81 protein-coding genes and 1 riboswitch are annotated in these 106,735 nt (G+C 55.6%); of the genes, 41 read left to right on the plus strand and 40 right to left on the minus strand.

The features are described 5' to 3' along the window. Nucleotides 1-83: 83 nt before the first annotated feature. The 6 genes from purH to ACP5OT_RS06760 all read right to left on the minus strand — a co-directional run bounded on the left by purH (nt 84) and on the right by ACP5OT_RS06760 (nt 4,499). The gene (gene purH, locus ACP5OT_RS06735) at nt 84-1,601 is read right to left on the minus strand and encodes a bifunctional phosphoribosylaminoimidazolecarboxamide formyltransferase/IMP cyclohydrolase (RefSeq protein ID WP_424676648.1); all 1,518 of its coding nucleotides are present in this window, start codon (nt 1,599-1,601) and stop codon (nt 84-86) included. 94 nt (nt 1,602-1,695) lie between these two features. Further along, nucleotides 1,696-2,496 carry a DUF4388 domain-containing protein gene (locus ACP5OT_RS06740; protein ID WP_424676649.1) on the minus strand — a complete coding sequence of 267 codons (801 nt, stop codon included), beginning with the start codon at nt 2,494-2,496 and terminating at the stop codon, nt 1,696-1,698. Nucleotides 2,497-2,533: 37 nt separating this feature from the next. Next, nucleotides 2,534-3,121: a GTP-binding protein gene (locus ACP5OT_RS06745; RefSeq protein WP_424676650.1), complete on the minus strand. Its 588-nt coding sequence runs from the start codon at nt 3,119-3,121 to the stop codon at nt 2,534-2,536. A gap of 66 nt (nt 3,122-3,187) precedes the next feature. Next, nucleotides 3,188-3,682, minus strand: coding sequence for a roadblock/LC7 domain-containing protein (locus ACP5OT_RS06750; RefSeq protein ID WP_015941405.1), 495 nt, complete (start codon nt 3,680-3,682; stop codon nt 3,188-3,190). A 72-nt stretch (nt 3,683-3,754) separates the two neighbouring features. After that, a complete protein-coding gene (locus ACP5OT_RS06755) occupies nt 3,755-4,120 on the minus strand; it encodes a roadblock/LC7 domain-containing protein (RefSeq protein ID WP_015941406.1) in 366 nt (121 codons plus the stop codon). An 88-nt stretch (nt 4,121-4,208) separates the two neighbouring features. Beyond that, nucleotides 4,209-4,499 carry a helix-turn-helix domain-containing protein gene (locus ACP5OT_RS06760; protein ID WP_015941407.1) on the minus strand — a complete coding sequence of 97 codons (291 nt, stop codon included), beginning with the start codon at nt 4,497-4,499 and terminating at the stop codon, nt 4,209-4,211. A 390-nt stretch (nt 4,500-4,889) separates the two neighbouring features. Between ACP5OT_RS06760 and ACP5OT_RS06765 the strand changes: the two genes are divergently transcribed. From ACP5OT_RS06765 to ACP5OT_RS06780, 4 genes are all read left to right on the plus strand, one after another. After that, nucleotides 4,890-6,461, plus strand: coding sequence for an ATP-binding protein (locus ACP5OT_RS06765; RefSeq protein WP_424676668.1), 1,572 nt, complete (start codon nt 4,890-4,892; stop codon nt 6,459-6,461). Between the two features lie 19 nt (nt 6,462-6,480). After that, nucleotides 6,481-7,701, plus strand: coding sequence for a DUF58 domain-containing protein (locus ACP5OT_RS06770; protein ID WP_424676651.1), 1,221 nt, complete (start codon nt 6,481-6,483; stop codon nt 7,699-7,701). Nucleotides 7,702-7,805: 104 nt separating this feature from the next. After that, nucleotides 7,806-8,756: a thioredoxin-disulfide reductase gene (trxB, locus tag ACP5OT_RS06775; protein ID WP_424676652.1), complete on the plus strand. Its 951-nt coding sequence runs from the start codon at nt 7,806-7,808 to the stop codon at nt 8,754-8,756. Nucleotides 8,757-9,214: 458 nt separating this feature from the next. After that, nucleotides 9,215-9,475, plus strand: a complete 261-nt coding sequence (locus ACP5OT_RS06780) for a hypothetical protein (protein WP_428131709.1) — start codon at nt 9,215-9,217, stop codon at nt 9,473-9,475. 526 nt (nt 9,476-10,001) lie between these two features. Here ACP5OT_RS06780 and ACP5OT_RS06785 read toward each other — a convergent pair. The 10 genes from ACP5OT_RS06785 to hrcA form a co-directional block, all read right to left on the minus strand. Next, nucleotides 10,002-10,688 carry an HAD family hydrolase gene (locus ACP5OT_RS06785; RefSeq protein ID WP_424676654.1) on the minus strand — a complete coding sequence of 229 codons (687 nt, stop codon included), beginning with the start codon at nt 10,686-10,688 and terminating at the stop codon, nt 10,002-10,004. A gap of 25 nt (nt 10,689-10,713) precedes the next feature. Continuing rightward, nucleotides 10,714-11,082 carry a response regulator gene (locus ACP5OT_RS06790; RefSeq protein ID WP_424676655.1) on the minus strand — a complete coding sequence of 123 codons (369 nt, stop codon included), beginning with the start codon at nt 11,080-11,082 and terminating at the stop codon, nt 10,714-10,716. Nucleotides 11,083-11,143: 61 nt separating this feature from the next. After that, complete coding sequence (locus ACP5OT_RS06795; protein WP_424676669.1) at nt 11,144-12,409, minus strand: Glu/Leu/Phe/Val family dehydrogenase; 1,266 nt, start codon at nt 12,407-12,409, stop codon at nt 11,144-11,146. 52 nt (nt 12,410-12,461) lie between these two features. Continuing rightward, nucleotides 12,462-13,112, minus strand: coding sequence for a GNAT family N-acetyltransferase (locus ACP5OT_RS06800; protein ID WP_424676656.1), 651 nt, complete (start codon nt 13,110-13,112; stop codon nt 12,462-12,464). Nucleotides 13,113-13,125: 13 nt separating this feature from the next. After that, nucleotides 13,126-13,278, minus strand: a complete 153-nt coding sequence (locus ACP5OT_RS06805) for a hypothetical protein (protein ID WP_424676657.1) — start codon at nt 13,276-13,278, stop codon at nt 13,126-13,128. A 66-nt stretch (nt 13,279-13,344) separates the two neighbouring features. Further along, entirely contained in the window at nt 13,345-14,103 is a 759-nt protein-coding gene (gene rlmB, locus ACP5OT_RS06810) for a 23S rRNA (guanosine(2251)-2'-O)-methyltransferase RlmB (protein WP_424676658.1), read from the minus strand. A gap of 85 nt (nt 14,104-14,188) precedes the next feature. Beyond that, nucleotides 14,189-15,310, minus strand: coding sequence for a molecular chaperone DnaJ (dnaJ, locus tag ACP5OT_RS06815; protein ID WP_428131711.1), 1,122 nt, complete (start codon nt 15,308-15,310; stop codon nt 14,189-14,191). A 41-nt stretch (nt 15,311-15,351) separates the two neighbouring features. Then, on the minus strand, nt 15,352-17,193 hold the full coding sequence (gene dnaK, locus ACP5OT_RS06820) for a molecular chaperone DnaK (RefSeq protein WP_424676660.1): 1,842 nt from the start codon (nt 17,191-17,193) through the stop codon (nt 15,352-15,354). A gap of 115 nt (nt 17,194-17,308) precedes the next feature. Next, nucleotides 17,309-17,917: a nucleotide exchange factor GrpE gene (grpE, locus tag ACP5OT_RS06825; RefSeq protein ID WP_428131713.1), complete on the minus strand. Its 609-nt coding sequence runs from the start codon at nt 17,915-17,917 to the stop codon at nt 17,309-17,311. Between the two features lie 28 nt (nt 17,918-17,945). After that, nucleotides 17,946-19,076, minus strand: a complete 1,131-nt coding sequence (gene hrcA / locus ACP5OT_RS06830; RefSeq protein ID WP_424676662.1) for a heat-inducible transcriptional repressor HrcA — start codon at nt 19,074-19,076, stop codon at nt 17,946-17,948. Nucleotides 19,077-19,325: 249 nt separating this feature from the next. Here hrcA and ACP5OT_RS06835 point away from each other — a divergent pair, with 249 nt between their 5' ends. Further along, nucleotides 19,326-20,675, plus strand: coding sequence for a M20 family metallopeptidase (locus tag ACP5OT_RS06835; protein ID WP_428131771.1), 1,350 nt, complete (start codon nt 19,326-19,328; stop codon nt 20,673-20,675). Between the two features lie 59 nt (nt 20,676-20,734). Here the strand turns inward: ACP5OT_RS06835 and ACP5OT_RS06840 are convergent, their stop codons facing one another. The 4 genes from ACP5OT_RS06840 to ACP5OT_RS06855 all read right to left on the minus strand — a co-directional run bounded on the left by ACP5OT_RS06840 (nt 20,735) and on the right by ACP5OT_RS06855 (nt 27,237). Next, nucleotides 20,735-22,954: a heavy metal translocating P-type ATPase gene (locus ACP5OT_RS06840; protein WP_424676663.1), complete on the minus strand. Its 2,220-nt coding sequence runs from the start codon at nt 22,952-22,954 to the stop codon at nt 20,735-20,737. A 208-nt stretch (nt 22,955-23,162) separates the two neighbouring features. Continuing rightward, nucleotides 23,163-24,974 (minus strand): ATP-binding protein, encoded by a 1,812-nt coding sequence (locus ACP5OT_RS06845; protein WP_424676664.1) that lies wholly within the window; start codon nt 24,972-24,974, stop codon nt 23,163-23,165. 3 nt (nt 24,975-24,977) lie between these two features. Next, entirely contained in the window at nt 24,978-26,108 is a 1,131-nt protein-coding gene (locus tag ACP5OT_RS06850) for a DNA double-strand break repair nuclease NurA (RefSeq protein ID WP_424676665.1), read from the minus strand. Further along, nucleotides 26,092-27,237 (minus strand): Druantia anti-phage system protein DruA, encoded by a 1,146-nt coding sequence (locus tag ACP5OT_RS06855; protein ID WP_424676666.1) that lies wholly within the window; start codon nt 27,235-27,237, stop codon nt 26,092-26,094. Before ACP5OT_RS06855 ends, ACP5OT_RS06850 begins: the two co-directional genes overlap by 17 nt. A gap of 178 nt (nt 27,238-27,415) precedes the next feature. Here ACP5OT_RS06855 and ACP5OT_RS06860 point away from each other — a divergent pair, with 178 nt between their 5' ends. Further along, nucleotides 27,416-29,659, plus strand: a complete 2,244-nt coding sequence (locus ACP5OT_RS06860; RefSeq protein ID WP_424676667.1) for a 6-phosphofructokinase — start codon at nt 27,416-27,418, stop codon at nt 29,657-29,659. Nucleotides 29,660-29,785: 126 nt separating this feature from the next. Here the strand turns inward: ACP5OT_RS06860 and ACP5OT_RS06865 are convergent, their stop codons facing one another. The 10 genes from ACP5OT_RS06865 to pulA form a co-directional block, all read right to left on the minus strand. Continuing rightward, nucleotides 29,786-30,313 carry a single-stranded DNA-binding protein gene (locus ACP5OT_RS06865; protein WP_424676516.1) on the minus strand — a complete coding sequence of 176 codons (528 nt, stop codon included), beginning with the start codon at nt 30,311-30,313 and terminating at the stop codon, nt 29,786-29,788. Between the two features lie 137 nt (nt 30,314-30,450). After that, nucleotides 30,451-30,729 (minus strand): Lrp/AsnC family transcriptional regulator, encoded by a 279-nt coding sequence (locus ACP5OT_RS06870; protein WP_424676515.1) that lies wholly within the window; start codon nt 30,727-30,729, stop codon nt 30,451-30,453. 91 nt (nt 30,730-30,820) lie between these two features. After that, complete coding sequence (locus ACP5OT_RS06875; protein ID WP_428111053.1) at nt 30,821-32,782, minus strand: hypothetical protein; 1,962 nt, start codon at nt 32,780-32,782, stop codon at nt 30,821-30,823. 79 nt (nt 32,783-32,861) lie between these two features. Beyond that, nucleotides 32,862-37,364, minus strand: a complete 4,503-nt coding sequence (rpoC, locus tag ACP5OT_RS06880; RefSeq protein ID WP_428131716.1) for a DNA-directed RNA polymerase subunit beta' — start codon at nt 37,362-37,364, stop codon at nt 32,862-32,864. Nucleotides 37,365-37,674: 310 nt separating this feature from the next. Then, nucleotides 37,675-41,358 (minus strand): DNA-directed RNA polymerase subunit beta, encoded by a 3,684-nt coding sequence (locus ACP5OT_RS06885; protein ID WP_424676512.1) that lies wholly within the window; start codon nt 41,356-41,358, stop codon nt 37,675-37,677. Between the two features lie 349 nt (nt 41,359-41,707). Further along, nucleotides 41,708-43,117, minus strand: a complete 1,410-nt coding sequence (locus tag ACP5OT_RS06890) for an ATP-binding protein (protein ID WP_424676511.1) — start codon at nt 43,115-43,117, stop codon at nt 41,708-41,710. A gap of 158 nt (nt 43,118-43,275) precedes the next feature. Next, nucleotides 43,276-43,989: a response regulator transcription factor gene (locus ACP5OT_RS06895; protein WP_424676510.1), complete on the minus strand. Its 714-nt coding sequence runs from the start codon at nt 43,987-43,989 to the stop codon at nt 43,276-43,278. 96 nt (nt 43,990-44,085) lie between these two features. Next, the gene (locus ACP5OT_RS06900; RefSeq protein ID WP_424676509.1) at nt 44,086-44,598 is read right to left on the minus strand and encodes a hypothetical protein; all 513 of its coding nucleotides are present in this window, start codon (nt 44,596-44,598) and stop codon (nt 44,086-44,088) included. Between the two features lie 115 nt (nt 44,599-44,713). Next, nucleotides 44,714-47,695 carry an aminotransferase class III-fold pyridoxal phosphate-dependent enzyme gene (locus ACP5OT_RS06905; protein ID WP_424676508.1) on the minus strand — a complete coding sequence of 994 codons (2,982 nt, stop codon included), beginning with the start codon at nt 47,693-47,695 and terminating at the stop codon, nt 44,714-44,716. Nucleotides 47,696-47,881: 186 nt separating this feature from the next. Further along, nucleotides 47,882-53,770, minus strand: a complete 5,889-nt coding sequence (pulA, locus tag ACP5OT_RS06910; protein WP_428131719.1) for a pullulanase-type alpha-1,6-glucosidase — start codon at nt 53,768-53,770, stop codon at nt 47,882-47,884. A gap of 267 nt (nt 53,771-54,037) precedes the next feature. Between pulA and ACP5OT_RS06915 the strand changes: the two genes are divergently transcribed. Continuing rightward, nucleotides 54,038-54,412, plus strand: coding sequence for a PaaI family thioesterase (locus tag ACP5OT_RS06915; protein ID WP_428111062.1), 375 nt, complete (start codon nt 54,038-54,040; stop codon nt 54,410-54,412). A 493-nt stretch (nt 54,413-54,905) separates the two neighbouring features. Here ACP5OT_RS06915 and ACP5OT_RS06920 read toward each other — a convergent pair whose 3' ends face one another. From ACP5OT_RS06920 to typA, 3 genes are all read right to left on the minus strand, one after another. Next, nucleotides 54,906-55,298, minus strand: a complete 393-nt coding sequence (locus tag ACP5OT_RS06920) for a hypothetical protein (RefSeq protein ID WP_428131721.1) — start codon at nt 55,296-55,298, stop codon at nt 54,906-54,908. A 402-nt stretch (nt 55,299-55,700) separates the two neighbouring features. Next, a complete protein-coding gene (locus tag ACP5OT_RS06925; RefSeq protein WP_424676504.1) occupies nt 55,701-56,645 on the minus strand; it encodes a sigma-70 family RNA polymerase sigma factor in 945 nt (314 codons plus the stop codon). A gap of 234 nt (nt 56,646-56,879) precedes the next feature. Next, a complete protein-coding gene (gene typA / locus ACP5OT_RS06930; RefSeq protein ID WP_424676503.1) occupies nt 56,880-58,721 on the minus strand; it encodes a translational GTPase TypA in 1,842 nt (613 codons plus the stop codon). A gap of 177 nt (nt 58,722-58,898) precedes the next feature. Here typA and ACP5OT_RS06935 point away from each other — a divergent pair, with 177 nt between their 5' ends. The 9 genes from ACP5OT_RS06935 to ACP5OT_RS06975 all read left to right on the plus strand — a co-directional run bounded on the left by ACP5OT_RS06935 (nt 58,899) and on the right by ACP5OT_RS06975 (nt 68,920). Beyond that, complete coding sequence (locus ACP5OT_RS06935) at nt 58,899-59,639, plus strand: (Fe-S)-binding protein (protein WP_424676502.1); 741 nt, start codon at nt 58,899-58,901, stop codon at nt 59,637-59,639. A gap of 81 nt (nt 59,640-59,720) precedes the next feature. Next, the gene (locus tag ACP5OT_RS06940; protein ID WP_424676501.1) at nt 59,721-61,139 is read left to right on the plus strand and encodes a LutB/LldF family L-lactate oxidation iron-sulfur protein; all 1,419 of its coding nucleotides are present in this window, start codon (nt 59,721-59,723) and stop codon (nt 61,137-61,139) included. 196 nt (nt 61,140-61,335) lie between these two features. Then, the gene (locus tag ACP5OT_RS06945) at nt 61,336-62,031 is read left to right on the plus strand and encodes a LutC/YkgG family protein (protein ID WP_424677509.1); all 696 of its coding nucleotides are present in this window, start codon (nt 61,336-61,338) and stop codon (nt 62,029-62,031) included. Between the two features lie 75 nt (nt 62,032-62,106). Further along, nucleotides 62,107-63,075 carry a 2-hydroxyacid dehydrogenase gene (locus tag ACP5OT_RS06950; protein ID WP_428131725.1) on the plus strand — a complete coding sequence of 323 codons (969 nt, stop codon included), beginning with the start codon at nt 62,107-62,109 and terminating at the stop codon, nt 63,073-63,075. A gap of 256 nt (nt 63,076-63,331) precedes the next feature. After that, nucleotides 63,332-65,512 (plus strand): SF1B family DNA helicase RecD2, encoded by a 2,181-nt coding sequence (gene recD2, locus ACP5OT_RS06955; RefSeq protein ID WP_424677507.1) that lies wholly within the window; start codon nt 63,332-63,334, stop codon nt 65,510-65,512. A gap of 465 nt (nt 65,513-65,977) precedes the next feature. After that, a complete protein-coding gene (locus tag ACP5OT_RS06960; protein ID WP_424677506.1) occupies nt 65,978-66,655 on the plus strand; it encodes an ABC transporter ATP-binding protein in 678 nt (225 codons plus the stop codon). Nucleotides 66,656-66,668: 13 nt separating this feature from the next. After that, entirely contained in the window at nt 66,669-66,929 is a 261-nt protein-coding gene (locus tag ACP5OT_RS06965) for a hypothetical protein (protein WP_424677505.1), read from the plus strand. Between the two features lie 10 nt (nt 66,930-66,939). Beyond that, nucleotides 66,940-68,235, plus strand: a complete 1,296-nt coding sequence (locus ACP5OT_RS06970) for an efflux RND transporter periplasmic adaptor subunit (protein ID WP_428131773.1) — start codon at nt 66,940-66,942, stop codon at nt 68,233-68,235. 73 nt (nt 68,236-68,308) lie between these two features. Next, nucleotides 68,309-68,920 (plus strand): TetR/AcrR family transcriptional regulator, encoded by a 612-nt coding sequence (locus tag ACP5OT_RS06975; protein ID WP_424677504.1) that lies wholly within the window; start codon nt 68,309-68,311, stop codon nt 68,918-68,920. A gap of 638 nt (nt 68,921-69,558) precedes the next feature. Here the strand turns inward: ACP5OT_RS06975 and ACP5OT_RS06980 are convergent. Both ACP5OT_RS06980 and ACP5OT_RS06985 read right to left on the minus strand, forming a co-directional pair. Then, nucleotides 69,559-70,602, minus strand: a complete 1,044-nt coding sequence (locus ACP5OT_RS06980; protein WP_428131727.1) for an ABC transporter substrate-binding protein — start codon at nt 70,600-70,602, stop codon at nt 69,559-69,561. Nucleotides 70,603-70,680: 78 nt separating this feature from the next. Beyond that, nucleotides 70,681-71,484: an ABC transporter permease gene (locus ACP5OT_RS06985; RefSeq protein ID WP_424674958.1), complete on the minus strand. Its 804-nt coding sequence runs from the start codon at nt 71,482-71,484 to the stop codon at nt 70,681-70,683. 154 nt (nt 71,485-71,638) lie between these two features. Beyond that, nucleotides 71,639-71,763, minus strand: a riboswitch (FMN riboswitch). 578 nt (nt 71,764-72,341) lie between these two features. Between ACP5OT_RS06985 and ACP5OT_RS06990 the strand changes: the two genes are divergently transcribed. From ACP5OT_RS06990 to ACP5OT_RS07015, 6 genes are all read left to right on the plus strand, one after another. Further along, a complete protein-coding gene (locus ACP5OT_RS06990; RefSeq protein WP_428131729.1) occupies nt 72,342-74,087 on the plus strand; it encodes a CAP domain-containing protein in 1,746 nt (581 codons plus the stop codon). Between the two features lie 180 nt (nt 74,088-74,267). Further along, complete coding sequence (locus tag ACP5OT_RS06995; RefSeq protein WP_424674960.1) at nt 74,268-74,849, plus strand: SCO family protein; 582 nt, start codon at nt 74,268-74,270, stop codon at nt 74,847-74,849. After that, entirely contained in the window at nt 74,846-75,559 is a 714-nt protein-coding gene (locus tag ACP5OT_RS07000) for a hypothetical protein (protein ID WP_424674961.1), read from the plus strand. Before ACP5OT_RS06995 ends, ACP5OT_RS07000 begins: the two co-directional genes overlap by 4 nt. A 271-nt stretch (nt 75,560-75,830) precedes the next feature. Then, complete coding sequence (locus ACP5OT_RS07005) at nt 75,831-76,109, plus strand: hypothetical protein (RefSeq protein ID WP_287905279.1); 279 nt, start codon at nt 75,831-75,833, stop codon at nt 76,107-76,109. Between the two features lie 104 nt (nt 76,110-76,213). Next, nucleotides 76,214-76,945: a glycerophosphodiester phosphodiesterase gene (locus ACP5OT_RS07010; protein ID WP_424674962.1), complete on the plus strand. Its 732-nt coding sequence runs from the start codon at nt 76,214-76,216 to the stop codon at nt 76,943-76,945. 40 nt (nt 76,946-76,985) lie between these two features. Further along, nucleotides 76,986-77,204: a hypothetical protein gene (locus tag ACP5OT_RS07015; protein ID WP_424674963.1), complete on the plus strand. Its 219-nt coding sequence runs from the start codon at nt 76,986-76,988 to the stop codon at nt 77,202-77,204. Here the strand turns inward: ACP5OT_RS07015 and ACP5OT_RS07020 are convergent. Beyond that, nucleotides 77,191-77,529, minus strand: a complete 339-nt coding sequence (locus ACP5OT_RS07020) for a hypothetical protein (protein ID WP_424674964.1) — start codon at nt 77,527-77,529, stop codon at nt 77,191-77,193. The two genes, ACP5OT_RS07015 and ACP5OT_RS07020, sit on opposite strands and share 14 nt — an antisense overlap. Nucleotides 77,530-77,694: 165 nt before the next feature. Here ACP5OT_RS07020 and ACP5OT_RS07025 point away from each other — a divergent pair, with 165 nt between their 5' ends. Beyond that, nucleotides 77,695-77,910, plus strand: a complete 216-nt coding sequence (locus ACP5OT_RS07025; protein ID WP_424674965.1) for a hypothetical protein — start codon at nt 77,695-77,697, stop codon at nt 77,908-77,910. Nucleotides 77,911-77,965: 55 nt separating this feature from the next. Here the strand turns inward: ACP5OT_RS07025 and hppD are convergent, their stop codons facing one another. Beyond that, a complete protein-coding gene (gene hppD / locus ACP5OT_RS07030; RefSeq protein WP_428131732.1) occupies nt 77,966-79,063 on the minus strand; it encodes a 4-hydroxyphenylpyruvate dioxygenase in 1,098 nt (365 codons plus the stop codon). A gap of 97 nt (nt 79,064-79,160) precedes the next feature. Next, the gene (locus ACP5OT_RS07035; RefSeq protein ID WP_424674967.1) at nt 79,161-79,973 is read right to left on the minus strand and encodes a TrmB family transcriptional regulator; all 813 of its coding nucleotides are present in this window, start codon (nt 79,971-79,973) and stop codon (nt 79,161-79,163) included. A 135-nt stretch (nt 79,974-80,108) separates the two neighbouring features. Here ACP5OT_RS07035 and ACP5OT_RS07040 point away from each other — a divergent pair, with 135 nt between their 5' ends. From ACP5OT_RS07040 to ACP5OT_RS07055, 4 genes are all read left to right on the plus strand, one after another. Then, nucleotides 80,109-81,899, plus strand: coding sequence for a histidine kinase N-terminal 7TM domain-containing protein (locus ACP5OT_RS07040; protein WP_428131734.1), 1,791 nt, complete (start codon nt 80,109-80,111; stop codon nt 81,897-81,899). Between the two features lie 86 nt (nt 81,900-81,985). Then, nucleotides 81,986-83,512, plus strand: a complete 1,527-nt coding sequence (locus ACP5OT_RS07045) for a DUF512 domain-containing protein (protein WP_428131737.1) — start codon at nt 81,986-81,988, stop codon at nt 83,510-83,512. A 10-nt stretch (nt 83,513-83,522) separates the two neighbouring features. Then, nucleotides 83,523-85,247 carry a GAF domain-containing protein gene (locus ACP5OT_RS07050; RefSeq protein WP_428131739.1) on the plus strand — a complete coding sequence of 575 codons (1,725 nt, stop codon included), beginning with the start codon at nt 83,523-83,525 and terminating at the stop codon, nt 85,245-85,247. Beyond that, nucleotides 85,225-85,821: an anthranilate synthase component II gene (locus ACP5OT_RS07055; RefSeq protein WP_424674971.1), complete on the plus strand. Its 597-nt coding sequence runs from the start codon at nt 85,225-85,227 to the stop codon at nt 85,819-85,821. The genes ACP5OT_RS07050 and ACP5OT_RS07055 overlap by 23 nt, the downstream gene beginning before the upstream one ends. Before the next feature lie 71 nt (nt 85,822-85,892). Here ACP5OT_RS07055 and ACP5OT_RS07060 read toward each other — a convergent pair whose 3' ends face one another. Continuing rightward, on the minus strand, nt 85,893-86,600 hold the full coding sequence (locus ACP5OT_RS07060; RefSeq protein ID WP_428111086.1) for a DUF6483 family protein: 708 nt from the start codon (nt 86,598-86,600) through the stop codon (nt 85,893-85,895). A gap of 158 nt (nt 86,601-86,758) precedes the next feature. Here ACP5OT_RS07060 and ACP5OT_RS07065 point away from each other — a divergent pair, with 158 nt between their 5' ends. Genes ACP5OT_RS07065 through ACP5OT_RS07075 form a run of 3 tightly spaced genes read left to right on the plus strand, consistent with a single transcriptional unit; the run spans nt 86,759 to nt 89,082 of the window. Beyond that, the gene (locus tag ACP5OT_RS07065) at nt 86,759-87,517 is read left to right on the plus strand and encodes an SDR family oxidoreductase (protein WP_424674973.1); all 759 of its coding nucleotides are present in this window, start codon (nt 86,759-86,761) and stop codon (nt 87,515-87,517) included. A gap of 44 nt (nt 87,518-87,561) precedes the next feature. Next, nucleotides 87,562-87,882 (plus strand): MGMT family protein, encoded by a 321-nt coding sequence (locus tag ACP5OT_RS07070; protein ID WP_424674974.1) that lies wholly within the window; start codon nt 87,562-87,564, stop codon nt 87,880-87,882. Between the two features lie 6 nt (nt 87,883-87,888). Beyond that, on the plus strand, nt 87,889-89,082 hold the full coding sequence (locus tag ACP5OT_RS07075) for an MFS transporter (RefSeq protein ID WP_424674975.1): 1,194 nt from the start codon (nt 87,889-87,891) through the stop codon (nt 89,080-89,082). Nucleotides 89,083-89,102: 20 nt separating this feature from the next. Here the strand turns inward: ACP5OT_RS07075 and ACP5OT_RS07080 are convergent, their stop codons facing one another. Beyond that, on the minus strand, nt 89,103-89,957 hold the full coding sequence (locus ACP5OT_RS07080) for an alpha/beta fold hydrolase (protein WP_424674976.1): 855 nt from the start codon (nt 89,955-89,957) through the stop codon (nt 89,103-89,105). A gap of 184 nt (nt 89,958-90,141) precedes the next feature. Between ACP5OT_RS07080 and ACP5OT_RS07085 the strand changes: the two genes are divergently transcribed. From ACP5OT_RS07085 to ACP5OT_RS07135, 11 genes are all read left to right on the plus strand, one after another. Further along, on the plus strand, nt 90,142-92,031 hold the full coding sequence (locus ACP5OT_RS07085) for a polysaccharide deacetylase family protein (protein ID WP_428111090.1): 1,890 nt from the start codon (nt 90,142-90,144) through the stop codon (nt 92,029-92,031). Next, the gene (locus tag ACP5OT_RS07090) at nt 92,004-93,905 is read left to right on the plus strand and encodes an ABC transporter permease (protein WP_424674978.1); all 1,902 of its coding nucleotides are present in this window, start codon (nt 92,004-92,006) and stop codon (nt 93,903-93,905) included. The genes ACP5OT_RS07085 and ACP5OT_RS07090 overlap by 28 nt, the downstream gene beginning before the upstream one ends. Then, entirely contained in the window at nt 93,902-95,128 is a 1,227-nt protein-coding gene (locus ACP5OT_RS07095) for an ABC transporter ATP-binding protein (RefSeq protein WP_428111094.1), read from the plus strand. The genes ACP5OT_RS07090 and ACP5OT_RS07095 overlap by 4 nt, the downstream gene beginning before the upstream one ends. Then, nucleotides 95,125-96,975, plus strand: coding sequence for a glycosyltransferase (locus ACP5OT_RS07100; RefSeq protein WP_424674980.1), 1,851 nt, complete (start codon nt 95,125-95,127; stop codon nt 96,973-96,975). The genes ACP5OT_RS07095 and ACP5OT_RS07100 overlap by 4 nt, the downstream gene beginning before the upstream one ends. After that, complete coding sequence (locus ACP5OT_RS07105; RefSeq protein WP_424674981.1) at nt 96,972-99,950, plus strand: glycosyltransferase; 2,979 nt, start codon at nt 96,972-96,974, stop codon at nt 99,948-99,950. Before ACP5OT_RS07100 ends, ACP5OT_RS07105 begins: the two co-directional genes overlap by 4 nt. A 14-nt stretch (nt 99,951-99,964) precedes the next feature. After that, nucleotides 99,965-100,492, plus strand: coding sequence for a hypothetical protein (locus ACP5OT_RS07110; protein ID WP_424674982.1), 528 nt, complete (start codon nt 99,965-99,967; stop codon nt 100,490-100,492). A 14-nt stretch (nt 100,493-100,506) separates the two neighbouring features. Beyond that, nucleotides 100,507-101,580 carry a glycosyltransferase gene (locus ACP5OT_RS07115; RefSeq protein ID WP_424674983.1) on the plus strand — a complete coding sequence of 358 codons (1,074 nt, stop codon included), beginning with the start codon at nt 100,507-100,509 and terminating at the stop codon, nt 101,578-101,580. 153 nt (nt 101,581-101,733) lie between these two features. After that, nucleotides 101,734-103,806 carry an FG-GAP-like repeat-containing protein gene (locus ACP5OT_RS07120; protein ID WP_428111098.1) on the plus strand — a complete coding sequence of 691 codons (2,073 nt, stop codon included), beginning with the start codon at nt 101,734-101,736 and terminating at the stop codon, nt 103,804-103,806. A 95-nt stretch (nt 103,807-103,901) separates the two neighbouring features. Then, nucleotides 103,902-104,933, plus strand: a complete 1,032-nt coding sequence (locus tag ACP5OT_RS07125; RefSeq protein ID WP_424674985.1) for a GDP-mannose 4,6-dehydratase — start codon at nt 103,902-103,904, stop codon at nt 104,931-104,933. 58 nt (nt 104,934-104,991) lie between these two features. After that, nucleotides 104,992-105,399 carry a hypothetical protein gene (locus ACP5OT_RS07130; RefSeq protein ID WP_424674986.1) on the plus strand — a complete coding sequence of 136 codons (408 nt, stop codon included), beginning with the start codon at nt 104,992-104,994 and terminating at the stop codon, nt 105,397-105,399. Continuing rightward, entirely contained in the window at nt 105,396-106,466 is a 1,071-nt protein-coding gene (locus ACP5OT_RS07135) for a glycosyltransferase (RefSeq protein ID WP_428131742.1), read from the plus strand. Before ACP5OT_RS07130 ends, ACP5OT_RS07135 begins: the two co-directional genes overlap by 4 nt. The last annotated feature ends 269 nt before the right edge of the window (nt 106,467-106,735 follow it).

Here is a 106,735-nt window from a genome sequence, read left to right on the forward strand (position 1 = left end):
GTGCGGGTGCGCACTGCCGTGCGGGTGCGCACTGCCGTGCGGGTGCGCACTGCCGTGCGGGTGCGCACTGCCGTGCGCACCTACTAGTGGCGGAAATGGCGGTGGCCGGTAAAGACCATCGCGGCTCCGGCGGCATCTGCGGCGGCGATAACCTCTTCATCACGGACCGAACCACCGGGCTGAATGATTGCTGTTGCTCCGGCGGCAATTGCTGTTTCGACTCCATCGGCAAAAGGGAACAGGGCATCACTTGCCACGATACTCCCACGTAGATCAAGCCCCGCTTGTTGGGCTTTCCAAACTGCGAGTCGTGAGCTATCAACACGGCTCATCTGACCGGCACCAATGCCGAGGGTACGGTCAGCCGCTGCATAAACGATTGCATTGGATTTCACATGTTTGACGACGCGCCACCCAAACCGGAGGGCGGCTACTTCGGTATCGGTAGGAGCGCGTTTGGTAACTACCCGCCATTCTTCGGCTGCTAGCGGCGTATGATCGGCTTCTTGGACGAGTACTCCGCCGGGTACACTGCGGATCTGCCATTCACCGGTGCGGGTGACCGGTTGCAGATTGCGCAGTAAGCGGCGATTTTTCTTCCGTTGCAGTAATTCGAGCGCATCAGGTTGGAATTCTGGAGCGATAATAATTTCGGAGAAGATTTCATTTACCGCTTCAGCAAAGGCAAGATCGACCGGACGGTTCACGGCGATGATACCGCCAAAGGGGGCATCACGGTCGGTGGCGAAGGCTGCTTCCCATGCACTGCGCGGATCGGGACCGATGGCCACACCGCAGGGATTCGTATGCTTGATAATCGCCACTGCTGCTCCCTCAGCGGGAGGAAACTCTTCGATAAGTTCTTGAGCCGCGGTCGTATCCAAAATATTGTTATAGCTTAGCTCTTTGCCGTGCAACTGTTGGAAGAACGCACCGAAATTGCCGTAAAGTGCAGCGGCTTGGTGGGGATTTTCGCCGTAGCGCAAGGATTGGTATTTGCGCCATGCCATCGGTAACACGTCAGGGAAGGGATCGGTGCGCAAATAGGCTGCGATCGCTGCATCGTATTCGGCGGTATGGGCAAAGGCCTTTGCTGCTAGCCGCTGCCGTTCGGCCAATGGTACCTCCCCGGCGCGTAATCCGGCCAGTACCCCTGCGTAGTCAGCCGGGTCAACCAGCACGAGTACAGCCGGGAAGTTCTTGGCGGCGGCACGTAGCAGGGCAACACCACCAATATCAATCTGCTCTTGGGCCTCGGCCATCGTTACGCCGGGACGACTGATCGTGGCGGCAAAGGGGTACAGGTTCACAACAACCAAATCGATGGGTTTGAGACCATGAGCAGCAAGTTCGGCCAGGTGGGTTGGTACATCGCGGCGAGCCAGGAGACCGGCATGGATTGCCGGATGCAGGGTTTTGACTCGGCCGTCAAGAATTTCAGGAAAATGGGTGATGTCGCTTACTGCTACTGCCGGGATGCCGGCCTCACGTAAGACACGCTGGGTTTGACCGGTTGAGATAATCTCAACGTCAAGTGCATGTAACTCCTGTGCGAACTCAACAATCCCAGACTTATCGTAAACGCTGATTAATGCCCGCACAGCACGCTCCTCATCAAACAATATCGTCGGTCAGAATCAAAAAAAACCTGCCCCTAGCGACGGGCAGGGTCGCACGCCGACATTGTACCACAGATCACACGAGTAACTCACGGGCACGCTCACGGAGTTGGGCCGCGGCTTGACCGGCGCGGTCGGCGCCGATCAGGCGACGGGCCTCTGCTTCAAATGCATCGGCGGCGGCGAGCATTTCGGCAGCCGATGCACGTGACGGATCGGTCACACCGGCGATCCGGTACGCCTCTTGGAGCAAGGCATTGGCACCGGTGCCGAGATAGCCGGCAGCGATCTGTTCAAACTCAGGGGCTAACGACTCACCGGCAGCGGCTTCGCGCCGTTCGATCAAGCCACTCTGCATTAACTTCGTAATAATCTCAAGAGTTCGCGTCTCACCAATACCACTGCGCTGGGCAATTTGCCCAACCGTGTGTTTTCCGTTGATCATCGTCAGCACGCGCCATTCCTCGGCGTCAAGGCTAATCTCAACACTACCCGAGGCAGGGTTTGGCACGAGACGAGGCACCATCGTCAGGGACGGGGCAGTCTCTTGTTGTTGCGACCACGTCTCTTGGCGATGAATACCCTCCATAATAATCGATTCGTTGCTAGCCGTAATGGTGACTTGGGGCGACGTTACTCCTTCGTGAAAACGGAAGGGACCGCTCGTCACAGTAAAGAAGGCATAGACGGCCTCGAGCGGTGTCAGGCCGGGCAATTTTGCATCGACGATTTTACCATCACGAAAGAAGATCCACCCGGTGAGCCGTTGAGTGCCACGCCGGCCATCAATCTCGACTCCACCGGTCTTCTTACTAAGTTGCAACAACTGAATAATATCGGTGAGTGAGAATTCACTCAAATCACCTGCCAGCGCCATAGTTGCGCCTCACTCACATACCGTTTGTCTGCCAACACTACAGTTTACTAATAACCACCCGACTAATAGCACGTAACGTCTCAAATACACCAACACCTTTCGTTGCAATTGCCTCAATGCGCGGCCAATTCATTTTTTTTACACCTAAGAAATGATCCATCATCTCTACCGGGGCCAGCACATCTGGGGGTAAATCACGTTTGTTGTATTGCAACACGACGGGAAAATCAGCAAAACGCTTATTTTGGCGCGTAATATTCTGGGCCAACTCACGCAGGCTATTGATATTTTCCTGCATTTTCGCTTTGTGTGAATCGGCAACAAACACCACGCCGTCAGCGCCATTCAGCACCGCCACGCGGGTTCGTTCATAGAGCACTTGCCCCGGTACAGTATAAAGGTGGAAGCGTGTCTGAAACCCACGCACTTTACCGAGATCGAGCGGTAGAAAGTCGAAGAAAAGGGTGCGTTCGGTTTCGGTAGCAATGGAAAGCAGATCGCCCTTAACCTCTTTCGGCACCTGGCTGTGGATGTACTGCAAGTTCGTCGTCTTACCGCACATACCGGGGCCATAATAGACGATCTTGCAATGTATTTCACGCGCAGCGACATTGATCAGAGCCATAGATTCTCTCGCGTAGCCGGTCGAACGAAGACGCCGACGCGGCCTATCGGCAGTGCAGGAATGCGGCTAATCGCGGAACAGGAGATCGATAGTATCTTCCATCGACGTGCGGAAGGCCGAACCGAGCACCTCATCGCGTGCTTTGTGTTGCTGGCGCACTCGTTCGAGCACGGCGGCCAACTCGTCGGTAGCCTTCTTGGTCAAGACCTTTACCAACCCGATATGGGTACCTTTGTTGAAGATAATACAGAGAATCCACTGTTCTTCGATCAGGGCGATAAAAATATTTTCGCGGACACCTTGCTGAAACGAGGCTCGAAAATCGCGTTCGCGCAACAGCTTCGCAACTTCGCGCGAGGATGCGAACACACCGGCAATCAATGCACCGAGAGCCGTAATGTCTTGGCGGTCACCATCGCCCTTGGAAGAGATAACCTGACCACTCTTATCGAGGAGAAGTGCATAGTCACTGCCGGTGTCTTCGACCAAGCGGGCGAGACATTCCTCGATCTGAGCAATCTCTTCTGAGGGTACGATGATACTTGTCAACTGTGGATCCATCGCAACCTACCTTCACGTCTGAGAGTGGCGGGAATCGATGCGTTACTTTTCAAAATTATAGCACACTCACTGTTAGATTGCGCTCAGCGCATCGATCATTTCGTCACGATGTTTTGCAGCGAGAAACCGCAAAAGACCCAAATCGTCACGCGAATTTGTTAAGAGTAAGAGCATCGCATCATCGCTGATCGGTTCGATCAACACCAGTCCTTCGTCGTATTCAAGAACTGCCTGTACGGTGCTACCTTTGGCTATTTCACGCCCGAGCGCATCGACCATTGCCAACCCATTGGAGGCAACGGCCCCAATCGCATCAATATCGACCCCGGCGCGTGAGACACTTTCGATCAATAACCCATCGGTCGCAACCACTGCCGCTGCTTCAACGCTCTCGACCATTCGGAATCGGTTGAGAAGCTCTTTCAGCTCACTGCTCATGCTGCCTCGCTCTCGCGTGGATGTCTTTCACCACGCATCGATACCTATTATACACTGTCGTGCAACCACATTGTTTCCAAAGGCGGGGTTAGGCGTCGCCCGTTTGGCCCGAGCGTTCGCGCTCTTTGGGTGGACGCCCGGTCCGAATACTGCGGAGCGAGTCGATGGTGGCGGCCAGTGCGCGATCGGCCCAGCCGTAGATGGTTGGGCGGCTTCTGCGCAATTCGTCGGCAATTTGGGTGACGTTTGCCCGGTAGCCCGGATCGAAGGTGGCGAGATTAATACGAGCTGCCGCAACGATTTGCTGAATCTCTTCGGGCGTGAGATTGTGTTCCCGGATCAGCTTCTTTGCGCGCTTGCCGCTCAGATCCAACTTCATGGCCGATCTCCTCGTCGTTGACGATGGTGTCTGCTGTGCACTTGGTTGGCGCGATCTCCCCTGTGCTAAGGGCAATTGCTTGGGTAGCGCTACTCTTCGTTTCTGTTCGGTGTGAAATATCTATTGGCCGTCTGTACAGATCGGTGACAATTTTATCATGCATCATATGTATTGTCGAGTCGTTGTGTAAATAGTAATTGGCCGGTAGTTGGGTGTTAATAGCGGCACGTGAGGTTGCTGCGGCATGAGTTTCGGATCACTGAGAGGGGTATAAAACACATAGGCGATAGTACTCGCGGTAATCCTTGACAGCACCGGTGAATAACTATGTGAATCGGTGTAAAAGGTTATCCTGAAGAGAAAGGGAGTAGTGTGTCGTTCTATGGTACAATGGCAACGATGACTGACCTCCGCTTACGTCAACGCGAATACCTGTTACAGATCGGTCGTGCCCTGACGGCTCAGCTCGATCTGGGTAGTGTACTGAATCTGGTCATTACTTACGCCGTCGAACTACTCGCCGGGACGCTTGGTTTTATTGCGTTGTTCGACGAGGACGATGGCGTGTTGCGTATTCGCGCCTCGGCTCAATTACCGCGTGAGAGCTGGCCGGCCTTCACACCACTGTTGCGAATTCCGATCACCGATCTCAGTCTCTATGGGCCGCAAGTGTTGCGTGAAATATCGTTGGATACCGGTATTCCACTGCGCCAAATGATCGCCCTTCCCCTCACCGTGCGTGAAGCGCCACTCGGTGTAATTTACGTTTTTCGTGCCGCGCTCAATGTGGCTTTTTCCGCCGATGATCGGCAGATGTTGCAAGATTTCGCCGACCAAGCGGCGATTGCCGTTGGGAATGCACGGTTGTTTCAAAGTGTTTTGCGTGAGAAGCAGCATCTGAATGCGCTCATCGAACAGTCGGCGGATGGGGTGATGATTATCGATGGCCGCTGGCGCATTACCACGTTCAACCATACGATGGAGCAACTGACCGGTTGGTCACGGGACGAGGCGATTGGGCGACCCTGTGCTGAAGTGTTGGGGATCCGCGATGCGCAGGGGGTGAATATCTGTTTGAATGATTGTCCGTTGCAGCGCCATCCCGAACTCGCTAATCCGGTGGTTGAGGGACGCATTACCACGCGCGATGGACGTGAGTTGTTTATCCAAAATCGCTATGCGCCGCAGCGGAATGCACTTGGTATGTTGTTGAGCGCTATTGCCAATGTGCGCGATATTACGGCGCAGAAGGCTGAAGAGGAGCGCCAGAATACCTTTATTTCGGTGATTTCGCACGAATTGCGCACGCCGGTGAGTATTATCAAAGGCTTTGCCGAGACGATGCTTCGTCCTGATGGGCAGTTTACCATCGAGCAGTACCGTGAGGCGTTGCAGGTGATCGGTGAAGAGGCCGACCGGTTAGCCCGTCAGATTCAAGATTTACTCGATGTCTCGCGGATCGCTGCCGGTGGTTTGCGCCTCGAACGGAGTGATGTGTCGCTCCAATTGCTGGTGAAGGAGGTTGTGCGGCGGTTTGCGGCTCAGGTTGATGACCGGATTGAGTTCGAGATCCGTGTTCCTGATGATATGCCCCCGGTCTATGCCGATTACGAGCGGTTACGGCAAGTGTTTACGAATCTGATCGAAAATGCAGTGAAGTATAGCCCCAACGGTGGGACGATCCGGATTGGTGCGCGTGCTGAAGGTGAAATGGCGATAGTTTACGTCGCCGATCAAGGCATCGGTATTCCTCCCGAAGAGCAGGATCTGATCTTTGAGCGTTTCTACCGGGTTGATAACCGGTTACGCCGCGATCAGCCCGGTAGTGGGCTAGGGCTTTATATTACCCGCGCGATTGTCGAGGCCCATGGCGGTCGGATTTGGGTAGAAAGCCAGGTTGGGCGGGGGGCTCGTTTCTTGTTTACGCTCCCGTTGAGCCGGCGTCGGTTACCGGGAGAATAGCACGGAGATAGAGTACATCATGCCTGTTGTTATACCTGCACTCCTCGCTATCTTCGTTCTTGCCTTACTCTTTCGCCAAGCTGCATTGACGTTGTTCACAGTGATGCTCTTGGTAAGCATGGGCGCTGCCCGTTTGTGGCAACGTTGGTCGTTGCAGCGGGTAGCGTACCGCCGTGAGTTGAGCCAGACGCGCGCCTTCCCCGATGATGACGTAACGCTGACAATCACCCTGACCAATCGGAAGCTACTCCCATTAGCCCAGATTCAGATCTTTGACACGATCCCCTCGGGTGTACAGGTGCTCGATGGGCCGGTGATGTTTAGTGGCAGCCGACAGAGCAATCTTCTGCGGCGCAGTACAGGGTTGCGGTGGTACGAGCGGGTGGTTTGGCGCTATCGGTTACGGTGCAAGCGACGGGGTACGTTCCGTTTCGGACCGGCGCAGGCGCAAAGTGGTGATCCGTTTGGGATCTATCGTAGTGAGATGACGTTTGCCGCCGATGCAACACTGCTCGTTTATCCACGGCTGCGCAGTTTGGCCGAACTCGGTTTACCGGCGCGCGATCCGCTCGGCTTGGTTCGCGCATCGGCACTGCTCCGTGATCCGTTACGGGTTGTTGGCGTGCGCGAGTATGCTCCATCCGACCCGTTGAAGGATGTCCATTGGGCGGCAACTGCGCGTACCGGGACGCTACAAACGCGAGTGTACGAACCGACGACGGCGCACGTTGTGGCGTTGGTGTTGGATCTCGATACCTTCGAGTTTTACTTTCAGGGGATCGATCCAGATTTGGTCGAGCATATGATCGGTGTGACGGCAACGTTGGCGCATAGCAGTATCACTGACGGTCATGCGGTTGGTTTGTATGCCAACGGAGCACCCGTCGAAGCAGAACATCTGGTGCGGTTACCGCCTGGACGTAGCCCCAACCAGCTTGCTCAGATCATGGAGACATTGGCTCGACTGACGGCCTATTCCGTTGTGCCCGGCACACGGCTGCTACGCCTGATAACTCCCGAGCTGCATCCCGGCGCTACTATTGTGTTGATCGGTGCCGTTGCATCTGATTCGATTCGGGCCGCGTTGTTACGCTTGCATGAATTGGGGTTCCGTGTGGTCTGGGTCTTCTGTGGTGCGACGGCTGCACCTGCTGTCCCCGGTGTCAATACCTACTGGTTACCGATGCGCCAACAGCAGCACGTAGAGCATGATCCATCTCCCCATACCTCCGGGGGGTAATCTAGATTACAGACAGCTCTTGAGGCAACGTGGTATACTTTCGGCTGTGAGCGACGCGACATTGTTGCGCCGACGGCTATGTATCGCTTAAGGAGACAGGTGATATGCATCACAAAGTTGTTATTATCGGATCGGGTCCGGCCGGTCTGACAGCAGCACTCTATGCGGCACGGGCGAATCTCGAGCCACTCGTCATTCGCGGTCTGCAACCGGGCGGTCTCATTGCTACCACGAGTGAAGTTGAGAACTACCCCGGCTTCCCCGAGGGCATCGGTGGCTTCGAGCTGGCCGAGGCAATGGAGAAGCAGGCAGCTCGTTTTGGTACGCAGTATCTCGATTCTATGGCAACGAAGGTTGTCGTCGATCAGCGACCCTTTATTATTCATACCGACGGCGGGCAGATTGTGACTGCCGATGCGATTATTATCAGCACCGGCGCTTCGCCGCGTAAGCTGGGGGTTCCCGGTGAAGCTGAGCTGGCGAACCGTGGGGTAAGCTATTGTGCAACATGCGACGGTTTCTTCTTCCGCGGTAAGAAGGTCGTCGTGGTTGGCGGTGGTAATAGTGCGCTCGATGAAGGTCTCTTCCTGACCCGCTATGTCGATGAGTTGGTGATTGTCCATCGCCGTGACACACTACGTGCTGATCCGGTGTTGCAAGAGCGGGCATTTAACAATCCTAAGGTTCGCTTTATCTGGAACTCAACGGTAGTGGCGATCAACGGTAAAGACAAGGTTGAGTCGGTAACGCTGCGTAATTTGAAGACCGGTGAGCTGAGCGAGCTACCGACTGATGGTGTCTTTCCATATATCGGCCACGTTCCCAACACCGAGCTTTTCCGTGGTATTCTTGATCTCGATGAAGGTGGTTATATCGTTACCGATGGTCGTACCCGTACTAACATCCCCGGTATCTTTGCCGCCGGTGATGTGGCCGATCACATTTATCGGCAAGCGGTGACTGCTGCCGGTGATGGTTGCCGTGCAGCAATGGAGGCGACGTGGTATCTTGCTGAACAGGAGCACGCACGCGCGAAGGCGACGGCTACCGCATAAGGGTAAGACAGGCGTTCAGGATCACCGTCGTAGTCGGTCGATTTGACGATGAATCGGCCGGTTGACCTCAGTGAGGTAAATGTCCTAAGGTGATAACGTATGTGTAGGACCGTTGTCCCTTGGGTCTTGTGACGGCCACCGGCGCAAGATGGCCGTTCACTTACGCCGTCACTTGATACACCACCTGTCCGTCGAACGACTGAGCCGGTCGGGTGGTTGTCGATGGTATTGTTGGTGTTAGACGGCTTCTGAGTTGGTGCGCGCCTGGGTGATTGTGAGATCGGTGTTTGCACTAGGCAGCGTGAGGGTTGGGTTAAGCCTACCCTCGATAATTTCTGGATGACGGGATGAAACTTTCGTGTAAGTGAAAATCCCATCACATGATTGCGTCTCTTTCTTGAAACTAGCGTACCAGTATGCTACAGTTATACATAACAGCATATACAAGGAGGTGCGCTATGGCAACGACGCCCACCACCGATCTAGATCTCGTTGGTCATGCTCGTGAGAGCTACGAGCATCTTGAGCAGGCCTACATCATCGAATACCTGCGCAGCCAGGGCCTCACGCTCGAGCAAGTCCGTTTGATGCCGAAAGAACAGGCCAAGGAAATTATGCGGGCCGCATCACTCTATGCCTCGACGCAGATGAGTGTAGTTGAGGCACGTGCCCAATTGGTGGAAGAACTGCACGGTGGCCACGTGCATTGTAAGGGGTGATAACCGTTCTGAGGTGCGGGGAGAAAGTACGTTCTCGTAGAACGTACCTTCTCAGTGTGTCCTGATTCGGCGGCGAAGCTACGCGGTATCACCGCCACGTCGCTGCACCGAGGCATGCACGCGGGGCGATTGAGAGGTGCGCGAACAAACCGTAATCGTCGCTTCCGTTGCGCACGGGCGATGAGCGACGTGGGCGTTGTGATATGAGACAACTAGCGCGAAGCCACGGTGAACCATGCTGGGACGCACCCAATTCTCGCGGATCGCTCCTCCTACGGAGTCGCCGGTGTTTGGCCGGCAACGAACGAGGCGCGCACTGCGCCGGGGCGAATCTGGACGTGACCGGCGTGTGGTATCGTTCATGAGCGAAACCACACTGCCCCATGGTGGGTCCGAGCAGCAATGGCGACCTTCCGGGAGGAGAGGGTGCTCCCGGAGGGGGGAATGTGCCGCTTTGCCGTGGCGATTGCGTGTATTTAGAATAGCAGGGAAGCAGTTGAGCGATTAGCTTCCTTTCTCCGTTTATTCAGCCCAATACTGCACGCAAGACAGCATCGGTATCGCGCAAATCAGGGAACAGGGCATCGGGCTGATGAGCCGCCAAATCGGTGAGCGAAAACGGACCGGTGGCGACAGCGACCGTGCGCGCACCGAAGGCTTTACCGCAGGCGATATCTCGGGGGGTATCGCCGATGATTACGACATCAGTACGGTTAAAGGTATGCCGGTAGCGCGCTGTTGCTCGGGCGACGGCAATTGGTGGTAAGGCGAGGCGGTCAAAATGGTCGTCGCCATAGGCACCGGCCTCGATGTCGAGCCACGGTAACAGACCGGTGCATTCGAGCTTGATCTTGGCTGCTGCGGCGACATTGCCGGTTAGCGGTACCTGGTACGCGATGTCCGACAACCCTTGTAAAGCTTCTACCACACCGGCAAAGACGGTCGAGCGCGCGATCAAAGCCTCACGCTGCGTAGTTAATTCAGCGACATAGAGCGCAATAAATTCGCGTAATTGACTATTGATGGCTTCTTCATCAATTGAGGGTAAGCTCTCACGTACAATTTGCCAGTCGGTTTTACCGGCGTATGATGTGCGCTCGATCTGAACCTCTGGCCCAACCAACCGGCGGAGCGCCGTTCGCATTGCATTTGCGGCAATCCCGTCGGTCGAGAGCAGAGTCCCATCCACATCCCACAAGACTAGACGCTTCATCGCAACTCCCGTTGGGGTGGTGTACCTAGCGTTGAGATACGCCACCTAACAACTCAGTAATGGTAAGCAACAACTCATCAAGATCGGTCGGTTTCGTCAAGAAGCGGTTGAAGCCGGCAGCGAAGGCTTTCTGCCGGTCACTTTCGCCCAATCCACTCAGAGCAATAGCCGGGCAATGGCGCAGTTCAGGCCGAGCACGTAACTGTTTGAGCAGCTCAAAGCCATTGCAATCGGGCAGACGCAGATCGATGAGGAAGAGGGTTGGGAGTGAGATGGGTACGGTCAGAGCCGCAGCTCCGGTAGCGGCGACGGTCACATCGAACCCATGTCCGCGGAGGAAGATCGTAAAGAGCTGTTGCATGAGCAGATTATCCTCAACCAGCACGATCTGCATAAGCGCTCCTGCGCAGCCTGAGCCTCAACGCATTACCATCGGCGAGAGGATCGGCTGCCTATCACGGATACACCCCACGGGTCGTATTTGCATCGGCAACCCGTTGCACGGCAAGCAGATAGGCGGCAAGGCGTAACGGGATGTGGCGCTGTTCGGCCATCGCATTCACTTGCTGGAACGCGCCGACGATAATCCGTTCCAGCTTCTCGTTAATATCTTGCTCATCCCAGAAAAATTCTTGTAAGCCCTGCACCCACTCAAAGTACGAAACAATCACCCCACCGGCGTTGGCGAGAATATCAGGGACAATCGGAATGCCACGCTCGCCGAGGATGGCATCAGCTTCGGGTGTCGTCGGACCGTTAGCCCCTTCAACGATCAGTTTAGCCTGGATGCGGTCGGCATTAGCGCCGGTGAGTTGGTTTTCGAGTGCTGCCGGAATGAGCACATCACAGGCGAGTTCGAGCAACTCGTCGCCGCCGATTGGTTCAACACCGGGCGCACGATACCCTTCGAGCAAGCGGTACGGATGTCGGTCGGCGTACTGGCGCATTGCCGGAATATCGAGACCGTGAGCGCAGTAGTAACCACCGGAGGCATCGGACACACCGATCACCTTACAGCCGAGTTGATGGAGCAAGTGCGCAGCCGTGCCGCCGACGTTCCCAAAGCCTTGCACGACAATCCGCAGATCGGACAACGGCCACCCCAGCTTACGTGCCATCTCGCGTACCATCAGCATCACACCGCGCCCGGTCGCTTCAACCCGTCCGAGCGAACCACCGACATTCACCGGCTTGCCGGTGATCACTGCCGGCACGGTATAGCCACGGTGCATCGAGATGGTATCCATGATCCAGGCCATCGTTTGCGCATTCGTACCGACATCGGGCGCGGGAATATCTTTTTCGGGGCCGAGCAAGATGCTGATCTCAGTCGCAAAGCGACGGGTTAAACGTTCCAATTCGCCGAGCGAGAGCTGTTTGGGGTCGACAATCACACCACCTTTCGCACCACCATAGGGAATATTGACTAGCGCGCATTTCCATGTCATCCACATTGCCAGTGCGCGTACTTCATCAATATCGACGCTCGGATGGTAGCGGATCCCTCCCTTGACCGGCCCACGGCTCAGGTTGTGCTGGACACGATAGCCGGTGAAGACACGAGTCGAACTATCGTCCATCTGAACGGGGAAGTTTACCGTCAGCTCACGCTGCGGTACGCGCAGAATAGCCCGAATATCATCGGGTAGGTGCAACATTTCGGCTGCCTGATCGAACTGTTGTTGAGCGACGTGAAACGGATTAATCTGGTGAGACGTCATTGTCTTTTCCTCTTCATTGATGGTTTGCATGAATCCTATTCCTATGATTCGATCAGGTAAGCTCTTTGCGCATATAGATCCAGCCATCCTGACCGAAGAACAGCCGTCCGAGGAGTGAACGGCGAACATACAGAGCGTGAAACCCAATCCGTTCGTACAACATCTGCGCGCCGTGATTCGTCTCACGTACATACAAACCAAGATACGTGAGGGCGCGAGCGCGCGCATCATGCTCGGCCTGGCGCAATAATGCACGGGCTACTCCGCGTCGGCGCCACTCCGGTGCGACGGCGACATCGGCGATGAAGCCTTCGCCTGGTTCGATTTGGTGATCGAGCAGTGATAGGGCAAAGAGCGAACGAAGTGCTCCCCACAGTCCCAACGTTTCAAAAAAAGCCGACTCGGCGAATCCGCCGCTCGGCCCCATCATATCACGAGTACGCAAACTCGTGGTACCGATCAACTGACCGGCATATTCGGCCACCAGCATCCCTTGCAACGCCGACGGACCTTGGCGTCGCCAGCCGGTAGCCAGTGCCTGTGCGCCCCGCTCGCGGTCACGTGGACCAAATGCAGCACCGAACGTATCGGCAAAGGCATCGCGGTGAAGGGCCACGATGGCATCAATATCACTAAGACGCGCCGGACGAATGAGCACATCATCGGCTGACGCGCCTATAGGCGAAGTGACAACGGCATACATACACTACGCTGGTCTAGTGAGCGTTGAGTTCGGCCAGTCGTAATTCGAGGCGGTTGGCAATATCGCGATACATGTTGCCACGTCGTTCGGCAGCAGCGAGCTTTCGCTGTAAAAAGATAATGTATCCCAACGCTGTGAGCAGTGCAAACAAAGGTATCCAGCGCATGGAGTATCCTCCTTATAGCCTGATCGCACCGTATTCTAGCGTAGGCGAGGCAGACTTTCAAGCCGGTTATTCGGCATGTCGTCGGTAACGTTGGCGCCAGGCATGATAAATGGCAATACTACCGGCGACAGCCGCATTGAGCGAACCGATTTGTCCAACAATCGGTAAGCGCACCAAAAAATCGCACCGTTCGCGTACTAAGCGAGACATACCGGTGCCTTCGGCACCAATGACGAGCCCAAGTGGGAGATCAAGATCAACCGCGTCTATATCTTGTGCTGCTTCATCTTGCTCAAGACCAACAACCCAAATCCCGTTGCGTTGCAACTCCTCGATGGTCTGCGATAGGTTAGTCACTATAGCAATGCGGAGATGTTCAACCGCACCACTGCTGGCATTCACCACTGCTGGCGTAATTTCGGCGGCCCGCCGACCCGGAATGACGATTCCGTGACAGCCAACCGCTTCAGCGGTGCGCAGAAGGGTACCAAGATTCTGCGGGTCTTGCAGATGATCAAGCAACAATAAGAGGGCTGCTTCGCGGCGGGCGTTAGCAAGGCTGAGACATTCATCGAGTTCAACGTAGGGGTAGGGACCGGTTTCGAGCATGACGCCCTGATGATTTGCTTCGCGCAACTGGCGGTCGAGTATCTGCCGTTCGATTCGTTCGATGGGAACACCGGCCTGTTCGGCGAGCCGGATAATGTCGGCGATGACACCACTTTCCTGGACACTACGTGAAACAACTAAACGGCGCAACATGCGACGTCGAGCGCGGAGAGCCTCGCGTACCGCGTTGCGCCCATAGAGCAACTCGGAGGTCATGGATTACTCACTCATCATTCAGTCAGACACCACGTGTACCCTTGATACTCTGGCAATTACCCATCAGTTGTGGGCGTGTACTTTTTTACAACCCGAGTGCATCTTTAATATGACCGAACAACCCCTTATCGCCGTGGTCGTGATCGTGGGATGAGAAGGTTTGGGCCAATTCTTGGAACAAACGGCGTTGTTGATCGGTCAGCTTAGTTGGTACCTCAACACGGATCACCACAATCTGGTCGCCACGACCTTGTTGACGCAGGTAGGGTACTCCTTTCCCGTGGAGACGGAACGTTTGACCGTGCTGGGTACCGGGAGGCAGTCGCAGTCGCTCCGTCCCTTCGAGGGTCGGTACACTCACCTCACCGCCGAGGGCCGCTTGGGCGACATTGATAGTCAGGTTGAGAATAATGTCATTCCCTTCGCGCTCAAAGATCGGGTGCGGCTGAATATCGAGCGCCACATAGAGATTACCAGGTGGTCCCCCGCGTGGTCCGGCTTCACCCTCACCACTAATCCGAATCTGCTGCGAACCATCGACTCCTGCGGGTACCCGCACGGTAATCCGACGGGTCTGGCGCACACGGCCTTCGCCACGACATTCGCGGCAGGGAATAGGGATGACGTACCCGGTCCCACCACACACATCGCAAGTCGTGACAGTCACCATATTAAAGATAGGGGCACGCTGGCGAATCTCACCGGTACCGCCACAACGTGGACAGCGCGTCGGCTCGGTGCCCGGTTCGGCACCAGAACCACGACAGGCCGGGCAGGTTTCGAGGCGGCGGAATTCTATCTCCTTTTCCGTTCCGAAGACCGCTTCTTCAAACGTCAGGTGCAATGTATAGCGCAGATCGGCACCGCGCATTGGGCCACGTGTACTCCGGCCTACACCGGCAGCACCGAAGAACGCATCAAAGATCGAGCTAAAGGGATCGACGCCGCTGAATGGATCGGCACCCACTCCACCAAAACCGGGCGGATTGTGACCAAAGCGGTCGTACATCGCCCGCTTTTGTTCATCAGAGAGGACTTCGTAGGCTTCGTTAATCTCTTTAAACTTCGCCTCAGCATCGGGCGATTTATTCACATCGGGGTGATACTGGCGGGCCAGCCGGCGAAACGCTTTCTTGATTTCGTCGGGCGTCGCGCTGCGACTCACCCCGAGAACTTCGTAGTAATCACGTTTGGCACCCGTCGTCATACGGTTTCCTCGTTACGTGCGCTGCCGGCCACCGCCAGCCCTTAGTTTTCTACCTGTTCACCTGTCACCGTGCCGGCAGCGTTGTTTGTTTCCGTTGTGGTGATATGCTGTAATGCTACTGCCAGCTCGGCGATCCGATTACGAATCGCCTGTTCATCATCATCGGCCAAGACGCTACGGAGCGCGATCATCTTCTCTTCGACGGTACTCCGCACGGTCGGATCGAGATTCTCACCAGCTTCACGCAGTGCCTTTTCGGCTGCATACAGGGTGCTATCAGCCTGATTCCGAGCTGCCACCAGTTCACGCCGTCGGCGATCTTCTTCGGCGTGCAGTTCAGCATCGCGCACCATCTGTTCGATCTCTTCCGGTGATAAACCCGACGAGGCCGTAATCGTGATGCGCTGCTCTTTGCCGGTAGCCTTATCACGGGCGCTCACGTTCACAATTCCATTGGCATCGATGTCGAACGTCACTTCGATTTGTGGGACACCGCGCGGTGCGGGTGGAATCCCTGACAGTTCAAAGCGGCCAAGGCTCTTGTTATACTGTGCTTCTGCTCGTTCTCCCTGCAAGACGTGAATCTCGACGCTGCTCTGGTTATCGCTGGCGGTCGAGAAGATTTGGCTCTTGCGGGTCGGAATAGTCGTATTCCGCTCGATAATCGGCGTCATCACGCCACCGAGGGTCTCGATGCCAAGGGTCAGTGGCGTCACATCGAGCAGTAAGACATCCTTCACTTCACCGCCAAGGACGCCGGCTTGAATGGCTGCACCAATTGCCACCACCTCATCAGGATTGACGCTGCGGTTCGGTTCTTTACCGAAGAAATTACGCACCGCAGCTTGAATCGCCGGCATACGGGTCTGACCACCGACCAAAATAATTTCATCGATTTGATGGGGTTGCAACCCGGCGTCGCGGAGTGCTTGCCGCACCGGTCCCATGCTTCGTTCGATCAGGTCGGCACAGAGTTGTTCAAGGCGGGCACGGGTGAGGGTCACACTCAGATGTTTTGGCCCACTCGAGTCGGCGGTGATGAACGGCAAGCTAATCTCGGTCTGCATCAACGTACTGAGTTCCATTTTTGCCTTTTCCGCTGCCTCTTTCAGGCGTTGGAGAGCAACCCGGTCAGTGCGCAGATCGATCCCGTTTTCCCGCTGAAACTCATCGGCCAGCCAATCGATAATCCGCTGGTCAAAATCATCACCACCGAGATGGGTATCACCGCTGGTGGCCTTTACTTCGACCACACCCTCACTCAGCTCGAGGATACTGACGTCGAAGGTACCACCACCCATATCGTAGACGACGACCAGTTCATCTTTGCCTTTCTTATCGAGACCGTAAGCCAGCGCACTGGCGGTTGGTTCATTCACGATCCGCAGCACTTCAAGACCGGCGATCTTGCCGGCATCTTTCGTCGCTTGGCGTTGGCTATCGTTGAAATAGGCTGGTACGGTAATCACCGCCTGCGTTACTGGCTCGCCGAGATATGCCTCAGCATCGGCTTTGAGCTTTTGCAGCACCATCGCCGAAATCTCCGGTGGGGCGTACTCGCGGCCGGCCATCAGCACGCGCACATCACCGTTGGGTGCAGCGGTCAGTTGATACGGCACCAGTTCCTTGTCGCGTTGGACCGACGGCTCATTGAACTTACGGCCAATGAACCGTTTGACCGAGAAGATAGTATTTTCCGGGTTGGTAATGGCCTGTCGGCGTGCAACTTGACCAACGACTCGTTCGCCTGATTTGGTAATTGCAACGACCGAAGGGGTCAACCGCGATCCTTCGGCATTGGGAATAACGACGACATCACCGCCTTCAACGACTGCCACAACCGAGTTGGTTGTGCCAAGATCGATTCCGATAACTTTCGGCATGAGAATAAGACCTTCTGTATCCTATCGGATTCCAAGATAGTATCACACACAGTTCTCGGCAGTAGGCCGTCGAGTCGCTCGTTTGCTCACTCGCGATATAAAGCGATGTATGATTTTACCCACGGCCAACCTTGACCATACTCGGTCGAATGACACGGTCGTGCAGGAGATAACCGCGCTGTAATTCAGCGATGACCTTACCCTCCTGCCCTTCCGCATCTTCATAGATCACTGCCTCGTGCAGATTGGGGTCAAAATCTTGCCCCAGCGCCTCGATCGGCTTCACACCCTCACTTTCAAGCATAGTACGCAACTTATGTGCGATAAGTTGCGTTCCCTGCCACCACGGTGTTTCGGCAATCTCAGGCGGCACGTTAGCGATGGCCCGCTCGAAATCATCGAGTACCGGAAGCAGTTTGAGAATAATCGCCGCACCGGCATTGCGGATCAATTCGGCCCGCTCGGTTTCAGTACGACGTTTGAAATTGCGATAATCGGCTACAGCGCGCATCCACTGATCTTTATACTCAGCGGCTTGCGCTTCGGCTCGGGCCAAGCGCTGTTGCAGATCGGCGATCACCGCTGCCGGATCGGTCGGTGTGTCGGTCGTAGTTGGCGCAGCATCGGTGGCAATCGCTTGATCGCCAGCAGTTGCCGACTCGGCAGGAGCTGCTGTGGTCTGCTCCACATTCATTTCAGGTTTTACGTCTTCTTGGTTTACCATAGGTTCCTCATCAAACCAATACTATGTATCAGGCACGTTGTTCATCCTCGTATGCAGGTGTTACCTCCGAGGGACGTGCTTGAACATTGTAGAGTTCGGCCAATAAATTATTCATCAACGACGCGATGTAGCGCACCGTCGAGATTGAGCGTGGATAGGCCATACGGGTCGGGCCGATCACGCCGAGCACTCCGGCGATGACACCTTCGACACCATAGCGAGCCAGGATCACGCTATAATCTCGCATTGTATCTTCACCGTGCTCACCACCGATGATCACCTGGACGCCGCCGGAAGCCAGCGCTTGCGGGATGAGCGGACCAAGACCGCGTCCGCTCTTCAGGATCTCAAGGGTGCGACGCATCCGTTCGATCACTCGTTCGGCGTCATCACGCCCGCTCGCAGGCGAAAATTCCGGCTGGCTAAGCATTTCGAGCAAGCCATCAGAATAGATCTGTTCTTGCTCCTGCTCCTCGAACGCGATCATCGCCCGCACGATGAGATCGACCAAGCCGCGTTCAAAATCGCTGAGCGGGATACCGTTGAACGTCGCGGCTGTAGCCAACTCCTCGACGCGGGTGAGGGTGGCATCGGCAAGCAGATCACTCACCAAACCGGCTGCTCGACGGAGGTCTTCTGGTGTGCGCCATGGTTCCACCGCGAGCGTTTGCTGTTTGACGATACCGCCGTGGAACACGATCACGGCCAGGGCCATTGTCTCGTGAATCGAGATCAACTCAAGGCTTTTGAAGCGCAGTTGTTCAGCACGTGGCGCGGTGGCAACCGACGCATTGTGGGCCGTGCGGGCAAGCACCGCACAAGCCAACTGTACCCATTGATCGAGTTCGCCGCGCACCTGATAGAACTGATGACGGATCATGCGCTGCTCGGTAGGCGACAGCGATGTGCGCTCCATCAGGTTTTCGACAAAGAAGCGATACCCGGCATCGGTTGGGATGCGACCGCCCGATGTGTGGGGATGGGTAAGAAAGCCTAGCTCCTCAAGGGCAGCCATGTCGTTCCGTACCGTTGCCGGTGAAACGGGGAGGCGGTATTTGCGCACCAACGTTTCGGAAGCAACCGGTGTGGCTGTGTCGACAAACTCCTGAATAACCAGCTTGAGTATTGTCTGCCGGCGTTCGGTCAGCGGTCCGCTCATCGCTGTATCCTGCCTCACTGGTTGATGATTAGCACTCGTGAGGCGAGAGTGCTAAGGCTTGTAATGTAAAAGGTTGGCGTGCATCTGATGCACGCCGATACAGAGTATACCACAAGTTAATGCAGTTGTCACGAGGGGACAACGATGTGTGTGAACGTGTGAAAGGTGTCACTTTTGTATAACGTGAGACTTGCGTTATATAATGAAGTGCTCAATCGCATAAACAGATGGAGTGGTAGGGTTATGGTAATGGAACGTTTTGCCGCCTATATTGTCGAACACCAGGCGCGGTTTCGTGCCGAGCTGGCGGAGCTTGTACGTTTACCTTCGGTATCGGCGCAGAATCGGGAGATTACCGAAACGGCGACATTTGTCGAGCAACGCTTGCGCCGTCTTGGTGCTGAAACCCGCTTGCTCAGCGCTGATGGTGGTAATCCGCTGGTCTACGCGACAATTGGCAATGGGCCACGCACATTATTGATCTACGACCATTACGATGTGCAGCCGGCCGAGCCTCTCGAACTATGGTACACACCGCCGTTTGAGTTGACCGAGCGTGACGGGAAGCTTTACGGGCGTGGGGTAGCCGACAACAAAGGGAATTTGATGCTGCGTATTCAAGCAGTTGAGGCGTGGCTGGCGACCGAAGGGGCGTTACCGATCCGGATTGTTTTTGTGGTGGAGGGTGAAGAAGAGGTTAGCTCGAAGACGTTGCCGGCGGTGTGTCGCACGTATGCCGATCTGTTCCGGGCCGATGGTTGCTTATGGGAGACGGGCGGGGTCGATCTGAGCGAACGCCCGGTTGTTACCTGCGGGGCGAAGGGAATTCAGTACGTGGAGTTGGTGGCACGAGGGGCAAGCTACGATTTGCATTCCTCGTATGCGACTTTTGTCCCTAATCCGGCATGGCGTTTGACGTGGGCCTTGAATACCCTCAAAGGGCCTGATGGCCGGATCCGCATCCCCGGTTTCTACGACCGGGTACAACCGCCGTCGGCTACCGATATGGCGGCACTCGCAACTATTCCGGCCGGTGATGATGAGACGTTGTTAGCCGATTTCGGCCTTACAGCGTTCCTGGATAATGTGCGTGGGATCGAACGTCTGCGTCGGCATCTCTTTGAACCGACCTGCACGATCTGTGGTTTGGTCAGTGGGTATACCGGTGAAGGTAGCAAGACAGTTTTGCCGAGCGAAGCACGGGCCAAGCTTGATTTTCGTCTCGTACCCGATATGGACCCAGCCGAGGTATTGCACCAGTTACGCCGTCATCTCGATGCGGAAGGCTTCAGTGACATCGAAATTATTGATTTGGGTGGTGAACATCCGGCGCGTAGTCCACTCGATGCGGCGATTGTCCAGGCGGCGGTAGCGTCGGCACGTGACGTGTATGGTTGCGAACCGATCCTCTACCCAACGATGGCCGGTACCGGTCCGATGTACCCACTCTGTACAGCGTTGGGGACGCCGGTGGCGAGCGGAGCCGGTTGTGGTTATCACGGTTCGCGGGTGCATTCGCCAAACGAGCATATCCGGTTGGCCGACTATGAGCGCGCAATGCGCTGGATGGGAAGTTTGATCAAGCATTTTGCGAGCTGATGTCTTCGAGTGGTGAAGGACACCCCCGCTCGTCGTAGGTGCATAGCGTTGCTATGCACCTATGGGGAGAACGATAACGCCGCTTGATCGTATGCCGCCGGTAATCTTGCCCGAAAATGCAACAAGCGCATGCCGTTCAGGGTTACGAGCAGTGAAGCACCGACATCGGCAAGGACCGCCATCCACATTGTACCGAGGCCGGCGAGCACCAGCCCAATGAAGAGAAGTTTGACCCCAATGCTAAACACAACATTTGCGGCGATGGTGCGGAGAGTTTGGCGGCTAAGCGCGATGGCAAACGGCAACTGATGCAGATCACCGCTTAATAGGGTTATATCGGCAGTTTCCATTGCCTGCGTTGTTCCCCCGGCACTCGCACTGATGGCAATGCCGACATCGGCTGTAGCCAATGCCGGTGCATCATTGATCCCATCGCCCACCATTGCCACCGCACCAGTCGTTTGGCGCAATGCTTGCACGGTTTGGGCTTTGTCGGCCGGTAACAAACCGGCCCGCACGTCATGGACGCCCAACTCGGCAGCGATACGCTCGGCAGTGGCCGTATCATCACCGGTCAACATCACGATGCGCAGCCCCTGATCGCGGAGGTGGGCAATTGCACTCCGACTCTCTTCACGAATGGTGTCGGCTACCGTAATAGTGCCGCGGTATTGACCATCGACCCCGACCATTAACGGGGTGCGACCTAATTGACTATCGCGTTGTGCGGCAAGGCAGTGCCATTCATCGTGCGTCACTACTTGATCGAACATGCGATGACTACCGATGAACACTTCGGTCCCGTTCACTACCCCACGGACACCCTGCCCAACCAAGGCACGCACCTCTGCCGCTGGTGGTAAGGTTAGGCCACACGTAGTAGCTGCATTGACAATCGCATACGCGAGTGGGTGTTCTGAACGGAGTTCGACTGCTCCGGCCAATGTTAACAATTCATTACACGCCGGACAATGGCCAAGCGGTGCCTCAGGGTTCGTGCAGCCAATCGTGCGCAATACCACAACTGCCGGTTTGCCGGTCGTGAGGGTGCCGGTCTTATCGATGGCAATCGTCTGTACACGCGCTAACGCTTCGAGATACGCTCCACCTTTGATCAAGACACCATGGCGGGCAGCCGTGCTTAGGGCACTGACAATACTCACCGGCGTACTGATCACCAAAGCGCATGGACAAGCGACGACGAGTAGGGCTAAACCACGGTAGAACCACCCAAACGTGTCGGGGGTTGGATTCCAGAACGGTTGGCCGAAGAAAAGTGGTGGCACCGTAGCGACAATGGCGGCAAGCAGAACGACTAATGGCGTGTAGATGCGGGCAAAACGGTCGACAAATCGTTGAATCGGTGCTCGTCGTTCTTGTGCTTCTTGCACCAGATGGATCATGCGAGCCACGGTACTCTCGGCGGCGGGTCGCGTGACAATCACTTCGATGCTTCCCTCGCCGTTCATCGTTCCGGCAAACACTTCATCACCGACACTCCGCTCGACGAGGCGGCTTTCACCGGTAATCGGTGCCTGATTGACGAACGAACTCCCGGCGGCAATCGTGCCATCAACTGGGATCCGCTCGCCAGGTCGGACGATAATGCGGTCGCCGGGGCGTAGGGTCTCCACGACGACCACCTGTTCATCGTCAGGGGTGATGAGGGTAGCAGTCGGTGGTGTCAGTTCAAGCAGGCTGCGAATGGTATGACGAGCGTGGTTGGCTGTGTATCCCTCTAACGCCTCGCCAATCGCATAGAGCACCATCACCAACCCAGCTTCGACATACGCACCGATGATGATCGCACCGATAGCTGCGATGGTCATGAGGGCGTCAATACTCAACTCACGATTGGTTCGTAACACGCGCCATGCATGTTGGGCAATTGATGGTCCTACCAGTGCCAGGCCACCTAACGCGAGGACATCAATCCACCACGCTTCCCAACCGAGTATCTCGTGCAACACGATTCCCGGTATGACAAGGAGTAATCCGATGAGCGCCGGTCTTGTTTCGCGACTACTCAACATAAAACGTAAGAATGCGGGTGGTGGCTCGCTCACTGCGGATGTCGTTGGTCGGGCTTCGTACCCTAATTCACGCACACGAGCAATAACTGTTTCAGGGTCAACATCACCGGTGATGTGCAACTGCTCAGTAGTGAAGTTCAAATGACACGTCTTCACTCCTGCGAGCCGGGCTACCCCGCGTTCGACGGTGCGTGCGCAATCGGGACAATCCATTCCTTTAATTGTAAACCGCTGGTTGTGCATCATGTTGTTCCTCAGCAGTGCAAAAAAAGCGATTTATGCCTTTACTCTAGCGCATTCGGCGATAAAGTCAAGGGAAGTAAGAAAAAATGACACTATGTCTTAGTTGTGAGATGGCAGGTTTTCGTTGTATAGACGTTGTCTCAGGGGAGAGGCGTTGCCGGTTGGTAAAAATAATCGATGGTGTAACACGAATATTACGGCAATTACGTTACTATTGTAAATTATTCTGCTTTAGAAAATCGGTAACGTTATTAAAAGCATTCAAAAAGAGGGGTGTGCCGGCGAATGACAGTGGTGAAACCGGTCCGATGGTCATAAATGAATACTCACGACTATCGCTATCGATGGCAGAATGAGGATCGCGGAAAAGCTGATAGAGATCGAGCGCATTCCCGCGCCCGCCAACTAATTCGCTCAAAGCACGGAACTCGGTTCCCATGCTCAAGCCGAATCCGAAGAAGAAGATGCGCAGTTGTTCGATTATTTCGCGGTGTAGACTTGAGAGGGTTTGGCTGATAAACATCCAGCCAACGCCGTATTTGCGGGTCGTGCGCACGGCATCGATCAAAAAGGTGCGCACCGCTTGTTGTTCCTCATTGCTCGGTTCTTCCCGTGGTGCGATGCGGTGGGCTTCGTCGATAAGAACGAGTGTGTTGAGACTGCGATTTTGCCGGTACGAGCGCTCAGCAGCGTGGCGAATGCCTTCGAGAAGCCGTCTCATGACTAACGCCTGGATAGTGTCGTTCCACACAATGCCGGAGGGCAACGCGGTGTCATCAATTTCGGCCACTCCAGGCAGAGTGAGTTGGTTTTTGGATGTAGGCTTTGATGCAAGTGATTGTTCCTCGGAGAGATCAATCACCACCACTGCTCGTTGACCTTGACCGGTAAAGAGATTTTCTAGCAGATGGTCAACGGTTTGAGCCTCTTGGCGACGTTGATGAAACAGTTGGGTAATCGGTAGCCATGCCTGCCGATAGATCGTATCAGGAACGAGACGATGCATTTGTGTAAGCACTTGGTCGCGTTTGTCTTTGGTTCCATAAATTCGAGTCAAGTTTTGCTCTTTCTTTAAGATTTCCCACACACTATCAAACGTTTCTCTAAGGTGTAGATCGGTAAGTTTCTTTTTCCCCTCTAAATGCTCTCGCACAACTTCAGCGGCCTGTTTTTGGTTTTGTGAGGCTTTGATCCCAAGTCGCTGAAAGAAGCCCGAATTGCCCAAAATCTGTTCAAAAAGGTCCCACCGATCGAGGACTAAGTTTCGAATGCCGATAACTTGCACGTTTCTTCCCAACTTTTGCAGGATAGATTGCATAGGCAAACGAAATGATCCTGTTCCGGTATGGTCACGCATATCTTTGGCAAATTCGCCCTGCGGATCGATTACGAGGAGCCCCATTTCACGGTGACGTGCATACGCCAACAAGATCATTTTGGCGAGGACCGACTTCCCCGATCCGGTTTTACCGAAAATACCGAGATGGTATGCCTCACCTGCCCCATCGAGTCCACTACCAAAATGTTTAAACCAGCACGGTAATAGAGGGGTTGATCCGTAGATATGTCCAAGGTAGAACAATTGCTGTTTGAAGAGCGCCAGGAGTTCATGCAAAATAGCGTCGGTGACCAAATAAATCGGGGTCCCGGTTGGTGGTACGGTGCCTAGCATATCAGGCCGGTACGTGCCACTCCTGGCTGCAAATACCGCACTGATCGTCATTTCACCGAGGTGTGTATCTTGCCGTTCACTCACCGTATCGATCCGGCCGCGCTGGCGAATCAAGCTACGCATGGTTGGGTCTTCGTGCCACACGTTGCGCAGCTTGATTTCGGTGATCTGACCAAGAGCATAGTGGGGTACACCGTCTTGCATATACCGAAAGATCGCCAGTTCTCCGATCAGCTTTTTATGAATAGCACTGGCGAGGATGTCAAGTGCAAGTTCTGAGGTGGAGGAAGGTGAGCCGATGACACCAATCCGCTCGGCTTGATCAACGAGTTGATCGAGACGCTGATACATTGGTTACACTCCTGACTCGGTGCGGTAGCCGTGTAAACTGATAAATACGTCGTTGATGTCACCTTGGTAGTGTTCGGCCATTTGTTGACCGGCAATTTGGCGCAATGTTGGGATTGCAATGGCAAGACGTTTGACCATCCGGTCGGCCATGTAGAGTGGGTACGGTTCAAGTACTGCTGGGGTCCCACACTGATGGCGAATCCCGTGTAGGACCTCGGCGAGGCGATGACGATTATTCGCAACCGCCTGTGCCATCTCTAGGCGTAGTGCCGGTAACCACTGGAACGGTCGGTAGTAGACCACTTGTATGGTAGATAACGCCTGGATAATCTCGTTTGCGATTGGACGCAATGATGGTTCAACATTGAGGTGCCACGGTTCGTTGGGCTGTTGAAGGGACACCGGCTGCGTATACTCACTGGCTGCAAGCAAAAAACTGAGCACACTGCGATCGTCGTGCGCCGATGACCAATTGAGGTAGTGACCGATCTCGCGACGGGTCGTGTATTTCGGGATGCTGATCCAACAACGGTCGCTCCGTTGGGCTTGTAAAATGGAGTGGTACGCTGTGAGAAAGGCTGGAATCTGTTCTAAAAAATATTGTGTGGTTTTCAGATGACCGGTCTCGCGACATTTATTCAACGCTTGATTAAAGTAGATCAGCGGGGTCGTTAGTGAACCGTCGAGCAACACAACCTGATGGGGTGCCTCGTGAGCCAGTTGCAGTTCAAACCCCATCATCAAGGCGCGCAGAATAGTACCGGTATCGCTATCGTGGACTTCGGCTTCAATCCACGCTCGATGCCGTGGTTCTGGCCAGTAGCGTGTTTCGGATGGCGGCGTTAGCCCTTCCACCGCTACGGCGGCTGCGGCCACAAGATCGCTGGCGAGTAAGCGCTCGACTGCATACGCACCATCAATACCACAGGTGGTAGGGATAGTTGGGTATGCGAGATCGGCTTCACGTCCGAGTAGTTTGGTCTCCGTCAATAGACGGCGCCACTGTTCGTACTGCTGGCGGAGGTGCTGAAAGTCGCTGAGCAGATGCTGACTCAAATCGGCTGAGCGATGCAGCAACTCAGCGACGAGCGCGGCGGGTAGTTCCCCAAAAACTCGATCAGGTACCTCGTTCATAAACCACCTCGCTAGGAGCGAGTAGGATTCGATGACGTAAGTCTTCTTTACACCACGATTGCCACTGGACCCGTTCAGCACGTGGTAACAGCCAGCGTGATCGCCACCAGGCTGCCAAGGTTGCGAAGGGTAAATCGCGATACTGCGGTTCGCTTGTTCTCCCTTCAAGATAATCTTCAAGGTTATCAATGAGACGGAACAAGAATACCTCTCGCTTTACGCCGTGTTGGAGTAACGAGGCAGAAAGACCGAGTCGTTCCAATGCTCTGACTATTGTTTGCCATGTTCGACGAGGACCAACACCGAATCCGCCACGGGTCGAAATCCCCTGCTGTTCCAGAAATGTGCGGAAGAGCGGATACAATTCGATAAGGTGAAAGCTGCCGTATCCTTCCGTAAAACCAATCGACTCGGCAATGCTGAGGTGGTGATAGCGCAAGCGGTTGTAAATGCTGCTCCGTCCAAACGCACTGGTGGTGGTGAGGGCGACGAGGTGAGGTGGTAGGATACGCTGTTCCATCTCGGTTGCCCGTTGTTCGTATTTTCGCCGGTAGGCAGCACGGATTTCATTCGCTGCGGCTGCATAGGCGATCAGTTTTCCGCCCAGCAATCGATCGTATGGCGGGACGGCGCCGAGCGTTTGAATATCCATTGTTTGGTTTACCAGCTCGGTTTTTTTGTCTGGCGGGTAGCGAAACAGGCGATCGCGTGATGGAAAACTCAGTGGTGGTGATTGGAGCGCAAGAATACCAATCAGTTTCTGATTGGTATGATCAAAAACGAGGAAGCGTAATCGTCGTCCATACCCTTTCGAGAGCGGAATCGACCAGAGTAAGCGAGCAATCCGAAAGAGATTGGCGTGGTCTTTGGTACGCACTTCGACCAGCTCTGGCTGGATGTGCATCGGGTCAACCTCTTCACCATCTGCGAAGTAGGGAAGATACCGATCCAGATGCCGGTGCAGCCAGGCTTGATGGGCGGCTCGTTCGACGTTGGTTGCCGGTTGATGTAAGAGCCGGATCGCCTCTTTTTCGGTTGCTTGGAGTGACAAGACGCCGGTATGCGATAGTTCAAACCCACACGCTTGTAATCGTTGGATGACGAGACGTTTGAGTTCGTTCGCGTTCATAAGAGTAGCTCTATCATCATCATCTTTACTGTGAGATTTCATGTATCATACCCTATTTCTGCGCTAACGTTCCTGCTGAGATGGTGTGATGGCTTCTTAAGTACCATCATCTGGTGCATACTATGCTATACTTGCGTATGCAACCAATTGTTCATCCGCCAGTCAGGCGAGGAATACGATGACCAGCACACCTATTCGGATTGGAGTATTGACCAGCGGTGGCGATGCACCAGGCATGAATGCCGCAGTACGTGCGGTGGTCCGTACCGGAATTAGTCACGGCTGCGAAGTATACGCTATCTACGAGGGATATAAGGGTCTGATCCAAGGCGGCACGTTGATCCGACGAATGGATTGGAGTTCGGTCGGTGGTATCATCCAGCGCGGGGGCACGATCATCGGGACGGCGCGCAGTGCTGAGTTCCGAACGCGCGAAGGACGACGGCAGGCGGCGGCGAATCTGGTGACACTTGGGATTGACCGATTGGTGATCATCGGTGGTGATGGCAGCTTGACCGGAGCCGATCTCTTTCGTCGGGAGTGGCCGGAGTTGTTGGCCGAGTTGGTAGCGGCGGGTACGATTAGCGAAGCCCAAGCGGCGGCGCATCCGCATTTACGCATTGCCGGGATTGTGGGGAGCATCGACAATGATTTCTGTGGCACCGACATGACTATCGGTGCTGATACCGCTCTCCACCGGATTACCGAGGCGATTGATGCGATTAGCTCGACGGCAGCGAGCCATCAGCGTACCTTTGTGATCGAAGTTATGGGGCGCAATTGTGGCTATCTAGCGCTGATGGGAGCGATTGCCGGTGGCGCCGATTGGGCGTTTATTCCAGAGATGCCACCGCAGATGGACGACTGGGAGCAGCACATGTGTGATGTGTTGCGGATCGGACGGGAGCATGGGCGGCGCGATAGCATTGTAGTGGTGGCTGAAGGTGCGTGCGATCGTCACGGCAAGCCGATTACAGCCCACTATGTCAAGAAGGTCCTTGAGGAGCGCTTAGGTGAGGATACGCGCGTGACTATTCTCGGCCACGTGCAACGCGGTGGTGCGCCGAGTGCGTTTGATCGCTGGATGAGTTCGTTGTTGGGGGCAACAGCTGTTGAAGAGTTGCTGAGCGCGGATGCCGATGCTGAGCCGAAGCTGATCGGTTTGCGGGAAAATCGGGTCGTGCGGTTGCCGCTCATGACGTGCGTGAGCGATACGCGGCAGGTGGCTGAGGCCATTGCCCAACACGATTATGAGCGAGCTATCGCGATGCGTGGGAATAGTTTTGTCGAGGCGTATCGTACCCTTGGGACCCTCATTCAGTCCCAGCCCTCGCCCCCCGACCGCTTGCGGCGCGGTCACCGGTTCGCTGTGATGCACAGTGGTGGCCCGGCGCCGGGAATGAATACCGCGGTCCGGGCAGCAGTACGGATCGGGATTGATCGGGGTCATACGATGCTTGGGGTGCGCAATGGCTTTCAGGGCCTGATCGATGGTGATATCTTTGAAATGGACTGGATGAGTGTCAGTGGTTGGGCAACGATGGGCGGCGCCGAACTCGGCACCAATCGTAAGATTCCCCAAGGTAGTGAGTTGTACCAGATCGCTCGTAATATCGAACGATTTGGGATCGATGGAATCTTGATGATCGGTGGTTGGACCGGTTATCAGGCAGCGTACAAACTCTACAGCGAGCGGCATATTTTTCCGGCGTTCAATATTCCTATTATTTGCTTGCCGGCAACGATTGATAACAACCTACCCGGTTCTGAACTGAGCTTGGGGGCCGATACAGCGCTCAATAGTATCGTTCATGCGGTTGATCGAATTAAGCAGTCGGCGGTGGCGTCCCGGCGGTGTTTTATTGTCGAGGTGATGGGGCGCGATTGTGGGTATCTTGCGCTGATGAGTGGTCTCGCCACCGGTGCCGAACGGGTCTATCTGCCTGAAGAGGGGATTAACTTGCGCACGTTGCAATCAGATCTCGATGAGATGATGGAGTGGTTCCGACGTGGTAAACGGTTGAGTCTGATTATCCGCAACGAGAAGGCTAATCCGGTCTATACGACCTCGTTTATCTGTTCACTGTTTGAAGAAGAGGGTGGCAAGCTGTTTGAGGTGCGGCAGGCAATTCTCGGTCATTTGCAGCAGGGTGGTGATCCATCACCGTTTGATCGGATTCAGGCAACACGCCTGGCCGTCCGCTGTATTGAGTTTCTGATCGAGCATGCCGATCGGCAGGAGCCGGTGGGTGCTTTTATCGGGTATCGTGGTGGTAAGGTGCAGGTGCATCCAATTGAGGATATGCCGCGGCTGATGGATCCAGTCCATGCGCGTCCGCGTGAGCAGTGGTGGTTGGCGTTACGCCAGATGACGCGGTTGCTGACGACGCCGCCGGCGTTTCATCAAGTTGAGCAGAAGTGAGTTGCGCTGGCTTACGCAAAGGGGGTAACGCAAAGGCGCAGAGGGGGTAACGCAAAGGCGCAGAGGGTTTGTTAGCTCCCCCTCGACTGCGGTGCGGGAGCGGGGCCGAGGGGGAAGACAGCTCCCCTAAAACGGAATATCCTCATCATCGAGCGGTTGTGGCTGGTTGCGTGACGGTGCTCGATTAACCGGTGCGCGGGTGGATGATGAGGTATTAGACGGGCGTGAATTAGGCGGTGAAGAGGGCGGTGTGCGACGCACCGGCTCATCGACCGGCTCGTCGTAGACCAGCTCGGCGTCCGGTACCGGTCCGCGTTCACCCTTGCTCGATAGAATGATCATGTCTTGGGCAATGACCTCGGTAGTGTAGCGCTCTTGCCCATCGCGATCGACCCATTTGCGCGTTTGTAGGCGACCCTCGATGTAAACGCGCGTGCCTTTGGTGAGGTATTGGTTGCAGATTTCACCAAGTTTATCCCACGCAACAATGCGGAACCATTCGGTCTCTTCGTGGGAATTGCCGTCTTTGTCACGCCACGTGCGGTTGCTCGCGACCCGGAAGGTGGTTACAGGGCTGCCTTGTGCCGTGTAACGCATCTCGGGATCGGCGCCGAGATGACCCGTTAGTTGTACCTTGTTTAGATCCTTTGCCATCGTACCCTCCTCGTCTCTTGTGTGTTATCGTCCCAACAGTACCGAACCGAGCGAGAGCTTACCCGCACGTTCTCGAACTATTGTACTAATCATAGCATATGTGCCCGCCGTCGTCAAGTAAAATATTGCGTTCTTGTCTACGATAACCCGATGTCAAACCCAACTTCGAGATCTCGCCGTGAATAACGACGGAAAGCTAGTACCGTGGTTGTGTGGCGCACGCCGGGTAGGCGGGCGATGCCACTGGGTACGGCGTCGTCGAGTGATTCGTAAGCGTTGACGCGCAAGACGGCGATGATGTCGTAGTCGCCGGTAACCGAATACACTTCGGCAACGTTGGGTAGTTCGGCGATCTCTTGGGCAAGGTCGCTGATCCGTTGCGGTTCGCAAGTGATGAATACAAAGGCAGTGACCATACGTGCTCCTTTGCTGATGAGCGGTTGATTGGTTTCATCATACCAGAAGAACTGAGCACAACACCGGGCAAGATCGGTGAACCATGTCTCTCTAGAATGGCTCCGGTGGGCGGACGCGCCAGAGCATCGGTGTGAGCCAGTACCAGCATGTGTTGAATAACACGAATAGACCGGCCCCGATTACGTTGATTCGACCAACCCATCCACGCTGCCACAACGTATCGCATGTCGCTGCTGTTCCGATAGCAATTGCCCAGCCTAACGCCATCAGGTAGCGTGGACTGTTCGAGACCTGAGTGATGAATGGTAACGTAGCGAAGATGATGGCAACTACGAAGCTTAAACCCATCAGGCCGATCGTGATTTGCCAGCCTTGTCGCCGGAGCAAGAGCCATAGACCGATAAGTGCGAAAGGTATTGGTAGTAGTCCATAATGGGCAATCAGTCCGGCTTGCCAGAGATTGTTCCATAAGGCTTCGCGGTTGATCGGCGCCCGTCCGGCTACAGCCGTGAGACCGCCCGTGCGGGCGGTGTTGAGTTGAGCGAGGAACATTGACAGGTAGGCGCTGTAGAAGAAGATAATGGCGAATAGGGCACCAATACCGATGGCAAGGGTGAGCGGCCCACTTACTGCCCGTGCCCATTGCAAACCCAGTCCGCGGGCGATCCAGACGATAGCGATCAGGAGACCGAGCAACGTGCCACTACTGATCAGGAAACCGAAGTGGCCGAGAAAGACCATCGCACTAAGAGCGGCTAGCCCAGCTATCCACTCGCGCCGGTACTGCCCAGCTCGCCAGTCTTCCCAAGCTCTGATAATACCCCATATGAACAATAAGTAGAGACTTTGGGTGATAATATGCGTGTCAAACGACCACCATGTGGTGAGATAGGTGGCAGCGGTGAAGGCGTAGATCGCAGCGGCGAGTAGTGCCGGACGTGGTGGGAGAACGCGACGGGCGATGACGTAAACAATCAGCGCACCAAGGCTATCGGCGAGTGCCGCACCGATTTGCAAAAGGAGTGGGGGCGCGATCCCCAATACGTGACCGGGGGCAAGAAGGAGGTATGGCCCCGGTGGATAGGGAAAGTCAATGCCGCGATTCTTCGAGATGATCGTGATCAGGCCACCCAGCGCTTCATGAAAGCGATTCGTGTGAAAGCCGATGTCACCCGGCATGCTGGCCGGGTAGAATCGGCCTCCGATCCGGGTCGCGAATGCAATGGCCACTATCGCACTGAGTGTGTCAGCGATGCCCTGAAGCCGTATCTGTCTCCGTGCCCATGCCTGTATCGCCAGGGTTAAGGGATAGGTCAGAGCAAGAGCTGCAAACGCCGCTTCGGCGCCAAATGCCCAGCGTGCCGGGTCGAGGAGCATAGCGGCGGCGAGTAATCCACTGCCGATTGCCAGGCCCCACAGCGCCTGACGATGCATGGTACGAACAAGGATGAGCCAACCCACAATTACGCCGCTAATCCACCATGCAAGCAGTGGAAGTGCTGGCCAAGCCCACCCGCCGGGAACGGTTGTTACGATAATGCGCTCTAGGGGTAGGCTGAGCTGACGTGGATCTTGTGCCGGTTGAAAGCTATCGCTCACCAGTCGCAAGTGGAGGTTCCCATCTGCGGTGGGTGGCACGATGAGCCATTGCCGACTGCCGCTGTGCTGTACCGGTAGCTCGGCGATGAATCGGTTTTCGTGCCACACCTGAAGCGTGGTAGGTGCCTGATCGACTATCTCTGCTCCGATAGGTAACCAGTGAAGCTCGATGACCGTTGCTCGTAATCCGAAAGTTGGTAAGAACACTTGCGAGTCGCCACTCGTCCAGCGAAACGTGCCGAAGAAGCTCTTCTCGGCAGTGTTAAAATCGCGCAGAAAGGGCAGATCGGCGTCACCGATCCCCTCTTCATAACCAACATCGATCACGTGTTGGTGGGGGATTTGGGCAGTGAGGATGGCAATGGCGAATAACAGCCCCACTGCAACCCAGAGGGCCGGTGTACGCAGAGCACGCCAGTCTTGGCTAAGCGAATTGCTAATGGCGTTAACCATAGGCAGCACTACAGAGAAAACCGCGAAGCGCAGCACATCTTCGCGCTTCGCGGCTCTATTCATCGCCTACTGTTACGGATCACAGTGAGGACAGATCGGGATGATCTGAATCCTCTTCATCATCGTGGTCGTTATCACCGGACAGCAACTCTTCGAGCCGTGCCCGCAATAACGCATCGGTATCGCTCTGCGGTACCTGATGACCGTTGGTAGTAGGCAAGGCGGTGGTTGTTGGCTCGGCACTCTTCTCGGCCTGCTGTACCTCTTCGAGCATCCGTGCCATCTCGCTGACCAAATCTTCGTGTTGGCGTTCAAGCCGCTTCTCGATCCCCGTTCCGGCAGGGATGAGCTTACCGATGACAACGTTCTCCTTCAGACCGCGCAGATAGTCAACCTTACCCTGAATAGCAGCATCGGTCAACACGCGGGTCGTCTCTTGGAACGAAGCCGCCGAGAGGAAGCTATCGGTATTCAGTGAGGCTTTGGTAATGCCCAGCAATACTGTCGCTGCGGTTGCCGGATCACCACCCTGGCTGACAATATCGTTGTTGAGGCGGCGGAATTCGGCACTATCGATCAGCTCACCGGGTAAGAGACCGGTATCACCGGGTTCTTCGATGCGCACGCGGCGCAGCATCTGGCGAGCAATCACTTCAATGTGCTTGTCGTTGATGTTCACGCCCTGCGAGCGGTAGACCTTTTGGGCTTCGTTGACCAGGTAGCGTTGCACTGCTTCCCGACCTTGCAATTCAAGCAGCTCTTGCGGATTAGCACTACCGTCGGTTAACTGTTGCCCGGCCATAACCCGATCACCATTATCGACCCGAATGCGAGCGTTGTGGGGCACCACCAATTCACGCTCTTCGTGATCTTCCTGACTAATGATGATCCGGTCAGACTGAATAAAGGCCTTCCCGCTCAGCCGAGCGATGATCTGCTCACCACCCGGTCCTTCGGCGATCACCTGTCCTTCATAAACATCGCTCTCAGATTCGATCACCGGTGTGAAACCGCGCGTCAGCGGGTACTCATCGGTGTAGACGTTGGTCGAGACGATGCGAATCTTACGTACCCCTTCATCTTCACGCACGATCTGCACCACGCCATCGATCTCGGCCAGCAATGCTTTACCCTTGGGCACACGTGCTTCGAAGATCTCCTGCACGCGTGGCAGACCCTGCGTAATATCATCGGCGGAGGCAACACCACCGGTATGGAACGTTCGCAGGGTAAGCTGGGTGCCCGGCTCACCGATGGATTGCGCAGCGATGATTCCAACCGCCTCACCGATCTCGACCAACTTGCCGGTAGCGAGGTTGCGACCGTAGCACATCCGGCAAAGACCGTGTTCGGCTTGGCACGTCAGGGGCGAACGGACAAAGACCGATTCGTGACCGGCGGCGATAATCTTTTCCGCCAATTCTTCATCGATCTCGGTGTTGCGGTCGGCGATCAACTCATCGGTCGTCTTGTCGTAGATCGGTGCGGCAAGAATGCGGCCGAGCATACGGACCTGTAGCTTTTCCATCAACTCGCCATCGTCGGCGCTATGGAGCCATAGACCCTCTTCGGTACCGCAATCTTCGATGTTGATAATCACATCTTGCGCAACATCAACCAACCGGCGCGTGAGGTAACCGGCGTCGGCGGTACGCAACGCGGTGTCGGCCAGACCCTTACGCCCACCGTGGGTTGAAACAAAGTAGTCGAGCACCGACAGACCCTCGCGGAAGTTGGCCTTAATCGGTAGCTCGATAATCCGTCCGGTTGGGTCGGACATCAACCCGCGCATACCGGCCATCTGTGAGATCTGGTTAATGTTACCGCGAGCGCCCGATGTTGACATCATTGCCACGGGGCCGAAGGGGTTCAGATTCTCCTTCACGGCAGCGATGGTTTGCTTAGTCGCCTCCTGCCAGATCCGTACCACCTCTTGATAGCGCTCCTCTTCGGTGATCAGACCACGGCGGAACTGTTTCTCGACTTCAGCAACCTGTTGTTCGGCTTCGCGCACGATGTCATACTTCTTGGCCGGCACTTCAATATCGTCAATCCCGATCGTCATACCGCCAAGCGTAGCGTAGCGGAAGCCGAGTGTCTTAATACGGTCGGCTTGCTGGGCCGTCATCTCCGAACCGTAGATACGGGCCAATTCTTGGACGTGCTTATTGCCATGGGCTGCCCGTACCTCGTTAAGCTGGGCTTCGCTCAGATTGCGCAAGCTGGTGTAGTACTGGTAGCAATCGGCGATAATCTCTTTCAGGCCCTTCTTGTCGATCAGGCGATTGCGGAAGCGTAATGGTGGTTGTAGCTCGCTATTGAGCAACACACGCCCGATTGTCGTTTCAATGACCATACGCGGTGTACCATCGCTGGCCGGCGGCAATTCGCGCACAGGACGGTCGCTCTTACCAGAGATGGAACCATTCATCCGGATCCAGATCGGTGCTTGAATATCGATCAAGCCCTTTTCGTAGGCCAGCATCGCCTCATCGATCGAAGCGAACCGCTTACCCGTTCCCTTCGTGCCATCGCGCACCATTGTCAGGTAGTAGCAGCCAAGAACGATGTCCTGCGAAGGGGTGATAATCGGTTCACCATGCGCCGGACTCAACAGATTGTACTTGCTCAGCATCCGAGTGCGTGCCTCTTCCTGCGCTTTCCGTGAAAGCGGCACGTGAACCGCCATCTGGTCACCGTCGAAGTCTGCGTTAAACGCAGCGCAGACGAGCGGGTGAAGCTGAATCGCCGATCCCTCGATGAGCTTCGCCTCGAAGGCCTGAATCGAGAGGCGGTGCAACGATGGTGCGCGGTTGAGCAGCACCAGATAGTCTTTAATCACCTCTTCGAGTGCGTCCCACACTTCAGGGCGCACACGTTCGACGGCACGCTTAGCGTTCTTAATGTTATGGGCGACACCACGTTCGACCAGTCGGCGCATCACAAAGGGCTTAAATAGCTCGAGTGCCATTTTCTTGGGCAGACCGCACTGGTGCAGTTGCAGATTGGGGCCTACCACGATCACCGAACGGCCCGAATAATCGACACGCTTACCGAGTAGGTTCTGGCGGAAGCGGCCTTGTTTACCCTTGAGCATATCGCTCAGGCTCTTCAGACGATGCTTCCCCTTACCGCTAACTGCTCGCCCACGCCGACCGTTATCGATCAGCGCATCAACTGCCTCTTGCAACATGCGCTTCTCATTACGCACGATGATTTCCGGCGCGTTCAGTTCGATCAGCCGCTTGAGTCGGTTATTGCGGTTGATCACCCGACGATAGAGATCGTTGAGATCGCTCGTAGCAAAGCGACCACCATCGAGCTGCACCATCGGGCGCAGGTCGGGTGGTATAACCGGTAGCACCGTAAGGATCATCCACTCCGGGCGATTACCGCTCTTGCGGAACGCCTCAACGATGCGCAGCCGCTTCGTCGCCTTTTTCCGGCGCTGACCCTGTGATGTTTGAATCTCGGCCTGCAATTCTTCGGCCAGCTTATCGAGGTTCAGGTGCCGTTCGAGCAGCTCGCGGATCGCGCCGGCCCCCATATCAGCACGGAAGACACCGGGTGCAACATCGCGTAACTGCCGGTACTCGTTTTCGGTAATGATCAGGCCCACCTTCAGTTTATCGAGCTGTTCGAGCTTCTCCTTCTCTTCGCGAACCAGCATATCCAGCTCCCGTTGCAGGCGCTCTTGCAATCGCTCCTGCTCTTGGGTAGCTTCATACGCCTTACGCTCGCGTTCGGCGTCGGTCAGCAGCTCGGCATCGGCCAGATCACGGCGACGGCGCTCTTCAAGCACCTCAAGCTCTTGCTCAACCAATTCGTCGAGCTGGTCGAGGGTGTTGTCGTTAATCAGTTCACCCTCTTCGACCACGGTCACACCCCGGAAGATAATATCTTCATCGGCCAGCGTACCGCTCATCTCTTCCAGCCGCTCACGCAGCCGTTCGGCTTCGCCAACCAACTCATCGCGCTGACGGCGGTAATCTTCTTCGATTTGCCGCTGGGTGCTGCGCTGCGCTGTCTCCATACCGCCGAGGTCTTGGGTCAGTTGCGTACTCAGCTCGATCCGCTTCTCTTCGGCCTGCTTTTGAATCTTCTCGCGGCGCGCAGCGTACTCCTCCTGCACCATCTCACGTGCCACCTGAAGCATATCCTCCTTCACATCTACAATGATGTACGAGGCGAAATAGAGGACACGCTCAAGATTTCGTGGCGAAATATCGAGTAGGAGGCCGAGGCGAGAGGGAGTACCTTTGACAAACCAGATGTGGCTCACCGGCGAGGCCAGACTAATATGGCCCATGCGCTCACGTCGCACCTTAGCCCGGGTGACCTCGACTCCACACTTATCGCAGACGACACCCTTATAGCGCACACGCTTATACTTCCCGCAGAAGCATTCCCAGTCTTTCGTTGGACCAAAAATACGTTCGCAGAAGAGACCGTCGCGTTCAGGTTTGAGCGTGCGGTAGTTGATGGTTTCGGGTTTCGTGACTTCGCCGTGCGACCACGATCGGATATCTTCAGGTGAAGCGAGACTGATCCGAATGGCGTTGAAGTCGTTAATTTCCAGCATGGGGACTTACTCCTGTAGCGGAAGCATACCGCCAGACTTCATGCACCGACTACGACTACATCAACCGTAGTGGCGCCGTGCTTGGGTCAGTTCCGTCTGATTTGGTATCGTACAGTGCTGGGGTCTCAACGATACACCATAGGCTTGCACAAAGCGACGAGATCGTGGTGCTAAGGTTAATGTTCTGTTACGCAGTGTAGAGACGTTGCCTGGCAACGTCTCTACCGATCAGATGTCATCCTTACCAACCACCGATTGCCGGCATCCCATTGATATATCGTGACCGATCCCCATCTTCCGATCCGAACGATTAGAATTCGCCGCGTTCCATACCACTCAGGTTAATACCTTCAAGGGCACCGATGTCGCTATCGAGGTCATCGCTCAGCTCAACCGGCTTTTCGTCGGCGCTTAGCACTTCGACGCTAAGGCCAAGGCTCTGCAACTCCTTGATCAGCACCTTGAAGCTTTCAGGTACACCGGCCTCTTGGATCGGCTCACCCTTCACAATTGCCTCATACGTCTTGACGCGGCCAACTACGTCGTCGGATTTGACGGTCAGCATCTCTTGCAAGGTGTAAGCGGCACCGTATGCCTCCAATGCCCACACCTCCATCTCACCGAAGCGCTGCCCACCGAACTGAGCCTTACCACCGAGCGGTTGCTGAGTGACAAGGCTGTAGGGACCGGTCGAGCGCGCGTGAATCTTGTCTTCAACGAGGTGGGCTAGCTTGAGCATATAGGCATAGCCGACGGTAACCGGATGGTCGAATTTCTCGCCGGTCCGGCCATCGTAGAGGGTTACCTTCCCATCGGCAGGCAAGCCAGCCTGTACAAGCAGGTCCTTAATCTGATCCTCGTGAGCGCCGTCGAACACCGGGGTGGCGACGCGGAACCCAAGGCGGGCGGCGGCCCAGCCGAGGTGGGTTTCAAGAATCTGACCGATATTCATACGTGACGGCACACCGATGGGATTAAGGATAATATCCACCGGGCGGCCATCGGGCAAGAACGGCATATCCTCCATGGGTAAGACGCGCGAGACGACACCCTTATTTCCGTGGCGACCGGCCATCTTATCACCGGCGCTAATCTTGCGCTTCTGGCAAAGCAGAACCCGCACCGTCTGATTCACGCCAACCGGTAGTTCAGCCCCTTCGCTGCGCGAGAACACCTTGACATCAATAACCTTCCCGCGTACACCGTTGGGCACGCGCAGCGAGCTATCTTTCACCTCACGGGCCTTCTCACCGAAGATCGCCCGCAGCAGACGCTCTTCGGCGGTCAAGTCGGTCTCGCCTTTGGGGGTAATCTTTCCTACCAGAATATCGTTCGGTTGCACCTCGGCGCCGATATAGATAATACCGCGTTCATCAAGGTTGCGCAGGCTATCCTGACCAACGTTTGGAATATCGCGGGTAATCTCTTCGGGGCCGAGCTTGGTATCGCGCGCCTCGACCTCATACTTTTCAATATGGATCGACGTAAAGATATCCTCGCGTACCAGTCGCTCGCTGACCAGAATAGCGTCCTCAAAGTTACCGCCCTCCCACGGCATATACGCTACCAACACATTCTGGCCGAGCGCCAACTCGCCCTGATCGGTACTCGAGCTGTCAGCGATCACATCACCGGCGCGCACCCGCTGACCACGCACCACCGACGGACGCTGGTTGATACAGGTATCTTGGTTACTGCGCATAAACTTACGCAGGCGATACTCTGTCCGCTTGCCGTCATCTTCCTCGACGATGATGCGGTTGCTGGTTGCGCTCACTACCACTCCATCGCGGCGGGCCACCACCACTTGACCACTATCGCGAGCAGTACGATACTCCATGCCGGTGCCGACAATCGGCGCATCAGGGCGGAGCAGTGGCACAGCTTGCCGTTGCATGTTCGACCCCATCAGCGCACGGTTTGCGTCGTCGTGCTCAAGGAAGGGGATCAGCGAGGTCGAGACGCTCACCACTTGCTTGGGTGATACGTCCATGTAATCGACTCGCTCTACCCGTTCGGTCACGAAATCCTCGCCGAAGCGACACGAGACCGTTGTATCGAGGAAGCGGTTATGTTCATCAAGCGGTGCATTGGCCTGCACGATGACGAAGCGATCTTCTTCATCGGCACTCAGGTAATCGACCTCTTGCGACACGACCGGACGGATCTTAATCTGCTTCATCGGCAGGTTCACAATCCGTTCGGCGAGGGCGCGGTTAATTTCGGTACCGGCCTCGGCGATTAATTCACCGGTATTGGGATCGACAATATCCTCACGGAGAATCTGACCGCGCAGCAAGCCAATCGTAATCTGGCGGGCAATCTGGTCATCGACGCGAGTACCCTTGGCAGCGATCAGATCACCGGTGCGGAGATCGCGCACGTCCCGCAGTAAAATGCCTTTTTCGCGCCACACGTGGGCGTTATCGATGCTGTTATACACCTTGCGATACGGTGTTTCGAGAAAGCCCATCTCATTAACGCGGGCGAAAGTCGACATCGTACCGATCAAGCCGATGTTCGGACCTTCCGGTGTTTCCACCGGACAGATGCGGCCATAGTGCGAGTGATGCACGTCGCGCACTTCAAAGCCGGCGCGGTCACGTGACAGACCACCGGGGCCAAGCGCTGACAGACGGCGCTTATTGGTCAACTCGGCGAGCGGATTGGTCTGATCCATAAACTGGCTCAACTGCGAACCACCAAAGAATTCGCGCATCGCCGCGACTACGGGTCGGATATTAATCAGACCGTTGGGTGTAGCGCTGGCCGGGTCTTGGAGTGACATTCGCTCTTTCACCACCCGTTCGAGGCGGAGTAGACCAACGCGGAATTGTTGCTGGATCAACTCACCGACGGTACGCACGCGACGATTCCCAAGATGGTCGATGTCATCAGGGCGACCGTAGCCGTTGTTGAGCAAAATCATTTGCTCTACGATACGGAAAATATCGCGAGGTAGGAGCACGCGAACACTGAGATCGGGTGCTTTGGGACCATCACGGCGGGCATCGCGCTCCCAGAGGTTCTTGTTGAGCTTGTAGCGGCCCACTTTCGCCAGATCGTACCGTCGCGGGTTAAAGAGCAGCGACTCGATCAGTGTGCGCGCGTTCTCAAGCGTCGGCGGGTCACCAGGACGCAACCGCTTATACAGCTCAAGCAATGCCTCTTTCGCATTGTGCGACGGATCCTTATCAATCGTCGCCTGGATGTATAGATGTTCGGCCACCGTATCAACGTGGCGGAACCATTCGATAAGATGCTCATTGTGACCGTACTTATCTAGTTCGTTATCGGGTGCCCAGCGTCCGCTACCATCTTCGTTGGCGATCCAGGCGCTAATGGCGCGGAGCAAGATTGTGACCGGAATCTTACGTTTGCGATCAACTTTGACGCTGATCACATCGCGCTTGTTGGTCTCGAACTCAAGCCATGCACCGCGGTTAGGGATCAGCTTGGCGGTATGAAGGACACGACCGCTGGTTGGATCCTTTTCATCTTTAAAGTAGACCCCCGGTGAGCGGATCAATTGCGAGACGACCACTCGTTCGGCGCCGTTGTAAACGAAGGTGCCGTTATCGGTCATCATCGGAAAATCACCAAGGAAGATCTCCGATTCCTTAATCTCACCGGTGGTGAGAATACGTAATTCGACCTTTACTCGTAGAGGGGCAGCATAGGTTAGGTCACGATCGCGGCACTCGAACTCGTCATAACGGGGTTCGCCGAAGGTATAATCACGAAAGTGTAGTTCGAGGTTCTTACCGGTAAAATCGGTAATTGGCGAAATCTCGTCGAAGAGTTCGCGCAGCCCCTCTCGTTTGAACCATTCAAAACTCTTGAGTTGGGTTTCGATCAGCAACGGTAGATCAATCGCATCTTTGATGCGTGCGAACGAACGGCGTTCGATCCGGCGCGACCGGCGACCGTCGAAGCCCGGGTCGATCGGGGCGATCAGCGGCTGAAGGACCACGCTCTCAATCAACGGGGGCATACGCACCTCTCTTCTCTGTGTCCGGTTTGGTTCATCATGCTGCGTGGCGAATGGGTTAGTTACAAAAACAGAAATAGCCACCTCTCGGCTTGCCCATCAGTGGGCTGCCGGTAGACTGGCCCAAACTTACGTACCGGTTAGCATTCATTGCGCCCCACACGGGGACTTCCTGCCATAATAGTAATCACTGATCTGAGCGCGCTTATTACAGATCGCGAAAGACAATGATACCATGAACTGCTGAAAAGTTCAAGAGGTTACTTTGGATATAGGCGGTAACGACACTGTTGAGCTGTATAGTCAGTATACCACAAGACCCTCCGCACTGCAGGGGTAGTGTTGGCGAGAATCACAACGACCATTGTGCCCGATGGATTGCAGGCTTCTGTTCACAGGACATTGCCGGTGATAGAGATGACACCACCGGCACGCGAAAACTGACCGTAGTACCGCGCCCAAGCTCACTTGTGGCCCAAATTTGACCACCGTGAGCTTCAACCAACCGACGGGCGATTGCCAGCCCTAACCCGGCACCACCACTGCTACGAGTGCGGGAGCGATCCGATCGGTAGAATCGGTCGAAGATGTGTGGCAGATCAGCAGGATCGATCCCACTACCGGTGTCACGCACGTGAAACGTAACGTTGTCAACATCGGCGATGACGGCAAGGTTGATCTCACCACCGGGTGGGGTGTGGCGAAGAGCATTGCTGATCAGGTTACCCAACACTTGAGCAATCCGTTGTGGATCAACATCAACATCGGGCAAATCGGAGGTGATGGTAGTGGTAAGGACGACCTTACGTTCGGTGGCGCTTTGCGTAAACGAGCGGATTGCCTCGTTAACTAGCATCACCGGCGAGACGGTTTCCCGGTAGAGTGGTAGTTGGCCGGCATCGGCCAGTGCCAGCAAGTGTAAGTCGTTGATCAGCCGTTCGAGGAGTGCTACTTCGGCAAGGAGGGCTTCGATCTGTTCGTCGTCAGCTTCGTACACGCCGTCTTGAATGCCCTCAAGCCGTCCTTTGATGATCGAAAGAGGCGTGCGCAGTTCGTGAGCGATGTCGGCAGTGAGTTGCCGGCGCTGCTGGTCGGCCTGTTGTAACGCGGCAGCCATGCGGTTGAAACTGGCAGCCAGATCGGCTAGCTCGCGCACGTTGGCCGGTTGGACGCGACTGCTGTGATCGCCGGCGGCGATGGCGTGGGCGGCGGCACTGATGTGTCGGAGAGGCGTACTGAGTTGGCGTGAGAAGATGGTGGCGAGGACAAGTAAGATGACCATCAATCCAGCGCCGGCCCCGATAATGCCAAGCAAGATCGTCCGCCGATCAACGCTACCGACCGGAAATGCTTCTTCATCGTCGACGACTGAGATCACCAGCGTCCCAACTTGCTGACCGTCAACAATGATCGGAATACGGCGTACAGCTTCGTTGCCGCGTAAAATGGGGGGACGACGGCGGCCAGCGACGATCCTGCCATTGGCGTCGAGAAGCCATGTCGAACCTTTGATGTCACCGAAGCCCTGCGGTAGCGGCCCCATCTGTCGCTCGACGTCACGCCACGAACCGGTTTGACGGTAGTAGGCTGCCAGTTCGGTGGCTCGTGCTCGTGCCGCCATCTCGGCTTCCATCCAACGCCGCTCGCCCGGATTGGCCTGACTCATCACCAGCCAAAACGATAAGACCATGCCGCTAATACCGAGCATGATCACGAGTGCGAAGGCGGTGAGCATTAGATTAAAGAGTCGCGGTGGGCGCATACGCAGCCTCAATATTCGATTCGTTGTGCCTCATTCAGCTCATCGTGTAGTGTGCGGTGTTGGTAGCCGGCGGTAAAGCTGGACGCCAGACGGAGTAGCGTCACATGGGATACTGATACCGACAATCTGTACGGATGCCATCTCGCCGTCATCACTGATTATACGCATCCGGTTCCATCCGGTTCGGCAAACTTATACCCAACGCCGTACACCGTCAAAATGAGGCGTGGTGGGCCATTTGGATCAGGCTCGATCTTACGACGCAGATTTTTAATATGGGCATCGATGGTGCGGTCGAAACCGGTATAGTTGGTATCATAGATGCGATCAAGCAATTGGGCACGGGTAAACGGTCGCCCTGGCGCACTAGCAAGAATGGTGAGCAACTCAAACTCGGTAGCAGTCAGCTCAATTATCTCATTATCGCGACGAACGATGCGCCGTTCGAGATCGATGGTCAATCGGCCGGCTTGTATCACCTTCGTCGGTTGAAGGTGCCCTTCAATCCGTCGAAGTACTGCGCGCACGCGCGCAACCAGTTCACGCGGACTGAAGGGTTTGGTGATGTAATCGTCGGCACCTAATTCAAGGCCGATTAAGCGGTCGGTCTCTTCGACGCGCGCAGTGAGCATGATGATCGGTACGCCGGCGGTGAGCGGATCTTGACGGAGTGCGCGTGTAACGTCTAGTCCGTCCATTCCAGGCAACATCAAATCGAGCACGATCAGAGATGGGTGCTCTTGGCGAGCCAATCGCAGCGCGCTTGGGCCATCGCCGGCGCTGGTCACGTGGAAGCCGGCCCGTTCGAGGTAGTCGCGGGCAATTTTGACGATGCCGGGTTCATCATCAACAACTAGAATCGTTCGCGTCATGGATCACTCGCAGCGTCTCGATACGGGAGCGAGAGCGGGTTTTGAGGTCAGCCACAAACCCGCTCTGTGATGATCAATCCTTCTCGATTGCCAGTGCTACTCAACCCGTGGGTCGTGACCGGCCGGGGTGAGTGGTGGAGCCGGTGGCGTAGTCGGTGGCGTAGTAGCCGGTGGGTTTTGGCGCTGGCGGAAGATGCGGATGCCAAGCCAGACCAAGAGCGCTAGTGCAGCCAGTTTGAGGAGGCCGTCGATGAGGCGGAAGAGGCCGCCGAAGAAGCCGCCAAACCAACCCTTACCACCTTTCATACCGGGCATACCCCAACCCGGCATAGGTGCAAACCCACGCTCGCCCCGTTCGTGCCAACCGGGTGCCATCGGGCCACGCTCGCCCCGTTCGTGCCAACCGGGTGCCATCGGGCCACGCTCGCCCCGTCCGTGCCAGGCGGGTGGTACAGCCGGGGGGATTTGCGGATTTGACCAGTTGGGGACATTCCACATCATCCATGTCGCCCGCTGGCTCATGGCCATGCTCCCAAACGCCACGATGAGGGCGAAGATCGATATGCCGAGTGCTAGCCATGCCGGCCAGTTGAGGCGTCGTTGTTCCATAAAACCGTTCTCCTTTCCAGTGTTGCATTGTATCAGCTTCGTTGATCAGGATACTTGTCAATTGTGAAGATCGCGTGAAGAGATAGTAGATTCTTTGTTGTCCGACCGATTTGGCCTAACCTCCCTGTCGTGCAATAAAACTCTCGCTGAGAATAGCATCGAGTCGCTCTAGAAAGACGGTGGTTGCGGCGAGATCGAAGGTAAGCGGTGGGCGAATCTTCAACACGTTGTCGGCTGGACCTTCGGTGCCGATGAGAATGTGTTCGGCGCGTAGACGCTCTCGCACATAACGAGCAGCCGCGGTGGCCGGTGCGCGTGTTGCACAGTCGGTAACCAACTCAATGCCGATAAATAGGCCCATTCCCCGCACATCACCAATAACGGGATGGCGGTGTTGTAGGTCACGCAGACCGGCGAGCAGGACCTGACCAACACAGTGGGCGTTATCCATCAGGCCTTCTTCGTCGATGATGCGCAGCACTTCGCGCCCGATGACGCACGAGAGCGTACTGCCGCCAAACGTCGAGAAGAATTCGAGGCCATTATCGAAGGCACGAGCGATCTCGGCAGTTGTGATCACCGCTCCGATGGGGTGACCATTGCCGAGTGGTTTGCCAAGAACCACAACATCAGGCACTACCCCTTGACACTCGAACGCCCAATAATGTGTACCGAGTCGCCCCAATCCGGTCTGTACTTCGTCGGCAATACAGACACCACCGGCAGCGCGAATACGTTGATATACTGTAGCGAGGTAGCCAGGGGGGGGAATAATCTGTCCGGCGACGCTAGGGAAGGTCTCGGCGATGAAGCCGGCGAGTTTGCCACCGCGTGTAGCGATCCGTTCGAGGGCTTGATCAACTTCGGCGGCGTAGCGAGGGCCATCGTGACCGTAAGGGCCGCGGTAGGGGTCAGGTGCCATGACTACCTCTACCCAGTCGGGTTTACCGTTGCCGGCGGGGTGATTGAACTTGTAGGCCGAGATAGCGATTGCGCCGGTGGTGTGGCCGTGATAGCCGTGGTCGATGGTAATCATATCGTGCCCACCGGTGTAGGTGCGGGCTAACCGTAACGCCAGTTCGTTGGCTTCAGAGCCGGAGTTGACGAAAAAACAGACACTTAATGACGGGGGCAGTTTGGCAAGCAGTTCGTGGGCAAACGCGATCTGAGCCGGGTGCAGATAGCGTGTGTTGGTGTTGAGTAAACGCAGTTGTTGCGCTGCAACTGCTTGGATGCGCGGGTGCGCATGGCCGACGTGAGGGACGTTATTGTAAGCATCGAGATACGTTTGGCCGTACTCATCGAATAAATAGTGGCGCCAGCCCCGTAAAAAGGTGCATGGTTCGCGGTAACTCAAGCGCAGATTGCCGGCAAAGTGCGTGCGGCGTTCACGTAGGAGACTGACCTGATCGAGTGGTTGGTAGGCGACGCGCTCGTCCGGTAGGTTCAGCAGGGCTGCCGGATTGGGGCAAACCGCACGCCACCAAGTCCATTCGCTAGCAGCCGCAACACCGGGCCAGTCTCCGGCAACGGCGTCGTAGAGCAGGATCAATTGAAAGTGGAGATGTGGTTGCCATCCGCCGTTGTTGTTGCTCATGCCGAGGGCGGCAAACAGTTGCCCGGCGGCAATGTGCTGGCCAACGGTGAGACGTTTGAAGCAGATCGGCTCAAGATGGCCGTAGAGGGTGTAGAACGGATCACCGTTTGGAGTGTAGTGCTTGAGGATGACCAAACCACCGTAATCGAGTCGGTCGGAGAGATGTTCGACGGCCACGACTTCACCATCGAGTGGAGAGCAGATCGGAGTGCCGGGCGGAGCAAACAGATCGACGCCGAGATGGATGGTGCGGCGTTCGGCCAGCGGTTGGGGAGCGGTCCAGAATGTGGCAGTGGTATAGATAAGGCGTGGCTCACCGTAACGGCCGATGCATACACCGGTGTTGCTACCGGTCAGGGCTTCCGCTTCTGGCGTCGTGAGCTGGAACGGGTCCTGCGGCAGCGGTGCATCGACCGCAAGGCTGAGCACCGGAACCGTGGTTAGATCGCAGCCGATCACCGGTGCAAAACGACCACGTTGCGCATCAAGCCAGACCATAACCCGTTCGGCAGCGTCGGATATTGGTAAGTCGCAAATGGTGCGTAAACGGGCAGCAACCAGTGCGGGGTCATGGTGGGCGGTTGTAGCCAGCAAGCGCCACGCTGGTGCTTCCGAGATCGTTACGTAGGGGTCATCGGGGCGTTGTTGTTTCATCAGCGCCGAGTTGACTACGCTTATCGCCAATCGAGTGCGTAGCAGCGGCCAGATCAGATCGATCTCGGCGGTGGTCAGTGACCAGACGCTATGGTACCCAGCGACCAACTCGCCTAGTGTCCGTATGGGGTCGGGTTGGTCAAACAGGGCATACGCCGCTGCAATTGCAAGTTCGCAGATGCGCGGTGCAGCGCACAAATCGCCGAAGTCGAGGATACCACTCAGGGTTAAATGACCATAGCTGTCGGCCATCACAAGCAGGTTGTAGTCATTGAGGTCGTTGTGAATAGTCGTAAGTGGTAGTTGCAGCAGGTTTGGACGTAGATCGGTGTAGGCGGCAAGTGCAGTAGCGGCAAGGTCGCGCTGGATGGGGTCGGTAATAGCGGTGAGGGCAGTGGTGGCCCAATCAGCTTGGAGCAGATTCCATTTGAGTGGTCGGTGCAGAGTGGGATGGGTAAAGCTACCCAGAGCCTGATCGAGACGAGCGGCTTGTCGGCCTACTTCGGTGTGCAAGGTGGTGGTGTGAGGGCGGAAGGTAGCATAGTGTTCGCCCGGCAGTGCGGTGATCAGCCAGATGAGCCGATCTTGCTCTGTGACAAACCTTTCACCGGTGGTAGTGCGGATCAAGCGTGGAATAGGAAGATCGGGCGCAACATTGGCGAGATGTTCCAACGCTGCACACTGGAGATCAACAAGTGTCGCATCGCAGTGCGACCGCATGACCTTCAACACGTACTGTATGCCATCGCTCGCAGTAACGAGCAGGTTGTGATCATATTCACCGGGGAGTGGTGTCACCGTGCCGTGGATGTGGTAGTGGCGGGCAAGGGCATTTGACCATGGCATTGGGTGTCCTCCGTTTTGGCTTTAGTTGATGATACCATAACGTGTAACGCAAAGGCGCAGAGAGGGCGTGGAGGACACAGTACGTGCGGTAACCGGCACGGTTGGTGAGAATGGGTGCCCCGTAACGTAGGGACGTACAATCGTGTGTCTCTACGTTACGGGGCGTTCCGTTTTTATCGTCCGCGATTACCGCATGATTACCGGGATATAAATCCAATATGACGGTACGGTTATCACCGATGTCGGGGTCGGGGTGGCCGTCGCAGTCGGCGTATTGGTCGGGGTGGCCGTCGCAGTCGGCGTGTTGGTCGGGGTGCTGGTCGCGGTCGGCGTGTTGGTCGGGGTGGCCGTCGCAGTCGGCGTGTTGGTCGGGGTGGCCGTCGGTGCAATCGGTGCAAAGTTTGCCGTGAGCGTGCGGTTTCCTGTCGCCACAAAACTGTAGCTGGCCGTAGTCGCCACGATCGTTGCCCCTTCCGTCCAGTTAACGAAGGTGTAGCCGCTGGCCGGCGTCGCATTGACCGTCACCACTGCGCCGTGCGGGTAGGCGCCGCCGCCGCTAGCTGTGCCGCCGCTGGCCGGTTCGGCGCTGACCATGATCTGGTAGTTTGGCCGTGCGTTAATGTGGATGGCGAAGGCGTCACGTGCGGCCAGTGTGTAGTTGACGATCTGCCCACTCCCGTTCACTTCAATCAACGCGCTGGCCGGGGCTTGCGTGGTTGTACCCGGCAGCACGCAGATTCCTCCTACGAAGTCATATTTGGTGATGTCACAGTAGAAGCCGGCGGGTAAGCTGGTTTGGTAGGTGGTGGTGGCTGCCGTTGTAGTGTTGTTGATTGCGACAAAGCCTTTGTTCCCACGTCCAAACGCGATGTGGTTGCTCGGTGTGCCGCCGATGTTTTGCCAGTTGGAAATCGGCTCACCTGCGGTTGTCTGACGGAATTGCACCATGTTGGCAATCGCCGGGTGGCGATGCTCGCAGACCCACGTGCCGAGGTCGGCGCTTGTTACCGGGTTGGGGTAGTTACCTGAACAGTTGGCTGGGTATGCGCCTGCCACCTGTCCCGGTCCGTAGACCGGGCGAGTGTCGGCTCCGAGTCCCGGCCCCCACGTGATACCGCCGTCGTTACTACTCGGCGGGCCAAGGCTGTCGCCGGCGTTACTATTGGGGTTGGTTGTCCAGTAGTAGCTCGACATCACCGATGGGTGACCGTAGGGTTGGGCCAAGGTGAAGATGTTGGCCAGCAGGTGAGTGCGGCCATCACGGTGATCAACGACGCATGCGCCGCCGGGGCCGTGACCACGTTGGTTGTCGTGGTTATCAACGAAGATTTGGGCAAAGCGCGATGGCAAGAGGCCACTCGTAAAAGATTGGAGACTGCTGAGTGAGCCGCCGCAGTTGAAGTTGTTACCAATAACGCTGATGCTGTAGGCGAATTCGGTTACGTCGCCGTAAGGGGTGTATTCCCAGTCGCGGATGCGTTCCGCCGGATCCATGTCGATCACTTCGCTGAAGATGTAGGGTTGCCCACCGCCGGGTAGGGTGAGGCCGTTGAGGATCGCGCCGACGTCGTGGGCGGCCATGTGCTTGGCAGCATCGATACGGAAGCCGCGCACGCCGGCGTTGAGCAAGGCCTGCAGGTAGTTACGCAGCTTGGTCTGAACTGCCGCTTTGCCGGTGTCAAGATCGGGTAGCCCGGCCAGTTGGCAGCGTTGTACCTGATAGCGGTCTTGATAGTTGGTAATCAGACAATCAGGATGGAAGTCGTCAGGTGTGTATTGGGTGCCGTAGAATCGGTTGGCTGCCGGTTGTGATTTGTATTGAGTGCCTGCCGTGCCGGTTGGTGGGCTATCCACTTCGATGTCGGCCATGTGATTGATCACCGCGTCAACGATCACAGCGACGCCGGCGCTGTTACAGGTGTTCACCATCTGTTGGAACTCGGCCCACGTACCGCTGCGGCTGGTGAAGCGGGTAGTGTCGTGGGTAACCGGCTGGTAGCGTGCCCACCATGGGAAATCGTTGGCCGGGTTACCACCAAGATCGGCGGTGGGCACAATGTGTTCGTTCGGTGGTGAGACCTGTACACCAGTGTAGCCCTTCTGACCGAGGAAAGTGCATTCTTTAGCAACATCAGCCCAGCGCCATTCAAACAAGTGAACGAAGACGCCGCCATTTGGTTCGAGAGCTGGATCGGTAGTTGGGATGATCGTGAGCAGGCCGTCGCCTTGATCGTCATCGGCTGGATTGCCGTTAATGTCGTAGCTGTCGGCTTTCCATTTGCGTCCGGTTTCGACTGTCTTCTTACAATACGCGGTAAAGCCATATGAGCCGGGGGTGAGACTCTCGATCACCGTTTTCGGAATCGTCGCCTTATACTCATCATTATTACCGATGTCAGTATTGTAGGTCATCGGAAGGTCGGTCCACGGTTGCCCGTAACGACCCCAATGCAAGAAACACTCGATTCCGGCACCTTGCCCGGCCCCTGGCGTCACTCCCGCTTCGTAGACTTGCACGAAGACATCAAAGCCGGCGGGTGCAAAGCTGCCCTGGTCAATGGCGTGTGCTACACCGCCGCGCGGGAACATCAGCCCCACCCAGTCAATCGTGCTTGGCGGTTCGAGGGCTTGGGTCGAGACGAAGACCACCGTGGTGCGCGGCGGGATGCTGAAAGTGTCGGTGGCGTCGTTGAAACTGGCCGTCGCGATCACCGGGTCGTCATCCACGCCGTTAGTGTGCAATGGGTGCAGGGTGAAGCCGTTGGCGTTGGGGATAGTGATTGTCTGGGTGATCGTGTTGGCGTTGAAGAAGACGAGAATATTCTCCCAATTCGGGTCGAGATCGGGATCGATCTCGTCCGATAACCGCATGACAATCAGCGCATCGCGGCTGTTGTCGGTGTTGTAGTGGCTAACGCGGGCATTGATCGCCGCTTCGGTAGTGAGACGGAAGAGCGGTGAACTCATGCGCAGGCGTAGCGTCTCACGCATATGAGCTGCGGCGAAGTTCATATCGGCAGGAGCGGGGTCAAGCGCGGTGTTGTTCAGCAACGGCGTCATAATCCCCCAGCGTGAGTTGTTGTCCCACGTTGGCGGCAGGCCGCGGCCAAAGTTGTTGGCGCTGCGATCCCAATAGACCCGGTTGAACCAGTCGCCCGAGTCGTAGCTGTTGCGGTCAAGCGATTTCGAGCGCAAGATATCTTGGCCCATATGGAAGAAGGGAATACCCTGCGCCAGCCCGATCAAGCTCACCCCCATATTTTGGCTGCGTACCCGGTCAGCCATGGTCGTGGTAGCGATGCTGCTGCCGCCGATCCAGCCCGGATTACCGCTGCCGTTACCGTTGGGCAGCTTGAAGACGTTCTGGTCAAAGAGGGTTTCGTTGTCGTGTTTCTCAACGTAATTGATCGACTCTTGCGGGTCATCGGTGAACGGATTACCTTGCCCATTCCAGTCGGTGCCGCTGCCGCGTAACGCCGAGCGCAGCGTGTCCATTACTATGTGTAAATCACTTTGGAAGCGGTTGGGATAGGCATAGCCGTTCCAGTCGTAGCTGAGGCCATTGATGAAACCTTGCCGCCGGATACCAACCGTGTCGGTGCTATAGCCACCGTGGGCCGCGTCACGGATAATATCGTTGAAGACGCCAATCCCACTACCGGTCATATTGTATTTGTGCGCATAGCAGTGCGGACAGACGGTGAGTCCTTTATCTTTGGCCGAGCCGAAATCCCAACCTTCACCGTACAGATAAATCTTGCTACCGTCGACGCCATGAGTTGCTGGGGTGAGCGCCTGCAGCGCCGCCTGCACATTGAGCATATTCTGGCGGGTGTGCAGGTTCATCAGGTCAAAGCGGAAGCCATCGATCTTATACGCCGTCGCGAAGCGCACGACCGTATCGATCATGAGCTTCTCCATCATCGCGTACTCGGTGGCGGTGTCGGCGCAGCACGAGGATTGGTAAAGAGTGCCGGCGGCGTCGTAGCGGTAGTAATAGCCGGGCACAATCCGATCCAGCACCGATTTGTCATCTTGGCCGCTGGCTGCGGTGTGATTGTAGACCACATCCATCACTACGCGCAACCCATTCTGGTTGAGTGCCTGCACCATCTCGCGGAATTCAAGAATGCGGGTAACGCCATCGGGGTTGGTGCTGTACGAGCCTTCCGGCGCGCCGTAGTGGTAGGGATCATATCCCCAGTTGAAGCTGTCGGTCTGGCGAGCCGCGCCGACTGCCGCTTGCGGGCCAATGGCGGCGCGGTCGGTGGCGGGGTTGAACGAGATGGTCGGTTCGGTGCGGTCGGTCGGCTTTTCGATCACGGAAGCTATATCAAACGCGGGCAAGAGGTGGATATGGGTGAGACCAGCTTGCCGCAATTGCAGCAGGTGGTTCATTCCATCAGAAAGTATTGTGTTAGGATGTGGGCCGCTTCCATCGTAAGTAAAGGCGCGGTAGGTGCCGCGATCCGCTGCCGCAACCGTGCTATCGTTGGCACTGAAGTCGCGGATATGCACCTCGTAGATGACGATGTCTTCTGGATTAACCAGCGCCGGCTTGCTCAGCGTATCCCACCCTGCCGGCTTCAGATCGGCATCGTCCAGATTGACGAACTGGCTGCGCACATCACCGGCGGCGGCGCCGTCTTGCGACAGGCTTACCGCATAAGGGTCGGTGACAAGGTTAGTGACGACTGCATCGAGCGCCGGCACATACACCTCAACCGCAAACAAATAAAATTGGCGATCCCACGATGCATCACCGGTGACGCTCCAAACGCCGCTTGCCGGGTCGAGCGTCATCGGGTGGTCGGTGTAGGAAGTAGCGGTAGAGGTGGCGAAGCGGCGGAGGGTCACCGTTTTCGCCGTCGGCGCCCACAACCGTACCGTCGGTACGCCACCACTGTAGCTGACACCGAGGGTTTGCGTGGTCGCATTCGCCGCATACAGATTATCAAGCACGCCCTGAATCTGGACGCGAGTAGTATCGATGCGGTTGCCGTTACCATCATACGCCGCAACGACCACTTGGCCGCGTAGTAGGTGACCAGCGTTAGCTGCACTCAAACCGGTGAGCAGTCGGGTGAGGCCGGTCGCGTTCGGATTCTTGACAAAGCCGCTTACCGTACCGCTGATCGTCAACGGCACATAACACGGCGCTGCTGGGCTGGGAAAGTTACAAACCGTCGCCTCGGCAGCGGTGGTCATACCGCCGTCGGGATCGTAGAGCAGGCGGAAGCTCGCCGCCGGGCCGCCATTCCATGCGATGGTGCTCAGATCAAGCCACAGCGCACGGGCTTGGGCAGGTGTAATCGCACTCGTACCACTGCTGACGGTATAGCTATAGTTACTGCCACCATTCGTATCCGCGTTGATCGTCATCAGATCGGCATCGTTGCCGTCAATCGAACCCACATTTCCTGAACTAAAGACGTAGTAACTGACGATCGTGCCGGCGGTTTGGGCCGGTATGGTTGCACTAAACGACGTGCCACTGCCGGTCATCTTCACCACCGTGGAGGCTGCCCAATTCCCGTTGACGGCATAACGTAGCCAGAGTGCCTGTGCTGCTGGTGGGGTAACGTTCGTGGTAGCAGTGACCGTCACTGCTTGCCCGGCGGACGGCGCAGCCGGGCTACGATTCACACCGCTAATCGTTGCCGGGGCCGAACTGAATTGGAATACCACACCTCTTGCGGCGCCATCCCACTTAAAAGCGTAGTAGCTGCCGCTGATATGGTTAAAGGACAGGTTCGGTTCACTGCCGTAGGAGCTTAAGCCGGTAAAGATTTGACCAAAGGTGATGGTAGTAGCCGGATTCCTACCAAACCATTGATTCGTCTCTTTGTAGAACTTGAACTCACTTGTCGGGTCGTCTGTTGCGTTAATCTGGCCACTCACGTACACAAATGTACCGCCGAGACTCGCCGACATATTCCACGGCGAACTTGCCCAATTGGTCAATTCGCCACGCACCTGTTCACCGGCAGCAGCTACCGGTCGCGGTACTGCGAGCATGATGAAACCAAAGACCGTCGCAAGGGTGAGGAGTAAGCGTAAGCTACGGTGATGCACAGCACGACCTCGTTTCTCGTGATAGAGCTTTCTACCTTATGTTTACCGAATTATGGGGATGATGGTAGTAGTATACCACAATACTGTTCTTTATGCAACTGTATTGTTAACAACAAAGATACCGCCGTCTTGGTCTTTTAGCCGACTTTGTTTTGGTATAATTATTGCAAAGCATCAAACAAGTTTATAGAGCGCAATATCTATGTTTCATCCCCAAACACCTGATTGGGAACTGCGCGTGCGGCCAGTTTTGCCCGGCAAGGTTTGATGCATGCCCTGAACGCTGCCATTGAGCACATCCGTCCTGGTGAGTTGTCCATCACCATTCCGTTCAATCCGGCCTACGGACAGCAACATGGCTATGTACACGGCGGTGTCATTGCCAGTCTACTCGATAGTGCCTGTGGGTATGCAGCGCTCACATTGATGCCTGCCGATCGCGAAGTTTTGACCGTTGAGTTCAAGGTTAACTTCGTTAGTCCGGCGCAGGGGAGCCGTTTTGTGGCGACGGGACGAGTTATACGTTCTGGACGCACATTTAGCGTCTGTACCGGTGAGGCGGTCGCAATTAATGGTGACCGACGCACAACAATTGCGATTATGCAGGCGACAATGTTTGCCATGCACGTGTCGCAGATGTAGATAGGCCTCCAGTAGCACCGCACTGCCGTGCAGCACTCGGCGTGTACCGCACCGCAGTACGGTTCATACCTCTACGAATTGTTGGTGGTAGGTAACCCAGAGCACGCCGTGGTGTACTCGCTATGGAATGAATAGGGTTGGAGGCGATGTTTCGATGCAACGAGCGGTTTGAGCAAAGGACTGCGGTAGCGACAACGGGCGATAACGTAATCGGTTGTGGCAAAGGTTCGCTTGTACTGCATCACTCCCTCGATGCACTCGTGTTGAGGTCATAGTAGCGGAAGCCACGTGCTGCGGCGTCACGTGCAATCTCGACATCTAGCACGACCATCGCCCGCCGCTTGAGCGCCTCACGAGTTACCGTGCCACGCGGTCACATGCTGGTTCCAATTCCAATAAAACGCGACCGTTCCACCTACCACCACACCGTCGAGTTCTACGACCCAGAGTGCTATCTCGTGTGGGTATTGGCGTTCCAATGCAAACAACCTGCTTAACAACTCCCACGAATAGCCATACGTATGGTCGTACCCCACCGTTGCACGGCATCACGATAGGCAAGATAATAGGCTTCGTAATCGACAGGTGATGTCGCGCGGCGGATACGTACCCCTTCGCGTATATTGCGTCGGTAGTTGGTACGAGCGCTTTTATCAAAGTGGATAAAGATCGTATCAAAATCACCGTCCAAATGGAAAACGTGGGCTATTTCGTCACCAAACCGGTAGGTGGTGTCGATGGTCTCTGGCGGGGCAATCGGATTGGCAAGATAGTAAAAATTGCTAATGTTCCAGCGGTAAACCTGCCGATACAGACGGTCGGCGTCACGTGTATCAACCGGACCATCGGCGATGATACCGCCGTAACAACCTTCAAAGATTGACATCAGGGCAGCAAAAGGGCCATAGCACCGAATTTCGAGTAACGGCAATACTGCGCGCGTACCGTTGGCAAAGATGGCAGCGATGGTACGATCACGTACCGTTTGATTAAGTCGGCAAGCAATCTCTGCCCAGCGTGGGGTATGAAAGAAGGTTGCTTACGGACAAGCGCGGGCTATTTCCCACCAGAGTTGTTGATCGACCGGTTGGATGATTCGCACTTTGTGTTCCCTCTAAAGCAGGTAGTCTCTCTGTTTCGTATTGGTTGTAACATGCGATGCTTTCTCATGCGCAGGGCAATATTTCCTTGTGCTGATGAAAGTGTTGTTATGGTGCGAAAATATCAAACTGCTCTTCCACAATCTGAGGAAGAGCCGTTGAGTAATGATGGCTCAGACAGGTGATTGCTAAATTGTATCGTTTACATACCCCTGTAATTGTGGATAGAGCGACGGATCACGCAGTTTACGCAACGCCTCGCACTCCAACTGGCGCACTCGCTCACGGGTAAGGTGTAATCGCTGACCGATCTGTTCCAGCGTATGTGTTGGCTCACCGTCAAGCCCATACCGCAAACGCAAGATGTTGCGTTCACGCGGCGAGAGCTGGCTGAGGGCGGCTTGTACATCGGCCTGTAACATACTCTCACTGACCTCATCGAACGGCGTTGGTTGCAAAGGATCGGTGAGTATCTCGGACAGCGCGCCGCCACCGTCTTCAGTATGCGCTTCGTCGAGCGAGGTCGGTGCTAGTCCGGCTTGTTCGGCACGCTCAACTTGCTCGACGCTCAGACCGGCGGCGTTCGCTAGCTCTTCCAGCGTCGGTTCGCGGTCGAGTTGTTGGGTCAGCTCTTGGCGTAGGCGCGCAAGACGACTGAGTCGTTCGCCTAAATGTACCGGCAAACGCACGGTACGGCTATGGTCGGCAATCGCTCGTCCAATACTCTGCCGGATCCAATAGGTCGCGTAGGTCGAAAATTTCAGGCCGCGGCTAGCATCAAATTTATCAACCGCTCGCATTAAGCCAACGCTGCCCTCTTGGATCAGATCAAGCAGGGCGAGACCGTGGCCTTGATAGCGACGAGCAATACTTACTACCAAGCGTAAGTTTGAGTTGATCAGTTGCGCGCGCGCTTGATCACCGGCAGCAACTTGTGCGGCGAGCCGCTTTTTTTCGGCGCTGGGCAACGACGGCTCATTGGTCAAGCGTTCGGCGGCACGTCGCCCTTGGGCAATCGTCTGGGCCAACTGCTGCTCTTGCTCGAAGGTTAGTAACGGCTCTGCCCCGATTTCATTCAGATAGAGCACAATCGTATCAGATGCGCTACGACCAATTGTGGTGGGGTTACTCATTGTACCTCCTTGAGTACCGGTGAATGCTCCGGTACCTGTAATGTGAACCGCCGAGGTTATCGATGAGACGCTCGTTCTGACCCCTGCGGTTCCCGACGGCAGTAGGATTCAGCCGCGGAGGATGTGGTTTGTGAGTAGCGGAATCATAGGAGCAAATCCACTACCCGCCGAAACATAGTATCGGCGGGTAGCTTAAAGAGAAGGTTAAAGAAAAATGAGAAGAAGATAAGGATTTTAGCGCTCGCTCATCGCGAGTTCGCGACGCTTCTTCTCACGGCGTCGGTCGTCGGCACTGAGCAACTTCTTCCGAATACGCCAGCCTTTGGGTGTCACCTCAACCAGCTCGTCGTCGCCGATGTACTCAATCGCATCATCGAGCGAGAGCTGGCGCGGTGCGTCGAGCCGTATCGTTTCGGCGCCGCGATTATTGCGCATATTCGTAAGGTGTTTCTCTTTACAGACGTTCACTTCGAGGTCGTTATCGCGGATGTGCTGACCAACCACCATTCCTTCGTAGACCGCTTGGCCGGGAGTGATAAAGAAGACGCCGCGGTCTTGCAAGGCGTGGATGGCGTAGGTTGTCGCAACTCCGCTTTCGGCGGCGATCAGGCTGCCGTTGGTTCGTACCTCGATTTCGCCGACAAACGGCTCGTATCCGAAGAAGATGCTATTCATAATCCCGGTGCCGCGGGTGGCGGTGAGGAAGAGCTGGCGGAAGCCGAGCAGGCCGCGCGTCGGTACGAGATAGACGTAATGCACTGAGCCATCTTCGCTGATGCGCATATCGCGCATCTGACCCTGCCGCTTACCCATCAACTCGACCACAACGCCCTGATACTCGCTCGCCACCTCGATCTCGACCAGCTCCATCGGTTCGAGCCGGGTACCATCGGCTGCTTCCCGGAAAATGACTTCCGGTTTCGAGACCTGAAACTCGTATCCCTCGCGGCGCATCGTCTCAATCAAGATACCGAGATGTAGCTCGCCTCTTCCGGCGACGACAAATACGTCAGGGCTTTCGGTCTCTTCTACCCGCAGCGCTACATCGCGTTCCATCTCTTGGAATAGGCGTTCACGCAGCTTGCGCGAGGTGACGTAGGTGCCTTCGCCTCCAGCAAAGGGGCTGGTATTGACACCGAAGGTCATACGGACCGTTGGCTCTTCGACCTTGATCGGTGGGAGCGCTTCGGGGGCCTGGGCATCGGCAATAGTGTCGCCGATGGCGGCGTCAGGAATGCCGGCAATGGCGATGATGTCACCGGCTTGGGCCTGTTCAACCTCTTGCTGTTCAAGCCCGTTATAGATGAAGATTTGACTTACTTTGGCCGGTGTGATGGTACCATCGCGGGCGATGCGCACCAACGGTTGACCTTTGCGGATGGTGCCCCGCACCAAGCGCCCGGTCAGAATCTTGCCCTTGTACTCGTCGTAGGTACTGGTGGTGACGAGAAACTGTACCGGCCCCTCAACATCAACCGTCGGTGGTGGAATACGGTCGAGAATGCACTCGAAGAGCGGTTCGAGCGAATCGTGTAACTTAAGCGGTGAGCGCCCGGCGTGACCGAGGAGTGCGTTGGTATAGATGGTTGCGAACTCGGCCTGTTCATCGGTAGCACCCAAATCAACAAACAGGTCAAACGTTTCGTTGACGACATGGTTGGGGCGAGCCTGTGGTCGGTCGATCTTGTTGACAACCACGATTGCCTGATGGCCGGCTTGCAATGCTTTACGCAAAACGAATTTAGTTTGTGGCATCGGGCCATCGACGGCATCGACGAGCAACAAGACGCCATCTACCATGTTCATCACCCGTTCGACCTCACCACCGAAGTCGGCGTGACCGGGTGTATCTACGATATTAATCTTGACACCGCGATACGTGACGGCGGTATTTTTGGCGAGAATGGTAATACCTCGCTCACGTTCGAGTGCATTACTGTCGAGCACGCGCTCTTCCACTTGCTGATTTTGGCGGAAGATGCGGCTCTGCTTGAGCATGGCATCAACGAGTGTCGTCTTTCCGTGATCAACGTGAGCGATAATTGCAATATTTCGCAGATCGGTGCGCTGTATCATACCTTGTTCCGTGATGTGGGCCGCCGAGCGGCGTGAAAAACGCTCAGGTTGAACCTGAGCGCAATAGGATTATCTCTATTATAGCACGTTAGGGTGAGGTATGCCTCGCTCTATCACATCAAATACTTGGTATAATACCATCACCATTGCTCTTTCAACCCCAAAGGAGACGAGACCGTGACTACCGGCCGTCGTGCTGTGTTATTTGCAACCTGTATTGTCGATCAACTATACCCGACTGTAGGCCTGGCTGCCGCCGAGTTGCTCGAGCAACACGGGGTCACCGTTGAGGTACCGTCCAATTTGCTGTGTTGTGGTCAAATGGCGTTTAATGCCGGCTTTCGTGATGACGCTTACACCGTGGCCGGTCGCACGCTTGAGGTGCTGCGCGGTAAAGGTGATGTGGTGCTGCCATCAGGTTCATGTGCAGCGATGATTCGTCATCTCTACCACGAGCTGTTTGCGCACACTCCATTTGCCGGAATGGCCGCAGACTTGGCCCATCGCACCTACGAACTCAGTGAGTACCTGGTTGATGTGTTGGGGGTCACCGATACCGGTGCGCGCTTCAACGGTCGCATTACCTACCACGATGCGTGCCATGGGTTGCGCTTCCTCGGTCTTGGTGCGCAGGCACGCACGTTACTCGGTCATGTCCAAGGGGCTGAAGTGGTTCCTCTCCCCGGCTGTGACCAATGTTGTGGGTTTGGCGGTCTGTTTGCCGTTAAGCAGCATAGTATCTCGGCGGCAATGCTCGACCACAAGATCAAGGCGATTGCTGCTACCGAAGCCGATCTGGTCGTGACCGGTGATGTATCGTGTATGACCCAAATTGCCGGTGGTTTATCGCGTCGCAACAGTCCAATCCGCGCTCGTCATTTGGCCGAAGTGTTGGCGAACATGGTAGATGCTCGGTAACCTCGGCGAATTCGTGCCCTCATCGCGAAATGGCCACTCGTTAGTTATTCTGGAATATCGTATCGTCTAGAAGATACCGCTATGCCGCAAACGATAGCCTTTTACGACCGCGTTGATCACGCCCTGCACGATGATTCGTTGCAGACGGCGCTACACCGCGCAACGACACGCTTTATCGGCAACCGAGCCGGCGCGATCGGCGCACTCTGTGATCCTGATCGGTTACGTGATCAGGCGCGCGCTATCCGAGCCTACGCGCTGGCCCATCTCGATGAGTTGTTGCCGCAGTTGGCCGCCAATGTTGAAGCGCGCGGTGGTCATGTGTGTTGGGCGAGTGATGGCGAAGAGGCCCGGCGCTACATCGTTGAACTGGCCCGCGCTCGTGGGGTACGCAGCATTGTGAAATCAAAATCGATGGCCTCCGAAGAGATTCATCTTAACGAGGCCCTCGAACATGCCGGTTTCGAGGTAGTCGAGACCGATCTTGGCGAGTACATTATTCAGCTTGCCGGCGAAACACCATCGCACATCATTGCGCCCGCCATTCACAAAACCCGCGAGCAGGTGAGTGAGCTGTTTCAGCAGCATCTCGGTATGTTGCCGACCAATGAGGTGCCGCCGATGATTCGCACGGCCCGGCAGGCGCTGCGTCAGCGCTTTTTGCAGGCTGATATGGGGATCAGTGGTGTGAATTTTGGCGTAGCCGACAGCGGTGCCATTGTGATAGTTGAAAATGAGGGGAATGCACGCCTCTCAACTACGGTACCACGTATTCATGTAGCGATTATGGGTATCGAGCGGATCGTCGCTCGGCTCGCCGATCTTGGGGTGATGTTGCAAGTGTTGGCTCGCTCGGCTACCGGCCAAAAGCTGAGTGTCTATACCAGCTTGATCAGTGGCCCGGCGCGCCCCGGTGAGGAGGATGGTCCCGAAGAGTTTCATCTTGTCTTACTCGACAATGGTCGGTCGCGGATTTTGGGTGGGCAGTACGCCGAGTCGCTGCTCTGCATTCGCTGTGGGGCTTGTCTGAACGCTTGTCCGGTGTATCAGGCGATTGGTGGTCATGCGTATGGCGGTGTCTATTCCGGCCCGATTGGTGCGATTCTGACTCCATTGTTGCAACCCGATTTACCTGATGCCTATCTGTTGCCGCAGGCTAGCTCGCTGTGCGGGGCGTGTCAGGAAGTCTGTCCGGTGCGGATTGCCATTCCCGATATGTTACTCCGTCATCGTGCTGATGCTGTTAAAGCCGGTAAGTTCAATCCGGTTGAGAAGGCAGCGATTACCGGTTATACCATGACGATGACCCATCCGGCGATCTATGACACTGCCGGTAAGGCGGGTCGCTTCTTTAGCCGTATCCTGGCCCGTAAGGGACGTTTCCGTCGTTTGCCGCCGCCGCTCCATTTGTGGACGAAAGAGCGCGATTTTCCGGCGCTACCGCCTAAGTCGTTCCGTGAGTTGTGGGCCGAGCGGAAGAAACGAGCACGCAACGGATAACGCAAAGGCGCAGAGGGGGTAACGCAAAGGCGCAGAGGGAGTAACGCAAAGGCGCAGAGGGGGTAACGCAAAGGCGCAGAGGGAGTAACGCAAAGGCGCAGAGGGGTAACGCAAAGGCGCAGAGGGGTAACGCAAAGGCGCAGAGGGGTAACGCAAAGGCGCAGAGGGGGTAACGCAAAGGCGCAGAGGAATGACTATGAGCCGCGAACAGATTCTAGCAAACCTGCGCACCAGTCTCAACGTCAGCCGGCCTTGGCTGTTGGCTGAAGCTGAACGAATGCCGCACGAACCACCACCTTTTGTGTTGCCGGCACAAGATGATCTTGTTGGTCAGTTTATCGATGAACTAACCAAGCTTGAGGGCAAGGCATACCGGGTAGGGAGTGCTGATGCAGCGTTAGCGATTGTTGACCGCTTGATCGAAGAGACGCAGGCGACGAGTGTGATCGGCTGGGATCTCGACCAGATAGGTCTTCCCGGCTTGCTTGAATTGTTGACCGCACGTGGTGTGAAGCCGGCTGTGGCTGATGTGCGTGGTGAAGGGCGCAAGGACCGTTTCCAAGAGCTAGAACCGATCCCAGTCTGTTTGTCGGGAGCGGAGTTAGTGATTGCCGAGAGCGGTACACTGCTCTTGCGTCACGGTCCCGGTAGACCACGTATTGCTTCGTTGTTGGCGCCATGCCATATTGCCGTTGTGTTTCGACACCAAGTGGTGCGCGGTCTTGGTGAGGCGCTAGCCCTGTTGGCGCAACGCTATGGCAGTGATATCTTTGGACCAACGAGTAATCTGACCTTCATCACCGGACCCTCACGCACCGCTGATATCGAGATGACACTCTCGCTCGGTATTCATGGCCCGCCACAGATTCATGTGATTGTGGTGGAGAATTAATGTCACATAGGCAGCGGTAAGCGCTCGTGAAGCGCGATGTGCATGTGGTTATCTTGTATTTGACAATTCAAGACAATGAAGATAAAACCGCCTATCTTTGTCACTCGTCAGTTACCCGATCCGGCGATGGCAATCCTCGCCGAACACTGCACTGTCTCGTGGTGGGACCAAGTTGAGACGCCCATCCCGCGTGACGAGTTGTTGCATAGGGTTGCTGCTGCTGAAGGGCTACTCTGCCTGATCACCGACCGTATCGACGCCGAAGTTATCGCTGCGGCGCCGCGTTTGCGCGCCGTGTCGATCATGGCGGTTGGCTATGACAACATTGACCGCGCAGCGCTGGCGGCGCGTGGGATTACACTTACTCATACGCCTGATGTACTGACCGAAACTACCGCCGATCTGGCGTGGGCGTTGTTGTTAGCTGCGGCCCGTCGCGTCGTGGAGGGCCACAAACTGATCGAGCGCGGTGAGTGGGGTCCTTGGTACCCGCTGCAAATGGTCGGGCAAGATGTCTATGGTCGTACACTCGGTGTGGTCGGTGCGGGCCGTATCGGGCAGGCCGTGCTGCGACGCGGACGTGGCTTTGGTATGCGGTTGATCTACTACAATCGTCGGTCTAACCCTACCCTTGCCGCCGAGTTGGGGGCTGAATATCGTCCACTGAATGATCTCCTAGCCGAGAGTGATGTGGTGGTGGTCACGGCGCCGCTCACCGATGAGACGCGCGGTATGTTTGGGGCCGCTCAGTTTGCGCTGATGAAACCGACCAGCATTTTTGTGAATGTCGCCCGTGGACCGCTTGTGCGCGAAGATGAGCTGGTCGCTGCGCTGCGCGCCGGTCGTCCGTGGGCCGCCGGTCTCGATGTCTTTGAGCGCGAGCCAATCGGACCGGATCACCCGCTGCTTGTCTTGCCGAACGTGGTACTCACTCCCCACATCGGTAGTGCGAGTATCGCGACCCGCGTGCGTATGGCCACCCTCGCCGCCGAGAATCTGGTGACGGTATTGAGTGGGCGTGCTACGCCGCACGTCGTCAGATAGGGAGCGGTAAGTACTCTGGCGATACCTGCTCCCCTGTTAGATCGCGAACGATTTGCTCGTTGGGGCAAGCTGCACGTGCTACTCTTTGTCGGTGTGTAACATTTTGCGCGCTGTTCCATCATCTCCCCAAAGGTGTGTGTGCTGGAGCGGGCTGGTCGGCGCAGTACCGATGCTCATCAGCAGTACATGATGCGTCTCCATATTTCCGGTAAGATAAAAATAACGCAGCAAGTGACACAAATGCAGATCGAACGCTATGCCGCAACTTGATGGCATCCTCGAACGGATCACCTTTCAGAGTGAGAGCGACGGTTACACCGTTGCGCGATTACGCCCAACCGGTAAACGTTGTACTGTCACTATTGTCGGTAAACTGCTTGGTGTTCGACCCGGCGAGCACCTGATCCTCGAAGGTGAGTGGCGTAATCACCCAACCCATGGACGTCAGTTTAGTGTGCAGACCTACCGGAGCCGTCTCCCTGCTACGATTGACGGTATTCGCCGGTATTTGGGGAGTGGGTTGATCAAAGGGGTGGGTCCGGCGATGGCGAAACGCATCACCGAAACATTTGGTAAGTACACACTCGATGTGCTCGACCGCGAACCAGAACGGCTAAGCGAAGTACCGGGTTTGGGGCGTAAGAAGGCAGCATTGATCGCCGAGGCATGGCGAGTGCAACAGCGGATCAAAGACCTGATGCTCCTCTTGCAAGACTTTGGTTTGCCGACCGGGGTCGCGGTACGTATCTACAAGCATTACGGTGATGATGCACTGAGTATTGTCCAACACGAGCCGTATCGGTTGGCAGATGAAGTCGATGGAGTGGGGTTTCGTACCGTCGACACCATCGCCGCCGGTCTCGGCATTGCCCGCGACGACCCACGCCGGATTGCGGCTGGGTTGCGCTATGCTTTGGGTCAAGCTTCCAATGCAGGGCACTGTTATCTGCCCCGGCTAGAATTAATCGAGCGTGCCGCTGCACTCCTGACGGTGTCGCAGGCGCAGGTGGTGACGATGCTTGACACATTGTTGGCGAACAACCTGTTGTGGCGCGATACGGTCGTCACCGCTACCGATCCGGATCTCCAGCCGATTTACCTCCCACCGTTAGCATTTGCCGAAATCGGTGTCGCGAACGCGATCCGTCGTTTCCTGGTACAGCGCACAGCACTGGCTGAACGCTACGCCTCTAGTCGATGGGAAAAAGTCTTTGCCCATCTCGCCGAACGGCGGGGCTTGCAGCTCAGTCCTCTGCAACAGCAAGCGGTGCGCACCGCGTTAACGACACCGGTAATGCTCCTCACCGGCGGACCGGGCACCGGCAAAACCACCAGCTTGCGCGCGCTCGTGATCTTACTTCTCGCCCATGGCTACCGCTCGTTACTGGCCGCACCAACCGGACGGGCTGCCCGTCGGTTGAGTGAAGCCACCGGGATCGAAGCGCGCACCATCCACCGGCTGTTGGAATATGGCGCTGACGGTTCATTTCGTCGGAATGCCGAATACCCGCTCGAATGCGATCTGCTGGTCATTGACGAAGCGAGTATGCTCGACGTAGTACTGGCCAATCAACTACTAAAAGCGGTACAACCCGACACACACCTTCTCATCGTCGGTGACGCCGACCAACTGCCGAGTGTCGGGCCAGGTCGTGTCCTTGGCGATCTGATTGACAGTGGCATAGTGCCGCGGATCCATCTCGACGCCATCTTCCGCCAAGCTGACGGTAGCGGCATTGCGACCAATGCGCGACGTATCAACGAAGGTCTATTACCGGACTGGAAAGCATACGATGACTTCTATTTCTTCGCTGCCGAGACCCCCGAGCGTTGCGCCAAGCTCACCGTTGAGCTGGTCGTGGAACGCATCCCACGCCGGTTCGGGTATGACCCGCGACGCGACATTCAAGTACTCAGTCCAACCCATAAAGGGGTTGCCGGTGTAGCCGCACTCAATGCCGCGCTGCAAGCCGCGCTCAATCCATCGCGTCCCGGCGTCGCCGAATATCACCGTGGTGATACCGTCTTTCGGGTCGGTGACCGCGTCATTCAACAGCGCAACGACTACGAGCGCGATGTTTACAACGGCGACACCGGCGAAGTGATTGCCATTCATCCTCAAGAACAGATCATCGTCGTGCGGTTTGAAGATGGGCGTATCATCCGCTACAGTGGCATCGATCTCGACGATCTTGCGCTCGCTTACGCGCTCAGCGTTCACAAAAGCCAGGGCAGTGAATATCCGGTGGTGGTAGTACCGTTTTTACTCCAACACCGGCCTCTCCTCCGCCGAAACCTGCTGTATACCGCTGTCACTCGGGCACGACAGTTAGTGGTTATCGTGGGTGAGCAACGTGCCGTCGCAGCCGCCATCGCAGCCGCTGAAGTCGAACGTCGTTACACCGGGTTGAGTGTGCGTTTGCGGATGGGGCCGTAGCGCTCTCAACCTCCGGTCCCTGCTCTCGCACGGCGGGCGCGCTGCACCTTTGCGTTCTTCGCGCCTTTGCGTTTTTTGCGCCTTTGCGTTTTTTGCGCCTTTGCGTTCTTCGCGCCTTTGCGTTTTTTGCGCCTTTGCGTTTTTTGCGCCTTTGCGTGAGCGTTTGTTGCGTTACCTCACCGCTAACAATCCTTCACCGAAGCATGCAATTTATTGATTGACCGATCAATCAACAAGTGCTATACTGCCGACAATCTATTGTAGCCACCGGTCAACGCAAAGACGCCAAGGGGGTAAATAGGCAGTAGCGATGGACGGTTGTCCGTCTGCCGTGACGCCAAGGGAGCAAAGACGCAAAGATAGTACACGCAAAGACGCTAAGGGTGCGAAGGGTCGCAGAGAATATTGGAAATCCCCTGTGCCATCGGCCCTAACCAACATCAACGATATAAACACACAAAACCTATGAACCAACCACTGATCTTGCTCTCATCCGTCACCAAAGCCTATGCCACCGCCGCTGGCGACTATCTGGCCCTGCGCGGGATCGATCTGCGCATCGAGCCGGGTGAGTTTGTCGCGATTGTGGGCAAATCGGGCAGCGGCAAATCAACCTTGCTCAACGTTATCACCGGGATTGACCGGGCCAGCAGCGGCGAGGTGTTGGTGGCCGGGGCCGATTTGATGCGTATGCCCGCCGCGCAGATGGCGGCGTGGCGCGGACGCACGGTCGGAATCGTCTTCCAGTTTTTTCAGCTCTTGCCGACCCTCACCGCGTTGGAAAATGTGATGTTGCCGATGGATTTTGCCCATCTCGGCACACCGCGCGAACGGCGTGCGCGGGCATTAGCATTGCTCGAGCGGGTGGGGCTGGCCGATCAAGCCGAGAAGTTGCCGCAAGCCTTGTCAGGCGGGCAGCAGCAGCGTGTGGCGATTGCGCGCGCATTAGCTAATAACCCGCCGCTGCTGGTGGCCGACGAGCCGACCGGCAATCTCGATTCGCAGACTGCTGAAGCGGTGTTTGAGTTGTTCGTTGAGGTGGCCGGTCTCGGCACGACGATTGTGATGGTGACGCACGATAGCGAGTTGGCCCGGCGGGCTGGGCGGACGGTGCTGGTGGCCGATGGTCAGATTGTGGGTTGAAAGGCGAGCTGATATGCGCAAGCTCATTATTCCTTTGATTGCCGTCATCTTAATCGCGGGTGGTGCCTATGCGATCTTTGGACCCAACGGGCCGGGAGCGCAGTCTGCTCCACCCCCTATTCCCACCGGCGACACTGTCGTACCGCCGGTCAGTGTTGAAGGGCGTGTTGTACCGCTGCAATACGCATGGTTGCGTTTTGAGCGTAGTGGGATGGTCAGTGCAATTTTTGTTGTTGGTTACGGTTGGCGCGGTTTTGGAACAGTTGCGTTTTGAGCGTAGTGGGATGGTCAGTGCAATCTTGGTAGCCGAAGGCGAGCAGGTGAACGCCGGACAGGTATTGGTCCAGCTCGATGATCGGGCGCAACGGTTGGCCGTGCAGCAAGCCGAAGCCAATCTCGCCCGCGCGCAGGCCCGCTATGCCCAACTTCTGGCCGGTGCTGCGCCGGAAACACGGGCAGTCGCTGAAGCTACCGTACAAGTCGCTGCCGCTCAAGCGACGCAGGTGGCGCTGTCAGTTGCTGCGCCTGATGAGAAGGCCGTGTTAGCCCAATTGGCCGAAGCCAAGGCCGCTCGCGCCGAACTGCTGGCCGGCGCCGATCCGGAAGTAGTCGCTCAGGCCCAAGCAGCGCGTGATCAGGCAGCCGCCAATCTCGCCGCTCAACGCAGCGCGCTAGCCGCAGCGAAAGTCAATGCTCAATTAGCGGTGGAACAAGCGGCCAACGTATTGCGCGATCGTCAAGCTGATTACAGTCGCATCCATTGGGAAAACGAAGAGCTGAAGCAACGTTTAGGTGAAGATGAGCTATCACAGGCACGCATTGACGCCGAAGCTGCTGCGCTGCACGCAATGCAGAACGCTGAGGTCGCGTTGGCGCAAGCCCGGATCAATGCCGAGCAGGCAGCACAAGCCGAGATCGAGGGCATAGCTGCTGCCGAAGCGCGCTTACGTGAAGCCGAAGCGCGGTTGGCTGCGTTACTATCACCACCGGCCGCCGATAAACTGACTGCGATTGATACCCGCATTGCCGCCGCTGAAGCGACGCTAGCCCGTTTGCGCGGCGATCCGCGCCAAGCACAACTGGCCGTCGCCGCTGCACAACTTGCTTTGGCGCAAGCCCAAGCGACGCAGGTCAATGCTGCCCCACGGGAAGAAGAGGTAGCTTTAGCTCAAGCCGAAGTAGCCGCTGCTGAAGCGGCACTTGCCCAAGCTCGCCTCGAACTCGACAAACTGACCTTGCGCGCACCATTTGCCGGCACCGTTGCTCGTCTCGAACTGCGTCTTGGCGAACTAGCGACACCTACTGCGCTGGCACTGCTGCTCGGCGATCTCAGTGCATGGCGCATTGAAACCATCGATCTCAACGAAATCGATGCGATGCGCATAGCACCGGGCACAATGGTAAAGATAACATTCGATGCCTTGCCCGGCGTCACATTGCCGGGCCGTGTGCTCGCCATCGAACCCTACGGCGCCGAACGGCTGGGTGAGGTAGTATATGCAGCAACAATAGAATTGACACAGACCGATCCACGCCTGCACTGGAACATGACTGCGGTGATAACCTTCAATGGACCATAATTTGTACAGCCGCACGGCAGCACGGCCGTGCGGGGCTACGGGGATGCCGTGCGGGGCTACGAGGGGAATCAATATGCCACGTGATGAAACCGAACAACGCCGCCAACAAATCATCGATGGCGCACTCGATGCCTTTGCCCGTCTTGGCTTCGATCGCGCCACCAACCGCGATATTGCTCGCGCCGCCGGTATCGCTTCTCCTGGCCTGATCTATCACTACTTTAAAGATAAGACCGACCTACTCTATCAGGTGATTCGAGAGCGGATGCCGCTAGTCCCGATTGTTGATGCGGTTGAGCAGTTGGGTGATGAACCGCCCGATGTAGTGCTACCGCGACTGGGGGAACGGTTGGCGCAGGCGATTGATCAGCCGCTAACAGTAGCTATCGGCAAGATTGTGATCGGTGAGGTGTTACGCCACCCGCAATTAGCACGGGTTATCAATGAGATTGGACCAGGGCGGGCAATGAATGCGTTGGCTACCTATCTTGCACGTCAGATGGAATTAGGACGGTTGCGCCGTACCGACCCGCAGATTGCCGCTCGTCTCTTAATCGGACCGATGATGGCCTATTTTTTCTCGCGTGAGGTGCTCGATCAACCAGAAGCGCACGCTATCGCTGCGCGCGCAATGGTGGCTGAAGCGATTGCTCATTTCTTACGCAGTATGGTGCCCAATGGCTAGTAGAGACGAACATCCGTCCGTCTCCCCAACCCCATAACGCCCCAATATGTGTAGAGACGGACATCCGTCCGTCTCCCTATCAAAAACCCTCTCCGTCCTCTGTGTTCTTCGCGCCTCGGCGTTTAACCCTGTCGCGTTTTCGGTGTTCTTCGCGCCTCGGCGTTTAACCCTTTCGCGTTTTCGGTGTTCTTCGCGCCTCAGCGTTTAACCCTGTCGCGTCCTCTGTGTTCTTCGCGCCTCGGCGTTTAACCCTGTCGCGTTTTCGGTGTTCTTCGCGCCTCAGCGTTTAACCCTGTCGCGTCCTCTGTGTTCTTCGCGCCTCAGCGTTTAACCCTTTCGCGTCCTCTGTGTTCTTCGCGCCTCAGCGTTTAACCCTTTCGCGTCCTCGGTGTTCTTCGCGCCTCAGCGTTTAACCCTTTCGCGTCCTCTGTATTCTTCGCGCCTCAGCGTTTAACCCTTTCGCGTCCTCTGTGTTCTTCGCGCCTCAGCGTTTAACCCTTTCGCGTTTTCGGTGTTCTTCGCACCTCAGCGTTTAACCCTTTCGCGTTTTCTGTGTTCTTCGCACCTCAGCGTTTAACCCTTTCGCGTCCTCTGTGTTCTTCGCGCCTCAGCGTTTAACCCTTTCGCGGCTTTGCATTTCACGATTTGCCCGGCACGAACTCATTAGTATAGGCCTTCTCCACCTCCACTGACCCAGCCAGCAAACCTGCCTCGCGCATAAACTGCTCGGTGCGCACCCACAGTTGGCCGTCGGTGTAACCCAACCCGTGTTGCGCCGTCAGCTCATTCTGCCAGAAGGGCAAGCTCTCTTCCAACACTTTCCGCTGCAAGTCGAGATTGCCGAGCTGCGCTTCGGGGATGAATTGCAGGCTCAGATCGAACGCCTCAGCCGGATTAGCCAGCGTATCGGCCAACCCGCGCAAACTGGCCCGCACAAACTTCCGCACCAGTTCCGGCTCTTGCGCAATCAGCACCTCGCTGACGGCGATTCCATTAGCAGCGAGATTAAAGACGTCGGCGGCCAGCAACACATTCACCTCCACCCCTTGCTCGCGCAATTGCACTGGCTCGTTCATCGCGTAGCCAATCGCCACCGGCACCTTGTCCTCCATCACCGCCGCCGCCTGCGTAAACCCGATCTCTTGCACCGTCACATCAGCTTCGGTCATACCGCCGGCATAGAGCGCCGCCAACAGCGCATAGAAACTCTCGCCGAAGCGACCGGGGATGCCGATGGTTTGCCCACGCAGGTCGTTGACGCTCGCCAGCGGCACGTTTGCCTTAGCAAAAAACGCGATTGGGAAGCGCTGGTAGAGCGTCATCACTGTCTTGACCGGCAACCCCTGCTGGCGAGCGAGCAATACCGAAGTACCGCTGGTCGTAGCAAAAGCAACACCACTGGTCGGCCACGTCGCTGCTCGCTGGAGCACGTCATTCTCGAAGTTGTAGTCGAAATTGACCTCAATCCCTTCCGCGGCGTAATAGCCCTTCGCCGCCGCGACATAGTAAGGCGCAAACTGAATGTTCGGAATGTACGACATCGCCAGCGTCACTGTGCGCAACGCCGGTTGTGGGTTGGCCGACGGCGCACTCGTCGGGGCCGCCGTCGGCGCCGGAGTCGGTGCGCTACACGCCGTGATGATGAAGATCAGGGTAATGAATAGCATGAAACGCAGCTTCATATTCGTTCCCTCGTTAGGATAGTATCTTCTGTTCGGGTGCCAGATATACGAGAGTAATGCAACTTAGGAAAGTTGTATCTAATCCTCCCACCACACTAGTAGCCGTTCGAGCAGGCCGGCTAGCACGTAGAGGGTCAGCGTAATGAGCGCGAGTGTCGTCAGTGCTACGAAGATCAGCGGTGTATCGAAGAGACCACGTGCAATGTTAATCAACGCCCCCAAACCGGTGCGTCCGGCCACAAACTCACCGACCACAGCACCGGTGGTAGCCAGTGCCAAGCCGGTGCGCACGCCGCCAAACAGCACCGGCAGCGCCAGCGGCGCTTCGACGTAGCGCAGCAGTTGCCAACGGTTCGCTCCGCTAATATGTGCCATCTCGATTAGCTCACGTGGGATGCTGCGAATAGCGACAATGGTGTTGATCAAGATCGGTAAGAAAGTAATTAAAGCAGCGACCATTATCTTCGAGGTCAGGCCAGCGCCAAACCAGAGAATGATCAGTGGTGCGACGGCAACGACCGGGATCGCTTGACTGGCCGCCAACACCGGCGCCAACGCCTGTTCGAGCCAGCGGATTTGAGCCAGGATATACCCTAGCACAAGCGCGACCAGTAACGCCAACGCGAACCCGCCCAGGGCTGCACTCAGAGTGGCTGCCGTGTGCTGCCAGAGCAGCCCGCTGCTCAACGCCTGCCCAAACCGGCTGGCAACCAGCGCCGGCGAGGGCAGAATGAAAGCTGGATAGCCGCTGACGTTCACCACCGTCTGCCAGAGTGCCAGCAATGCCAGCAACGTCACCGGCAAGCCGAGCGCCGGCCATTCAAAGCGCCGCCACGGTTTGGCTCGCGGCGCGGGAGTGGGCATTGGCAAAGTTTGCTGCATCGTCACCATCTCCTTTCTGGCGGGGAATCAAAAACCCCCGCCGAGCGAACGCTCTTCGGGGGACAGATACGGCAACAGCGCAGGTGATGAACCCACCTGTAACAGCAACAGAGCAAAGGCGCGCACTTCGCACGTCGCCTGCGATTGCCCATATCTGGATCTTCTTTACATCCGGACTATAACCGTCGGCCCCGGAGTTTCACCGGATCCTGCGTGCCTCTCAACACGCTCGTGGGCTATACCACCGATCGGGAATTTCACCCTGCCCCGAAGATCGTTTGTCACTGGTGATAATAGCATCAATAGCGCGTTAGTGTCAAGGTAAGAAATCTGAACCCTGACCAGCGTCATTCCGCGCGAGCAACTGGGGTGAGGGCTAACGTCAAGGCGCCGTCGAGCCGGACGGCTGTTCGGCTCCGCAAAGGGCGCAGAGGTTTTAACGCAAAGGCGCAAAGAACGCAAAGGGGTTTTGGATGCTCTCATCTTCAACTACCGCAGTATCCCGCGTGGTCATTTTATCCAGGCGCAAAGGGCGCAAAGGGGTTTTGGGTGCTCTCATCCCTAGCCTCGCACCCGCTGGGGGATAAAGCCCCCTTAGCCCCTCTCCGGTTGGGGATATACGGTCTCCCCTCAGCCCGGTTAGAGGGCGTGGGCCGCCGGTGCGCAGTCTCCAGCGCTTTCAGCCTGACATAGCGGGCCGCTCCTTGCCTCGTGTATGAATCATAGCAAAGACGTGCAGCACTACCCTACCAGCGAGTGTAACCTCAGATGACTGTCCGCTGGGTTTGATTGCTACTAAAACGGCATGTACAATAGAGCTTACGAGGTTTACCAACCCATCCCCCCAAGGAGAGCGCATGCGCAAGCGATTCTTCACTCACTGGATCAGCCTGTTTGTGCTGGGCTGCCTCACTATCGCGCCGGTTCTGGCGTTCGATCCTACCACCCAAACTCCAAGTCTGCTCCTCGATGAAGCACACGCCGTCTACTACGGGAACGTAGCCCGACTGAGACAAGCCGGTCAACCACCGTTGCGTTGGAATCGCCAGTTAACCCATGCTGCCCGTTGGTTTGCGTGGGATTCAGTTGAGAACCGGCCAACACCCTACTGTGGTCATCAAGATACCAATGGTGAGTGGCCTGATGCACGAGCATTGCGTTTTGGATATCGTGGCTCAAGTGGAGCCGAAAATGCGTATTGTGGCTATATGCAGCCGCAAGCCGCGATTAATGGCTGGCTTAACAGCCCTGGTCATCGGGCTAATCTACTCAGTCCCGGCCATCGCGAGATTGGTTTGGGCTATTACCGCCGCACCAGCGACGGGCGCGGCTACATTGCCCAGATGTTTGGCAACGATGCTGCATATGCGCCGGTGATCGTCGAGTACGAAGCAGTCGCAACTCTCAACCCTGATGTGTCGCTTTACATATACCAAGTGGCTGAAACTGGTGGTTTTATCGGTCGTCGTCCCGCCACTGCAATGATGATCGCCGATAACCCCTGTTTTGTGAACGCCAACTGGCAACCGTTCACCAACGAAACTCGCTTCCGTTTGGCCGATGGCGAGGGCTGGCGTACCGTCTACGTAAAAACTCGTGATGCCTACGGTGCAACTGCTGTTGTGAGCGATACGATCTATCTTGGTGCGAATGTGCCGGTGAATGAACTTGCAGCGACAATGAGTGATCGCCAAGAGACAGTCACTCTGACCGGGCTCTACCATCCTACGTTACCGCAAATGCAGTTTAGCTTCGGTTGGTTGGTAGACGAGAACTATTCGACGTTTCAGTTGTTATGGGGTGCAGGGGAACGAGTCACTGATCCTGCAGCTTGGGATGGCGGTGCGTTTCGTTTGCAGTCGGCAAGTTTGGAATCTTCGGCTTGGGTATACGATTATGATCCGGTCGTATTTAAAGATATTCCACTCGTCGCGTATGTGCGTCTGAAAGTTGCCAGTAATAGCTCACCGAATGAAGTAGCCCGCTTTAGCATTAACGGCGGTGGTGTGGTGTATGGTCCCTTGCAGCTACGTGGGGTTGATTTTGCCGCCGCAAACCAATATCAGGAGTTTGCACTGCCGTTTACCTATCACGGCAATGAGCCTTTCTTGATCTTTCAGTTTTGGCGTAGTGGCTCTACCGATGTCTTTATTGATGCCGTGACCATCTTTACCGCACCACAGCCGATTGTCAATCCGGTAACGTTGGCGGTTCCCGGTGGTAACTATCGCGGACAGGGCGTGTGGGTACGCTATACTGATGGAACTATCTTTACGCCATTTCGGGAAGTGATGAACATACCGGTACAGCCTGCCAGTATCGTTGCATTGGCACAAGTGGCTGCTATGCCACCGATGCCGTTGATAGTCACTTCGCCTTGTGTTCGTGCTAATTGGCAGGTCTTGCAGACTGAGCCGTGGCTGGGCGGTGTTGCCGACGATGGTATAATGAGATTGAGTATCAATCATAATGGCCTTACCGCCAGCACCTACAACGGTGCAATCACGTTTGTCACCCCAAATGAGATGCAGGTGACAATCCCGGTAACACTCCATGTAGTGGAGCAGTTATTTGTCACGTATACGCCGTTGGTTCTGCGGTAGCAGGTCTCTGCTCTCACAGACAGTTAACGCAAAGGCGCGAAGGGTGGAACAGGACAAGGTTACTGTTTCCGCCCGTTGTGGCACGGCGGGCCGCGCCCGGCCGATATGCGGTTCGTCTTGGTAGTCTTGGTAGGGGACGCGGTGGGCCGCGCCTGGCCGACTAGAAGGTTTGACAAAGCCATGCACCGTTTCATACTACTCCTACTTGTGCTGCTCGGCGCCTGTGCCGTTACCGGCCAATCATCAACAACAACTCCAACCAAAATCGATCCACCCATAGTGCTGAGTGACTTTACCTTGCCGGCCAGCACCGGTGGCGAGCTGAGCCTAAGTGATCTGCGTGGGCAGCCGGTGCTCCTCTACTTTGGCTACACCCGCTGTCCTGACTACTGCCCGATCACACTGGGCGAATTCCGCCGTATCCGTGACGAACTCGGCCCTGATGGTATGCGTGTGCATTTCGTTTTAATCAGCGTCGATCCCGCAAACGATACGCCTGATGTACTGGCTGCCTACCTGCGCGGTTTCGGCGAAGGCTTCATCGGCCTGCAAGGCGACGATGCTACCCTGCGCCGAATTAGTAAGGAATACGGACTGACATATCGTCACGGTGGTGGTCATCACGGCAATAGTGGCGTTGACCATAGCACAGCGAGTTATCTGATCGATCAGAAAGGGCAGTTGCGGGTCGTTTATCAATATGGAACCGCAGCCAGCGTGTATGTGCAAGACATTCGCGCTCTTCTGGACGAAACACCATGACAACTCGCTTCACTCGTCGATCGGTGCTGCTTCTTGGCTTAACTGCACTGAGTAGCTCGTTAGTACGAGCACAAGAACCTTCTACTCAGAATCTCTATCTGCCGTTTGTTGCACGCTCGTTGCCACTTGGTGCCTTGCTCGGCCCACCAACCGGTACCGTCGAAGTGGCCATTGCGTGGTTGTCGCCACGTAGCACAGCCTACACCCCCTACGATGTCAGTGTGATCGTCAATGGCTACGCTGAGATCGGTGCCGCCGCCGAACTTGATTGGTTCCTTGCTATTGCTCAGTGTGCTCACGAGACCGGCAACCTGACCTCATGGTGGTGCCAGCGTCCACGTCGGAATCCGGCGGGGATCGGTGTTACCGGTGCAATGGTAGAAGCGCCGCCCGATCAGTCCCCCGGCCCCGATTGGGCATGGGACGAACGTATTCAGCGATGGCGGGCCGGGTTGAGTTTTGCATCGTGGCTCGATGAGTCCATCCCTGCTCATCTTGGTCGGTTGCTTGCCTATGCCTTGCCGGTTGGTGCCGGTACACCGTACCAGCAACAACTGATTACCTATGCACTTTTTCGTCGGCCCTTGCCTGACCATTTGCGTGGTGTGGCGTTAACCATTACCGATCTCAATGGGCGCTGGGCGTATCCCGGTACCGAGTACGGCCAACGCATTCTCGACCTCGCCGAGCGTATGCGCAATGCCGGTTAGCGAATGCTAACAATTATCGATCACCGTAGAGAGTCGTTATATCGCGTCAGGATGCGTATAAACGGGAAGATGGATTGCGTATTTCATGCTTGACGGGAGATGATGGCGGGCCGTATAATAAGACCGTGTTAAGAGCGGTGCAACTCCCGTTAAGGAGGCCCGGCGATGAAAACATGTGTCACAATGTGGTTGAGGGTTGGATAGGGCGGTACAGACCGATGTCTGTAGCCGCCCTTGATGTTTTCCGGGCAGAGACGAAGGAGGTCTCCCTATGCACTCGGATATGATCGGTAAGATCGAGAAAGCCCGGCGCTATGCCGCCGAACCAGAGCGGATTAAGTTCAGTGATCTACGGGCAACATTTCATGGCGGTAATAGTGATCACGTCATTTCGCTTCATGATGGGCATTGGTCATGTGATTGCTCCTTCTTCAAGATGTGGTCTACCTGCGCGCATGTGATGGCAATGCAGCGTATCTTGCATCCGATGTTGACTGAAGAGGCTCGGTATGCCGATATGGCTGTACCGCAGCCTGATCTTAGCTCGTAGCAGAGGACGATACATGTTTTCGAGTTGACGCAGTCGTATGGCGCGGTGATACTAGTAGCGGAGCGAACGGTGCTCCGCTACTAGTGTTTTAGCGTGAGGAGAAGATGGCGCCTCTGATCATTGCTCATCGTGGTGCATCAGCCGATGCACCCGAAAATACGCTCGTAGCCTTTGAGTTGGCGCGTCACCAACGGGCTGACATGATCGAACTTGATCTGCAACCAACCGTTGATGGTGAGATTGTGGTCTTTCACGATGACGATACGGCACGCTGGAATGGACGTGCTGATGTGGTCGCCCGTATGACGCTGGTTGAGATGCGCCGACTCGATGTTGGTGGCGAACAGGTGCCAACACTGGCCGAGACACTCGATTGGGCACGGAGTGTAGGCATGCCGCTCAATCTCGAATTGAAAAAACCCGGAATGGCCGTGCGCTGTGTCCAGTTGTTGCGTGAATTTAGAATGGCTGATCAGGTGATCGTTTCGTCATTCTTCCCACAGGCCTTGCACGAACTGCGCACGGTCGATCCGGCGATTCCTCGTGGCTATCTGATGGGTATTCGCACCTACCGGCCCGATGTGCGTCTGCGTGAGTTTTGGCCCTTTGGTGCGCTGCGTCGGATTGGAGCCACCGCGTGGCACCCCTATCATGGCTTGCCCGGTCTCGATTGGGTGCTGCCCAAAGTGCGGCGGGCCGGGTACCAGGTCAATGTGTGGACGGTTGACGATCCGGTACGTATCCGATCGTTGGCTACGCTGGGGGCGAGCGGGATTATTACTAATACCCCCGCAGCAGCGCGGGCTGCGCTGGCGTTGGAAACGCAAGAGCGATAAACGCTAAGACGCGATAAGCGCTGCAATAAAGGAATACCTTGTGAAGCGGCGAATCTGGCTGGTAGTGCGCGGGTGGGTACCACTGCTAGTAGTACTGGCGGCGCTGATCGGCGGGCCGGCATTACTAGCATGGCTGATTCTCGGCGGTTCCTTTGGTTGGCTGCATGTGCTGATCGGGGTTGGTGTGGCTGCCGGCCTTCTCCTCATAGGCGGGTTGATCCTGGGGTGGGCTTTGGGTAAGCGTCTCAAAGGGGATTAGGCCCGTCAAGGTTGCGTTCAAACGCGATCAGGTGCGGCACCACCGTCCGGCGCAGCTCGACGTATTGGTTGGAAAGCCATTGCCCCGCCCCGCGCACATGTGGCACTGGCGCTTTGCGCAGCCAGCGCAAGACAAGGCGAGCGATTAGGTGCAACCGGCGCAGTAGCCGGTCGCGCCGCCCCAAGAAGATGATAGCCATTAACAAACCAGGCCAACCGGGAATAATCGGAAACAATGAACCAATGATACCGATGATAAGAAAGGTGAGACCAAGGATACGACGTACCGAAGGATTGCTGCGTAAGAATCGGATGACAGCCAGCATAGTGTGCTCTACTGCGAAAGATTATGTAGAATGATCCGCTAATATGTATTGTAGCTGAGATTAAGCATCGGAATGTAGCAAAAAAGTAACAATCGCCTGAATCTTTGCTGATATACTGTCATCTTGGCTAGAGAAAAAATCCACCTGTGACGGAGGTGAATGATCATGAGTGGGCAATCGTGGTGGCAACGGTTCACTGCCTTGATCGAACGCGAGTATGAGCGACGCATCCGACGAGCAAGTCTCTTGGGCGAGTTTAAGCCGGCCGACGATGACCATCACCACGGTCATCCTACCGAGCCGGCTCATACCGAACAGACTGCGGAAGACGAGGCGATCATCGTTAACGTACCGCGTGGGACGCGGATCAACCGATCATAGCCGAGCACCATCGGGACATCGTGCCACGATGTCCCGATGGTGGTTGGGGTAGCTCTTACAAGTTTCCGCGTTTGGCTTGTTCACGCTCAATCGCCTCAAATAATGCCTTGAAATTACCTTTGCCGAAACCGCGGCTCCCTTTACGCTGGATGATCTCAATAAAGAGGGTTGGCCGATCTTGCAACGGCTGGCTAAAGATTTGTAACAGGTATCCCTCTTCATCACGATCCACCAAAATGCCCCGCTCTTGCAGTGCCTGTCGACTCTCGTCGATCTTGCCGACCCGTTGCTCAAGATCATCGTAGTATGTGTCGGGTACGTGGATAAACGGAATCCCGGCAGCACGTAAGGCATCAACCGTCGCACAGATGTCACCGGTGGCGAGCGCAATGTGCTGTACACCCGGACCACCGTAGTACTCCAAAAACTCCTCGATTTGGCTCTTGCGCCGCCCTTCTGCCGGCTCATTGATCGGGAACTTGATCCGACCACTGCCGTTCTGCATCACCTTTGACATCAAGGCACTATATTCGGTGCTGATGTCGTGATCGTCGAAGTGAACCAACTGGCTGAAGCCGAGTACGTCGCGGTAGTACTTCACCCACCGATTCATTGCCCCCAGCTCAACATTGCCGACAATATGATCAATCGCTGCAATGCCGGTTTCTGGAACGGGAACGTGCTCGTTTATCGGCTGGAAGCCGGGCATAAACACACCTCGGTACTCTTCCCGTTCGATGAAGGAGTGTACTGTATCACCATACGTGGCAATGGTGGCCTTCACTACTCGGCCATGCTCATCAACGTAATCGGTTGGTGGTTGCACCGGAATACCGCCACGAGCCACGGCGGTCTCGTAAGCGGCTGCGGCGTCGCGTACCCGCAACGCAATGTCTTTGACCCCGTCACCGTGGTGGGCGATATGACGAGCAATCGGGTGGTCGGGGAGCAACGGTGCCGTTAATACGAACCGTACCTTGCGCCGTTCGAGCACATAACTGGCTCGATCCCGCACACCCGTTTCTAACCCGGCATACGCTACCGGACGTAGCCCAAGCGTCGTGCGGTAAAAATGGGCTGCTTGTCGAGCATTGCTGACATAAAATTCTACATAATCAATGCCAAGCAGATCAAGGGGGTCGTCCAAACTCATAACTCACCTCCACGAGCCGGGTGATGCGTCCACCCGGTAGTTGGGCTACGTAAACGCTTCGCCAGACACGGACGCATCGCGTCGGGCTGTTGTGAGCTTAGTCGAGCACCAACGTCTCGGCATCAGCCCATAATTGCTCAAATGCCCCTTGCAAGAAGGCGCCGAAGTTGGGATGAGTGACACAAAGGGCCGTTAAACTGAGCGCACCGGTAATCGGATCTTGCAGCGAGAGGAGGGCCACGCGCCGGTCGTATAGATTGACTTTAAGCGGTAGGTTGGTGACAATGCGCGCCTGCTGACCCCACGTGACAAATTGCGTGATCCATGCCCGTAATTCAGGATCGGTCAGCGCTGAGCGTTCGTAGATAGTGCGATAGCGCACACCGCGTCGCAGTGGTTCGGCGACCTCGGCAAAGTTCGCTGCTCGATCGCCAAGCAATGGCAGTTTGAAGCAGACACAAATCTCTCGTTCGGTCTGTTGGGCAAGGGTGATGGCCCGTTCCACCACCAATCTCCGGTCAAGTAACACATCTACGTAGTCAAGCGGATCGATCTGATCGTGGCCGGCAGCAAAGATGGGTGATAGCGTGGCGAGTAACGATTGCATACTCTGGGCGAGAGCTGCCTGCTCTTGTTCGAAGGTGCGTTGACGTTCGGAAAGGAGTGCCGGTAAAGCCACGGCCGGATCGATAGCAAAGTAGCGGCGTTGACCATCGCTGTGCCGCTCGATGGCTAATCCGCGCGCGCAAAGTGTAGCCAGGATGTCGTAGATGCGCTGGCGTGGAACGCTCGCCCGTACCGCTGCTTGGGCTGGGGTGAAACCTCGATGTTCGAGCAATGCCAAATAGGTGGCCGCTTCGTAACGGTTGAGGCCGAGCGCCATAAGTTGCTCTTGGAGACGATCGTTCATTGATCTGGTTCTTATCATTACCACTTATCAGTGGTGGCTATTATACTCGGTTTCATCGTGGTCATCAAGTCATGTTATGCTAAGTCAATGACTGTTGCCGTTTTTTATGGCGTAAGATAGCTCATCACACCGGCTATGTGGTATTTCACCCCCTACATCCTTTTACCGCTGACCGCCGCAGGTTTGACGATTGTGGTGATTTGGCAAGCGTGGTCTTACCGGCAGTTGCCGGTTACTCGTATTTTTATTGGTCTGATGCTGGCTACGCTCTGGTGGTCATTGTGCAATGCGCTTGAATTGGCTCATGCTACGGTCAGTGGTAAGGTGCTGTTAACCAGTATCCAGTACGTTAGTGTCGTGAGCGTACCGGTGTTATGGTTACTGTTTGCACTGTTCTATACCAACCGCGAATCACGAGTGCGTCGATGGGTCTTGGTCGCTCTTTTCATTGTGCAAGGTGGGGTCTTACTAGGCGCATGGACAAACCATTGGCACCGGTTGATGTGGCCTGCGGTTGAACTTGTATATACCGCTCAAGGTTTGTGGGTACTGACCGGTCCCAATGGACCGTTGTGGTACGTTGGTGTGGTGAACGGGTATGGGATGATACTCGTTGGTACTGTGCTGATGCTTAATCAAGCGCGTCGTAGTCGTGCGTTGTATCGCGCCCAAGCATTAAGTCTGCTCGTTGGTGCGCTCTTGCCATGGGTCACCAGTATCTTGTTTGTGACCGGTCGTAGTCCGATTCCCTATATTGACACAACCCCGGTCGCTTTTGCACTTAGTGGTCTGGCATTTAATGTCGCAATGTGGCGTTTCCGTGCGCTTGATCTGCTTCCCGCAGCACGCGAGGCGATTGTTGATCAGATTTCCGATGCGATTATCGTGGTCGATCGGCACAATCGGGTGCTTGATTTCAATCCGGCGGCACAGGTCTTTTTCGCCGATCAGTCTGTGGTGATCGGTCAACCTCTTGTCGTTGTCGCTCCGACATGGCTGTACGAACAGGTACGTGATCGCTACGAGGGTCAATTTGAACTGAACCAACCTACCCCTGAGGGGATGCTGACCTACGATTTGCGTTGTACAACTCTGCGTGATCGACGCGGTGTGTCAATGGGTCGGATCTTTGTATTGCGCGACATTACCCTCTTGAAACAAGCTGCACTGGCGTTGCAAGAGGCAAAAGAGGCGGCTGAAGCGGCAAACCAAGCGAAGAGTACGTTTTTAGCGACGATGAGCCACGAGTTACGGACACCGCTCACGGCCATCTTGGGTTATAGCGAGGTTATTCGTGATGATTTGCAGATTCGTGGGCAAAACGACTTGATTGCCGATCTTGATCGGGTAGTGCTGGCCGGACGTCACCTGCTTAACCTGATCAACGATGTTCTCGAGTTGGCCCGACTTGAGGCCAATTCGTTACACGTTGATCCTGAACCGCTCCAATTGTCGGAGATTGTCAATGAAGTTGTGAATACCTCTCAGGGGTTAGCCCAACGGAATCAAAATATGCTGATGGTAACGATAGCGCCAGATCTTCCGCCGGTTAAGGCCGATGCAACCCGCTTACGACAAGTGTTGCTCAACCTGGTCGGGAATGCATGTAAGTTTACCGAACAAGGCCAGATTTACATCCGCTGCTACAGTCCGCAACCCGGTATCGTCCAGATCGATGTCAGTGATACCGGGATCGGAATTCCTCCCGAAAAACTGGCGTTGTTGTTTCAACCGTTTACCCAGGTTGATAGTGGTATAACCCGGCGCTACGGTGGTGCGGGGTTGGGGTTGGCGATTAGTCAACGCTTGTGTCAAGCAATGGGTGGGGAGATCGTTGTGGAGAGTGAACCGCAACGTGGCTCGACATTTAGTGTTCGCTTACCGGTTGCCGATACCGTTATGGCGCCCTCGTATTCGGACAACTAGGGATTATGGTACAATGAAGTTGTTGTAAGGAGTGTGCGTAGGTCAATTGTATGGGGCCTACGCCTTATCTATTCGCAGGAGCGTGTGTGGAATATCAGCCTGACGTTAAGCGGATTACCGGTGAAGGCGGTGTGATCGCGCATGTCGCCGACCAGAGTATCGCTGCGCAGATCGGCTTGCGGCCCGGTGATACGTTGGTTGCGATCGATGGTCAGCAGTTGCGTGATGTGATCGATTATCGGTTTGCGATGGCTGAAACGCGGGTAACGCTCCTCGTGCGGACGGCTGATGGTCGCGAACGCACGGTGACCATCGACAAAGACCCTGATGAAGACCTCGGCATTGAGTTTACCGAGCCGCTGTTCGAACGACTGCGAACGTGCAATAATAAATGCCCGTTCTGTTTCCTGACCCAGATGCCGAAGGGCTTTCGCAAGACCCTCTACCTGAAAGATGACGATTACCGGCTGTCGTTTCTCTACGCCAATTTCGTCACTTTTACCAATCTGACTGAAGCCGATTGGGTGAGGATCGAGCAGCAGCGCTTGTCGCCGTTGTACATCAGTGTCCATGCCTCCGATCCCTTCTGGCGGGCAATTATGCTTGGGAAGCGTGATGTTCCCGATGTGCGAGAACAGATTAAGCGGCTGGGTCGCGCCGGAATCCGCGTTCATACCCAAATTGTCGCTTGCCCACAGGTGAATGATGGCGAAGTGCTGCGTCAGAGTATCGAAGATTTGATCGCACTACATCCGACTGTTGAGTCGATTTCGGTCGTGCCGGTTGGCTTGACCAAGTTTCGGTTTGAGGGTAAAGCTCCAAAGACGATCCGGGCCGCAATACAGGTGCATGAAACGCCAGAGTGGATCGATACAAACTGGGAACGACAACCGTTGTGGGAAGACCCGACCACGATCCCGTTGTCGAACGATAATCGGTCACTGCACGATCCAGCGTTGGGCTTTTGTTCACGTCTTGGCACGGTGAGCGATGTGCCGCTACGTTGTTATACATCGGCCGAAGCAGCCGCTGTGATCGATCTGATCGAACTGTTCCAAGCCCGCTGTTACGCACAATTCGGCTTGCATCTCGTCTACGCTTCCGACGAGTTCTATCTGCTGGCCGGTCGTCCCATCCCACCGGCAGAACGCTACGACGATATGCCGCAGTACAGCAATGGCGTGGGTATGGTGCGTGATTTTCTTGATAATTGGGCGCGCGTCCGTCGCCGCCTACCATCCCGGCTTTCGCGGCCAACTACACTGGCGATTGTGTGTGGTACGCTCGTCGCACCGATCATGCATCAAGTGGCAGCACGCCTCAATCGGATCGAGAATCTGTCGGTATCGGTTGTGGCTGTGGTTAATCAGTTTTTTGGTGAAACGGTCACGGTCAGCGGTTTATTAACAGCGCAAGATGTCATTCCGGCGTTACGCGCGGCTGGCTGTGAACGGGCGTTACTGCCCCGCGTTATGTTCGACTATACCGGTGAGCGTACTATTGATGATTATTCACCGACTCGGATTGGGGCTGAAGCCGGGATACCGGTGGCAGTAGCCGGCGAACCAGACGAGATTGTTCGCTATGTGCAGGCGCTGTCGCAACGTGAGTAGGAGGTATACCATGACCGGCCAAGACTCGCGGTTCCATCGGTATTTGGCAATTGTGCAGCGGGCAAATCAGATTGCTATAAGTACAGAACTTGACGAACTGCTCGACCGTTTGCTCGACTTGATTATCGAGATTACCGCATCGGAAGCCGGAACGTTATACCTCTACGATGCGACAACCCACGAACTCATTTTTAAAGTGGTCAAAGGTAGTCCGGCCGGTCAGGCCTTGATCGGTCGTCGGCTACCGGTAGATACCGGTATCGTCGGTTATACGTTGCAGCAACGTCAGCCGCTCTTCGTACATGATGTTGCGAACGATCCGCGTTGGAATCGGTCGTTTGGCGAAATGGGTGCGTTGACGTTGCGTACCATGTTCTGTGTTCCCCTGCTGCTGCGCGGCGAACCGGTTGGGGTGGTACAGGTCTTTAATTTACCGCCTGAGGCAGTGGATGACGACGAAGAGATGGCCTTGATTGAGCTATTGACTTCACGGTTAGTGACCGAGGTCGAAAAAGCGCGTCTGTTGGAAGATTCGTGGCGACGTGAGCGCCGACAGCAAGCGTTAGTCGAGATTGTATCGCAGTTGACGGCTACCCTCGATCGCGATGAGCTGTTGCGCCGGATTATGAACTATGCGTGCGATTTACTTGACGTTGAAGCGGCATCGATCTGGCTGATCGACCGTGAACGCAACGATCTGGTCTTACATGTTGCCGGCGGTAGACATAGTGAGCGGGTGGAATCGTTACGGGTTCCGCAGGGGCAAGGGATTATTGGCCACGTCATCGAAACCGGCGTGACGGTTGTGGTGAACGATGTACGTCACGATCACCGGTTTTATCAAGGGCTGGATCAGCGTAGTGGGTTTCAAACTCGTGCAATTCTCTGTGTTCCCCTCCGTTCACCCCGGATTGTGCTCGGTGGCGAGCGTGGTGAAATAGAGGGAATGATTATCGGTGGCGCTCAAGCCCTCAATCCACGTGATAACCGGCCCTTCGTTGCTGAAGATATTACACTGTTTCAGATGTTGGCGTCGCAAGCAGCAACGGTGATCCGACTGGCCGAACTCTACCGTGAAACCGATAACCTGTTTACCCGGATTATTGATGCGATTACCGGTGCTATCGATCTGAAAGATCCGTATACCCGTGGCCATAGCCAGCGGGTGAGCGATTTTTCGGTGGCGATTGCTCAAGAGTTGGGTCTGCCACACGATCAGATTTATCAATTGCGTGTGGCGAGTAAACTCCACGATGTCGGTAAGATTCGGGTGCCCGATCATATTCTCAAAAAACCGGGTCGTCTCGAAGAAGCAGAATTTGCCGAGATGCGCCGGCATCCGCTGTATGGAATGGAGTTCTTGCGTGATAATGGCCTACTCGAACTGGAACTACTGCGCAATTCTTGGTCGGCACTCGCTCATCACCACGAGCGTCTCGATGGGCGCGGGTATCCACAGGGGTTGAGCGGTGAAGCGATCGGGTTGTTTGGCCGAATCGTGGCCGTCGCCGATGTGTTTGATGCGCTGACCAGCCATCGCCCGTACCGTCCACCGATGGCGGTTGATGAGGTTTTAGCGCTGTTGCGCCGTGGGGCCGGGAGTGAGTTTGATCCTGCATGCGTCGAGGCGTTGATCCGGGCTCGTGAAAAAGGGCTTATTTTGACGCAGGATGAACGCGATCGAGCTGGGGCATCGGCAAAGGAGCATTCCTATGAACGTTTTGTTAATCGATAACTACGATTCGTTTACCTATAACCTCTATCAGTATCTGTGTGAATTGGGTGCGACGGTTGATGTCGTTCGGAATGATCAAATCACAGTTGCCGAGGTGGCGGCGCGTCAGCCTGACCGGATCGTGATTAGTCCCGGACCATGTACGCCTGCTGAGGCAGGGATCAGCGTTGATGTGATCCGCGAATTGGGTAGCTCCATTCCGATCTTAGGTGTTTGTCTGGGCCATCAAGCGATTGGTGCTGCGTATGGTGGTGTAGTCGTGCGCGCGCCATTCGTGATGCACGGGAAGCTGTCGCCCATTTATCATAACGGGCAAGGTGTCTTTGCCGGCTTGCCGTCGCCGTTTATGGCGACCCGCTATCACTCACTGATTGTCCGTCGTGAGGATCTTCCCGCTGAACTGGAAATTACGGCCTGGACGGAGGATGGGCTGATTATGGGTATGCGCCATCGTTCGTTTCCGGTTGAGGGTGTGCAGTTCCATCCTGAATCGATTATGACCGAGGGTGGTAAACAGATGCTGGCCAATTTCTTGTCCAGTGTGCCGGTGAGTGCAGGGAGTGGTGAGGATTAGGACACGGATTCACACGGATGTAACGGATCTGCACGGTTTTCGCGATCCGTAGTCATCTGTCAAACTCGTGTTTATCCGTGTTCTAATTCTTTTGGGCAGGTTACGCCATCGGCGGGTGGGCCGGCTAGCGCAATGCGATCAAGCTCAGCGTACCCGGCCAACGCCTCGGCCCGCGATAGGCCGGCGGCGGCGAGCTCGGCATCGCTGCGGGCCAGCAGCCGTTGATAGAATGATTGTGCCGTTGCCAGCCAGTGCAGCGGCTCACGCGTCAACAATTCATGCACAAGGTCTTCACTGCGCGCGAGATCACCTTGCCGCTCGCACAAAGTGAGGAGTGCAGCTAGCGTGGGAGCGGGCACGACGTAATCGCGCAGCAATCCCAATAGGTCGGTATAGGTTGGAGCGTATTCCGGCAATGGCTCCGGCGCTGCCAGCGCGCATTCAATCACCACTTGCAACGCCAGCAAGGCGCGCGTGGCGGCGGCGTCTTCCTCCCCATCATCGCTGAGCAGGCGTGCTTCGATGGTGAGCAGCGCAGCGAGGTATGCACCCTCGCTCCACCAATCCTCATTCTGGTTGTGAAACCGCAGTAATGCCAGCAATTGCCGATCGCTTAACGAGGCTACGTGATCGCTCCCAATACCTAATCGATCACGGTAGGCGTTGTCAATCGCAATCCGCACGAGCGGCGATTTGCCGTCGCGGTAGAGGCCGAGAATGTGGCGGATAATCGCGCCGAATTGGGCGATCATGCGCAAGATGTAATCGTCGCGGTACATAGGGGTAATGTACCTAAACAATGGTCGGTTGTCAAACGTACTTGGCTGCGAGTGAGGTTGAGAGTTCGCAATGGGTTTGATCTGGTCGCACCGCATAACCGCGCGGTCGTAGCTTATGGTATGATACATCTCGCAGAGATTGGCTAGAGGAGGATACGATGGAGTTACCCTTCATTGGGAAAGTCGCGTTGGTGACAGGCGCGGCAAGTGGGATTGGGCGCGCTTCGGCGTTGGCCTTTGCGCGCGAGGGGGCAAAGGTGGTTGTGGCCGATGTGAATGTCGCCGGCGGTGAAGAGACGGTTGCGCTATGCCGCGCTGCAAATACCGATGCCATCTTTGTACGCTGCGATGTCTCACAGAGTAATGAGGTTGAGCAGTTGATTGCGCAAGCGGTTGATACCTTTGGGCGGATCGATTTCGCTCACAATAATGCCGGTATCGAAGGTGTACAGGCTATGTTGGTCGATTATCCCGAAGAGGTGTGGGATCGTGTGATCGATATTAACCTCAAGGGTGTCTGGCTCTGTATGAAATACGAGATCCGACAGATGCTGCAACAGGGTGGTGGAGCAATCGTGAATACATCATCGGTTGCCGGCTTGTCCGGTTCACGCGGTGTATCCGCTTACGTTGCCAGTAAACACGGGATCGTCGGGATTACCAAAGCTGCGGCGCTTGAGTATGCCCGCAGTGGCATTCGGGTCAACGCGATTTGTCCTGGTACCATCCATACCGCGATGATCGACCGCTTTACCCAAGGTGATCCTGAAGTGTTGGCCCAATTCGCCGAAGGTGAGCCGATTGGCCGGCTTGGTTCACCGGAAGAGGTCGCGAACGCGGTAGTCTGGCTCTGCTCTGAGCAGGCGTCATTTATTACCGGCGCGACGCTGCCGGTTGACGGTGGCCGTTTAGCGTAAGTGTCGTGGTGGGTAGCCTTTGGTACCCACCATCATCTTCGATCATGACCGATCCGGAATCATCTTACGCTGCGATTTATGCTGTGGTACAGCGCATTCCACCGGGGCGCGTTTGCACTTATGGCCGGGTTGCCGCACTGGCCGGTTTGCCCGGTCAGGCGCGTCTGGTTGGCTATGCCCTGCATGCCCTGCTTCGACAGAGTGTCGTGCCGTGGTGGCGTGTGATTAATCGCAGCGGACGGATTAGCAATGTGTACGCTGCTGATGAGCAGCGGGCGCGTCTGCTTGCCGAGGGTGTTGATGTCGATGAATCGTATCTTGTTGATCTCGACCGGTTTTTGTGGACGGGCGACGATGTGGAGTAGCAGGCGATGACCATCGCAACCGCTGCGGCTACTCGCCGTTGGCTAATCCCGTTGTACATCGCCGGTGTGATCGTCTTCTCCGACATGTACCTGACGCAGCCTATCTTGCCCCAATTGTCGGCTGAATACGGTATTGCACCGGCCACCGCCGGCCTCAGTGTATCGGTGGTGGTGGTGATGATTGCACTTGGGTCGTTGGCCGTCGGTCCGCTGAGTGATCGCTGGGGACGCTGGCCGGTGATGGTTGGGAGTGTGCTCGTGCTTAGCCTCCCGACATTGCTCTGTGCATTAGCACCATCGTTTGGGATGTTGCTGGTGGGGCGTGCCCTCCAAGGTGTATGCATTCCTGGTTTGACGGCAGTAGCAGTGGCCTACCTTGGTGATCGCTTACCTGCCGCTGAGTTAGGTCGTGCGGTTGGGAGTTGGATTGCGGCGAATGTGGCCGGCGGATTGAGTGGTCGGGTTGTGGGCGGTCTGATCAGCGATAGTTGGGGGTGGCGGGCCAGTTTTATCGTCTTTGCCGGGCTAACGTTGGCGGGTGGGTTCAGTCTCTGGCTAAGTTTACCGCGTGATCGCCCTGTGGCCGGTGGTGGTTGCGGGCAAGCCTATCGGGCAGTGGTGACGCATCTCGCCGATCGTCATCTGCGCAGTGCGTATCTGATCGCCGGATCACTATTTTTTGGCTTTCTCGGCATCTTCACCTATCTGCCGTACTACCTCAGCGCACCACCCTTTACCCTCCCACCGGCTATTGTTGCGCTGGCCTACGTAAGTTATTTGGCCGGAGTGATCGTCTCACCATGGGCGGGGGGACTCTCGGCGCGTTATGCCCGCTCGCGTCTAATCACCATCGGGTTGCTCATCGCTATGGGTGGCATTGGATTAACCCTTTTCCCTCACCTGCCGTTAATTGCGATTGGCTTATGGACGTTGTGTAGCGGGATGTTTATTGCCCAAGGTGTGGCTCCGGCCCTGGTGAATCAATTAGCCCAACACGCGAAAGGCGCGGCGAGTGCGCTGTACTTGGTTGCCTATTATCTTGGTGGAACCCTCGGTGGCGTAATTCCCGGTCTTGGCTGGCAGATCGCCGGTTGGCCGGGAGTCACAATTATCTGCCTGAGCACCTTGGCACTCGCTTTGGTGGCGACACGCCGGTTGGCGATGTTTGAATTGCACCGACATCATCGTTCAGCGGCATAATCGCCTTGTTGCCGACGAACTCACTTCTCCTGGAGAAACGCTAGCACCAACTGATGGAAATGATCGATAGCTTCAATCATTGGGAAATGACCACAGTTGGGAATTATCTCGAGCCGTGCATGCGGCAAGACACGCTTTGCTTCATACGCACACTTAACCGGGAAGAGGCGATCTTCCTTGCCCCAAATGATGAGCGTCGGTTGACGAATCTCGGCAAGACGCGGCCATAACCCACTTCCATGCAGATCGTTCGCATCGTAGAAGCGACTCAACGAGACCATCGTATTGCGAATGGCCGGGTCACTCAACGTTTTGTGCCCACGCGCCACCAACTCAGGAGTAATATAGCGGTCGGGTTGGGCAAAAGCAGCACGCAACTGCATGTTAACCACGAATGGGACGGAAGAAAGCGCTGCTATCGCTTCACCAAGGAACGGCAACGAACCGCCTTTACGCATAAAGAGTGGTAATCGCATAAAGCCTTCACTATCGACAATCACCAGTCGCTCGACCCGGTGTGGGTGGAGGATCGTTGTCGCCAGTGCGTGTTTGCCACCCATTGAGTGTCCAATCACGGCTGTGTGTTCAACGCCAAAGGCTGTCAGCACGCCAGCATTCAGGTCGGCGTAGCGACGTAGCGTATAGACTGCTCCCCCTGGTTTATCCGATGCACCGAAGCCGAGCGCATCGGGTGCGATAGCGCAATATCCGGCAGTTGCCAATGTCTGTATCGTTGGAATCCAATCGTCGGCGCTGACAACAAAGCCGTGCAATAACAAAACCACCGGTCCCTGGCCGGCGGTCAAGACTCGTAAGCGAAAACCATCAACCGTGACGAACCGCTCATCGATTGCCGCCGTTGCCGTTGTTTGCATATGTTCACTCCTTAATGTCCATAGGAATGCGATGTGGGCTGCATCGTATGTACTCTTGCCACTTTAGCAAAGATATGCCAATGTGTCACGGTGAAACCCGGCAACAATTGGTGAAGATATTGTGGTACAATGCAGCCGCGCGGTAGATGACTACCGGCAACAATACCATACGACAGTTGATCGCATGATTTCACGCCCGTTTGCATTCGGCGCCATCATCTTCTCGTTCATTATTGGTGCAGTTGGTGTCTTCCTCTTCATCAGTCAGCGGCTCGACCGTTGTACTGCACTACCATTGTTCGATCCCAATCTGTTACCAAATGCGCAGTTTGCCGTTCCCGGCGAGGTAAGTGGCCTCCCTGCCGGCTGGAGTCGTGGCGCCGGCGGGGTTGAAGTGCATGGCCCGGCGGTTGATGGACAGGGCTTTGATCTTGATGGCGATGGGCGTGGTCTGCAATTGATCGGTATTGCCAACTACGCGCAAACACCGCCGATAACGGTAGAACCGGGTGTAACCTACTGTTTCACCGTCGCTGCGCTCACCGATTCGATGTTGCGTTCGGCTACACGTGCGCGGCTCGTATTTGAGTGGTATGACCAGCGCGGGGAGCTGTTCCGGCAGGCAGTGACTGCGTGGCAACCCGTTGTTCTGTGGACACCCGACCGACCACCGGCGAGTTGGTCGACGATCGGGGGGGCTGTCCGGGCGCCGGAACCGGCCCGTGTCCTGCGAGTGCGGATCGAGCCGTCGTCCGACGATCGCATCTACCTCGATATGCCACGTCTACAACGTGGTGGGGCATCATTGCCAATCGCCGAATCGTCCGAACCGACATCACTGCTCCAGATTGCGCTCTGGCCGGAAGGGTATCAGGCTGCCGTGGCCTTCACCTTCGATTGGGAGACGGCAATGGGTGGGCTGGTCCATTCGCGGTCGGTTGATGATCCGCGCGCCGATGAAGACCCGGTGATGCGGGGGATGCGCATGCGTACCGGCGTAGAAACCAGCATGGCTATCTTTGCCCGTCATAACGTGCGCGCGACGTACTATGCAACCGGGTACAATTTTCTGATGGGGAACCGGGAACAACGTCGGTTTATGGGCGATCCGGTGTTTCCATGGGCATCGGTGGCTAACGGTTGGCGGAGCGACCGCTGGGTGACGCATCGGTGGTTTGGCGATGACCCTTACGGCACCGTTGCTACCGACCCGGCGTGGTATTTTGGCGATCAGATTGAGCCGTTGTTGGCTGCCGGGCACGAAATTCAGAGTCATACCTTCAGCCACTTATACGGTGGTTATGCTGATGCCGCCACGTGGCGGGCCGATCTCGAAGCGTGGAATACGGTTGCTGCCGAACGCGGTGTTGGCAATGCGCGCTCGTTGGCCTTCCCGTGGAGTAGTAGTGCTGGGATGAGTGATGCAAATTGGGATGTCATCGAGCAACTCGGGATTCGCTCGGTAACCCGCCTCAGCGACTATGGTCCTTACAACCTCTTTCCTACCGATGAACAGGGTCTGGTTCGTAATCCACAGTGCCGCTGGTTGCCGGGACGTGAAGGCCGCATTCTTGCATGTCCTGACTTTTATCTCACGCCGGATCGGGCTGAGATGGCGATTGTCCAGATTGAGCGGGCAGTTGCTGTCGGCGGTATGATCGATATCTGGGCACATACCGAGGAAGTGACGAGCGTCGCTCAACAAACCGCGTGGGAAGATGTGGTATCCTATACCGTCAGGCGTGGCGATGTCTGGGTCGCACCGCTGAGTGAGATCGCTCATTGGCAGATCGCGCGAATGTCGCTGTCGATTACTCCGGTAACCACTACGTCTGCAGATAGCTTCGGGTATGGCAATGGTGAGCCGGCGCAGCGGTATCACCTATCGAATCTATCCCCCTACGATCTGGTAGGACTGATGATCAATCTGCCTTCAGATACTGCTGCGGTAGCCATCGATCACAACATCATATCGCGTACACAGTGGGAAGCGCGAGGTTGGTTACGGATCGATCTGGCAGCCGGTCAGACCATAGAGGTGACAATGTGGCCAACACGATCAAACAGCCGCTAAAGCAGGCCACGGGCTGGAGTGCCGTCGGTGCGGCATTAACGGCGCGGCGTGGTGCATTGGCGTTATATCAGTGGTTATGGCTCATCCTTTGCATCGCCGGTGCGTTAAGTATGGCCGTTCCGCCGATTTTAGCCCGCCCGATTCTCTATTATGCCGATGCCACTGTACAGTTCGATCTAGCGCGCTATGGCCCCATCTACCAGCCGGTTGCCCCAAATCTGACAGGGATTGATATTGCGATTACCGATGCTACCGAAGCGCTACGCCTCGATGCGTTGGCCCGCGCTGATGTACGTCTTGGCCGACCTGATTTTCGGGTAGAGTATCTACCCCAAACTCCCGGTGAGGTGATAGTGCGCGGTATCGCCGGTAATGCCGTTGAAGCAAAGGCACTGGCCGATGCCGGTGCGGCCGAGCTGGTGCGTCAGATTAGGGCTGCCGGTGGCCGCGAAATCTTGCGCAATATGTTGGGCTGGCAATTGTGGCAAGCGCTTAACGGCCAAATACCGGCCCCCAATGATCGCTTTGCATGGTTGTTGCGCGATATTTTGCGTCTCGAAGCTTTGCCACTCTCTCGCCCGATTGAACCGTTCAGTACACCGCGCACTTTGGCCGAACTCTCCGGTGAAGAAATGAGTGATGTGACGCGGGCTCTTGAGTCGCGTTACGATCTCTGGCGGTTTGCGATTAATACCCGCAACGCAACGCTCGATGCGCTCTGCGCGAGTACGGGGTTGACCGATACAGCGACTCGTGAAGCAGCATTACAGACATGCGCCGCTGATAATCCGGCGGCCGCTGCTGAACTTGCCGCGCGTGATCGGACGATTGCTCAACTCCGCACGATTGAGGCGGCCATTCAATTCCTGATTCGTGATGCCGGCGCCCGCTTTGATGCCGATCAGGTGAGTGCGGCCTTCCGCGTGCCGGCAGCTTTGCCAACTGCGCCCGAACCGCGCTATGAGTGGCCACTGATCGCACTGGCAGCGCTTGTCGGTACGATGTTGGGTGTTGGTGGGATTGCCTTTGACCGGAGCGCCGGGGTGTTGCCGAAGTTGCAAGAGCTGTGGCAATACCGCGAATTGATCCGCAATCTGGTGCTTCGTGACCTACGCGCTCGTTACAAAGGTAGTACTCTCGGTTATCTGTGGACGCAGCTTGCGCCGTTGGGCATGATGATGGTGTACGTCATCGTCTTTAGTTTTCTGCTGCCTAACGGCATTGCGATGTTTCCGGTGTTTGTGATTGTTGGCTTGCTGCCGTGGAACTATACTGCTGAAGCAGTTCTTAGCGGTACACGCAGCATCATCGACAATGCGGCACTGGTCAAGAAGGTCTACTTTCCGCGCGAAGTGCTACCACTCGTGGCAGTCGGTTCAAGTTTGCTGAACTTCATCCTCTCGCTCCCGATGATGTTTCTGGTGATCTTGGTTGTTCAGCTCACCACGCTTGGCCGGCTCAACCTGAGTTGGAGCATTGTCTATCTGCCGGTCATCATGGCATTGCAGACGATTTTTCTCGCCGGATTAGCCCTTCTGCTCGGCGCCGGTGCCGTCTTCTTTCGCGATGTGGTACATCTCATCGGTATTGTGATCAACATCTGGTTCTTCCTTACCCCGATCATTTATCCGCTCAGTACGATTAGCGAAGGGGTTGCGGCGCGGGTGATTCGCTGGCTCAACCCATTAGCCTCGATTATCGAGTTCTACCGCGAAATCATTTACGGTAATACCGTGCCGGTCGGTCTGATCCCGACGCCGGGAGTGCCGGCGCTCGGTGCTCTGCTGCGCGTTGGCGTCACTGCGCTGATTGTGTTGGCAGTGGGGTACTGGGTTTTCCAGCGCACCAGTCGCCATTTTGGTGAAGAGTTATGAGTATCGTGATCGAGTTTGATAGGGTCTCGCGTCAGTTTGTACGGCGCCAACAGGCTTCAACCATTCAAGAGCGGTTCGTGGGACTGATCCGTGGTCTTCCGCCGGCAGAGGTGTTTTGGGCAGTGCGTGACGTGAGCTTTGCCGTCGAAGAAGGCCAAAGTGTTGGTTTGGTTGGTCACAATGGCGCCGGCAAAAGCACGATCCTCAAATTGATGACCCGTGTGCTTGAACCGACGAGTGGCCGAGTGACAACCAGTGGACGAATCGCAGCATTGCTTGAGCTTGGGAGCGGTTTTCACCCCGAACTGAGTGGGCGGGAAAACGTCTTTCTCTACGGCTCCCTGATGGGCTTCAGCCGTAAGGAAATGATGCGCAAGCTCCCGGAAATTATCGAGTTCTCGGAAATCGGCCCCTTTCTCGATACGGAAGTCAAACACTACTCATCGGGTATGTATACCCGGCTCGCGTTTGCTGTGGCGACGGCGGTTGATCCCGACATCCTGATCACCGATGAAGTATTGGCCGTTGGTGATGAGGCATTCCAGCGCAAGTGTATCGACCGCATTTACGGTTTTCGGCGCGCCGGGAAGACGATTGTCTTCGTGTCACATGCGCTCGATGTGGTACGCTCGCTCTGCGATGTCGCTGTTTGGCTCGATCACGGCGAGATGAAAGCCTTTGGTCCGGCGCACGAAGTGGTTGATGCCTACCTTGCCGATGTGAATGAGCGGGAGCGAGCTGAGTTTGAGCAGCAAGAACGCGAACTCCCCGATGATGTACGTGAACGGATGCGGCGTGGCACACGCGAAGTAGAGATTACGCGCGTGCAGTTACTCGACCGGAATGGTCAAGAGCGGATTACGTTTCGTACTCACGAACCGCTGACGATACGTATTCACTACGTTGCCCACGAACGGATTGAGTATCCGGTATTTGGAGTCGGGATTAATCACGAGAGTGGCCCGTGGTTAACCGGACCCAACACCGGTTTCGACCGATACCACATACCTTTCATTGATGGACCTGGTCAGATCGATTACCATATTCCACGTTTACCATTGTTGGGCGGTAGATATTTAGTGAGTGCTTCGGCCACCGACTGCACGCAGTTACACGAGTTTGATGTTCACGACCGTATGTACCCGCTCGTTGTACACAGTGATGGGGTTAGCCAGCGTTACGGCATGCTCTTCATCGATGGAAGTTGGAGCTGGCATGGATGAGCACACTGTTGATCATCGCTCATGATGTGATCGGTCGGCGGATGGCCGGGCCGGGGATTCGGATGTGGGAACTGGCGCGAGTCCTGGCGCATACGCTACCGGTGACCTTGATCGCACCACATCCGATTGACTTACCACCAACCGCGGGTGTAACATATGGTCATTATCGGTGGGGAGAAGCCGCGAGTCTTGTCCCCTACCTCGCGACCGCTTCCATCGCACTTATCAATGGTTTTGTCGCTGCCGCTCACCCGGAAGTATTGACGTATGCGGGACAGCTAATCATCGATCTCTATGATCCGGTAGCGTTCGAGAATCTGGAATTGTTTCGCCGCCATCCGATGGCTGAGCGTCGGTACATAGCCGAACGCGATGTCGCACTCTTGCGTGACTTATTACGGCGCGGCGATCATTTTCTCTGTGCTACCGAGCGTCAGCGAGATTTGTATATCGGTGGCTTGTTGGCATTGGGCCGCTTGACGCCGGAGCTTGTTGATACCGATCCCCTGCTGCGCCGTCTGATCGACGTTGTGCCCTTCGGCGTGAGTGATGATCCACCGCAGGCGAGTGGTCAACCGGCGTTGCGTGGTGTACTCGACGATCTTGGCCCCGACCACGAGATTATTCTGTGGAGCAGTGGGTTGTGGGACTGGCTCGATCCGCAGACGGTGGTGCGGGCAATGCTACAAGTGTTGGCAACAGTCCCTAACGCACGACTGGTGTTTCTTGCCGGGCAGCACCCCGGTTTGGGCTATGAGATGCATACTCCTCAACAGACACGTCAGCTCGCCGCTGAACTCGGTTTGCTGGGCAAAGGCGTCCACTTCTACGAGGAATGGATCCCTTACGAGCGACGGGCGGATTTTCTGCTCGAAGCGACGGTTATGGTATCATTACACCGCGAGCATCTGGAGACACGCTACGCTGCCGTGCGGTCGCGGGTGCTCGATCATTTATGGGTCGGTCGTCCGAGTATTCTGAGTGCCGGAGATGCCGCAGCCGAGTTGATCGCCGAGCATCATGCCGGAGAAGTTGTTCCGGTCGGTGATAGTGATGCGGTAGCCGCTGCGCTCATTTGTTTGTTAACCGATCCGCAGCGTCGGATGGTGCAGGGCACTAATGCGGCTACATTGGGTCAACAATTGCGTTGGTCAAAGGTTGCACTGCCGGTGTTGCGGATCGTGCGACATGCAGTTGAGCAAGCCGGTCTCCAGCAATCGATGCCGTCAGTGGTAGCAGTAAGTAGGGTCGAGCCGCTTCAGAAAAATCAGCAACACTACGGGCAAGCAATGGAAGACAATCTTAACCGCATTCTTCATGAGCGAAACGAGCTCATCAAGGCGTTGGAGTCGCTGTGGAGCGTCAATCTGCCGATGGCTACACCAACGCCGTTGGCAACTATCCGGCAACAAATACAGCGTCGATTAGATGGTTCGCTTGAGCAGCGAATTGCGACACTGGCAGCGCAGCAGCGTGATTTCAACGGAACAGTCGTGAATGTGTTGTATCGGTTTGCCAGTGCATTAGATGTGTACATGAGTCGTGCAAATGAGCAGTATGCTGCATTAATGAACCAGCAGCAGATTCACAATCAGAATGTTGCAACTCATTTAGCATCGTTAACGCAGCAGCTTGTTGAATTGAGACCGCTCGTCCAAGCGATGCAACAAGCCTTGCAAACCCTGCAGTTCAATCTACAAATCCTCCATGAGGACAGTGAACGATTACGGGATACATTGCCGCCGTTGCATCAACACGTCATCGATCTTGAACAGCGTATACTTGATCTTGACGAGATGCAGTCGCAGATAATCGAGCAAATAAGCCGTATACTCGATATTGTATGAATACCAAGATTGTTATTCCGTTATTTCAAGGTGCTGCGTATATTCACAATTGTTTGCAATCTCTGCAAGAACAGATCAATCTCACTAATGTGATCGTTGTGAATAACGGTAGTACTGACGCCGGCCCGACAATTGTACGAGAGACCTTCCCGAAAGTAACGTTGATCGACGTTCCAAAACAGCTTGGCTTTGCCGGAGCTGTCAATACCGGTATCCGTGCGGCATTAGCCGAGGAACAGCGACCGGAAGTGGTGATTGCCTTAAATCAAGACACGATGGCCGATCCCCACTGGCTAGAGGGGATGTTGGTACCCTTTGACGATCCGACGATTGGTTTGGTCGGTAGCCTTGCTCGTTTTCCCGACGGTCACATTCAACATGCCGGTGGTACCTTGATCGAACCGTTGTGGTATGGGCGCAATCGCCAAGCACTCACTGAAGATACGCCACTCGATTATCTGGCTGGTTTGGCTTTGGGCATGCGAGTAGCGATGCTCGAACAGATCGGGTTGTTCGATGAAGCATTCTTTCCGGCTTATTTTGAGGATGTCGATCTGTGTTTACGGGCCAAGACTGCCGGATGGCGTATCGAATTGGCTGACTCGGCGACATTGGTTCATCACGAGGGAGCCTTGACACAACAAGGTCGACGACACACACATATTATCGAAAGGCAACGTTGGCGTCTATTGTTGAAACATCGTTCACCTGATGAACTTCATCAGCTAGTTTTTCCGGCCGAGCAAGTGCAGCTCCATGAACGAGCTTCGTTAGGAATGAGTGATGTTCTACGCTCGGCATATGCTCATGCATTGCTGATGTTGCCGATGATTGCTCGCCAAAGGGGGTGGAGTACGACCGATACCGAATTGATTCGGACGAAGTTGGTCGCATTGCGCACCGATGCAATAACGATTGAGCGCAAGACACGTATTGCCGGTTTGCAGGCTGCGCTGCAAACGCATCTGGTTCCGGTAAGGGATTTATCTTCGGCTGCGGAACAGGTCAGTTCATCGGCTACCGTTGATAACAGCCATCATCTCGGTACCGATATGCAACTCAATTCCCATCCAGCAACGCAAGCCGAGCCGCCGACTACTCAAGAAGTATCCGTTCCTCAGGGCAAATCGTTTACTCCCGGCAAACGTCCGCCAGTTGCGATTGTTGTGTTAACGTGGAATGGTTTGGCGGTTACCCAGCGCTGTTTTGCGAGTTTACGGGCCAAGACGCGCCACGTTCCCTATCGTCTGATTGTGGTTGATAACGGTAGTACCGATGGGACGGTTGAGTGGCTGCGTGACCAACCGGATGTGACGCTGATCGCTAATTCCGAAAATCGAGGGTTTGCTGCCGGCGTGAATCAAGGGATAGCAGCAGCGCCGCCCGATCATGATGTGCTCCTATTGAACAACGATACTGAGATTATCGAGGAGACATGGCTCGACCATCTCCGCACTGTTGCTAATGATCATCCTGACTACGGTATTGTAGGCTGTTTACTCCTCTTCCCAAATGGATTGTTGCAGCATGCCGGTACATATATGCCCCAACATAATTTCTGGGGGTATCAAATTGGGGGTGGCGAACCTTTTATCGGCCAGTATCCGGGGATACGTGAGGTTGAGGGGGTAACCGGTGCTTGCATGTACATCCGTCGTGATGTGATCGAGACGATCGGTGGGCTGGATGAGACCTATTTTTCATACTACGAAGACACCGATTACTGTCTACGAGCGATGCAAGCCGGTTTCAAGGTTGTCTGTACTGGTGGTGCAAAGGTTATTCACCACGAGAACTCGAGCACGCGGCTTAACAATGCTGATTGGTGGCGCATGTTTAGCCACGGTCAGCGAGTGTTTTTGAATAAATGGCGTAACTATTTTCAACGCCAGCGTTATCAGCGTGGTTTGCTCTGGCATTCCCTGATTGCCCACGCTACCGGGTATGCGACCTCATCACGGGAATTTGTACGCGAACTTGACCGGCGCGGGGTTGATGTGCGTTTAGCCTGTATTTTCGGTACCGATTACACCGAACCGCCAACCCGTGATCCACGGCTCGATCAGTTGCGGAATCGTCCAAAAGATACTTCGTTGCCGCAGGTAGTCTATAGCCAAGGTGATGCATTTATTAAAAACAGTGGACGTTATCGGATTGGATTTACAATGCTTGAGTCTGACACCCTACCGGCGGATTGGGTCTATCAGGCTAACCAAATGGATGAAGTGTGGGTACCGAGTCATTTTACGCGCGATGTGTTTATGGCTTCGGGTGTGCGCCGGCCAATCCACGTGATCCCACTGGGGTTTAACCCAAATTATTTTCATCCTCATATCCAAGAGAACAAGCCGGCAAACGTGTTTGTGTTTCTATCGATCTTTGAATGGATTGAGCGTAAAGCTCCCGAACTCTTGTTACAAGCCTACGTGAGTGAATTTACGCGCAGTGATGATGTTGTCCTCGTACTCAAGGTGTTTAATCACGATCCACACTTTAATGTGCAGCAGCGGATCCATGAATTGACGAATCGTTCTCATGCACCTCGTATCGTCGTTCTCTTGAATCAAGAGATTGCCGAGCATCAAATGGGCGGTCTCTATCGGAGTGCTGATTGCTTTGTGTTGCCGACACGTGGTGAAGGGTGGGGGATGCCTATCTTGGAAGCAATGGCGTGTGGGTTGCCGGTTATTGCGACTGATTGGGGAGCACAGCGCGAATTTTTTAATGACCAATTAGGGTATCCGTTGCGTGTTCGCCAGTTAATTCCGGCCGTTGCCCGTTCCCCCTACTATGCCGGTTCGCGCTGGGCCGATCCCGATATCGATCATCTTCGGTATCTGATGCGCTACATCTATGAGCATCCGGCAGAGGCGCAAGCAATCGGGTTACGTGCAGCATCAGTCGTTCATCAGCAGTGGACGTGGGGACATGCCGTTGATCGCATTATGGAACGCTTGGAAACGATTGATCCATAAAGGAGGTGGGTCTAATGAGTGTCTATTGGGTTCGCTTCCAAGGTGATAGCGTGGCAGGTGCGATGAAAGCAATCGCTGATGCTCTGCAACAAGATAATCGCGAGACCGCCCCTGAAGCAGATGCGGCTGCGAGTTCGGTCTCTGCACCACCGTCTATCGATGGCGATGAATATCTCCAGACGAATCTGCACATGATGCAACAGTTGTGGTCGGTCGATCCGTTACGTGTTGAACTCCCGTCTGATCAACGGTTGTTGACCCGGCTACGGGTACATCTTCAGCATTTCATTCGACGTGTAACGCGCTGGTATGTGATATTTCCGTGGTTACAAGCAAATGAGTTCCACGGTGCAACGACCCGCGTGGTGGAATCGTTGCTGGTTCGCCAACAGACGTTACAGCAAGAACTCAATGAATATCGTTATCGTCTACAAGCGATTGAACAACAGGTTCATCTTTTACGCAATGAACTGGCAATGTCACGGCAACACCTGATGGAAGTTCGACAGCAGTTGGCCGTATACCAATCTAAATCGGAATAACAGAGCAAGCATTCATGAATCTGCGCGTTATTTGGCAGTCACGTTGGGGATTGCCAATTGGCTATTCTGTAAGTTCTGAAGAGATTGCGCTTCAACTCGATCGGTTAGGAGTCGAGTTGTTCCATCGTCCGACTCCGTGGCATATGCCGTCCGAAATTACTCATCCGCGATTGCAGGCGATTGCGAGCCGTCCGTTGCCGACACATATTCCACAAGTGAGTTACGATCAGGCCGATCTATTCTATACCGAGCATCGCGGCTACCGGATCGGTTATACCATGCTCGAGGTAAATGGCTTACCGTCCGATTGGGTAGCGGCATGTAATCGAATGGATGAAGTGTGGACACCGAGTCACTGGGGTGCCGAGGTGTTTGCCGCTGCCGGTGTGTTTCGTCCGATCTACGTAATGCCGCTCGGCTACGATCCCGATCATTTTAATCCTCACATTCCTAGATATCCGATTGATAACCGCTTCACCTTTCTCTCTATCTTTGAATGGGGTGAGCGCAAGGCGCCAGAACTGTTGCTACGCGCCTATTGTAGTGCCTTTACGTGTCATGATGATGTTCTGCTCGTTTTGCGGATCAATAACTTTGACTCTTCGGTGAGTGTTGCAAAACAGATCACCGAATTACAATTGCCGCCCAATGGGCCGCCGATTGCGATTTTGTATAATCAGTATTTGTCGCGATCACAATTGGGTGCGCTTTACCGTAGTGCCGACTGTTTTGTCCTTACGAGTCGGGGCGAAGGATGGGGATTGCCGATCCTTGAAGCGATGGCGTGTGGTTTACCGGTGATTGCTACTAATTGGAGCGCTCAAACGGAATTCTTGCATGCGGGGGTCGGGTATCCGTTACAGGTGCGCTCGTTGATCCCGGCCGAAGCTAAATGCCCATACTACATTGGTTGGTCTTGGGCCGAGCCAGATTTTGATCACCTCGTTTATCTCATGCGGTACGTCTACGAACATCGCGTTGAAGCCCAGGCAGTAGGTGCAGTAGCAGCGGCTGAGGTTGCCCAGCGGTGGACGTGGCGGCACGCTGCGGAGCGGATCGTGCAGCGTTTGCGGGTGCTGGCCCGGTGATCCTGTTGTCGTGCTTGGGGATGGTAAGGCGTTCATAGTTATCATTCGACAGCTTTCCTAAGTTGGGATAGGACTTATGTAATATAGTAGGCGGCCCAAAGACATGCTTTCATGAAGATCAGAAACTTTTAAGGTTTGTCAATGGGAGGGTATATGATACGGCGCCGCCTTCGCATTATTTTGATCAGCCTATTAGTGTTAAGTGTAGTCCCCGCCGTTACTTTGGCTTATTATCAAAATGCGGTTAATTCGCAACCTGGTTTTACTCATCCTACCAAGCTGCAAGATGATGATACTCTTGCCGGTAAGCCACTTGACGGTGTTCGGATCATTCGTAGCTCACCGGTGGTTGGTAATCTCGATGGTAATCTGAGCAACGGCTTGGAAATTGTGATCGGTGATCGGAGTGGGAAGTTATTTGCCCTTGACAAGAACGGTCAAGTTAAGTGGACGGTACAGGTTGCTACGTGTGCTAATCTCGGAACCGATGACAGTCTCTTGAACGGAGCGCCGACATTGTTTGATATTGATCCGACTCGTCCAGGATTAGAGGTAATCGTTGGGTATGGTACAATTAATCCGCTAAATTGTCCTGGCGGAGTTCGGGCTTACTCCGCGACAGGTCAGGAATTGTGGAATTATCCTATTAACCGGAGCTCCATTAGCAATCATAACGCTGTTATCAATACGCCCTCTGTCACCGATGTTAATGGCAACGGTGATATTATCATTGTTGCTGGTGCTGCCGATTTGTATTTGCACGTGCTGAACAAAGACGGGACGTTGCGCTGGAAATACTTTGCGATGGATACGATTTGGTCATCGCCAGCTTTTGCCGATGTGAACAACGATGGCCGTAAAGAGATTATCGTCGGCACCGACTTCACGCCGGGTCAAGTCTGTAATCCGCACAGCATTACTCCCTTCCCTGAGACAAACTCGTACTACGAAAGCGCACGCGGCTTTCTGTACGCATTTCCGTCCGATCCAACCTTTGTGGCTGACCCAATCTATTGTGCGAAGGATGGTGGAAAAGTGATTGGGTTTGGTAAAGGATTCTTATGGGCAGTGCGCTTCGATCAGCTCATCCTTTCATCACCGGCGATCACTGATTTTGAAAATGACGGTATGTTCGAAGTGGTTGTAGGTAGTGGTTGTTTTTATGGCGGTAATCCCAAACCGGGCAAATGGGTGAAGATCTTTAACGCTGCAAACGGTGTTGAAAAAATGACGCTCAATGCACCGGAATGCGTGGCTTCCTCGCCGGCAATCGGTGATATTGACGGTGATGGGCGGTTGGAGATTGTCGCGTCAGTGGCTTCTGGTGGGTCGAATAACCCACCTGTGCCTACACCACCAACCGGTGGCCGATTGGTTGCGTGGCGGTATGACAATCCGAACCCGATTTGGAATATTGAGGTGCGTGGTGCGACGCAAGAAGGGGCGGATATGTCTGAGCCCTTTAACAATCCACTTATTGCCGACATTGATGGGAATGGCTCGCATGAGGTGCTTATCGTCGTACAAAATTCGGTGATGATTTACAATGGCGCCGGTCAAGAATTGACGGCAAGTTGTCCGACCGGTGGGCAGATAGCGCAAGACTGCAAACTCAGCGGCAAGAAATCGATGTTTATGTGGATGCCGATCCGTAATACACCGGCAATTGCCGATATTGATAATGACGGTAAGCTCGAGATAGTGGTGGGTGGCTCGCATACGAGCTCTGCTGTGTTGAGTATGCAGAATAAAGCCTTCGTGTACGTCTGGCGTGATCTCGAGCAGGTAATCTCGAGTAGCCCCGGCCCGTATCAGCCGTATAGCGCACCTTGGCCCCAATTCCAACGAGATCCGGCCCATAATGGTCTCTTCCGCGCTCGTGGTCTACGGCTTGGGGTTACTTCCCTGAACCTCCTGACCGATGGGTCACAGCCGTCTACCTATACGCTCAGTGTCGGTTCAAACGACGGGACCCCGATCAATGTGACCATTGCCGAGAATGATCCACACAATATCCTTCAGCTGAGCCACACGAACGTTTCGTTGAGCGACGCAACGGCTGGTGTGCCCCTGCACATTACGGTCAATGTGGCCGGGAAGCCTGTTGGTACGTACACTGCCCACATCACGTTCAGTGGTAGTGGCTTCCCCTCAGTAACATTACCAGTAACTGTGCGGGTAGTTAATGAAGTATTTACCACATTTATCCCGATCACTACACGCTAGGTCTGTTTGAGTGGTGTGAGCGGTTGTTCGGTTTTGTTGCCGGACAACCGCTCGTATTGTTATAATGAAGTGGTGACGTTCGCTAGAGACAACCTATGATACCGCGCTCTCTTCATCTCATCACCGGCGGCGCCGGGTTTATCGGTTGTAATCTGGCCGATTATTTGCTGCGCCAAGGCGAAACTGTGACGATTGTTGATAACCTCAGTCGTCCACGCACGCCGCTCAATCTGGCCTGGCTGCAAGAGCGGTATAGCGACCGGCTACGCTTTGTGCATGCCGATATTCGTGATGCGTCGACAATGCAGGCGGTCGTTCCCGGTCACCGAGTGGTATACCATCTTGCCGGCCAAGTCGCAGTGACGACATCAGTGCAAGATCCGCGTAGCGATTTCGAGATCAATGCGCTCGGTACACTGAATATTCTCGAAGCGGCCCGCCTTGCCCCTGAACCGCCGATTGTCTTCTTTGCCTCGACGAACAAAGTTTACGGAGGAATGGAGACGGTTGACGTGGTTGAAGAGGCGACGCGGTATCGCTATCGTGATTTGCCTAACGGCGTACCTGAGTATCAGTTGCTCGATTTCCATTCGCCGTATGGCTGTAGCAAAGGCGCTGCCGATCAGTATGTGCGCGATTACGCCCGCATCTACGGCCTCAAAACGGTGGTCTTCCGCCAGTCATGCATTTATGGTCCGCGCCAGTTTGGGGTTGAGGATCAAGGCTGGGCGGCGCACTTTGCGATCGCGGCCCTGCTCGAACGTCCAATTACGATCTATGGTGACGGCAAGCAGGTGCGCGATATGCTTTACGTTGATGATCTGATCGCGGCGTATATGGCGGCTCTCGAACGGATCGATCGTGTGAGTGGGCGGATTTACAATATTGGTGGCGGACCGCAGAATGCTTTGTCGATTTGGGCTGAATTTGGCCCGCTCCTGAGCCGGTTGGTTGGGCGTGCGATTGAGGTGCGCTACGGCGATTGGCGGCCCGGTGATCAACCGGTCTATATCAGTGATATTACACTTGCTGAGCAAGAATTGGGCTGGAGGCCACAGGTCTCGGTCTACGAAGGGGTCGAGCGGATGGTGAGTTGGATTCGCGATCATCTGCACTTGTTCCGCTGATGCGCGCGTGGTATACATGGAGCATACGGCACTCGAACTGTTGCATGCCGGAGATTATATGACCGCTCAAGGCCCACACCTTGTTCATCCGCATGATGAGGAACCGCTTGCGGCAGCGATTGCGCGCGCCTTGCATAGCTCTGCGGTTGATTATCGTCAGTTTACCGACCTGAGTGAGTTGTTGGCGCGTGACACCTATCTTGCCGAACAGGTACAGGAATTACGGCAGGCATGGGCGATTACGCCACCACCGGCAATATCGGTGATGGCTCGCTTTCGCCGCCGATTGGCGTGGTGGTTGTTTGGCCCGGAACTTGCTCAGATCAATGCGACTCACGCGACTCTCACCCGGATTATCGAGAGCTTGATTGCCCATCTCGATGCCGAACGGACGCTTCGGCAGACCCTGAGCGAACGCGTGGCCGCTCTCGAACAGGGTCACGCTTCGTCTCAACACCACCCATGACACACCTCGTCTGGCATTCGACCTTCGCTTCTCCAACCGGTTATAGCAGCTCGTCACGAGCGATTGTGGCGGCACTCAACGAGATTGGCTTGGCGGTACGCCCGTTGTATCTGTTCGATGCAGATTATGCCGAGCAGGTGTACGGCTCGATCCCGCCGTTGATCCGCTCGCTGCAACAATTACCTATCCGGCTCGACGTGCCACAAGTGGTGTATGGTCGCGGTGAATTGTTTTGTAAAAATAGCGGTGTTTACCGGATCGGCTTCACGATGCTTGAGACTGATCGGTTGCCGGCTCATTGGGTTGAGCAGGCTAACCTAATGGACGAAGTCTGGACACCAACCGCCTGGGGGCGCGAGGTGTTTATCGCTAGCGGCATCACACGACCGGTCTACGTTGTACCATTGGGTGTAGATTCGGCAGTCTTTGCACCCGGCCCGCCACGTCGCGATTTAGGTGATCGGACGGTTTTTCTTTCGGTCTTTGAGTGGGGTAAACGCAAAGGCTGGGATGTGCTGCTGGCGGCCTATCGGGCTGCATTCAGGCCAAGCGATCCGGTTGTGTTGGTGTTGAAGATCGATCATCGTGCTCCTGGTAATCCGCTGCGTGAGCTGGCAGCGGTGCTTGGCGATCACGCACCACCGGTGACCGTCTTCTACAACCAGACCTTCGGTCCGGCACGGATGGCCGAACTTTACCGCAGTGCGGATTGTTTTGTCTTGCCGAGCCGTGGCGAAGGGTGGGGGATGCCGGTGCTTGAGGCGATGGCGTGCGGGGTACCGGTGATTACGACTGCGTGGAGTGGTCCGACCGAATTCCTTGATGAAACATGTGGTTACCCCTTGCCGATCCGTGGCTTAGTCCCAACCGGTGCAGCGAGTGGTCCTTATGTTGGTGCACGGTGGGCTGAGCCAGACGTTGATGCGCTGATAGAGTTGTTGCGCCGCGTGTATCATTATCGCGACGAAGCCCGTATGCGTGGCGCGCAAGCGGTGATCCGTGCGCGTGAGTGGCCGTGGCAGCGGAGTGCACAGACCATCCTCGACCGGTTGCACGCCATCGGATAGAAGAAAAGGCGCAGAGGAAGCAAAGGCGCAAGGGACGATAAACGCAAAGGTGCGAAGAACGCAAAGGACGCTAAGGTTTTTTGGAAAATGGCAAAAGCGGGCTAGCGGCTATCACAACAACATCTTAGCGTCCTTTGCGTCTTTGCGTTATATCCACTGCGTCTTTGCCCCTTTACGCCTGTCACTTGGTAAAGGCGCAAGGGACGATAAACGCAAAGGTGCGAAGAACGCAAAGGACGCTAAGGTTTTTTGGAAAATGGCAAAAGCGG

Source organism: Chloroflexus sp., assembly GCF_049970315.1.
Classification (GTDB): domain Bacteria; phylum Chloroflexota; class Chloroflexia; order Chloroflexales; family Chloroflexaceae; genus Chloroflexus.

Coding starts and splice junctions, on each gene's coding strand:
- ACP5OT_RS06740 (WP_424676649.1), bottom strand. CDS start 2,496: ATGGCGCTGGCAGGTGATTTGAGTGAATTCTCACTCACCGATATTATT.
- ACP5OT_RS06745 (WP_424676650.1), bottom strand. CDS start 3,121: ATGGCTCTGATCAATGTCGCTGCGCGTGAAATACATTGCAAGATCGTC.
- ACP5OT_RS06750 (WP_015941405.1), bottom strand. CDS start 3,682: ATGGATCCACAGTTGACAAGTATCATCGTACCCTCAGAAGAGATTGCT.
- ACP5OT_RS06755 (WP_015941406.1), bottom strand. CDS start 4,120: ATGAGCAGTGAGCTGAAAGAGCTTCTCAACCGATTCCGAATGGTCGAG.
- ACP5OT_RS06760 (WP_015941407.1), bottom strand. CDS start 4,499: ATGAAGTTGGATCTGAGCGGCAAGCGCGCAAAGAAGCTGATCCGGGAA.
- ACP5OT_RS06765 (WP_424676668.1), top strand. CDS start 4,890: ATGGCAACGATGACTGACCTCCGCTTACGTCAACGCGAATACCTGTTA.
- ACP5OT_RS06770 (WP_424676651.1), top strand. CDS start 6,481: ATGCCTGTTGTTATACCTGCACTCCTCGCTATCTTCGTTCTTGCCTTA.
- trxB (WP_424676652.1), top strand. CDS start 7,806: ATGCATCACAAAGTTGTTATTATCGGATCGGGTCCGGCCGGTCTGACA.
- ACP5OT_RS06780 (WP_428131709.1), top strand. CDS start 9,215: ATGGCAACGACGCCCACCACCGATCTAGATCTCGTTGGTCATGCTCGT.
- ACP5OT_RS06785 (WP_424676654.1), bottom strand. CDS start 10,688: ATGAAGCGTCTAGTCTTGTGGGATGTGGATGGGACTCTGCTCTCGACC.
- ACP5OT_RS06790 (WP_424676655.1), bottom strand. CDS start 11,082: ATGCAGATCGTGCTGGTTGAGGATAATCTGCTCATGCAACAGCTCTTT.
- ACP5OT_RS06795 (WP_424676669.1), bottom strand. CDS start 12,409: ATGACGTCTCACCAGATTAATCCGTTTCACGTCGCTCAACAACAGTTC.
- ACP5OT_RS06800 (WP_424676656.1), bottom strand. CDS start 13,112: ATGTATGCCGTTGTCACTTCGCCTATAGGCGCGTCAGCCGATGATGTG.
- ACP5OT_RS06805 (WP_424676657.1), bottom strand. CDS start 13,278: ATGCGCTGGATACCTTTGTTTGCACTGCTCACAGCGTTGGGATACATT.
- rlmB (WP_424676658.1), bottom strand. CDS start 14,103: ATGACCTCCGAGTTGCTCTATGGGCGCAACGCGGTACGCGAGGCTCTC.
- dnaJ (WP_428131711.1), bottom strand. CDS start 15,310: ATGACGACGGGTGCCAAACGTGATTACTACGAAGTTCTCGGGGTGAGT.
- dnaK (WP_424676660.1), bottom strand. CDS start 17,193: ATGCCGAAAGTTATCGGAATCGATCTTGGCACAACCAACTCGGTTGTG.
- grpE (WP_428131713.1), bottom strand. CDS start 17,917: ATGGTAAACCAAGAAGACGTAAAACCTGAAATGAATGTGGAGCAGACC.
- hrcA (WP_424676662.1), bottom strand. CDS start 19,076: ATGAGCGGACCGCTGACCGAACGCCGGCAGACAATACTCAAGCTGGTT.
- ACP5OT_RS06835 (WP_428131771.1), top strand. CDS start 19,326: ATGGAACGTTTTGCCGCCTATATTGTCGAACACCAGGCGCGGTTTCGT.
- ACP5OT_RS06840 (WP_424676663.1), bottom strand. CDS start 22,954: ATGATGCACAACCAGCGGTTTACAATTAAAGGAATGGATTGTCCCGAT.
- ACP5OT_RS06845 (WP_424676664.1), bottom strand. CDS start 24,974: ATGTATCAGCGTCTCGATCAACTCGTTGATCAAGCCGAGCGGATTGGT.
- ACP5OT_RS06850 (WP_424676665.1), bottom strand. CDS start 26,108: ATGAACGAGGTACCTGATCGAGTTTTTGGGGAACTACCCGCCGCGCTC.
- ACP5OT_RS06855 (WP_424676666.1), bottom strand. CDS start 27,237: ATGAACGCGAACGAACTCAAACGTCTCGTCATCCAACGATTACAAGCG.
- ACP5OT_RS06860 (WP_424676667.1), top strand. CDS start 27,416: ATGACCAGCACACCTATTCGGATTGGAGTATTGACCAGCGGTGGCGAT.
- ACP5OT_RS06865 (WP_424676516.1), bottom strand. CDS start 30,313: ATGGCAAAGGATCTAAACAAGGTACAACTAACGGGTCATCTCGGCGCC.
- ACP5OT_RS06870 (WP_424676515.1), bottom strand. CDS start 30,729: ATGGTCACTGCCTTTGTATTCATCACTTGCGAACCGCAACGGATCAGC.
- ACP5OT_RS06875 (WP_428111053.1), bottom strand. CDS start 32,782: ATGGTTAACGCCATTAGCAATTCGCTTAGCCAAGACTGGCGTGCTCTG.
- rpoC (WP_428131716.1), bottom strand. CDS start 37,364: ATGCTGGAAATTAACGACTTCAACGCCATTCGGATCAGTCTCGCTTCA.
- ACP5OT_RS06885 (WP_424676512.1), bottom strand. CDS start 41,358: ATGCCCCCGTTGATTGAGAGCGTGGTCCTTCAGCCGCTGATCGCCCCG.
- ACP5OT_RS06890 (WP_424676511.1), bottom strand. CDS start 43,117: ATGCGCCCACCGCGACTCTTTAATCTAATGCTCACCGCCTTCGCACTC.
- ACP5OT_RS06895 (WP_424676510.1), bottom strand. CDS start 43,989: ATGACGCGAACGATTCTAGTTGTTGATGATGAACCCGGCATCGTCAAA.
- ACP5OT_RS06900 (WP_424676509.1), bottom strand. CDS start 44,598: ATGGAACAACGACGCCTCAACTGGCCGGCATGGCTAGCACTCGGCATA.
- ACP5OT_RS06905 (WP_424676508.1), bottom strand. CDS start 47,695: ATGCCATGGTCAAATGCCCTTGCCCGCCACTACCACATCCACGGCACG.
- ACP5OT_RS06915 (WP_428111062.1), top strand. CDS start 54,038: ATGCATGCCCTGAACGCTGCCATTGAGCACATCCGTCCTGGTGAGTTG.
- ACP5OT_RS06920 (WP_428131721.1), bottom strand. CDS start 55,298: ATGTCAATCTTTGAAGGTTGTTACGGCGGTATCATCGCCGATGGTCCG.
- ACP5OT_RS06925 (WP_424676504.1), bottom strand. CDS start 56,645: ATGAGTAACCCCACCACAATTGGTCGTAGCGCATCTGATACGATTGTG.
- typA (WP_424676503.1), bottom strand. CDS start 58,721: ATGATACAGCGCACCGATCTGCGAAATATTGCAATTATCGCTCACGTT.
- ACP5OT_RS06940 (WP_424676501.1), top strand. CDS start 59,721: ATGCCGCAAACGATAGCCTTTTACGACCGCGTTGATCACGCCCTGCAC.
- ACP5OT_RS06945 (WP_424677509.1), top strand. CDS start 61,336: ATGAGCCGCGAACAGATTCTAGCAAACCTGCGCACCAGTCTCAACGTC.
- ACP5OT_RS06950 (WP_428131725.1), top strand. CDS start 62,107: ATGAAGATAAAACCGCCTATCTTTGTCACTCGTCAGTTACCCGATCCG.
- recD2 (WP_424677507.1), top strand. CDS start 63,332: ATGCCGCAACTTGATGGCATCCTCGAACGGATCACCTTTCAGAGTGAG.
- ACP5OT_RS06960 (WP_424677506.1), top strand. CDS start 65,978: ATGAACCAACCACTGATCTTGCTCTCATCCGTCACCAAAGCCTATGCC.
- ACP5OT_RS06965 (WP_424677505.1), top strand. CDS start 66,669: ATGCGCAAGCTCATTATTCCTTTGATTGCCGTCATCTTAATCGCGGGT.
- ACP5OT_RS06970 (WP_428131773.1), top strand. CDS start 66,940: ATGGTCAGTGCAATCTTGGTAGCCGAAGGCGAGCAGGTGAACGCCGGA.
- ACP5OT_RS06975 (WP_424677504.1), top strand. CDS start 68,309: ATGCCACGTGATGAAACCGAACAACGCCGCCAACAAATCATCGATGGC.
- ACP5OT_RS06980 (WP_428131727.1), bottom strand. CDS start 70,602: ATGAAGCTGCGTTTCATGCTATTCATTACCCTGATCTTCATCATCACG.
- ACP5OT_RS06985 (WP_424674958.1), bottom strand. CDS start 71,484: ATGCAGCAAACTTTGCCAATGCCCACTCCCGCGCCGCGAGCCAAACCG.
- ACP5OT_RS06990 (WP_428131729.1), top strand. CDS start 72,342: ATGCGCAAGCGATTCTTCACTCACTGGATCAGCCTGTTTGTGCTGGGC.
- ACP5OT_RS06995 (WP_424674960.1), top strand. CDS start 74,268: ATGCACCGTTTCATACTACTCCTACTTGTGCTGCTCGGCGCCTGTGCC.
- ACP5OT_RS07000 (WP_424674961.1), top strand. CDS start 74,846: ATGACAACTCGCTTCACTCGTCGATCGGTGCTGCTTCTTGGCTTAACT.
- ACP5OT_RS07005 (WP_287905279.1), top strand. CDS start 75,831: ATGCACTCGGATATGATCGGTAAGATCGAGAAAGCCCGGCGCTATGCC.
- ACP5OT_RS07010 (WP_424674962.1), top strand. CDS start 76,214: ATGGCGCCTCTGATCATTGCTCATCGTGGTGCATCAGCCGATGCACCC.
- ACP5OT_RS07020 (WP_424674964.1), bottom strand. CDS start 77,529: ATGCTGGCTGTCATCCGATTCTTACGCAGCAATCCTTCGGTACGTCGT.
- ACP5OT_RS07025 (WP_424674965.1), top strand. CDS start 77,695: ATGAGTGGGCAATCGTGGTGGCAACGGTTCACTGCCTTGATCGAACGC.
- hppD (WP_428131732.1), bottom strand. CDS start 79,063: ATGAGTTTGGACGACCCCCTTGATCTGCTTGGCATTGATTATGTAGAA.
- ACP5OT_RS07035 (WP_424674967.1), bottom strand. CDS start 79,973: ATGAACGATCGTCTCCAAGAGCAACTTATGGCGCTCGGCCTCAACCGT.
- ACP5OT_RS07040 (WP_428131734.1), top strand. CDS start 80,109: ATGTGGTATTTCACCCCCTACATCCTTTTACCGCTGACCGCCGCAGGT.
- ACP5OT_RS07050 (WP_428131739.1), top strand. CDS start 83,523: ATGACCGGCCAAGACTCGCGGTTCCATCGGTATTTGGCAATTGTGCAG.
- ACP5OT_RS07055 (WP_424674971.1), top strand. CDS start 85,225: ATGAACGTTTTGTTAATCGATAACTACGATTCGTTTACCTATAACCTC.
- ACP5OT_RS07060 (WP_428111086.1), bottom strand. CDS start 86,600: ATGTACCGCGACGATTACATCTTGCGCATGATCGCCCAATTCGGCGCG.
- ACP5OT_RS07065 (WP_424674973.1), top strand. CDS start 86,759: ATGGAGTTACCCTTCATTGGGAAAGTCGCGTTGGTGACAGGCGCGGCA.
- ACP5OT_RS07070 (WP_424674974.1), top strand. CDS start 87,562: ATGACCGATCCGGAATCATCTTACGCTGCGATTTATGCTGTGGTACAG.
- ACP5OT_RS07075 (WP_424674975.1), top strand. CDS start 87,889: ATGACCATCGCAACCGCTGCGGCTACTCGCCGTTGGCTAATCCCGTTG.
- ACP5OT_RS07080 (WP_424674976.1), bottom strand. CDS start 89,957: ATGCAAACAACGGCAACGGCGGCAATCGATGAGCGGTTCGTCACGGTT.
- ACP5OT_RS07085 (WP_428111090.1), top strand. CDS start 90,142: ATGATTTCACGCCCGTTTGCATTCGGCGCCATCATCTTCTCGTTCATT.
- ACP5OT_RS07095 (WP_428111094.1), top strand. CDS start 93,902: ATGAGTATCGTGATCGAGTTTGATAGGGTCTCGCGTCAGTTTGTACGG.
- ACP5OT_RS07100 (WP_424674980.1), top strand. CDS start 95,125: ATGAGCACACTGTTGATCATCGCTCATGATGTGATCGGTCGGCGGATG.
- ACP5OT_RS07105 (WP_424674981.1), top strand. CDS start 96,972: ATGAATACCAAGATTGTTATTCCGTTATTTCAAGGTGCTGCGTATATT.
- ACP5OT_RS07110 (WP_424674982.1), top strand. CDS start 99,965: ATGAGTGTCTATTGGGTTCGCTTCCAAGGTGATAGCGTGGCAGGTGCG.
- ACP5OT_RS07115 (WP_424674983.1), top strand. CDS start 100,507: ATGAATCTGCGCGTTATTTGGCAGTCACGTTGGGGATTGCCAATTGGC.
- ACP5OT_RS07120 (WP_428111098.1), top strand. CDS start 101,734: ATGATACGGCGCCGCCTTCGCATTATTTTGATCAGCCTATTAGTGTTA.
- ACP5OT_RS07125 (WP_424674985.1), top strand. CDS start 103,902: ATGATACCGCGCTCTCTTCATCTCATCACCGGCGGCGCCGGGTTTATC.
- ACP5OT_RS07130 (WP_424674986.1), top strand. CDS start 104,992: ATGACCGCTCAAGGCCCACACCTTGTTCATCCGCATGATGAGGAACCG.
- ACP5OT_RS07135 (WP_428131742.1), top strand. CDS start 105,396: ATGACACACCTCGTCTGGCATTCGACCTTCGCTTCTCCAACCGGTTAT.